The 94,182-nt window shown below is 45.3% G+C and carries 76 protein-coding genes and 7 tRNA genes; 31 read left to right on the plus strand and 52 right to left on the minus strand.

Features of this window, described 5'->3' with window-relative positions; translation table 11 throughout:
* Positions 1–151 precede the first annotated feature (151 nt).
* Positions 152–2,374 carry an Ig-like domain-containing protein gene (locus LMJ53_RS14470; RefSeq protein ID WP_229587834.1) on the minus strand — a complete coding sequence of 741 codons (2,223 nt, stop codon included), beginning with the start codon at positions 2,372–2,374 and terminating at the stop codon, positions 152–154.
* Positions 2,375–2,539: 165 nt separating this feature from the next.
* Here LMJ53_RS14470 and LMJ53_RS14475 point away from each other — a divergent pair, with 165 nt between their 5' ends.
* The gene (locus LMJ53_RS14475) at positions 2,540–3,880 is read left to right on the plus strand and encodes a dicarboxylate/amino acid:cation symporter (RefSeq protein WP_229587836.1); all 1,341 of its coding nucleotides are present in this window, start codon (positions 2,540–2,542) and stop codon (positions 3,878–3,880) included.
* Between the two features lie 47 nt (positions 3,881–3,927).
* On the opposite strand, the gene LMJ53_RS14480 is transcribed toward LMJ53_RS14475, so the two are convergent.
* The 3 genes from LMJ53_RS14480 to LMJ53_RS14490 all read right to left on the minus strand — a co-directional run bounded on the left by LMJ53_RS14480 (position 3,928) and on the right by LMJ53_RS14490 (position 8,067).
* Positions 3,928–4,596, minus strand: a complete 669-nt coding sequence (locus LMJ53_RS14480) for a thiopurine S-methyltransferase (RefSeq protein ID WP_229587837.1) — start codon at positions 4,594–4,596, stop codon at positions 3,928–3,930.
* 3 nt (positions 4,597–4,599) lie between these two features.
* Positions 4,600–5,589 carry a protease SohB gene (sohB, locus tag LMJ53_RS14485; RefSeq protein ID WP_229587839.1) on the minus strand — a complete coding sequence of 330 codons (990 nt, stop codon included), beginning with the start codon at positions 5,587–5,589 and terminating at the stop codon, positions 4,600–4,602.
* 99 nt (positions 5,590–5,688) lie between these two features.
* Positions 5,689–8,067, minus strand: coding sequence for a VolA/Pla-1 family phospholipase (locus tag LMJ53_RS14490; protein ID WP_229587841.1), 2,379 nt, complete (start codon positions 8,065–8,067; stop codon positions 5,689–5,691).
* Positions 8,068–8,301: 234 nt separating this feature from the next.
* On the opposite strand from LMJ53_RS14490, the gene LMJ53_RS14495 reads away from it, so the two are divergent.
* Positions 8,302–9,054, plus strand: coding sequence for a YciK family oxidoreductase (locus LMJ53_RS14495; RefSeq protein WP_229587843.1), 753 nt, complete (start codon positions 8,302–8,304; stop codon positions 9,052–9,054).
* 54 nt (positions 9,055–9,108) lie between these two features.
* Here LMJ53_RS14495 and LMJ53_RS14500 read toward each other — a convergent pair whose 3' ends face one another.
* Positions 9,109–9,636 carry an H-NS histone family protein gene (locus tag LMJ53_RS14500; protein ID WP_226752057.1) on the minus strand — a complete coding sequence of 176 codons (528 nt, stop codon included), beginning with the start codon at positions 9,634–9,636 and terminating at the stop codon, positions 9,109–9,111.
* 349 nt (positions 9,637–9,985) lie between these two features.
* On the opposite strand from LMJ53_RS14500, the gene can reads away from it, so the two are divergent.
* Positions 9,986–10,642: a carbonate dehydratase gene (gene can, locus LMJ53_RS14505; RefSeq protein ID WP_229587845.1), complete on the plus strand. Its 657-nt coding sequence runs from the start codon at positions 9,986–9,988 to the stop codon at positions 10,640–10,642.
* Between the two features lie 26 nt (positions 10,643–10,668).
* Here the strand turns inward: can and purU are convergent, their stop codons facing one another.
* Positions 10,669–11,502 (minus strand): formyltetrahydrofolate deformylase, encoded by an 834-nt coding sequence (purU, locus tag LMJ53_RS14510; protein WP_229587847.1) that lies wholly within the window; start codon positions 11,500–11,502, stop codon positions 10,669–10,671.
* Positions 11,503–11,673: 171 nt separating this feature from the next.
* Between purU and tsaA the strand changes: the two genes are divergently transcribed.
* From tsaA to LMJ53_RS14525, 3 genes are read left to right on the plus strand one after another with little or no spacing between them, the layout of a single operon-like run.
* A complete protein-coding gene (tsaA, locus tag LMJ53_RS14515) occupies positions 11,674–12,381 on the plus strand; it encodes a tRNA (N6-threonylcarbamoyladenosine(37)-N6)-methyltransferase TrmO (protein ID WP_226752054.1) in 708 nt (235 codons plus the stop codon).
* On the plus strand, positions 12,353–13,408 hold the full coding sequence (locus LMJ53_RS14520; protein WP_229587848.1) for a Kelch repeat-containing protein: 1,056 nt from the start codon (positions 12,353–12,355) through the stop codon (positions 13,406–13,408). The genes tsaA and LMJ53_RS14520 overlap by 29 nt, the downstream gene beginning before the upstream one ends.
* 52 nt (positions 13,409–13,460) lie before the next feature.
* Positions 13,461–15,182, plus strand: coding sequence for a proline--tRNA ligase (locus LMJ53_RS14525; protein ID WP_229587850.1), 1,722 nt, complete (start codon positions 13,461–13,463; stop codon positions 15,180–15,182).
* Between the two features lie 101 nt (positions 15,183–15,283).
* Here the strand turns inward: LMJ53_RS14525 and LMJ53_RS14530 are convergent, their stop codons facing one another.
* Positions 15,284–16,159, minus strand: a complete 876-nt coding sequence (locus LMJ53_RS14530) for an MBL fold metallo-hydrolase (RefSeq protein ID WP_229587852.1) — start codon at positions 16,157–16,159, stop codon at positions 15,284–15,286.
* A 111-nt stretch (positions 16,160–16,270) separates the two neighbouring features.
* Between LMJ53_RS14530 and LMJ53_RS14535 the strand changes: the two genes are divergently transcribed.
* The 7 genes from LMJ53_RS14535 to LMJ53_RS14565 all read left to right on the plus strand — a co-directional run bounded on the left by LMJ53_RS14535 (position 16,271) and on the right by LMJ53_RS14565 (position 22,026).
* Positions 16,271–17,020: a sulfite exporter TauE/SafE family protein gene (locus tag LMJ53_RS14535; protein ID WP_229587854.1), complete on the plus strand. Its 750-nt coding sequence runs from the start codon at positions 16,271–16,273 to the stop codon at positions 17,018–17,020.
* A 21-nt stretch (positions 17,021–17,041) separates the two neighbouring features.
* Positions 17,042–17,443: a rhodanese-like domain-containing protein gene (locus LMJ53_RS14540; RefSeq protein ID WP_229587856.1), complete on the plus strand. Its 402-nt coding sequence runs from the start codon at positions 17,042–17,044 to the stop codon at positions 17,441–17,443.
* A 9-nt stretch (positions 17,444–17,452) separates the two neighbouring features.
* Complete coding sequence (locus tag LMJ53_RS14545) at positions 17,453–17,854, plus strand: YeeE/YedE family protein (protein WP_229587857.1); 402 nt, start codon at positions 17,453–17,455, stop codon at positions 17,852–17,854.
* A 12-nt stretch (positions 17,855–17,866) separates the two neighbouring features.
* Positions 17,867–18,277 carry a DUF6691 family protein gene (locus LMJ53_RS14550; RefSeq protein ID WP_229587859.1) on the plus strand — a complete coding sequence of 137 codons (411 nt, stop codon included), beginning with the start codon at positions 17,867–17,869 and terminating at the stop codon, positions 18,275–18,277.
* Positions 18,278–18,769: 492 nt separating this feature from the next.
* A complete protein-coding gene (locus LMJ53_RS14555) occupies positions 18,770–19,978 on the plus strand; it encodes a methyl-accepting chemotaxis protein (RefSeq protein WP_229587861.1) in 1,209 nt (402 codons plus the stop codon).
* A gap of 55 nt (positions 19,979–20,033) precedes the next feature.
* Positions 20,034–21,404 carry a diguanylate cyclase domain-containing protein gene (locus tag LMJ53_RS14560; protein WP_229587863.1) on the plus strand — a complete coding sequence of 457 codons (1,371 nt, stop codon included), beginning with the start codon at positions 20,034–20,036 and terminating at the stop codon, positions 21,402–21,404.
* 250 nt (positions 21,405–21,654) lie between these two features.
* Positions 21,655–22,026: a DUF1840 family protein gene (locus LMJ53_RS14565; protein ID WP_229587865.1), complete on the plus strand. Its 372-nt coding sequence runs from the start codon at positions 21,655–21,657 to the stop codon at positions 22,024–22,026.
* Positions 22,027–22,499: 473 nt separating this feature from the next.
* On the opposite strand, the gene LMJ53_RS14570 is transcribed toward LMJ53_RS14565, so the two are convergent.
* From LMJ53_RS14570 to dnaQ, 8 genes are all read right to left on the minus strand, one after another.
* Positions 22,500–22,589 (minus strand) — tRNA-Asp (locus tag LMJ53_RS14570).
* Between the two features lie 67 nt (positions 22,590–22,656).
* Positions 22,657–22,746 (minus strand) — tRNA-Asp (locus LMJ53_RS14575).
* Positions 22,747–22,953: 207 nt separating this feature from the next.
* Positions 22,954–23,030: transfer RNA gene (locus LMJ53_RS14580), tRNA-Asp, on the minus strand.
* Between the two features lie 41 nt (positions 23,031–23,071).
* Positions 23,072–23,148, minus strand: a tRNA-Asp gene (locus LMJ53_RS14585).
* Positions 23,149–23,174: 26 nt separating this feature from the next.
* Positions 23,175–23,251: transfer RNA gene (locus LMJ53_RS14590), tRNA-Asp, on the minus strand.
* Positions 23,252–23,269: 18 nt separating this feature from the next.
* A tRNA-Asp gene (locus tag LMJ53_RS14595) sits at positions 23,270–23,346 on the minus strand.
* A gap of 105 nt (positions 23,347–23,451) precedes the next feature.
* Positions 23,452–24,870 (minus strand): TIGR03503 family protein, encoded by a 1,419-nt coding sequence (locus LMJ53_RS14600; RefSeq protein WP_229587867.1) that lies wholly within the window; start codon positions 24,868–24,870, stop codon positions 23,452–23,454.
* Entirely contained in the window at positions 24,858–25,562 is a 705-nt protein-coding gene (dnaQ, locus tag LMJ53_RS14605) for a DNA polymerase III subunit epsilon (protein WP_229587868.1), read from the minus strand. The genes LMJ53_RS14600 and dnaQ overlap by 13 nt, the downstream gene beginning before the upstream one ends.
* A 66-nt stretch (positions 25,563–25,628) precedes the next feature.
* Here dnaQ and rnhA point away from each other — a divergent pair, with 66 nt between their 5' ends.
* Positions 25,629–26,099, plus strand: a complete 471-nt coding sequence (gene rnhA / locus LMJ53_RS14610; RefSeq protein ID WP_229587870.1) for a ribonuclease HI — start codon at positions 25,629–25,631, stop codon at positions 26,097–26,099.
* Here the strand turns inward: rnhA and LMJ53_RS14615 are convergent, their stop codons facing one another.
* Positions 26,100–26,651, minus strand: a complete 552-nt coding sequence (locus LMJ53_RS14615) for a glutathione peroxidase (RefSeq protein WP_229587872.1) — start codon at positions 26,649–26,651, stop codon at positions 26,100–26,102.
* 305 nt (positions 26,652–26,956) lie between these two features.
* On the opposite strand from LMJ53_RS14615, the gene LMJ53_RS14620 reads away from it, so the two are divergent.
* Positions 26,957–29,926 (plus strand): EAL domain-containing protein, encoded by a 2,970-nt coding sequence (locus LMJ53_RS14620; protein ID WP_229587874.1) that lies wholly within the window; start codon positions 26,957–26,959, stop codon positions 29,924–29,926.
* A gap of 36 nt (positions 29,927–29,962) precedes the next feature.
* Here LMJ53_RS14620 and folE read toward each other — a convergent pair whose 3' ends face one another.
* Positions 29,963–30,604, minus strand: coding sequence for a GTP cyclohydrolase I FolE (folE, locus tag LMJ53_RS14625; RefSeq protein ID WP_229587876.1), 642 nt, complete (start codon positions 30,602–30,604; stop codon positions 29,963–29,965).
* Positions 30,605–30,751: 147 nt separating this feature from the next.
* Positions 30,752–31,105, minus strand: coding sequence for a DUF2750 domain-containing protein (locus tag LMJ53_RS14630; protein ID WP_226752038.1), 354 nt, complete (start codon positions 31,103–31,105; stop codon positions 30,752–30,754).
* 161 nt (positions 31,106–31,266) lie between these two features.
* On the opposite strand from LMJ53_RS14630, the gene ettA reads away from it, so the two are divergent.
* From ettA to LMJ53_RS14645, 3 genes are all read left to right on the plus strand, one after another.
* Positions 31,267–32,928 (plus strand): energy-dependent translational throttle protein EttA, encoded by a 1,662-nt coding sequence (gene ettA / locus LMJ53_RS14635; protein WP_226752037.1) that lies wholly within the window; start codon positions 31,267–31,269, stop codon positions 32,926–32,928.
* Between the two features lie 173 nt (positions 32,929–33,101).
* Positions 33,102–33,473 (plus strand): DUF6746 family protein, encoded by a 372-nt coding sequence (locus LMJ53_RS14640; protein WP_229587878.1) that lies wholly within the window; start codon positions 33,102–33,104, stop codon positions 33,471–33,473.
* Between the two features lie 204 nt (positions 33,474–33,677).
* Entirely contained in the window at positions 33,678–34,331 is a 654-nt protein-coding gene (locus LMJ53_RS14645; RefSeq protein ID WP_229587880.1) for an energy-coupling factor ABC transporter permease, read from the plus strand.
* Between the two features lie 109 nt (positions 34,332–34,440).
* On the opposite strand, the gene LMJ53_RS14650 is transcribed toward LMJ53_RS14645, so the two are convergent.
* Positions 34,441–35,637, minus strand: a complete 1,197-nt coding sequence (locus LMJ53_RS14650; protein ID WP_229587882.1) for an aromatic amino acid transaminase — start codon at positions 35,635–35,637, stop codon at positions 34,441–34,443.
* Positions 35,638–35,674: 37 nt separating this feature from the next.
* Complete coding sequence (locus tag LMJ53_RS14655) at positions 35,675–36,388, minus strand: GAF domain-containing protein (protein WP_229587884.1); 714 nt, start codon at positions 36,386–36,388, stop codon at positions 35,675–35,677.
* A 133-nt stretch (positions 36,389–36,521) separates the two neighbouring features.
* Between LMJ53_RS14655 and LMJ53_RS14660 the strand changes: the two genes are divergently transcribed.
* Complete coding sequence (locus tag LMJ53_RS14660) at positions 36,522–36,923, plus strand: translation initiation factor (RefSeq protein WP_229587886.1); 402 nt, start codon at positions 36,522–36,524, stop codon at positions 36,921–36,923.
* A gap of 46 nt (positions 36,924–36,969) precedes the next feature.
* Here the strand turns inward: LMJ53_RS14660 and LMJ53_RS14665 are convergent, their stop codons facing one another.
* The 4 genes from LMJ53_RS14665 to LMJ53_RS14680 form a co-directional block, all read right to left on the minus strand.
* Complete coding sequence (locus LMJ53_RS14665; RefSeq protein WP_229587888.1) at positions 36,970–38,643, minus strand: M28 family metallopeptidase; 1,674 nt, start codon at positions 38,641–38,643, stop codon at positions 36,970–36,972.
* A 63-nt stretch (positions 38,644–38,706) separates the two neighbouring features.
* Positions 38,707–40,005 (minus strand): amidohydrolase family protein, encoded by a 1,299-nt coding sequence (locus LMJ53_RS14670; protein WP_229587889.1) that lies wholly within the window; start codon positions 40,003–40,005, stop codon positions 38,707–38,709.
* Entirely contained in the window at positions 40,005–43,121 is a 3,117-nt protein-coding gene (locus tag LMJ53_RS14675) for an amidohydrolase family protein (RefSeq protein ID WP_229587891.1), read from the minus strand. The genes LMJ53_RS14670 and LMJ53_RS14675 overlap by 1 nt, the downstream gene beginning before the upstream one ends.
* Before the next feature lie 147 nt (positions 43,122–43,268).
* Complete coding sequence (locus LMJ53_RS14680) at positions 43,269–46,190, minus strand: EAL domain-containing protein (protein ID WP_229587893.1); 2,922 nt, start codon at positions 46,188–46,190, stop codon at positions 43,269–43,271.
* Positions 46,191–46,352: 162 nt separating this feature from the next.
* Between LMJ53_RS14680 and LMJ53_RS14685 the strand changes: the two genes are divergently transcribed.
* Complete coding sequence (locus LMJ53_RS14685) at positions 46,353–46,808, plus strand: c-type cytochrome (protein ID WP_229587895.1); 456 nt, start codon at positions 46,353–46,355, stop codon at positions 46,806–46,808.
* 89 nt (positions 46,809–46,897) lie between these two features.
* Here the strand turns inward: LMJ53_RS14685 and LMJ53_RS14690 are convergent, their stop codons facing one another.
* A complete protein-coding gene (locus LMJ53_RS14690) occupies positions 46,898–47,548 on the minus strand; it encodes a cytochrome b/b6 domain-containing protein (protein ID WP_229587897.1) in 651 nt (216 codons plus the stop codon).
* Positions 47,549–47,603: 55 nt separating this feature from the next.
* On the opposite strand from LMJ53_RS14690, the gene LMJ53_RS14695 reads away from it, so the two are divergent.
* Positions 47,604–49,952: a penicillin acylase family protein gene (locus LMJ53_RS14695; protein WP_229587899.1), complete on the plus strand. Its 2,349-nt coding sequence runs from the start codon at positions 47,604–47,606 to the stop codon at positions 49,950–49,952.
* Positions 49,953–50,142: 190 nt separating this feature from the next.
* Complete coding sequence (locus LMJ53_RS14700) at positions 50,143–51,294, plus strand: chorismate mutase (protein ID WP_229587901.1); 1,152 nt, start codon at positions 50,143–50,145, stop codon at positions 51,292–51,294.
* Positions 51,295–51,403: 109 nt separating this feature from the next.
* Here the strand turns inward: LMJ53_RS14700 and LMJ53_RS14705 are convergent, their stop codons facing one another.
* Together LMJ53_RS14705 and LMJ53_RS14710 are read right to left on the minus strand one after the other, a co-directional pair.
* Positions 51,404–52,810, minus strand: a complete 1,407-nt coding sequence (locus LMJ53_RS14705) for an MBL fold metallo-hydrolase RNA specificity domain-containing protein (protein WP_229587903.1) — start codon at positions 52,808–52,810, stop codon at positions 51,404–51,406.
* Positions 52,800–54,404 (minus strand): Na/Pi cotransporter family protein, encoded by a 1,605-nt coding sequence (locus LMJ53_RS14710; protein ID WP_229587905.1) that lies wholly within the window; start codon positions 54,402–54,404, stop codon positions 52,800–52,802. The genes LMJ53_RS14705 and LMJ53_RS14710 overlap by 11 nt, the downstream gene beginning before the upstream one ends.
* A 103-nt stretch (positions 54,405–54,507) precedes the next feature.
* Between LMJ53_RS14710 and LMJ53_RS14715 the strand changes: the two genes are divergently transcribed.
* A complete protein-coding gene (locus LMJ53_RS14715; RefSeq protein WP_229587907.1) occupies positions 54,508–55,398 on the plus strand; it encodes a TIGR00730 family Rossman fold protein in 891 nt (296 codons plus the stop codon).
* 48 nt (positions 55,399–55,446) lie between these two features.
* On the opposite strand, the gene tyrA is transcribed toward LMJ53_RS14715, so the two are convergent.
* The 8 genes from tyrA to ffh all read right to left on the minus strand — a co-directional run bounded on the left by tyrA (position 55,447) and on the right by ffh (position 62,097).
* Positions 55,447–56,583: a bifunctional chorismate mutase/prephenate dehydrogenase gene (tyrA, locus tag LMJ53_RS14720; RefSeq protein ID WP_229587909.1), complete on the minus strand. Its 1,137-nt coding sequence runs from the start codon at positions 56,581–56,583 to the stop codon at positions 55,447–55,449.
* 5 nt (positions 56,584–56,588) lie between these two features.
* On the minus strand, positions 56,589–57,647 hold the full coding sequence (locus LMJ53_RS14725; RefSeq protein WP_229587910.1) for a 3-deoxy-7-phosphoheptulonate synthase: 1,059 nt from the start codon (positions 57,645–57,647) through the stop codon (positions 56,589–56,591).
* Positions 57,648–57,983: 336 nt separating this feature from the next.
* Positions 57,984–58,613 (minus strand): DNA-J related domain-containing protein, encoded by a 630-nt coding sequence (locus LMJ53_RS14730; protein ID WP_229587912.1) that lies wholly within the window; start codon positions 58,611–58,613, stop codon positions 57,984–57,986.
* A 19-nt stretch (positions 58,614–58,632) separates the two neighbouring features.
* A complete protein-coding gene (gene rplS, locus LMJ53_RS14735; protein WP_226752018.1) occupies positions 58,633–58,992 on the minus strand; it encodes a 50S ribosomal protein L19 in 360 nt (119 codons plus the stop codon).
* A gap of 22 nt (positions 58,993–59,014) precedes the next feature.
* On the minus strand, positions 59,015–59,788 hold the full coding sequence (gene trmD / locus LMJ53_RS14740; RefSeq protein ID WP_229587914.1) for a tRNA (guanosine(37)-N1)-methyltransferase TrmD: 774 nt from the start codon (positions 59,786–59,788) through the stop codon (positions 59,015–59,017).
* Positions 59,788–60,315 carry a ribosome maturation factor RimM gene (gene rimM, locus LMJ53_RS14745; protein WP_229587916.1) on the minus strand — a complete coding sequence of 176 codons (528 nt, stop codon included), beginning with the start codon at positions 60,313–60,315 and terminating at the stop codon, positions 59,788–59,790. Before rimM ends, trmD begins: the two co-directional genes overlap by 1 nt.
* A 27-nt stretch (positions 60,316–60,342) precedes the next feature.
* The gene (rpsP, locus tag LMJ53_RS14750) at positions 60,343–60,594 is read right to left on the minus strand and encodes a 30S ribosomal protein S16 (protein ID WP_226752016.1); all 252 of its coding nucleotides are present in this window, start codon (positions 60,592–60,594) and stop codon (positions 60,343–60,345) included.
* A gap of 135 nt (positions 60,595–60,729) precedes the next feature.
* Positions 60,730–62,097, minus strand: a complete 1,368-nt coding sequence (ffh, locus tag LMJ53_RS14755; RefSeq protein WP_229587918.1) for a signal recognition particle protein — start codon at positions 62,095–62,097, stop codon at positions 60,730–60,732.
* Between the two features lie 157 nt (positions 62,098–62,254).
* Here ffh and LMJ53_RS14760 point away from each other — a divergent pair, with 157 nt between their 5' ends.
* Together LMJ53_RS14760 and LMJ53_RS14765 are read left to right on the plus strand one after the other, a co-directional pair.
* Entirely contained in the window at positions 62,255–63,040 is a 786-nt protein-coding gene (locus LMJ53_RS14760) for a cytochrome C assembly family protein (protein ID WP_229587920.1), read from the plus strand.
* A 43-nt stretch (positions 63,041–63,083) separates the two neighbouring features.
* A complete protein-coding gene (locus LMJ53_RS14765) occupies positions 63,084–64,343 on the plus strand; it encodes an HlyC/CorC family transporter (RefSeq protein ID WP_229587922.1) in 1,260 nt (419 codons plus the stop codon).
* Positions 64,344–64,367: 24 nt separating this feature from the next.
* On the opposite strand, the gene LMJ53_RS14770 is transcribed toward LMJ53_RS14765, so the two are convergent.
* From LMJ53_RS14770 to pssA, 3 genes are all read right to left on the minus strand, one after another.
* Positions 64,368–65,006, minus strand: coding sequence for a hypothetical protein (locus LMJ53_RS14770; RefSeq protein ID WP_267867533.1), 639 nt, complete (start codon positions 65,004–65,006; stop codon positions 64,368–64,370).
* A gap of 125 nt (positions 65,007–65,131) precedes the next feature.
* Positions 65,132–66,727, minus strand: a complete 1,596-nt coding sequence (gene gshA / locus LMJ53_RS14775; protein WP_229587926.1) for a glutamate--cysteine ligase — start codon at positions 66,725–66,727, stop codon at positions 65,132–65,134.
* Positions 66,728–66,848: 121 nt separating this feature from the next.
* Entirely contained in the window at positions 66,849–67,676 is an 828-nt protein-coding gene (gene pssA / locus LMJ53_RS14780; RefSeq protein ID WP_229587928.1) for a CDP-diacylglycerol--serine O-phosphatidyltransferase, read from the minus strand.
* Between the two features lie 52 nt (positions 67,677–67,728).
* On the opposite strand from pssA, the gene LMJ53_RS14785 reads away from it, so the two are divergent.
* Positions 67,729–68,136, plus strand: a complete 408-nt coding sequence (locus tag LMJ53_RS14785; RefSeq protein ID WP_229587929.1) for a DUF4124 domain-containing protein — start codon at positions 67,729–67,731, stop codon at positions 68,134–68,136.
* Between the two features lie 45 nt (positions 68,137–68,181).
* Here LMJ53_RS14785 and clpB read toward each other — a convergent pair whose 3' ends face one another.
* The 3 genes from clpB to rluD form a co-directional block, all read right to left on the minus strand.
* Complete coding sequence (clpB, locus tag LMJ53_RS14790) at positions 68,182–70,761, minus strand: ATP-dependent chaperone ClpB (RefSeq protein ID WP_229587931.1); 2,580 nt, start codon at positions 70,759–70,761, stop codon at positions 68,182–68,184.
* A 104-nt stretch (positions 70,762–70,865) separates the two neighbouring features.
* Positions 70,866–71,669 carry a peptidoglycan editing factor PgeF gene (gene pgeF / locus LMJ53_RS14795; protein ID WP_229587933.1) on the minus strand — a complete coding sequence of 268 codons (804 nt, stop codon included), beginning with the start codon at positions 71,667–71,669 and terminating at the stop codon, positions 70,866–70,868.
* Positions 71,650–72,624: a 23S rRNA pseudouridine(1911/1915/1917) synthase RluD gene (gene rluD / locus LMJ53_RS14800; protein WP_226752007.1), complete on the minus strand. Its 975-nt coding sequence runs from the start codon at positions 72,622–72,624 to the stop codon at positions 71,650–71,652. Before rluD ends, pgeF begins: the two co-directional genes overlap by 20 nt.
* A gap of 123 nt (positions 72,625–72,747) precedes the next feature.
* Here rluD and LMJ53_RS14805 point away from each other — a divergent pair, with 123 nt between their 5' ends.
* Complete coding sequence (locus LMJ53_RS14805) at positions 72,748–73,500, plus strand: outer membrane protein assembly factor BamD (RefSeq protein WP_229587935.1); 753 nt, start codon at positions 72,748–72,750, stop codon at positions 73,498–73,500.
* Positions 73,501–73,565: 65 nt separating this feature from the next.
* Here the strand turns inward: LMJ53_RS14805 and radA are convergent, their stop codons facing one another.
* Entirely contained in the window at positions 73,566–74,927 is a 1,362-nt protein-coding gene (gene radA, locus LMJ53_RS14810; protein WP_229587937.1) for a DNA repair protein RadA, read from the minus strand.
* Between the two features lie 115 nt (positions 74,928–75,042).
* Between radA and LMJ53_RS14815 the strand changes: the two genes are divergently transcribed.
* Positions 75,043–77,559, plus strand: coding sequence for a PilZ domain-containing protein (locus LMJ53_RS14815; RefSeq protein ID WP_229587939.1), 2,517 nt, complete (start codon positions 75,043–75,045; stop codon positions 77,557–77,559).
* Between the two features lie 3 nt (positions 77,560–77,562).
* On the opposite strand, the gene LMJ53_RS14820 is transcribed toward LMJ53_RS14815, so the two are convergent.
* Positions 77,563–78,456 carry an alpha/beta fold hydrolase gene (locus tag LMJ53_RS14820; protein ID WP_229587941.1) on the minus strand — a complete coding sequence of 298 codons (894 nt, stop codon included), beginning with the start codon at positions 78,454–78,456 and terminating at the stop codon, positions 77,563–77,565.
* Complete coding sequence (serB, locus tag LMJ53_RS14825) at positions 78,453–79,466, minus strand: phosphoserine phosphatase SerB (RefSeq protein WP_229587943.1); 1,014 nt, start codon at positions 79,464–79,466, stop codon at positions 78,453–78,455. Before serB ends, LMJ53_RS14820 begins: the two co-directional genes overlap by 4 nt.
* An 86-nt stretch (positions 79,467–79,552) precedes the next feature.
* Here serB and LMJ53_RS14830 point away from each other — a divergent pair, with 86 nt between their 5' ends.
* Entirely contained in the window at positions 79,553–80,146 is a 594-nt protein-coding gene (locus LMJ53_RS14830) for an AhpA/YtjB family protein (protein ID WP_229587945.1), read from the plus strand.
* 28 nt (positions 80,147–80,174) lie between these two features.
* On the opposite strand, the gene LMJ53_RS14835 is transcribed toward LMJ53_RS14830, so the two are convergent.
* Genes LMJ53_RS14835 through prfC form a run of 4 tightly spaced genes read right to left on the minus strand, consistent with a single transcriptional unit; the run spans position 80,175 to position 84,986 of the window.
* Positions 80,175–80,984: a TatD family hydrolase gene (locus LMJ53_RS14835; protein ID WP_229587947.1), complete on the minus strand. Its 810-nt coding sequence runs from the start codon at positions 80,982–80,984 to the stop codon at positions 80,175–80,177.
* A gap of 27 nt (positions 80,985–81,011) precedes the next feature.
* Complete coding sequence (gene pdxH, locus LMJ53_RS14840) at positions 81,012–81,647, minus strand: pyridoxamine 5'-phosphate oxidase (protein ID WP_229587949.1); 636 nt, start codon at positions 81,645–81,647, stop codon at positions 81,012–81,014.
* Between the two features lies 1 nt (position 81,648).
* Entirely contained in the window at positions 81,649–83,388 is a 1,740-nt protein-coding gene (argS, locus tag LMJ53_RS14845; RefSeq protein ID WP_229587951.1) for an arginine--tRNA ligase, read from the minus strand.
* Between the two features lie 11 nt (positions 83,389–83,399).
* A complete protein-coding gene (gene prfC, locus LMJ53_RS14850) occupies positions 83,400–84,986 on the minus strand; it encodes a peptide chain release factor 3 (RefSeq protein ID WP_226751997.1) in 1,587 nt (528 codons plus the stop codon).
* Between the two features lie 428 nt (positions 84,987–85,414).
* Here prfC and LMJ53_RS14855 point away from each other — a divergent pair, with 428 nt between their 5' ends.
* Both LMJ53_RS14855 and LMJ53_RS14860 read left to right on the plus strand, forming a co-directional pair.
* Positions 85,415–88,462: a chemotaxis protein CheB gene (locus tag LMJ53_RS14855; RefSeq protein WP_229587953.1), complete on the plus strand. Its 3,048-nt coding sequence runs from the start codon at positions 85,415–85,417 to the stop codon at positions 88,460–88,462.
* A gap of 21 nt (positions 88,463–88,483) precedes the next feature.
* Entirely contained in the window at positions 88,484–90,733 is a 2,250-nt protein-coding gene (locus LMJ53_RS14860) for an EAL domain-containing protein (RefSeq protein ID WP_229587955.1), read from the plus strand.
* A 35-nt stretch (positions 90,734–90,768) separates the two neighbouring features.
* Here LMJ53_RS14860 and rimI read toward each other — a convergent pair whose 3' ends face one another.
* The 4 genes from rimI to LMJ53_RS14880 form a co-directional block, all read right to left on the minus strand.
* Positions 90,769–91,218: a ribosomal protein S18-alanine N-acetyltransferase gene (gene rimI, locus LMJ53_RS14865; protein ID WP_229587957.1), complete on the minus strand. Its 450-nt coding sequence runs from the start codon at positions 91,216–91,218 to the stop codon at positions 90,769–90,771.
* Complete coding sequence (locus tag LMJ53_RS14870; RefSeq protein ID WP_229587958.1) at positions 91,211–91,564, minus strand: hypothetical protein; 354 nt, start codon at positions 91,562–91,564, stop codon at positions 91,211–91,213. The genes rimI and LMJ53_RS14870 overlap by 8 nt, the downstream gene beginning before the upstream one ends.
* Positions 91,565–91,573: 9 nt before the next feature.
* Positions 91,574–91,650 (minus strand) — tRNA-Trp (locus LMJ53_RS14875).
* A 136-nt stretch (positions 91,651–91,786) separates the two neighbouring features.
* Complete coding sequence (locus tag LMJ53_RS14880; RefSeq protein ID WP_229587960.1) at positions 91,787–93,808, minus strand: alpha/beta hydrolase family protein; 2,022 nt, start codon at positions 93,806–93,808, stop codon at positions 91,787–91,789.
* Positions 93,809–94,182: the final 374 nt, after the last annotated feature.

Consider the following 94,182-nt stretch of genomic DNA (forward strand, 5'->3'; position numbering starts at 1 on the left):
GCGTCCTACTTCTTACTACCTGGACGCCGAGAGCGATGTTATCCTCGCTGCCTAAAGTCGAGTAAGCAGAAATACCCTGTCCGAAAGAAAAATGCCGGCCAGCTTAACTGACCGGCATTAGCCTTCAGGCTCCTTTTTTATTTCAAACGAATTATAAAATGTCAGTACAGTTCGCGCTGCTACCTAATGGATTAGGTGGTGGCGCTGATGTCTCAGTAGTTACATCATCAGCGGCTACTGGAAGATTATATTCTCTAAAGGCAACGTTTTCAGTACCTGCGGCAAAACCTGAAACTTGCAACCTAACATCTAACCATGTGGCATAATCCTGTGGGTAACGAACATTAAACACCGCAATCCCATTCTCATCTGCAGTAACAGTTTGAGGCACAGTAGCAACATTACCAGGTGTGATTTGTTTATCATTATTGGTATCTTCAGAAACTTCTAAAATACCATCCAAGTTAACGTCTTCATTAGGACACGTTGTGCTACGTTGAGGAACCCAAACCTTGAATTCTTCGGGCGTTGATTTCACCCAAACACCTTTACCATAGGATACGGGCACAACTGCCACATTGAGCTGTTGATTAGCAACAGGATTACCCGAGCTATCAGTTACAATGACTGAAAACTCTTTAGAATACAGACTATCGCTTGGTTTAGAAATGACATTACCTGTACCGAAGCGGAAGAACAATGTTCTCTCGCCCACTGCGATATCAGTCATGCCAGAGATATCGTTAGCTTCTGATGCGTTTTTAACTAAAGAACCTTTAACTTGCAAATTCAGGCCATCTACAGCCGCACCAGTGTTTACATCAGCTGTAAATACTGTCGTTGCAACCCCTGCAGAATTAGTTACTGCACTTACGGTACTTAATTGCCCACCGGCAGAATTATCCAGAGTGAAAATGACACTGCGGTTTTTAACAGGGTTATTTTTAGCGTCTCGCAAAATTGCACGAACATTACTTTGTTCACCTGGACCAACTTGAGCAGGGAATGCTTGTAGTTCAAGCTTAGATGCTGTTACTGCAACAAACTCAATCGTTTTCTGCGTGTTCACCGTGCTGCTGCCAGAGCCTGCTTGCGCAGCAATGGTCGTTAAACCTGCATACTCAGAAGAAACATAAACATTTGCTTGGCCATTAGCATCTGTGGTTTTGGCTACCGACACATTTTTTTGAATTAGCTCAGCAGACTCTGCCGCAATCACACCACGGCTAGTGGCAAAATTAATGTTTTGAGCAGCATTAGGCAGATTATCGACCAGCCATTGCACACGCAATTCTTTGGGGCTATTTAAACTGACTTCTTCAATAACTGGCGCATTTGTCACAGTTTGAAGAAATGTAAATGAATCAGGGCTTACATTTAAGCTCACTGAGCGTTGAGCTCCCAGCGCAGTAACTAGTATGGTATCTATACCACTGTTAACCGCGGTGTAAGTTACGGTCGCTTTACCTGTTGAACCTGAGGTTACAGGATTAGTCATGCTTAAAGTGTTACCTAACGACGATGCGATGTTTACCATCACATTTTCAAGGCTATTACCTTCAGAGTCGACAATAAAAATATCGAGTTGTGCGCTATCATTCAGAACCACAGCTTGCGGTGCAGTAATATTAACTTCAGTGCCCACAACCTTAACAATCAGTTGTGAACTTTGCTGCTGTGCTCTAACAGTAACTGTGATATCACGGTTATTTTTGTTAGAAAGCGTTGTTAGTGTGGCACGCGCAATACCGTTTGCTGCGGATGAAGAGTCAACCACTTGGATTTCACCTGAATCTGTACTGAAGGTTACAGGTATACCAGAAACAACATTGTTGTTAGTGTTACGAATTAAAGCACTCAACTCTACTTTGTCCGTACTCGCTGAGCCTAATTGTAATTTATCTGCGATTAATGATACGGAACCAATCGTTTCTCCGACATTCGTATCACCATCACCCGCGGAACTAAACACAACCTCGGCACTAATATCACCAAAAGTTGCAGTTATTTTACCCGCACCAGAGAGGGTGCCAACATTAACACCGAGCGATGCAACACCATTTGCATTAGTCACCGCGCTGCCTGTGCCATTAGCAAATGTCGCTAAAGACGAGTTATCTAAAGCAAAACTGACCAATTGGCCTGATACCACGCCTGAATTAGTTGCAGTTAAAGTTGCTTCAATAATCAAAGGAGTCGCAAGGGCTAACTGATTAGCACTTTGGCCTTGGCTATTTTTTAAAGTTACGCTCAGACTGTAAACAGGAACTGCGGATGTACCGCCAGAACTGCTACCGTCTAATGTTCCACCACCGCCACAAGCTGATAGCGTGAAAATAACGAACACCGCCCATAATTGCCGGATGTTTAACATGAAACTCTCCCTAGCACTTCTTTTATAGTTTTGTTAATTTTGCATCTTAAACCATTAATTATCCAGCTGGCAGGGTTAATTTAAAAAAAATTTCTATCTCTAGTGACCAAAGCTGGCACAAACTGGTAGTCTTAGTGCTTTATTACAACAAAAAAACCACTATATATGACGTCAAATAATAAAAAACTCAGTCTTACCTTACGTATTGTGATTGGTATGGTAGCTGGCCTTGCAGTCGGTTTCTTCTTTCAATTTTTACTGGGTGGTGCCGAAGAGCGCAATTTGGCATTGCTTGGTCTGGATATTCCCTTAAAAGCTTTTTTTGTTGACGGTATTTTTCATGTTGGCGGCGAAATATTTATTGCCAGCTTAAAAATGCTGGTGGTGCCATTGGTATTTGTGTCTTTAGTTTGTGGAACCTGCTCGTTATCTGACACCTCTAAACTTGGGCGTTTAGGTGGTAAAGCCATCGGCTTATATATGATCACCACCGCTATCGCCATTAGCTTAGCGATTGGCGCAGCCTTGTTAACTGGCCCAGGTTTGGGTGTGGAAATGCAAAGCGATCAAACCTTTGATGTCAGCTCTGCCCCAACGTTAGCGCAGGTCTTTATCAATATCTTCCCAAGTAACCCAATAGAGTCAATGGCTTCAGGCAATATGCTGCAAATAATCGTTTTTGCCGTGTTATTTGGCCTAGCCGTGGCCTTGTCAGGCAAACCGGGTGAGCGGATTGCCGCACAGTTTAATGATTTTAATGAAGTGATTATGAAGCTGGTCACTTTACTCATGAACTTAGCCCCCTATGGTGTGTTTTTCCTGATGGCGAAACTTTTTACCACGCTGGGTTTAGAAACTATCGGCAGCTTAGTCAAATACTTTGGCGTAGTGCTTTTTGTATTACTGTTTCATGGGTTTGTGGTTTATGCCTTGCTGTTAAAGTCACTAACGGGTTTAAACCCGATTATCTTTTTAAAGAAAATGCGCGATGCCGCGTTATTTGGCTTTAGTACTTCAAGCAGTAATGCCACGCTGCCAGTGACCATGGAAACGGTCAATAAAAAGCTCGGTGTCAATAACAGCATCAGTTCATTCACAGTGCCACTAGGCGCTACTATCAATATGGACGGTACAGCCATTATGCAGGGTGTTGCCACTGTCTTTATCGCTCAGGTGTTTGGTGTCGATTTAAGTCTTGGCGATTTCTTGATGGTGATTTTAACGGCGACCTTGGCCTCAATCGGTACGGCTGGTGTGCCGGGGGTGGGTTTAATCATGCTGGCGATGGTATTACAACAAGTAGGCTTACCGGTTGAAGGTATCGCGTTAATTATTGGTGTGGATCGCTTACTGGATATGACGCGCACCGCAGTAAACGTGACCGGTGATGCGATGGTGTCCTGTGTTGTCGCTAAAAGCGAAGGAGAGTTTAATGCAGCTATCTATAACAATCCAAACGCCGGTGAGAAAGAAGAAACCATCGATTTCCATCATTTAAGAGATTAACGTTTAGCGCTACCCGCTGCTGCTGCGGGTAGCGTTTTGAGCCTACTTTATGCCTGAACTAAATACACTTTTTCACATAAACGTGATGTTTCAAAACGACGCCGAGCAAAGCCTTGCCCCGTAATATCCAGTTGTTCTAGCAATTGGATCTGTCGCTTTGAAAAGTGCTGCTCTATCTCAGCGCTAGTGACACTAAAAGGTGGCCCCGCTTTTTCCTCCTCGGGGTATTCTAAGCTGATCAGCAGCAACACTGCGCCCTGCTCTAACCAGTTATCTAATTTTTCAACATAACGTTGTCGCATTTCCAAAGGCAACGCAATCAATGCTGCGCGATCGTAGATAAGGTTATTGGCGTTAACGCGACTATCAGGCAGTTGAAAGAAATCACCTTGTAATAGTTGTAACGCCTCAGCTTGAAAACGAATAAAGCCCTGCTCGGCTAATGGATGTGCGGTTGTAACAGTATGCGCCAGCTGATTTTCAGCAAAAAAAGCATGACAAGCGATATCCGACAACTCAATACCCAGAACCGGCCGCAAAGCCTGACAAAATAGCAAATCAGGGCTTTTACCACACAACGGAACCAGGATTTCAGTTAGCCTAGGCTGCTCGGCCAAGATCTGCGGCAACCAACGCTGCAACTGTGGATGCGGTTGTGCTAATTGAAAGCCGAGTTTATTTTGTTGCCAACACGCCTGCCAAAATGCTGCGTCCATGTGCTACCACCAACGGCGTTGTTGCAAATTTTGCCAGATGCCACTGGCGAAGCTCGCACCACCTGCGCCCAATTTATCTGCCAAGCCTTTTTTCAATTGAAACTTCACCTGTAGTACTTTTCGCTGGGCAAACATACTACACAAGTAATCATCACTGGTTTGCAATTGATCTACCAATGCTAAAGCAAGGGCTTGATAGCCAAACCAATGCTCTCCCGTAGCCACTTTGTCGATATCCAGCACTGGCCGCTGCTGGCTAACAAAGTCTTTAAACAGCACATGGGTTTCTTCTAATTCTTGCTGAAATTTTTCACGGCCTTTTGCGGTATTTTCACCAAACAAGGTGACGGTGCGCTTGAATTCACCCGCGGTAAACTGTTCAAAATCAACATCGTTTTTCTTTAATAATTTATTGAAATTAGGTATTTGTGCAATAACACCAATAGAGCCAATAATCGCAAAAGGTGCCGCCAGTAGTTTATCGGCCACGCAGGCCATCATATAGCCACCGCTGCCGGCTACTTTATCCACGGCTATAGTGAGTGGGATCTTTTGCTGCTTGAGTCTGTCTAACTGCGAGGCGGCTAAACCATAACCATGCACCACACCACCGCCACTTTCGAGCTTTAACAACACTTCGTCTTTTGTGGTGGCTACTGCCAAAATGGCGCTGATTTCTTCGCGTAACGCATCAGTTTCTTTCGCATCCATACTGCCATTAAAATCAATGACAAAGAGTGTTGGCTGCGGTTGTTTCTTTTCTGCTGATTGGGCTTTTTGCCATTTCTTGAAGGCTTTTTTATCCATCAGTTGCTGTTGTAACAGTTGCTGATTGTGCTGATACGCTTCACTGAGATCCGTGATAGACAACTGACCTTTACGTTGACGTGTTTTCATCGCAGCGCCTGCCATAATGGCCACCACAATCGCAAACGCCACCACTAAGGTGGCAACCTTCGCCAGAAAAATGCCATATTCATACAAAAATGCCAAAGCCTGTCTCCTTACAATGAATAATAAAGGTGCATCATACCCTAAAAGCAACAGCCCGGTGCAAGTGCAACCGGGCTGTGGGTAAACGCTAAGCAAAGCTTAGTTTGCAATCACCGAAGTATCTTGAATACCAATCTGTGTACCGCGACTTAAGAAGAACGTTACAGCTTGATATTGCATTTCACCGGTAGCGGCTGCACTACTCGCTGGATTTAAAATCGAGCCATGGTCACCCGCATTAAAACGGGTAATGGCATTACCGGTTAATGCTACACCTGGCGCTTGAGCTGGTACTGAGCCTGCACTTAATAACCGTGCCAGTGGTTCTGTACCGGCTAATGCCATGCGGCCATTTGCTAACGCCGTTAATGGATTAAAGAAGCCATTCGGAACAACTTGGTCTGGCAATCTATCCGCACCATTACCCACTACTTCAATCATAAAAGTGGGTGTGCCGCTGCTGACTAAGGCTTTAGCATAGTTGTTTGGATCACCACTGTCGGTCACGGTTTGCGCAGCAAAGGCAAACTGGCTTAAGGTGGCGGTAATGCGCGCTTGCTGTGCCGTGTTGCCTGTTTGGCTTAAGCTAGCAAGATACTGATTAACCACCGGCGCCGCACAAGTCGGCCAGGTTGCTGCGGTTGCCGCAGTTGGTGCACCGCAATCAGTATTGGTTGCCACGTAAGTGACAAACTCACTGGTTAATTGACCACCCGCGCCTAGCATCACACTGGCTTTAATCAGTGGGCCAAATGACCCTGAATCTAACAGGAAGTTGGCAATACCACCACCAGGCATTGCTAATACCGAGCTTTCAACTTTAAACGCGGCATCTAGAGCTGCATTACCAGTGGTGCTATTTGCTAAAGCCACCATGCTTGCACCTGTAATGCCCCCTAACGAATGCCCTAAAAACTGTACGCGGCTTTTATCAATGGTCACACCGGTCAGGTTATTTAAAGCAAAACGCAGCGCCAGCATATCGGCAATGCTTTGACGTAAGTTATCCCGTGTCACCAACAAATTGCTCAGATTCATATAATCAGTTGCAGAGTTAGTGGAGGCATTAAACGTTAAGTTGCCGGTCTCAGTTGCTTGGGTAAAACCACGGCTGCCATGCAACGGGTGATCAATGGCAATAGTGGCAAAACCTTGCGAAGCTAAGGCTCCTGTAACAGCGAGCATATCTTCTTTTTTAGAAGTAATACCATGCTGCAAAATCACCACTGGCCAACCGGCTTCAGGCATTGGAATAACATTACCATCAGGCACGGTCATCTGCACACCAACGGTTTCATAACTGCGGATAGCAGGGATCACGTTAAACTTAGTTAAATGACGAGCACTATCCACACCCAGATCGCGTAGCGCACCTGAAGTCACCGCCTGACAAAAACCATCATTTTCAGAGACAGGCGTGGCGGGTTTCATGCTGGCCGGTAAGGCTGCAATAATAGCACCACTGTCACAACGTGCAGTCCAGCGCGTGTTTAACGGCGCGGTCATGTTTGCTTCAGAAGGCTTACCTAAAAAGTACGGCAGCGTTAAGCTACCTTGATACAAACGGGTGATAGTAAAAACTGGCTGACTAGCGAAAGCAGGGTTAAGTTGCGATACCGTCAAACCGGTGTTTTGCATAGCCAAACCCGTAGGCGCATAACCTGTTGGTGTTGGCGAGCCCATCAGTTGCTTTAAGTTAGCTAATACCGCACCCGTAGATTGCGTGGTAATGGCCGCGGAATAAATAATACTGGTTTTGGGTAAGCCTTGATCGCGCACCATCACGTTTTCAAAGCTGTTAATCACACCTTGTAAGGCACGCTGAGAATCCGTGGCCAGTGGTAAAGTGCTCAGGTCTTGTTTCACTAACTCGTAAGTGGTTGAAGGTTTTACGGCTGCACCGGTGCTGTCTTTTAAACCGTTAGTTAACGCCAAAAGGTAAGTCGTGGCAGACTCAAGCGGTTTTAATGGCACTACAGCCACACTGTTACCACTGCCGGCAGAAACAAAATCAACGCCGTATTGTAATTCAGCAACAATTTTACAGGCGGCACCACGTGGTACGGCACGACAATCGGTCTCAGGAGAAGCAGGATCGCCCATTACGGCTTTAAAAATACGTACAGAGCCAGGTGCTGCCGCCGAGTCCATATTTAACGTCACACCAGCAGGAAAGCTTAAGGCAATGGTAAACGGATTTTGCGTAGACCAACCATCTAAAGCACCCAATGCAACTTGTGGATTGGTGTAATCAGGGGTAGCACCGCTATCGAGCGTTAGCGTACCGTCAGTGGTACCTTGAAAGAGTAAATCGTTTGGTACAGAAACGTTGCCGGCTGTGGGGTCAAATATGACCCGTGCACTCGGTGTTACCGTGCCTTCAACCGCCACATCTTGTTTGATATCTTCTATTGAATCACCACAGCCAGCTAAACCTAAAGCGGTGATTACTGCAATGCTTATTGCCAATCTCTTCATTTTATCTCCCCTGTCCATCACTGGTATTTTTTATTGCAAAGCATAAGTTTGCTTCACTTATTTTGAATTAGAGTGACTGCCCTAACGAACAGCTACGACCAGTTAAAGTTAACTCAAACTTTAGCAAATCGCTAGAGCAAAAAGACAGATAACCTGAAGTTTCATTAAGAAGAGTGCAAAAGCGGGTTTTTCCAAGTATCCTGTTGCCGTTTTTTTCAGTCAGGGGCTCCGTTAATGCAAGCACCACAACACTACTCTGCGCCCGCCGGCGCACTGCTTAATAAAGTTATTTTAGTTACTGGCGCCGGTGATGGCATTGGCAAAACCGCCGCTTTAACCTATGCCCGCTTTGGGGCGACGGTTATTTTATTAGGTAAAACCACCCATAAATTAACCGCGGTATACGATGAAATTGTAAATGCGGGATATCCTGAGCCAGCCATCATCCCGTTAGATTTAAAAGGCGCGACCGCAAAAAATTATCACGACATGGCGGCTACCATTAAAGCCGAGTTCGGTAAGCTCGATGGCGTATTACACAATGCAGGAATTTTAGGCGTATTGTCGCCGTTCGAGCATATTAATTTAGCCAGCTGGCAAGACATTATGCAAGTCAATGTCACAGGCGCCATGCTGATGACACAGGCGTTAATGCCTGTTTTAAAGTTAAGTCAGCAAGCGTCTGTCGTGTTTACCTCTTCTGGCGTGGGTCGGCAAGGTCGAGCGTTTTGGGGGCCATACGCGGTATCAAAGTTTGCTACTGAAGGTTTAATGCAAATTATTGCCAGCGAGTATGAAGACACCACGGTACGCTGTAATTGTATTAACCCCGGTGCCACCCGTACCAGTATGCGCGCGCGCGCCTACCCAGGTGAAGATGCGGCAACGTTAAAAACACCAGAAGATTTGATGTGGTTGTATTTGTATTTAATGTCTGACGATAGTATTGGTATTAATGGCCAATCCTTAGATGCACAGATTAAATAAATAGACATAAAAAAACCGGCAATGCCGGTTTTTTTATGTCTTATCGTTGCCGTATTAACGTGGCTCTAATATCTCAGCACCGTTTTCAGCAGCCCAAGCATTCCACACGACCACTTTACTATTAAAGTTGGCGGTAGCTTGCTCTGTGGCTTCATCTAATAACCGTTCAATATCTTTAGCGAACTTTTTGTCGACTTTATTGACCGGCACAACTTCAATACCCCGTGCTTGTAACCCTTTTTTCATAGTATGAGTACGAAGTAATTGTAATTGGCCGTCTTCAACATAGAAATACTGGCTGGCTTTGTTTAAGGTTTTAAACTTTGGTTTAACCGGACGTTTTGATTCTTTGGCTACACTGACGCTCTCTTCTGGCATCACATCTTGTACTTGCTTATAGCCAAGCTGTTCCAACGTAAATCCTTTTTCGCGGGCAAAACGTTCAATTTCACTGATGGCGTCAATTTCAGATTGGCGTTCAACCAATACTGAATTTAATGTGTCTAGCACATCATTTAATTTAGCCAGCGTTAATTCTTTTGCGGCTTTCTTTAATTCACGCTTATCAAGCAATAACGACATTTTAATACTCCCAAGTAATATTACTGCTCTAGAATATCGAATAAATTAAAATAATTAAAGTGATTCTTGCTTATTCAATAAATTAATCCAAATTATTATTCAGCTGGCGTTAATAAAAGTCATCTTGAATAATTAAAACCAGCTAAATAATGTAATAGTAAAAAAGTTTTAACTATTAATCTTATCATTTTGTTACTTTAACGCTTAAATACCCTTTTTAATTTCCGTGACAACGCCCCTAATAGTTGGGTAGGATCACAGCTTCTCACTCGTATTGCCTGCTGGTCGGGCTTGTCAGCAGCAAAAAAATCGTTATTGTGGCGCATCACGCCTTCAGTTGGATTGTTTAATGCCAAATTTCAAAGAATTATTTATCAACAATCGACAATGGGCGGATCGGATTGAACGCGAGCAACCCGGCTTTTTTAAACAGTTATCAGAGCAACAAGCCCCTGAATACTTGTGGATTGGTTGCTCGGATAGTCGTGTGCCGGCAAATGAAATTGTCGGTTTGATGCCAGGTGAATTGTTTGTACACCGCAATGTTGCCAACTTAGTGGTGCATTCAGATATGAATTGCCTTTCTGTGTTGCAATACGCTATCGAAGTATTGAAAGTAAAACATATTTTAGTGGTGGGGCATTACGGCTGTGGCGGTGTACGGGCAGCCATGATGAAACAGCGTGTTGGCTTCGTCGATAACTGGCTGCGTAATGTTAAAGATGTTTATGCCATGCATCGTGACGAATTAGATTTAATCGAGGATGAAGACCAGCGTGTCAATCGACTGATTGAGCTTAATGTGATGGAGCAGGTGCGTAACCTGTGTCACACCACCTTTGTGCAAGAGGCATGGGAGCGCGATCAGGCTTTAACCGTGCATGGTTGGGTATATAGTTTGCGTAACGGTCGAGTGAAAGACTTACGAGTCAGTCACTCAAGTATTGATCAAATTGATGAGATCTATGCGCTCGATTTACATGACGATCCCAGTTTAGCAGACTAAACACCGTGCGGGCGCAGACATGCGCCCTATAAAATCACGGTTTTATTACCGTGTACAAACACCCTATCCTCTGTAATAAATTGTAGCGCCTCACTTAATGCCGCCTTTTCCACATCACGGCCGGCTTTTTCCATATCCAGTGCGCTGTAGCTGTGATCTACCGCGGCCACTTTTTGCTGAATAATTGGCCCTTCATCGAGCTGCTCATTAACAAAATGCGCGGTTGCTCCGATGATTTTCACCCCACGCTCAAAGGCTTGTTGATAGGGCTTAGCGCCAATAAAAGCCGGTAAAAAACTATGATGGATATTCACGATACGATTCGGATAATGCGCGACAAAATTGGGCGTTAAAATCCGCATAAACTTGGCGAGAATAAGATAGTCAGGCTGATAGGGTGTGATCAGCTGTAACAACGCGGCTTCATGCTCAGCTCGGCTTAGCCCTTGATGGCTAATAAAATGATACGGTAAATCAAAACGCTGCGCCAATGCGGCTAATTCAGGATGATTACCAACAACCGCCGCGATATTTAATGATAGTGAGCCATCATACACCTTCATCAAAATATCACCCAAACAATGCGCTTCTTTTGTGACCAACACGACAACTTTTTTCGCCTGCCGGCACAACAAACTGCGGCTACTGCCTGGCGGTAAAGCCCGATCCAAATCTTGTAATAAGGTTTGCTCGTTAAAAATGCCGTCTAATTCGGTACGCATAAAAAATTGACCGGTTACCGGATCAACAAATTCAGTATTACGAATAATATTCAGTTGGTGCTTGTAACAAATATTGGTGATCTGCGCGATCAGCCCTTTTGAATCGGGACACTCAGTTAATAAAATACGCTGTTCCATAATGACACTAATTCAATAATAAAAAGACCTACGTATTGTGACAACTTAAACGTCTAGCGTCAAAGCCATTTAGACTTCTGATAGTAAAGGGCAAGTTTACTTGTTGTTTTAACGGGGGGCTTGCATAATAGCTGATTGTTTTTCTGCTTATTAACCAAGATATTTCTGAAGATGGCTCAGTATCAATTTAATAGCATCGGCTATATTAAATCACCCTATAAACAAAAGTTTGCCATCCCAAGGCAGCCAGGTTTAATCGCAGAAGCCTGTGGCAGTATCGAATTAGAAGCTGACTATGCCGATGAAGGGATCGTGCGAGGTATTGAAGCCTTTAGTCACCTCTGGTTAGTCTTTGTTTTTCATGAAACGGCAGACAAGGGTTGGTCGCCGTTAGTCCGCCCCCCTCGGTTAGGTGGCAACACCCGAAAAGGCGTATTTGCTACACGCGCCACCTTCCGACCTAATCCAATTGGCTTATCGGTCGTAAAACTAGATGGGGTTACTCGAAAAAACGGCAAATTACAGATTTTGATCAGCGGCTTAGATTTGTTAGATGGCACGCCGATTTTGGACATTAAACCTTATTTGCCCTATTCTGATGCGCTACCTGCTGCAAATGGTGGCTTTGCCGATGCCGCACCAGAGACCATGATGACCGTATCTATGTCAGAAAATGCTGAACAATTTTGCCAGCAACAAAAACACTATCCGCATTTACGCACTTTTATTGAAAAGGTTTTAAAACAGGATCCACGGCCACCCTATAAAAAACAACGGGCTGACATTCAACATTATGGCATGACCCTATACGAATTTAATATTAAATGGACCGTCGACGGAGAACACAACCATGTTACTGAAATCATGCAGCTACCTTAGCTTATTGGCCACCAGTTTTATTTGCTTCGCCCTGCCCGAGCTGCCTGAGCCTGTCAGTAACAATGCCGTAGCAGCCACCACAGTTCGAGGTAAAACCTATCTGCTTTCTGCAAGCGGCATAGGCCCAGCAAAAACCAGCGCACAGATCCATGATAAAGTGTGGTTACATACGCTTGGCGAATATAACTGGACAACCCTATCTGTCTTACCCAATCAACAACGGCTTCAAGGCCGCATTGGGGCCAGTGCCGTGGCCTTAAACAATAATTTTTTCATTCTGGGCGGCGCTTTTGTACAAAGCGATGGTAAAACCACGACAGCAGCAGATAGCTATCGGCTCGATCCCATCACCCGTCGCTATACGCGTTTAAATGATATGCCGGTACCGGTCGATCATGCGGCCGCCGTAGCTTATCAAAATCGTTACATTTATCTCATTAGTGGTTTTAGTGAATACGGTGCCGTTAATGTGGTGCAGTTATTTGATAATTACACCCAGCGCTGGTCGCAAGCTACGCCATTTCCGGGTAAACCCGCCTTTGGTTTAGCTGCTGCTGTTGCCGCAGATCAATTGATTGTCTGTGATGGCGTAACCTTGGATTATCATCAAAGTAGCCCACAGCAACAACCGGTGGCTGAATGTTGGGCTGGAAAGCTGGGTAACAATGCCAATAGCATCGCCTGGCAAAGCATTCCACACCCCACTGGCGATGCTCGCTACCGTTTAGCCGCGGCCACCGTTAAGGTCAACGGCGAAGAAATGGCCGTGTTTATCGGCGGTAGTAATGTGCCTTATCAACTGAATGGTCGTGATTATCAAAATCTCGTTGCCAGCCCCAGTGCTGCTGTTTGGTTATATTCCCCAAAACAACAACGCTGGTTAGCCGCTGAAAATACAACGGCGATAATGGATTTAAGAGGTTTAATCGAGTTACCTGATGGTTTATACAGCCTTGGCGGCATGCTTTTAGAGCAAGAAGTCACAAATAAGCTCATTAAACATCAGATTAAACTTCTGCCCGAGTAGATCCGTTGTTAGAATGAGGGCAATTTTTTAAGTCTTTTTTACAGAGAGCCTCATGCGCACCAGTCAGTATTTATTATCTACGATGAAAGAAACGCCAGCAGATGCCGAAGTTATTAGTCACAAGTTAATGCTTCGCGCCGGTATGATCCGCCGTTTATCTTCTGGTTTATACACTTATTTACCTACTGGCGTTAGAGTGTTGCGTAAGGTAGAGCAAATTGTTCGTGAAGAAATGAACAATGCCGGTGCCATTGAAGTACTGATGCCCATGGTACAACCGGCTGAACTGTGGCAGGAATCAGGCCGCTGGGAGAAAATGGACGCCGAGTTATTGCGTTTTCAAGACCGCCATCTGCGCGATTTCGTATTAGGCCCTACACATGAAGAAGTGATTACTGATCTGGTTCGTCGCGAAATCACCAGCTATAAACAGCTGCCGCTGAGCTTATATCAAATTCAAAACAAATTCCGCGATGAGCGTCGGCCCCGTTTTGGTGTGATGCGTGCGCGTGAGTTTTTAATGAAAGATGCGTATTCATTTCATTTAAGCCAAGACTCATTACAACAAACTTACGATGCCATGTACCGCGCTTACTGCAATATCTTTAATCGTCTTGGTTTAGACTATCGGCCTGTGCTTGCCGACACCGGCGCGATTGGCGGTAGTGTCTCGCACGAGTTTCATGTGCTGGCCTCTTCCGGCGAAGATGCCATTGCCTTCTCTGATACCAGCGATTATGCCGCGAATATCGAAATGGCCGAAGCAAAAGCGCCGGCGGGTGAACGCCCAGCCGCAACGCAAAGCATGCAAGAAGTTGCCACACCAAATGTCGGCACTGTTGCTGCCGTAGCAGAGTTATTAAACATCAGCGAACAGCAAATTGCGAAAACCTTATTCGTTGTTGGCGTTGCCAAAGATGATGCACCGGCATCCCTAGTTGCATTAGTGGTTCGCGGCGATCATGAGCTGAATGAAGTTAAAGCGGAGAAATTACCACAAGTTGCCGTACCCCTGCAATTTGCTAACGAACAGCAAATTCGTCAACTGGTTAACGCAGCACCTGGCTCAGTAGGTCCTGTGGGGTTAACCATCCCGGTGATTGTGGACCGCAGCGCCGCACACCTTGCTGATTTTGTTGTGGGTGCCAATAAAGACGGCTACCATTTAACCGGCGTCAATTGGGATCGCGACATCACTGATTACCAGGTTGCCGATCTTCGCAATATCGTTGAAGGCGATCCAAGCCCTTGTGGTTTTGGTCACTTAGTGATTAAGCGTGGTATTGAAGTGGGTCATATCTTCCAATTGGGCGATAAATACTCTCAAGCGCTTAAAGCCGGTGTATTGAATGAAGAAGGTAAACACCAAATTATGACCATGGGCTGTTATGGTGTGGGTGTGTCACGCATTGTTGCCGCCGCGATTGAACAGAACCACGACGAATACGGTATTATTTGGCCTGACGCAATAGCGCCCTTCCAAGTGGCGTTGATCCCAATGAATATGCACAAGTCAGTGCGTGTAGCTGAAGCCACTGAGCTGATGTATCAACAACTTAAAGCTGCGGGTATTGACGTACTCTTTGATGATCGTAAAGAGCGCCCGGGTGTGATGTTCGCTGACATGGAACTGATTGGTGTGCCTCACAGCATCGTGATTGGCGAGCGTAACCTCGATAACCGTCAGGCCGAATACAAAAATCGCCGCACGGGTGAAAAGCAGCTGTTAGATTTAGACCAATTAGTCAGTCAATTTACGGGTTTGCTTAAATAACACCTACAACAGCAGTTTCGACTCATGGCGGGCTGCTGTTTTATTATCGCTTGGCGAGCTTAGCGCGTGAAATACCCTAGGCTCGCATCATCACGTAGTTGTTATACTTGTTTTAAAGGTATTTTAACGTAACTCACACCATTACTTTCGGCTTGAGGCAGTTGCCCAGCGCGAATATTCACCTGTACCGAAGGATAGATCAGTCGCGGTACAGCTAAGGTTTTATCGCGTGTTTCACGTTTTTGCACAAAATCTGCTTCAACGGTGTCAGCTTTCACATGGATATTTTGCTGTTTTTGTTCGGCCACCGTCGTTTTAAAACGTAATTCACGACCATTCGGTTGATAATCATGGCAAACATAAACAACCGTTTCTGCTGGCAACTGATATAAACGCTGGATAGAACGGAACAAGATATGAGCATCACCACCCGGAAAATCACAACGTGCCGTACCGCCATCAGGCATAAACAGTGAATCACCTACAAACACATTGCCAGCAATTAAATAACTGACACTGTCGTTGGTATGACCCGGTGTATTCATCACCGTCGCGGTAACCGAGCCGATGTTAAACGTTTCACCATCCGCAAATAACTTATCAAAATAATCACCCGTACCCATTAATTCTGCATCAGCGATATTAAAAACCATTTTGAACGTTTGCTGAACCTTACGGATCCCCTCACCAATCGCAATGGGTGCTGCTGTTTTTTGCTTTAGATAATGCGCGGCAGAAAGATGATCAGCATGAGCGTGGGTTTCTAAAATCCACTGTAACTGCCAGCCTTGCTCAGCTAAGTACGCTAAAATGTTATCCGCTGCCTTCGTGCTAACCTGCCCTGCAGCAGCATCGTAATCTAATACTGGATCAATCACTGCCGCTTTTGCCGTTGCTTTATCGACAACCACATAACTGCAAGTTGCGCTATCATTGTCAAAGAACATTTCAATATGCAGTTCATCCAGGTTACTCATCTTTCAGCCCTTACTTTAGTTAATGCTAAATTTTGATTGCAGCTTAACGAAAAAGCCCATAGAATGCAATTCTGTTATATACATATTCCATAAAAGAATATAGGAGTGGCGATGTTGGTATTAATGGGTGCCTTAATCATCGGGCTTAGCTTGGGGCTGTTCGGCTCAGGTGGATCGATCCTGACCGTACCGGTGTTGTTGTATTTGGTTGGCATGCCCGCCTCATTGGCCATCGCATCGTCGCTATTAATAGTAGCGCTGATCAGCTTGTTTGGTTCAATCCACAATATGTTTCGCCGTTTAATCAGTTGGCGCCATGTTTTATGGTTCGGTGTACCCGGTATGTTAGGGACTTATGGTGGCGCTTGGCTAGGCACCTTAGTGGATAGCCGCTGGCAGTTATTAGTCTTCGCGTCATTAATGGTGGTTGCGGCAATAATGATGTGGCGCAGTAAAGTCACGATCATTGATCAACCCAAAACGTTTCATCATATTAAGGTCATTGCCGATGGTTTAGTGGTTGGTGCGATCACCGGTTTTGTGGGGGTTGGAGGGGGCTTCTTAATCGTCCCCGCATTAGTATTATTGGCCGGGTTACCCCTACATATCGGCGTAGCAACCAGCTTAATGATCATTGCGTTAAAATCGTTGGTCGGTTTTGCAAAATACTACAGTGTGTTTCATGCGCAAGGCTTGGTATTTGACTGGCACGCCATCACTATCATGGTTGTGGCCGGTATTTTGGGAAGTTATGTTGGCGGTTGGCTCAATCGCAGATTACCGAAAGCGATCTTACAAAAAGGCTTTGCTGTATTCTTGGCGATCATGGCGGGTGTCGTGATTTATCAATCTGTTTTATAAACTGTTTTTGGAGGATTTATAATGAAAACAGCACAACAATTAGTGGCCGAAGCAAAAGAACGTATCAAAGAAGTCGATATTCAGCAACTGGCGGCGCAGCGAGAAAAACAGCCATCAACTCGTATTATTGATGTACGTGAGCCTGCCGAATTTGCTCAAGCACACATCAGCAGCGCCGTTAACTATCCACGCGGTGTATTAGAAATGCAATTGGCCAACCACCCCGCCGTCGCTGCGTCAGGTTGTGCCGCAGAGTTAGCCTTAGCGCAATTAGCACAAGAGCCGTTGTATTTGATTTGCCGTTCAGGTGCTCGCTCGGCTTTAGCCGCGGAATCGTTGCAGAACATGGGCTTTACTGATGTCTATTCGGTCGCGGGTGGCATGGTTGCCTGGCAAGAAGCCGGCTTACCCGTGACGCAATAAGGAGTCGTAATGGAAAATTTCACCCCGATATCTGCGCTCATTGGCGGCAGTTTAATTGGCTTTGGTGCATTGTTAATGATGACCATGTTAGGACGTATAGCGGGTATCTCTGGTATAGCCAGCCAGCTTATTTTTGAACGTGATGGTCGAGGCTGGCGGTTTGCGTTTGTGGCTGGCCTTTTAGTTGCACCACTACTGTTAAGCTTTTTTATGCAAGATCTCACCTTTACTACGCCTGACTTAAACACTAAAACCTTAATTGCCGGTTTATTGGTGGGGTTAGGCACGGGCTGGGGCAGCGGCTGTACCTCAGGTCATGGTGTTTGTGGTATCGGTAGACTATCACCGCGATCGATTAGCGCTACCTTAGTCTTTATGGCAGCAGGTGTGCTGGTTGCAAGCTTATTTTAAGCAGGAGAAAATATGAAAGCATTAGTAGCATTTTTATCCGGCTTATTGTTATCTGCGGGTATCACTATTTCAATGATGATCGATCCCGCAAAAGTACTTGGTTTTCTCAATGTACTGGATAACTGGGACCCAAGCTTAGCGTTAGTCATGGGCGCGGCTTTAGTGGTTTATTCTACTGGTTTTTACTTTAGCCAAAAAAGAGCGGCCCCTTTTTTAGAAAAGGCTTTTTATCTTCCTAAGAGCACCAAAGTAGATCGCCAATTATTGTTAGGGGCACTGATTTTCGGTGTCGGTTGGGGCCTATTAGGTTATTGCCCTGGCCCTGCTATTGCCGCTTTAACCTCAGGTAGCTCGGGTACCATCGGTTTTGTGCTCAGCATGGTGTTCGGATGGTGGCTCACTCGCAAAATTAAATTTAACTAAATCTATTTCCTCTTTAACGCTGATCTTAACCACGAGTTTTTTACGCATGGTTAAGATCTAGCGCAAAAAACCTGCAAAAAAATACTCCGCGACAAAGCATGAAAAGAGTAAACTTCCTTCTTGTTAAAAATATTTTATGCCCTAAATCATAAGCCACGCAAATGGCACAACGTTTTTACGCCGCAATGGCCTAAGCGTGTTTTTTGCTAAAGCCTTAATTCCTTAGCATGATGTTACCACTTAAGTGCTTTGCATAATTCGCACGCTATAGCATGCACAAAGGCACAGTAACGCAACGAACTGATGCTTCCGGTTATCGGGTTAGGGGTGAGAGATAAGGTCAGTGCTATGCTTAAAGATTGGCACATACCATAAACTAGGTTATTGTTTTACATTGATAACAGCGCAAACCTACCGCCTTTGCCTTTCACGTTCTGCACTGTTACACAATACCCATGCTGGGCTAAGCCAGCATCTTTACTGGAGCGGGTTATGACACTTTACCATCTGATCGAGCAGCGATTCTTTTTTACCTTAACCCGAAAGATAGTGGGTAATGTGCTGTTTATTGCCCTGTTCTTTGCGCTGGCGATGTATCTTGCTTACCCTTCCACCGGTAACAAACAACTTTGGTGGCTGTTGCTCGTTGTTGGCAGCGCCGCTTATAGTTTTACTATCTTCTATTTGTGGCATTTAATTGTTCGCCCGGTGCAGGCTTTAGTCAAAAATTTACACGACAGTAATCGCTCTGGCGCGGATCTTAGCCAACGTTTACCCGCCTTCACCTTTGATGAGTTTCGCACGTTATCGGATGAATTTAACCAATTCGTTAGCCAACTTAGCGACGTGCTTGGCAATGTGCATCAACAGGCGCGCAATACACATCAGATCAATGAGCAGGTGTCTATTGCGGTAAAAAGTACCCGCAAAAACCTACAAGAAACCGAGCAACGCAATACCTTAATTCGCCGAGAGAGTGAACAAGTTATCGACTATTTAACGAACATCGTCCAAAGCAGCGATCAAATGGGCGAAGTAACACAACTTGCGGTAAGTAAAGCTCAAGTTGCCAGCACGCAAATGCAGCAACTTAATCAACAACTGGCGGCGATTGCTCGACTGCTTGACTCTTTTGCCGCCACTATTAATGGTTTACAAAAAAACTCAGAAAATGTCCGACAGATTTTAGTTATGGTTGAAGGCTTCTCGGATCAAACCAATTTACTGGCTTTAAACGCCGCTATCGAAGCGGCGCGAGCGGGCGATGCGGGTCGTGGTTTTGCCGTTGTTGCCGACGAAGTGCGAACACTGGCAGCCAAAGTGAATGAGGCAACAAAGCAGATTTCAGGTTTTTTGAATGATATGGAGCGCTTGGTAAAAGAAACAAAAGAAGAATCCATTAGCTTAAATCAACAAGCACAAGATGCACAAAATCAGATTAATGAAACGAATCAAGAATTTGCTTTATTGCAGCAAGAATTGCTAACGGCTCAGGGTGGTATGAAAACCATCACCGGCAGCGTATCTAATCTTGAAGAAAAATATCAACAAACCCATGAGCATTTAAGTGCGATCCAGCAGATCACCAATCAAGCTTATCAACAAATGGCTTCCATTGACGATGCCGCCAAAAGCTTGTTAGAGGGTACTGCCACCACAGAGCAACAACTCGGGCGTTTTGCGCGTAAGGCCAGCTATTGAATACGCCGCTAGCTAAGATGTTTATGCCGCTGTTTAACATGATAAAGTTGCCTGTATGAAACAAGTGTTCGGCAGGGCGAATCGTCATAAAAAATCGCTATTACTTTGCGCATTAGCCGCGTTTATGGCCAGCGCGGTATTGCTAGTCGAGTATTATCACCGTAATTACGCTGAACTGATGCAAATTCATCAGCATGAACGCCTCAGTCAGCAGTTATCCTCGGTTCGTGCCAATATTGAGTCTGAATTAAATTCCAATATTTTTTTAGCCGATAGTTTAGCCACACTGATTTCGGTTAATCCGCAATCTGATAACGAACAATGGACGCGCATGGCTGAAGCCTTATATTTAAAGTCCAGTAGTCTGCGCAATATCGCTTTAGCTCCGGATAACGTGATCCGCTTTGTCTATCCCTTAACAGGTAATGAAAGTGTTCTAGGCTTTGATTACCGCCAGTCACCCGAACAACTCCACACTGTCGAATTAGCTAAGCAGCGACAAGAGGTTTTTATTGCCGGGCCACTAACATTAATTCAAGGCAGCCAGGCCATTATTGCACGGATGCCTATCTTCACCGATCCGCCGTTTAATCAGCGGTATTGGGGTACCTGTAGCGCGGTCATCGAAATAGACAAACTGTTCAAGTTAGCCGGTGTGAATGAGCTTGCTGCACAATCTCGACTGGCGATCCGAGGTAAAGATGGTTTAGGTGCTAAGGGCGAGGTGTTTTTCGGTGATGAAAGCGTGTTTGCAGAGGCTTTTAGCAGCGAAACGATCCGGTTGATCAACGGCAGCTGGTTGATAGCGATTGCCGAATTACCCGGAACATCTTACAACGGCCCTGCATTAGCGTCGTCATATATTCGTGTAATTGGGTACGGTTTTAGTTTGTTATTACTGCTGGTTTTTATAAGCTTATTTTATAGTTACCATTTAGCACGAATTAACTCGCTGCAAGATCCTTTAACCTTATTACCCAACCGGCGTTTCGCGATGAAATGGTTAGAGACGCTCATTAACTCCCGAGCTGAATTTTGTATCATTAGCTTAGACTTAGATAAATTCAAACTGATCAATGATCGCTTTGGGCATGCGGTTGGCGATCAATTTTTACAAGAAGTTGCCAGGCTACTCCAAATTAATTTACGCAGTTCTGATGTTGCTTGCCGCTTATCAGGCGATGAATTTTTAGTGATTATGCCACGCATTAGCAAGCAGCAAGATATTCAGCCTATCCTGCAAAAAATTATGACCAGCTTTGAACGCGCGACTTTTTTCGCCAATGGTCAGTCAGTTGCATTTGAGCTAAGCCTCGGCACCGCCTTTTTCCCCAGCGACGCACAGGATCTTGAGTCATTGCTTCACCAAGCCGACGTAGCCATGTATCAACAAAAAGCAAATCACAAATTGTCTCAGCACGAGTAAAGACAAACCTAGTCGCGTTGGATTGCTTAATAGCAGGCTATTGGTTCAGTACCACTCGTGCGTCACTCACGGCGGATACGTATTCGCTGATGCCAATACCCTACACAGCGTTAATTCGCTATCTATGCTTATCTGAACCATACTTAAAGGCGAGTCTAACCCTATGCGTTCCATCTTAGCGTTAATCACAATACAGTGAGCACTGGCCGATAGCACGACCACTCCACAGATTAAAATAGAGGATTTAAAGATGATTACCTTCACGACACCCAGTTGGAGTGCGCTATCTTATTTACAACAGTCCGGTGAACAGATGTTGCAAATGATGAACTGTAACACGCAAACCTATATGGCCGATTCAGCGCAGACTATTAAGAAATCTACCGGTATTATCCCTGCTGAAGACGTGGCAACGGCCATCGCGCTATTGCAACAACGTAGCCGCCTTGCTGATGAAGTCCAACAACAGCAAGATGACATGCAGCATGAATTAGCTGAATTACCTGCTGAACTACAAGAAGAACCCTTGCCAAGCGCATCAACTCGCGCCTTTCCACTGTTAGAGCTTCTCCAAGCCGCCCATAACGCGCAAGAGCCGGTTATCTGGCACCATTCTACATAACTCCACCTGCAAAACCGAACACCGCACTGTCATTGCGACAAGGCTCAATTCCAGACACAACCAAGCAGCATGATGCTGGTGACTGCTGCCTGATGATTCAAACCAGAAATTGGTGAAGTACTGATAACCCGAACACACGCCTCGCCGCCTGATGTCAAAAACCACGCAAAGTGTCCAGCCGTTTCAACTTATCGGAACAACTCGTTCAATCTTTTACAGCACAATGTTCAAACAAAGGGGCTAGCCATTGCATTGCTGATCTTTAACTTTAATAGTCAAAAGCATTTTCTTTAAAATACTTACTTTTGGCGGCGCAAAAGAAAGTATCTCGCCCACGGCGAAAACGTTAAGGGTCTTGGGGGTCTTGGTATATGACCCCGAAGCTTGCTTTTATAACAGTAACCGACTGAACTACCGCTCACTTATTTGCAGGCACAAAAAAACCAGCATTAGCTGGCTGATTTAGATAAAAATGGCGGAGCGGACGGGACTCGAACCCGCGCCCCCCGGCGTGACAGGCCGGCTAGATTTTTATAACAGTAACCGACTGAACTACCGCTAACACAAACCTACAGACACAAAAAAACCAGCAAATTGCTGGCTAATGTTTTCAGAGCTTAAACCATAAAATGGCGGAGCGGACGGGACTCGAACCCGCGACCCCCGGCGTGACGGGCCGGCTAGATTTTTATAACAGTAACCGACAGAACTACCGCTAACACAAACCTACAGACACAAAAAAACCAGCAAATTGCTGGCTAATGTTTTCAGAGCTTAAACCATAAAATGGCGGAGCGGACGGGACTCGAACCCGCGACCCCCGGCGTGACAGGCCGGCTAGATTTTATAACAGCAACCGACTGAACTACCGCTCACTTATTTGCAGGCACAAAAAAACCAGCATTAGCTGGCTGATTTAGATGAAAATGGCGGAGCGGACGGGACTCGAACCCGCGACCCCCGGCGTGACAGGCCGGTATTCTAACCGACTGAACTACCGCTCCGCACTGGAGTGAGCTTACGCTCAATGGCACACTAACTGAAATGGCGGAGCGGACGGGACTCGAACCCGCGACCCCCGGCGTGACAGGCCGGTATTCTAACCGACTGAACTACCGCTCCGGATCAGGAAGCTTTTTTGATGCTAGTGGCGGAGCGGACGGGACTCGAACCCGCGACCCCCGGCGTGACAGGCCGGTATTCTAACCGACTGAACTACCGCTCCGGAAAGCATCAAAATTGTTGGCGGAGCGGACGGGACTCGAACCCGCGACCCCCGGCGTGACAGGCCGGTATTCTAACCGACTGAACTACCGCTCCGCGCCAGCATCAAACGATTTCATTTGGGTATCGTCTGGTGCGGCGGGAATGATACGGATTACCCCAAACTCAGTCAACTTCTTTTTTGCCGCTTTTGCCTATTCCTTAGCCATCTGGCATAGAAAGATCCAATATATCTTCTCCATCTTTCTTTTTTGCTGGTTTCTTGTTCGCTGTGCTGTCCACTTTCGCCGCTGAGGCCGTCTTATTTACCTCGGCGGTAGCAGCAAGCTCGGTTTTTTTGCGCCAAAACATCAAACGGCTGAACTGCTTGCCAGATAACACAAACCAAATGGCTACTGCGCCTAACGCTAAAATAAATAAATTAATCAGGATGATCCAAAGCCAAGGTACTTCTGTGGCAACCGGCTCTGCCACCTCAACAGCGGCTTCGGTTGCGCTGTCGGAGGGCCCTAAGTCAGGCGCTTCCTGCGCCAACATGGCTACTAGAAAACGTTCTTCAGGTAAATTTAATACAAACTCTCGACCATCGCGCATTTGGCCAAAAACGGCCATATTCAAAATATAACTACCATGCCCACGGTTATCGACCTGCAGTTGCTTAGTTGCGGTAGGCTCGACTAAAGAGAATGATTGCATATCGCCATCTGGATATTGAATTTGCCCTTGGAACAGCAAAGAGTCGACGTCTACCAGCTCACTATTGGCATCCAACATAATAATATGGCTTTGCTCCGCTTTAGTTGCCATCTGTACGTTAAGCGTAATAGGCGAAGGTTCAATAATAACGGCGCTTTGTTCAACTTCGCGAGTGTACAAAGGCGTACGCACAATAAAACGCGGGATCCACTCGCCTTGGCCAAACACCAAATTTAACTCACCGGTAAAAATACCGTCGCGCGCACTGATGTCATAACCACGGCCATCATCACGAAAGTTGGCCACTTCCACCATGCCTCGGCCGAAGTTCTCGTAACTTTTATCATTGGTACTGGTAAAAACCACTTGTAACGACAAGATGTCTTTAAATTCTCGCGCATTAATCGCTTTGCCATCTTGCAGCATCCGCGCCGTTAATTTAAATGTTTCCCCCACCACCATCGGTTTAGGTAAAGGATCAACATCTAATTCCACATCGGTCAGCACCAAAATCTTACTTTCAGGTAAAACGCGTCCGACGGCCTGCCAAGGCCCTGGCATCGGCTGAGTAATTTCAATTAAATCGTAGGAAGGGCCATCAAACCAACGAATGTTGTGTTGCTTGGCCGTGTTATAAAACACCTTACTGCCATCGGGACGCACTAATACGATAGAAGCCGAACCCGGTCGGCGAAAAAATACCAAGGTGATAGATTCAATACCGTCATCGATTCGAAACCGATTATCTAACAAGGGAATTTGATTGCGCAGTGGCAAGTCTGCCAACATGCGCATTAATGGCTCGGGTGTTTGCGCTGAGGCCGACTCTGGCGTTGCAACAGGTAGCGTCGAGTCTTGTTGTGCAGCAACGGTCAGCACAAACACATTACACAGCATAAAACACAGTAGCATTAATCTCGCCATAAACAGCTGCCCCCTTTCTTTTGCACTAAATCTAAACGATTTTGATGGGCAGTTAATTCTTGGCTGCTGGCTTTAATCACTTTTAACTTACCACTGCGCTGGATAACCAAGGGCCCCTGTTGATCCTGTTGATTGTTCGCGTCTTCCGCCGCTAAGTTTAAGCTGACCTGCCCGCCGGTCATTAATAAATAAACATCAGCCAAAATTTCGGCATCTAATAAGGCGCCGTGCAAAGTACGATGGCTATTATTGATGTCATAACGGCGGCACAGTGCATCGAGGTTATTTTTTTGGCCCGGATGCAAATCTCGCGCTAATTTAAGCGTATCAACAATGCCGCAATACTCCGCCACTGGTGGGAGTTTTGGCTGCAACAGGGCAAATTCATGATCAATGAAACCGACGTCGAAAGCGGCGTTGTGAATGACTAATTCGGCCCCCTTAATGTACTCGAAAAAACCCTGTGCAATATCTCGAAACTTGGGTTCGTGTTGCAAACGTTGGTTAGTTATACCGTGCACCGCAATGGCTTCAGCTTCAATTTCCCGCTCTGGATTAATATAAACATGATAATTGTTGCCGGTAAAACGCCGATTTAGCAGCTCAACACAGCCAATTTCGATAATACGATGGCCATCTTTTGGGTTAATGCCGGTGGTTTCGGTATCTAAGATAATTTGACGTTTTAACATTGCTGCTTTCGCTGTTGCCTACTATTAGGGTAGATTATACGCCGTTTTGCTTTGAGGAAAGACTTTATGCAGAAAACTGTTACGATCTATACCGATGGATCTTGCTTGGGTAACCCTGGTCCTGGCGGCTATGGCAGTGTCTTGCTTTACAAGCAACATCGTAAGGAACTGAGTGGCGGCTTTCGGCTAACCACCAATAATCGAATGGAATTGCTCGCGGCTATTGTCAGTTTAGAATCACTGACCAGCCCCTGCCAGGTTGATTTGACCACCGACAGCCAATACGTGCGCTTGGGTATCATGCAGTGGTTAGCGGGCTGGAAACGTAATAACTGGAAAACCAGTCAAAAACAGCCGGTTAAAAATCAAGATTTATGGCAACGTTTAGATGCCGCTTGCAGCAAACATCAGATTGCTTGGCATTGGGTAAAAGGCCACAGCGGCCACCCTGAAAATGAACGCTGTGATGAGCTAGCAAGAACAGCAGCAACCGACCACGCCACCGCGATTGATAGCGCTTTTGAGCAAAGTCAGTAATTACTTTGCAGCTAGCAGTTTTTCAAGCTCAGCAATAAACTTTGGATCATCAGGGCTGGTTCGGCTACCAAAATGCACCACTTGTTGCTCGTCTTTACTGACAATATATTTATTGAAATTCCAAGACGGGCTTTCACCGGTTTTTGCAATTAAGGCTTTGAATACCGGGTTAGCGTTATCCCCGCGCACACTGCTAGTTGAAAACATTGGAAACTCAACACCGTACGTTAAATAACACACCTCAGCTGTTTTTTCTTCATCACTGTGTTCTTGCCGAAAATCATTTGATGGGAAACCTAATACCACTAAACCTTGATCTTTGTAGTTTTGGTAAAGCGTTTCTAAGGCTTCAAACTGCGGAGTAAAGCCACACTTACTGGCAGTATTCACCACAATTAATGTTTTACCCTTGAATTCATCACATAAATCGACACTTTCACGGGTTTTGAGTTGCTGCACTGAATGGCCGAGAATATTACCGCACTGTGCGGCTAAGCTCGATACCGAAAAGGTCAGTGCTAGCACGGCCGCAAGGTTAAGTGTTTTTTTCATTTTTACTTTCTCCAAGTATTTACCGCTAAGATCGATCTTAGGTAATGACTATACGCCACCAGACGAAAAGCAGTTTATTTTGTTGAACGCTAGTTTCACAGGCAGCGAGTTATTGTTAAATGCATTAATACTACAAATTAAACAAACTAACGTTGTGTGCTCATTTAAAATAATCATTCTTAACAGCACTGCAACTTATTGCTCTATTTAAGAATTTTTCTTCAAAGCTACTGTGAGCCTAATCAGTGCTATGCTAAGATTTAAAACACTATCTCTTAATTAACTTGTTAAAGGCTCCACATCGCGTGCTGTTTAATAAAGTCAGTAAGATCATCTTACTTATCACCATAATAATTACTGCCCTTAGCGGCTTTTTCAGCTTTAATTTGGTTGAGGAACTTAAAACACAGCGTTTACAGCAACAACAGTTAATACTTAAAGAGCAAGCACAAGTTTATGCCGGTAAAATTGAACGCGAATTATTGCAGGCATCGTCTCTTAGTTACGCCATTTCGGCCTGGGTAAAACAACAGCAAGGGGCCATAGACGGCTTTGAACATTTCGCTAAGTTAATCTCGTCGTATTATCCCTACATTACCCTCGTGTCACTCGCCCCAGAAGGCATTATTAAAGCCATTTATCCTGAAGATACAGGCATAAATTTACTTGATTACAATATTCTGACTAATCCAGAACAAGGCGCTGATGCACGAAAGGCCATTAACAGCACCAAGGTGCAGTTAACCGGGCCTTATGAGTTAATTCAAGGAGGTACAGGCCTAGTGGGTCGTCTGCCCATATATTTAATGGATGGCAGTCAAAGTCGTTTCTGGGGTTTTGTGAACATTACGCTGCATATAGAAAAGTTACCCAGCTTGCTTAACTTACAAGCACTACCTGAGCAAGGAATTGATTATATAATATTTTTTGAGAGTGATATCCCACAAGATAAACCTATACTGTTTGGTAGTATTACCACGCCACGAAATGATTTTGTTGCCAGCGATATATTTCCGGCTAACACTGACTGGTCTTTGCAACTTTATCCTAAAACCGATTGGCGTCAGCCTCAACTGTATTATTACCAATTGTTTCTTGCGACTTTGTTTACCATTATGCTGGGATTATTAAGTTTTTTGTTATTAAACACACTTCGCAGCAAAAGCCAACTCGCACAGCTCGTTGCGGCAAAAACCAAAGATTTAGAAACTCAACTACAACGCAACCAATCATTTATCGCTGCCAGCAATGCTGCCAGCTGGGAATATGATCATCATACTGGCTTAATGACCTACAGCGCAGAGCATTTTGCTATGCTGGGTTATCGCAACAGTATTGCCAGCGCTCAAGAAGGTACGATAGATGATCTGTGGGTTAAAGCCTTACATCCACATGATATGGCCAGTGTTACGGCCTATTTCGACGATTACATTAATAAAACAGACGATAAATTATACGAAAATCAATTTAGGATGCGCCATAAAGATGGTCATTGGGTATGGATCCTTTCGCGTGGCCGAACCATTGTCAGCTCAGAACATAAACTCACCGTCGGTATTCATTTAGATATTACCCAACGCAAAGAAAATGAGCTTAAATTGCAATTATTGGCTCGGCTTTACCAGCAAAGCTCAGAGGGCTTAATCGTCACCAATGCTGAGCAGAAGATCGTCCAAATTAACCAAGCATTCAGTCAAATCAGTGGTTTCGATGAACAGGATGTGCTGGGTAAAAAACCGAATATATTGGCTTCGGGTCGTCATGATAAAAAGTTTTACCGCGCAATGTGGCAAGAAATTGATAATACCGGTAGCTGGAAGGGCGAAATATGGAACCGACGTAAAGATGGCAGTATCTATCCGCAGTGGCTCTCAATTAGTAAAATTGATGGAATAGAACCCGGTGACTTTTACTTTGTTGGCTTATTCAGCGACATAAGCCAATATAAAGAAGACGAAGCACAAATTCGTTTTTTAGCAGAGTTTGATCCGCTAACTTCACTGCCTAACCGCGTTTTATTGCATGATCGTACCGAGCAAGCGATCCAGATCAGCGAGCAGTACCAGCAAGCACTTGCCATGCTGGTGATTGATCTTGATCGCTTCAAGCAGATCAATGATTCACTGGGGCATCAAATTGGTGACGAAGTGTTGGTGCAAATGGCTAAACGGCTAGATTCAGTATGCCGAGCAGAAGATACCCTTAGCCGCTTGAGTAGTGACGAGTTTGTGATTATCCGCAAAAACACCGGTGCCAAGGCGGCAGCAAGTTTAGCTGAGCAAATATTGCCATTATTATTAGAGCCCTGTTTAGCAGCCGGTCACGAATTAACGTTATCAGGCTCAATTGGCATCGCTATTTATCCCACCGATGGTAAAACTTTTCATGATTTATATCGTCATGCGGATATGGCGATGTATCAAGCCAAAGAATTAGGTCGTAATACGTTCTGTTTCTTCACTGCCAGTATGCAAACTTACCATTCGCGACATTTGATTTTAGAAAATGCATTACGCCATGCCATAGCTCGGGAAGAGTTAAATCTGGTTTACCAACCACAATATTGTATCGCAACGCAAAAAATCATTGGCTTTGAAGCACTACTTCGCTGGTATAACAGTGAGCTAGGTTTCGTATCTCCCGCCGAGTTTATTCCGCTAGCGGAGCGCTCTGGCATTATCGTACCGATAGGTACCTGGGTATTATCCGAGGCCTTTAGGCAATTAGCGGTGTGGCAAAGTAACGGGTATCAGGATTTCACTTTGGCCATTAACTTATCACCGATCCAATTTCGGCAACCCAATTTATTAGACTTAATCAAGCAGTTACTTAAGCAGCATAATGTTTCAGCCAGTAGTCTTGAGCTAGAAATAACCGAAAGTGCCATGATGGATGACCCAGAGCAAAGCGCTATTTTAATTAAACAGTTTAATGAGCTCGGTTTTAAAATTGCAGTCGATGATTTTGGTACGGGTTATTCATCATTAAGTTATTTAAAGCGTTTTGCCCTAACAAAACTAAAAATAGACCAATCTTTTATTCAAGATATTCTAAATGATAAAGACGATAAAGCGATTGTCAGTGCGATCATTAATATTGCTAAGAGTATGGATTTAATTACTATTGCTGAAGGGGTTGAAACAGTAGAGCAGCTGAAGTTACTAGAAAACATGCACTGTCATGAAATTCAGGGTTACTACTACAGCAAACCTTTGAGTGCTGAAAATGCCACGAGCTTTTTAGAACTGCATGGGGCTAATTGTTTAAAGCAATGAGCAATTAGCCCCGTGGTATCCCGCAACTAACGGCGGTTAGCGAGCTAAAAACTCCGCTCGGGTGCGAGCGTCATCTTTGAAAATACCGCCCAGTGCCGTAGTCTGCGTTTTAGAATTAACATCCATCACACCACGCGATTTCACGCAGTAATGTACCGCATCCATGGTCACTGCAACGTTGTCTGTTTCAAGTAAGGCTTGTAACGCCACTAAGATTTGCTGGGTTAAGCGTTCTTGCACCTGAGGACGCTGTGCAAAGAAACGCACTATGCGATTAATCTTAGATAAGCCAATGATATTATCTTTAGGGATGTAAGCCACCGTAGCGCTGCCATCGATGGTGACGAAGTGATGCTCGCAAGTACTGGTAAAGCTGATGTCTTTCACTTTGACCATCTCGTTAACTTGCATTTTGTTTTCTATCAGCGCCATCTTCGGAAAGTTTTGATAATCCAAACCACCAAAAACCTCGTCAACATACATTTTAGCAATGCGATGTGGCGTTTCTCTTAAACTGTCATCGGTGAGATCAAGCCCCAAGGTGCTGACAACCTCAGTGAGTAACTGGTTAATCTTTTCGTATTTCTCATCGCGGGACAAGCCGTTATCACGCATAGGAGTCTCAAGACCACGCGTCTCAAGTGCACTACGAACTAACATTGCTGCTTCTGATAACATAGTTTTTCCAAATACTGATTTGCAATATCTGTTATACGCACTGCAAAGAAAAGCAGTTTAGCGACCAGATCATAATATTATTATTTTACACCCTTAAACGACGAAAGCCCAGCAAAGGCTGGGCTTAGGGTGTAGCACGGTGTTTAATTACTGTACAAGCGCCAGCGCTTCTAGCAATTCACGCGGCTCTACTTCAGGACCATTGAGTGATTCATCCCAGTTAGTGCCGATTAATACGCCGTCATCGTACATCTCTTTTAACCAGCCGTCACAGAATACATCGAGTGGGATTGGCTCAGGTTTATAACTTGACCATTCTTCTGAGCAGTGCGCTTGCGCATCCGCTTTGCTTGACCAAAAGGGCATTACATCTGTTTCTTCAAATTCTACCGATTCAACCACTAATAAGTCTTCACCATCAGCGAGAGTCCAGACTACGCCATGGGTTTTAGCTTCTTCGATAAAACGTTGAAAGCTTGGATCGTGTGCAAATTCAGACATAATTAACCTACTAAAAATTCTCTAATGGTGTGTATTAAAACAGAGATCCGCCCACAAAAGCCAACATTATTCTAAAGCATCGCCATTCACTTTCCACCACTGGTGAAAATAACGTACAATTTGCTTCACTGTGACAGCCCTTAACGGACGGAAACTTAGTAATGGCACAATTTATTTATTCAATGTATCGGGTTTCGAAAGTGGTTCCCCCGAAACGCACCATCTTAAAAGACATCTCTTTATCTTTTTTCCCCGGCGCCAAGATTGGGGTACTTGGCTTAAACGGCTCGGGTAAATCGACGTTATTACGCATTATGGCCGGTATCGACAAAGAGTTTGAAGGCGAAGCACGGGCATTAACCGGCACAAAAATCGGTTACTTACCGCAAGAGCCGGTATTGGATAACAACAAAACAGTACGGCAGATTGTTGAAGAAGCCGTTAGTGATGTAAAAGAAGCCTTTACTCGGCTAGATGAAGTGTATGCCGCTTATGCCGATGAAAACGCTGATTTTGATGCCTTAGCGCGCGAGCAAGGCGAGTTAGAAGCATTAATACAAGCAAAAGATGGTCATAACTTAGATAACACGCTAGAGCGTGCGGCAGATTCATTACGCTTACCGCCTTGGGATGCCAAAATTGAACATCTGTCGGGCGGGGAGCGTCGCCGGGTGGCGATTTGCCGCTTGGTATTAGAACGCCCCGATATGCTGTTATTAGATGAACCCACTAACCACTTGGATGCTGAATCGGTGGCTTGGTTAGAACGCTTTTTACACGATTATCCTGGTACTGTGGTGGCCATTACCCACGACCGTTATTTCCTAGACAATGTAGCCGGTTGGATCTTAGAGCTAGACCGGGGTGAAGGTATTCCGTGGCAAGGGAATTACTCTAGCTGGCTAGAACAAAAAGAAGCCCGACTAGCACAAGAAGATAAAACAGAAAGTGCTCGCCAACGCTCAATTAAACAAGAATTAGAATGGGTTCGTACTAACCCGAAAGGCCGCCATGCAAAAAGTAAAGCACGGATGGCACGTTTTGAAGAATTGCAAAGCCAAGATTTTCAAAAGCGTAATGAAACTAATGAGCTGTTTATTCCACCTGGGCCACGTTTAGGCGATAAGGTACTCGAAGTGGGACACCTGCGCAAAACCTTTGGCGATCGTGTGTTAATCGATGATCTGAGCTTTAGCATTCCTAAGGGGGCGATTGTCGGTATTATCGGCCCGAATGGTGCGGGTAAATCAACACTGTTTAAAATGATCACCGGCGCAGAAAAAGCCGATAACGGCAGCATTGAACTTGGCGAAACGGTGCAAGTAGCAAGTGTTGATCAGTTCCGCGATAGCATGAACCCGAAAAACACGGTGTGGCAGGAAATCTCAAACGGCCAAGATATGCTGCAAATTGGCAATTTCCAGATCCCAAGCCGCGCTTATGTTGGCCGTTTTAACTTTAAAGGTAACGACCAGCAGAAGTTTATTGGCGAGTTATCGGGGGGTGAGCGTAACCGCGTGCATCTGGCGGCGCTATTAAAAGCCGGTGGCAATATGTTGTTACTCGATGAACCTACCAACGACTTAGATGTTGAAACACTACGTGCACTCGAGAACGCCATTTTAGATTTCCCTGGTTGTGCCATGGTGATCTCGCACGACCGCTGGTTCCTCGACCGTATTGCCACGCATATCCTCGATTATCGTGATGAAGGTAAAGTGAATTTCTTTGAAGGTAACTACTCTGATTACGAAGCCTGGTTAAAACAAACTTATGGCGCGGCAGCACTGGAGCCACATCGGATTAAATACAAGCGGATCTAACCGCTGTTAAAGGTTAATCTTATTAAAACGCCTGCCTTGTGCAGGCGTTTTTGTTGATACGTTTTAACCAGAGCAACGTATAAGAAAACGTTTTATGTTATCAGCAAAAGTGACTTGCTTTGTTGCACTGATCTGATAGCTTAATGAGAATCATTATTAACTAAGGCTTTATTATGAAAATCCTCGTTATTTCTAGCTTCATTGCATTGTGCTACTTCCCCGCAACACTCGTGCAAGCCTCAGATCGCCCTGCTCATTTCAGCGGTAAAGCGATCAGTGATGTGCAGCAAGCTAGCAAGGTGTTGTTAGAGAAAAATACCGAGTTAGCTAACTTGTTAGCCGGTGAGTTAAATCCAACCAGCGTGACGGCGATCCATCAATTAACCTACACTTTGGAAAATGCACTTGCCCTAATACCGAACGCTAATGAACAAATTAAAGCAGCATTAGAGGAAGTGCATTTAGGCTCTGAACACATGGATTATGAGCGTGTTAAGCGCAACGGAACAACTTACCTGCAACTGGCAAAATCGCTGACAGAATAAAAACGCCTGAACAATACACCGCAGTATAACAATGCTGCCTAACCCATTAATTAAAAGGCGATTGAAAAACAGCTAAGGCTTTACTCAAGCCCTTATTAAGGCTCTTAGCCGCTTAGACATGCACCTTGTTACTAACGCGAAGCTTTTTATGCTGCGCTAGATCACAGTATAATTAGCCACATCCTCAGCTTTGGGCCTATGATAATGATCATAAATTATTGGCAAATAAGTGCCTGGTGTTTGGCTATCCTTTGCATCGCACTGAGTTACCCAAAAGAGTTGTGGCCACGCTTATTACAATTACCGGGTTATCAGCATTTTGTGTTTGCCTCAGCAGTCGCCTTAACCCTACTCTGGTCTGTAAAAGCCGGCATAGTACCGGGCTTAGAGTTGTTTTTTCTAGGTATTACCACACTGGTATTGTGTCATGGCTGGCGTATCGCCATTTGGATCAGTTGTCTGCCCTTAGCTTTATTAATGCTTTTTAACAGTGTTAGCTTGGCTGAGGGTGGCGCCTTTGCATTAACTACCTTTATTCTACCTGCGTTATTTAGTTATGCGGTATTTAGCTGGTCATATCATTATCTGACTCGCCATTTATTTGTGTATATCTTTATTGCGGGCTTTTTAAATGCCGCCCTGAGCATAGTGCTAAAAATTGTACTCACCTCTGGCTGGCTGTATCTGCAGCAACAACATGACTGGCATACGATTTATCACAACTACACGCAATTGGCCCTGCTCATTTGGTTTGGCGAAGCATTACTCAATGGCATGGCCATTACGCTAATGGCAGTGTATCGGCCAGAATGGCTCAGAACTTTTTATGATAATGAATACTTATCGCCTGATCGCTGAGTGTGTGATAACTAAAGGCAAGGTTAAGGAAAGAGAAAGAGAAAAGTAGCGCACAGCGCAGCATAATAAAGGTATCCAGACTCGATGCCTGGATACCCTCTGGGCGTATTTAGCCTTTTAATACCGTTGCAACGGCTTTGGCGAAATAGTCGATATTGGCATGATTCAAACCCGAAATACTGACGCGGCTAGAACCGACCATGTAGATACTGAACTCGCTGCGTAGCCGTTCAATTTGCGCTTTGTTAATGCCTAAAAAGCTGAACATACCATGCTGACGAGCAATAAAGCTGAAATCTTGGGTAATGCCTTCAGCAGTAAACTTGTCGATGATCAGCTGGCGATAGCTATTAATACGATTCCTCATTTCTGCTAATTCGTCGTGCCACAGTGCCGTTAATTCGGCGCTATCTAAAATATGGCTAACAATAATGGCACCGTGCGTAGGTGGCATTGAGTAAATACCGCGCACGACGCTGAGTAAGTTAGCGCGGACAACGTCGGTTTCTTTGCTGTTGCTTGCAACAACACTGACAGCACCAATTCGCTCGCGATATAAACCAAAGTTTTTCGAGCAAGAGCTACACAAGATCATTTCTGGCACTTGTTCAGCTAAATAGCGCAAACCTGCGGCATCTTCATCTAAACCGGCGCCAAAACCTTGGTAAGCCATATCAACTAAAGGAGTGAAACCTCGCTCTTTCGCGATCGCGGTAAAGCGTTGCCATTGTTCGAAATTCAGATCCATACCACTGGGGTTATGACAACAGGCATGCACTAAAACAACGTCACCGGCAGGAATTTGCTCTAAATCAGCAAACATCTGCTCTACCTGCAAACCTTTGGTGTCGTAATCGTAATAAGCGTATTCTTTAACTTTTAAACCCGCAGCTTGGAATAACGAGATATGGTTTGCCCACGTTGGGGTGGTCACCCAAATCGTCGCATCCGGATTCGCTCGCTTGATAAACTCCGCCGCCACACGCAGTGCCCCTGTGCCGCCAGGTGTATGCGCCGTAACAACGCGATTTGCCAGCAACACTGTATGAGTCGCACCAAAGGCTAACTTTTCAATGTGCGTATTAAAAGACGGATCACCGGCCATACCCACATAGGTTTTGCTGTCTTCATGCTTTAAACGCAGCGCTTCGGCTTCTTTTACGCATTTTAAAACCGCGGTGTGGCCTTGCTCATCTTTATAAACACCTACGCCAAGGTCAACTTTAAGAGGGTTAGGATCTTCACGATAAGCCGCCATCAGCCCCAATATGGGGTCGACAGCGACAGGCTTTAACTGAGAAAACATATTGTTCTACCTGGTTTAAGATTATAAGGAGGCAACACTAAGCGATTGCCGGTAAACACTCGGGGATGCTCAGACACACAGCCACTAACAGGGCCAATGCCTCTGCGGTAAACACCTGCTGCTTCAAATCTTCAGCGTCGATAATGCCCACTATTTTGCCCGATTGTGCAAACAGTGGCAAACAAGCTTCGGCTTTAACTTTCGGATCGCAGGTGTAATATTCACCGCCTTGTTGCAAATAGGCCGCGACATCGTTAATCACACGGGCTTGGCCAGTTAAACCCACCGTACTGTTATTACTGATCTTGGCAAACTCAGTATTTAACGGAAACTCTGCCCGAGAGGCGGCGCCAAAGTAGCTTAATTTTACTAGCACCAACTCTTGCTTCAGATTAGCACGCGCTTGATAAATACCAAACCATGCTAAACCCGACTGCTGTTGATAAAATTCAGTTATTTTCGTTAAACGTGCTAAGGCTTGGTGATTAGCGCGGGTTTGACCACCCAAAATCGCGGTTAAATCATATGGCTCACTGTCCAGCACACCAAATAACGAACACGCCCCTCCCTCGCCTAACTCAGGTACTGAGTATTGCCATTGCACTTTGGCATTGCTGCTGTCGACAATATGTTGCTGTAACGCTTGATAATAGGCGGTAGTTTTTTCAGTAAAGGCTTGATCAAAAAAAGAAAATTGCTCTTTAAGGCCACTAAGCTGTAAATAGTGATTAATTTGGGTTGGAATACTCAATTTTTAGCCGTCCAGATTTCTAAAATCAAGGCGATATTCTACCAGATAACATTAAAAAACCAAGCGAGACACAGAAAAACTTGCGAGCAACGCTTGTGCTAAGTAAGCTACGGCCAACTTTTCAGGACATTTTATGATGAGCAAAAAAATTTCCTTAGCCGATTGGCAACAACAACTGACTGGCACTACCGCAGAGAGCACGAAACCGGCGAATCAGGCTGATTTGGTCTATTCCACGGCGACAGGCCGAATTGACGCGAGTAGCCCTGCTGTCTCGGCGGCTGAAGGCTTTGCTGATGGTGCCTTACGTATCCGTCGGGAAACGAAAGGTCGGGGCGGTAAGACGGTATTAACCATTTTAGGCTTAACCGTTAGCCCCAGTGAATTAAGCCAATTATGCACAGAATTAAAAAAGAAATGTGCTTGTGGTGGTTCGGTCAAAGACGGCATTATTGAGATACAAGGTGATAAACGCGAATTAGTCACCACCTTATTACAACAAAAAGGGTTTAAAGTGAAACAAGCCGGCGGTTAGGCCGGCTTGTTAACTCAAGCGATATTAACCACTCGGTATCGAACGATTACGGCGTATTGGGTTCAGAGTTCTCTGTACGGCCAAATACCGTTCTGAAAAAACTGTCTTTGCGCCATAATGGCCGCGTTTTGGCATTCGCTACATCCAGCGCAATATTAAAATTAATATCGGCAAATACGGCGCCAGCATCATAACGAATAGCCCCATACTCTTTGGTTAAGCTGGCAATATCATCAGAAGGGCGATGATAATGCTTGGCAAAGAAACTGGCCCACACTTTGCCACCGGAGACCTTTGGATCGGTTGAAGTAAAACCGGTCATTAAAAACACCGCAGGCACACCTTGTTGCACTAAACGATAATGATCTGAGCGCGTGAAGATAGCTTGCTCGGGCATCGGATCTTCACTTAAGGTTCTGCCCTCTTTTGCCGCGGCACGGGCAACCACATCACCTAGGGTCGAGTGATTTGCACCAAAAGCAATTAAATCGGCAAAAGAATACAGTAATACTGGCATATCTAAATTAACGTTAGCCACCATCTGCGAAATAGGCATTGGCGGTTGTTTCGCTAGATAATCTGCCCCTAATAAGCCTTTTTCTTCACCGGTAACCGCAGCAAACAAAATAGAGCGCTTTGGCGATGTCGGCAATTGCGCAAATAAACGTGCGGTCTCAAGTAAGATCGCGACACCCGCAGCGTTATCCATCGCCCCGTTATTAATTTTATCTTCGCTGCGTAAATCGTTAGAAAAACCGATATGATCAGAATGTGCCGTTAATACCACATATTCCTCTTTTAAGCGCGGATCGGAACCGGGTAAGGTTGCTAACACATTCGGGCTTGTCACCTGCTGATGAGTACTTTGGCTGCTTAAGTTAACTTCGCCTTTTAACGCAAAACCTTTGGGAACCTCATCTTTTTCTAATAAAGCAAAAATATCACTCAGGTTATAACCAGCGGCAGCGAATAACAGACTGGCCGCATCAGGATGCAAAGTTGCGCCACCTTGTAATTGAGCAAAGCCCCGACCAGGGTTACCTTCGTCATCTAACCAGCTCATGCTCGGACTATTTAAATACATGAGGCTATCGGCATAGGGCCGCGTTTTTTCTTGCTGTGGCGTATGCACCGAAATAACACCGATAGCGCCCCGCTCAACTGCAAACTCAGTTTTCATACTGCCCAGATAAGCCCGCTCTTCGCTGGGTAAAAAAGCAGGTAAGCCCGACAGCATGACCACGACTTTACCTTTAATGTCTAAATTCGCATAATCGTTTAACCCAAACACCTCAGACACTAAACCATAACCAACAAACACCATTTCGCCTTGCAACGTAACGGCTTCGGTTTGCAAATTGGGCCCGGTTGTAAATTGCTGCGGGTAATCTAAAGTCAGTTGTTGCTCGGGTAAGCTAAAACTAAGCTTGGCACTTCCCGGCACAATTTGCGCTTTGCGCATAGGGACACGCTGAAAGTAGCTGCCATCAGCCGCAGCCGGCACTAAACCTAATGCTTGAAATTGCTGAGCAATATAACGTGAGGCTAATTCATGGCCTCGACTCCCCGTGTCACGGCCTTCTAACAAATCATCCGCTAAAAACGTTAGATGGCTTTCAATCACCAAAGCGCTGGCGCGCGGGGCTTTGCTGGCTGGGGTACTGCTACAACCGGCAATAGTGATTAGCGCGGCCGAACAAAGTAAAAAAAACTTTTTCATGGACTGTCTCAATAAAAAAGTGCCAGTATTCACTGGCACTGTAGATGATGTTGTAACTAAAGCTTAGTTAGCCGCTTGATAGCGTTGCTGATAACGCTGGTGTAGCTGTTTATGTTTGTTATTCAGATCAACATTGCGACCGTCAATCCATAATTGCATGATGTTATGCCCACGATAATCAAAAATATCGCCTTCAGACACCACTAAACTCGCGCTCTTACCCACCTCAATCGAGCCTAAACGATCGGCCACACCGGCAATTTGTGCCGCATCTAAGGTTAAGGCACGTAGCGCTTGCGCAGGTTCTAAACCGTAACGCGTGACATGGCCCGCAGCAAACACCAGGTTGCGGGTATCCCAGAAACCATCCAGCGATAACGCGAAACGCACGCCGGCTTTTTGCAGCACACCTGGCACGCTAAAGGCTTGATCATAGGCTTCATCGGTACGCGTAGGTAAGCCATAAGGCGCGGTATAAATCACATCCACGTTATTCGCCGCCAGTTCATCTGCCATGCGCCAACTATCGCGCCCCCCCACAATCACTAAACGGACCTTGTATTGTTTAGCTAAGCTGATGGCTTGACGCATTTGTCTTGGATCATCGGCATGAACAAATAAGGGTAATTTACCTTCAAACAACGCTAACATGGCATGCCAGCGTGAATCACGGCCACGATTTAAGCCGGCTTGCTCAGCTAAATAATAGGCTTGTGCTTGGCTAAAGTAGCTTTGTAACTGCTCCAGTTGCTCACGTTGCCGCTCTTGCTGCTTTTCCGCACTATCGCGCACCCACCAACCGGTTTGTAAGCCCATGCGCGGCCAATTCACGTGTAAGCCCACATTGGCTTGAACTAAGGCATCTTGCCAATTCCAACCGTCTAACTGCATTAATGCTGAACGACCGGTGATTAAGCTACCATCAGGATAAATTAAGCTATGGCTAAAACCGTTGCTGCGAATAGTTGGGATCACCGCAGAATCAGCATTAAAGGCCACTTGCACTTGCAAATCCGGGTTCGTGGCTGAGGTTTCACGATCATCACGCGTGGCACGCACGGCTTCAACTTCAATTAAGCCTAATTGGTTAATCAAAGCAATAAGCCCCGGATACACATGCTTACCGGTTAAATCTTCTACTTGCGCCCCGGCAGGTGCCGTTAAGTTCGTGCCCATCGCGGCAATTTTACCATCGACCAGTAAAACATCTTGAATGGCCGGCTCGGTTACCACGGCGTGCACCGTGGCATTTTTCAATAATACTGGCACGCTTTGTTTTGGTGCAGGTACGGGGTTTACCGCTAACACGCTGCTAGTTGCCAGCGTCAGTGCTGCGGCAAGAATAGTGGTTAATTTTTTCATTAATGTTGCTCCCCATGGGCATGAGCATGACTTTCTGTGGCAGAGCCAAAACCAAAGCGTAATTTCAACCAGTCATCGTTATCTTCACAATGCCAAATCGGATCATCTTGTTTATAAGCGTTGCTACTGCCGTTACGAGCAGCGTCACCCGCGGTTAAGACCTTTTGGATCAACTGTTGCCGCTCTTGCTCAAGCTGTTGCCGCTTTGCCAAGTCTTCAGCACGGTCGAAGTAACGAGCCCCTTCAATCCACGTTTGTTGTGCCACACTGTAGACGGATAATGGATGGGCATCCCATAACACGAAATCGGCTTGTTTACCGACGGCAATTGAACCGACTTTATCGTCAATTTTTAATTGTTTTGCTGGGTTTAACGTAACCATCTTCAAGGCTTCTTGCTCATCCATATTACAATACATGGTTGATTTTGAGGCCTCTTGATTCAAACGACGCAGTAAACCAGGATCATCAGAGTTAACGCTCACTAACATACCCTGCTCATGCATCAAACAGGTGTTAGTTGGAATGGCATCCGTGACTTCCATCTTAAAGCCCCACCAGTCAGCAAAGGTCGATGCACTGGCACCATGCGCTTTCATTTCACTCGCTACCTTGTAGCCTTCTAAGATGTGGGTGTAAGTATTCACTTTGAAACCCATTTCATCAGCAACTTTCATCAACATTAAAATTTCAGAAGCCACATAAGAGTGTGTATGAATATGACGTTTACCTTCTAGAATTTCGACCAAGGTATCCATCTGATAATCACGGCGAGGAGGGGCAACACGGCCTTGCTCACGCTTAGACAGTTTATTGAACGCTTGCCAAGCCGCACGGTATTCTTTAGCCGCTTGGAATTGATCGCGAATAAAGGTTTCAACACCAATACGGGTTTGCGGGTAACGGGTATTGAACTCAGAGCCCCAGTTAGATTGCTTTACGTTTTCACCTAACGCAAATTTGATACTCGGAGGTGCATCTTTAAATTTCAGCCCTTCTGCATCTTGCCCCCAGCGTAAGCTGATAATTTGCGCACGACCACCAATCGGGTTAGCACTACCATGTAGTACCTGCACTGCGGTAACACCACCGGCTAAAGCACGATAGATGTTGATATCATCTGAGTTAATCACATCACCTAAGTGCACTTCGGCAGTATTAGCATGTGAACCCTCGTTCACCCCTTGCTCGGTGGCAATATGTGAGTGCTCGTCAATAATACCTGGCGTTAAATGTAAACCCGTGGCATCGATTACCGTATAACCGCGTGGCGTAGTCAGGTTTTGGCCAATTTTCTCAAACTTACCATTGCGCACCAGCACATCACTTTCGGTTAACACACCGTCTGCTGTTGCTGTCCACACGGTCGCATTTTTGATATGCAGGTTTTGTTGCTGCGGTAAGGCATCTAAACCAAAAGCACGATTAGGATAAGTCAGTTTCGACAACATCGCTGGCACTGCTTTAGCGGGCTTGGCATCTTTACTGCTGACTGCAACTTGCTGTTTGGCGCTGACAGCCACTTCATTACCCTGTGCATCTAACCAATAACCCTTAAGTTGTTGCTCAGACCAAACACCATTAAATTGCAGCACCGCAGCTTGTTCGGTGAGCTTTTGTAACGGCAAGCTAAATTGTAACCGCTGGTCTTGCACCATCAGGTGCGTCAGTTTTACTTTTTTATCACCCAGTGCCGCTTCACCGCTTATTTTCGGCGCCGTACCCGTTAGCGTCACGCTAAACGTTTGGTCTTGATAAGTAAGTTGATACTCACCTGCAAAAGCGGTGGGTTGCACACTGGTAAAGCGTTTTTCTTGGCCACGTAACCAGGTTGCGACAATTTCACCGTCGGTGAACAGATCGCCTCGGCTGATCACAAGATCGGCCTGATAACCGGCAGCAATTTTACCTAACCTATCGTCTAAACCCAGTAAACTGGCTGGTGTGGTGGTTAAGGCTGCGAGCGCTTGCTGTTTATCTAAGCCGTATTGAATAGCTTTGCGTAAGTTGGGTAAAAACTCGGATTTTTTAGTTAAACCATGCGTTGTGAAGGCAAAGTTTACCCCAGCTTTAGCCACTTCAGCCGGGTTAGCCGGTGCCCGCTCCCAGTGCCGTAAATCAGCAAGATTCACGTCTAAACGCTGCTCAGCCGCGCTGACCTGCGGTGCGGCGGGAAAATTCAGCGGTAGCAACACAGGTTTACCGGTCGCTTTAATTTGTGGCAAGCGGCTGTATTCATAGCCAGAGCCTAATAACAGCGCATTTTTAATATTAAATTCGCTGAGTAATTGATTGGCTCGCAGTAATGAACGATCGTCTGTGGTATCAAACAAGATGCCCTGGCTGCTTAAACTGCTAAGCGCTTCTAAAGCCGCGTTAAACTCAACCGGCTTACCCTGAACGCTTAAATTCGGGCTAGCCGTGGCCGCTTGATACCAATTAGCATCGGACAAGGTTTGACGGATCAGCGCGATAGATCCCATCAACGAAGAAGGATAGGTTTGCTGCGAGCTGCCTTTGCTAAAAGATAAAAAATGCTGAGCGTCAGCTTTTAAAATTAAATCATTTGGTAAGCCTTCACCTAAAGAGGCAACAAAAGCGGTTCCACGAAAAATACCGTCTTGGCGGGCACTTTGTACCGTCGTAAAACCGGCTTTTAATAACTCGGTCGCCGCTTTACTGTCGGGTTTAAATTGGGTTGCCCAACGTTGCTGTGCATGAATGGCGTCGTTTGCTGCATTGCCCCCCTTTCGCGCATTTTCATAAATAGGGTTACGACCACCAAAGCGCGCACGCTCAGGCTGACTGGCAGCAGGAACACCGTATTGAGTGTAAGGATCAATAAAACCGGGATATACAAAGTAACCTTGTAAATCAACGGTTTGATAACCGGCAGGGATCTTAGCGCTGGTTGAAACCGCTTCAATTTTACCATCACGAATTAAGATGGTTGCACCGGTAAGTTCTTTGCCCGGTTCGGTCAGAACAGTGGCATTGGTCAGAGCCACGAGATTCGGGGTTTTATCCCGGATCCCTAACTCTGGCGTGGTCTGAGCCGCATAGCTGGTCGCGCTAAGCAAAGCCAAGGTCAAAAGTGACAGGCGAGCTGATATCATAACGTTTTCCTGGTTTTGAGTGGATGTAAGGTATCACAGCGTTAGTTGCGGTTAGCGCAGGCTGTTTTAGTCAATAACACCTGCGTTTTAATGGTGTTAATCGAAACAACAATTACCCCGCACTGAACGACCGATTGATCCTGTACCCTATGTTTTTATTGTAAATGTCAGATGACTTAACTCTTGCTCTGCCAACGGCATACTGTAGTAATAACCCTGGACAATATAGCAAGCATTTTGCTTTAAGAAGTCTACCTGAGCTTCTGACTCGACCCCTTCAGCGACAACGCGTAATTGCATCTTTTGCGCCATCGCAATAATGGCAGAGACAATGTCCATATCGTTCCGATCTTCTGGAATATCTTTAACAAAAGAGCGGTCGATTTTCAGCTCGTCTACTGGGAATCGCTTCAAATAATTAAGCGATGAATAGCCTGTACCAAAGTCATCAATAGATAAAGAGACGCCGAGACGTTTTAACTGATTTAACTGTTTAATAGCCGCATCAGTATCGCCCATAAGCATACTTTCGGTAATTTCAAACACTAAATAGCTTGGATCGACACCGGTCCGCTGGATAATTTGTTCAATCATCGTCGGTAAACGATTGTCGTTAAATTGGCGCGCCGATAAGTTAATTGACAAACTAACGGCATAGCCACGGCTGTGTTGTCGAGCCAGAAAACGGCACGACTCTAGAATAATCCACTCACCAATTTTCACAATCAAGCCGGTACTTTCCGCCACCGGAATAAAGCGCGCCGGAGGCACTAGGGTATTGTCGGGTCGCAGCCAGCGGATCAAGGCCTCATAACCCACTACGGTGTCATCTTGAATATCAATTTTGGGTTGGTAATACATCAGGAATTGTTGCTCGCGGATCGCTTCACGTAACTGATTTTCAATCAATAAACGATCGGTCGCGGCTTCATTTAACTCGCGTGAGAAAAACCGGTAAGTATTTTTGCCACGCGCTTTTGCTTCATACATGGCCAAATCAGCATGCTTTATCAGGACTTCTTCTTCCGCACCGTCATCAGGCGCCACAGTAATACCAATAGAGGCACTAATGGCGACCGTATGCGTTCCTAATTGCACTGGCTGAGTAAAGGCTTGTTGTAAATTGCCGGCAATTTGCCCTGCATGCATTTTGTCTTTTATATCGCTTAAAATAACGGCAAATTCATCGCCGCCGAGCCTGGCGATAGTATCATCTTCACGCAAACGTGAGGTTAAACGCTTAGCCACTTCGATCAGTAATTCATCGCCAGCGTCGTGGCCTAAAGTATCATTAATTAATTTAAATTCGTCTAAGTCAAAGTACAACAAAGCAAAGGTGTAATAACCGCGTTGCGACATGGAAATGGCTTTGCGTAATTGGTTGCGGAAATAACTGCGATTGGCCAAGCCAGTGAGTGAGTCGAAGTAAGCCAATTGCTCCATTTGCTTTTGGCTGCGCTTAATAAAAGAAATGTCTTGCATCGCCGCAACATAATGAGATAACTCACCACGCTCGTCGCGGATCGGCGCTAAGGCTAAAGTGACCCAAGCTTGTTCTGTTTCGTCTGTGGCATCTTCTTGCAATAACAACACATCACCACGCCAGTGTTGCCGCTCTGCCAATGACTGCATCATATCATTGGTCAGTTTTTGCATATCTTCAGCGAACAAACTACTTAAGGGTTTTCCCAAGATACTGGCGCTTTGAACCTTTAACAACGTCGTCAAAAATGGATTTACATACTCAATATCAAGATGCTTATTGGTAATCACAATTCCTGAACTGGAAAAAGCGACCGCTTTACTGAGTTTACGCGCCAGCAATTCGGCTTGTTCTTTTTCGGCAATCCGCGTATCTAAACCAGTAACTAATTGGTTAATTTCTTCAAACATCGCGGTAAAGGCGCGGTTTAAAATACCCAGTTCATCGTGTTTGGTATCCAATTGTAAGCCAGGATGCGCCCCGCGCCCGACCCGATTTACCGCAGAGGCTAATTTTTTCAGCCGTTTTAACAGCATTTGGTTAATGAAAAAATGCAATAACAGCGTCACGGCAATCGCCACTAACAAGGTTAAAAACAGCATGCGAGGAACAAAAAAGTCTTGCTGTTGTAATAAAGTTTGTTTTTCTTGATAAAGCGCAAACTGCCAATCTAAACGATTAAAAGCACTTAGCGCCATCATAAAACGGCTATGACTCAAGGTTTGATTGGGCGTTTGCAGTAATTCACTTAATAAGGGATCGCTCACTTTAGCCCCCTGATAAGGGCTAAACATCGGCAAATTGCGCATTGAAGACGAAACGCTATCGCTGATGGCTTGCCCCATTCTATCGAGCAGCAAGGCATGGGTATTTGGCTTGTATTCAGCCGAGGCGATGCGATGCTGTGTTAATTCTGAAAGAGGCAGCGTAAAGCCCATTACGCCGAGAAACTGTTCTTGCTGATAGACCGGCAGCAACATACTCAGCATCCATTGTTGCCAAATACTGTCAAAATACACCGGGCTCCAGCGCAAACTGCGCTCAGGGTTTTGCTCTGGTGCTGCTAATTGAAATAAGGGGTTGTTCAATAAGGAAATATCGACCGAGAAATCTGCCGCCCAACCTGCTGGCGTTACCTGAACATAGTTATCTTTGGCAATAAAAAACACAGCAAAGAAATCATGTTGCAACAACGGCACAGTATCGTGCCAAACCGCAGTACTGCGCTGTAATAAACTATTTTGCACATTGACCCGGGCGTCCGGCGCAATATACAGGCCAGAAAAATCATGTTGTTGGCGACGTGAACCATCGGCTAAGGTGGTTAATAAGGCTGTATTAGAACGGGTAACTGGGCGCTCGTTTAATTGCTCACTGATCAGTTGGTGAGCTCGGCGTGCTTTGATTTCTTGTTTTTCGAGGTATTTGTCTAATTGCTGATGATAAAAATCGCTATTGCGCTGCAATAGTGCTTGTTTTTTTAACTGCACTGCCTCATCAGTTTGCTGTTGATACAGGCCATAAGTAAACATCACGGTAAGACCGGCAATCAGCATAGCCAAAAACACCAGGATTGAAAATTTCAAACCCAGTGAGTTGAATCCTTTGGCATTATTATGGGTAAGATCCTTCACGAATTTGGCTCACTGCTGTTATAGTGACCTGATAGTATCCCTGTCAGGTATGCAATAAAGACTATTTGTACTTTACCATTATTTTACGACAATCGACTAGAAGAGAGTAACAATATGAAAAAAGCCCTAATTTCTTCCCTACTTTGTTTATCTATCGCTTTACCGGTCGTCGCCGCTACGGCATTTACTGACGGTAAAGATGCGGTGTCATACCGTCAAGCTAACTTTCAGATGATCCGCCATAACATGGGCGACATCCAAGATATGATCCGCGGTAATGTGGCTTTTGACGTTGAGCGCGTGCAGCGTCGCGCTGAGGCATTAGCCTTATTATCGCAACTGCCATGGGAAACGTTTACCGTGCCTGGCACTCAAGGGGCGGGCGGTGAAGTAAAACCGGCTATTTGGGATAACTTAGCGGATGTGCAAGAGCGTGGAGAAAAACTGGCTGCAGATGCTGCCGCTTTATTAGTTGCAGCAAAGGCCGGCGAGCAAGCGGCTATTCGCAAAGCGTTTAGCGACTATGCGCGTAACTGCAAAGCTTGCCATGATAAATACAAAGCTGATTAATAAACTCAGCTTGTTCAGCTGATTATTTAAAGCCCGCTGGCACGTGGTAACCGCATGCCAGCGGGCTTTTTGCTAAACGGTAAACGTTTTCAAAGAAACAAGATCAGAATACGACCTTGCCACAGATAAAAACCGAGCAGCGCCAGTAGCACGATAACAAAAAAACGCCAAGTTGATTTCAAGTGCGGGGTGGCGTTTGCAGGTACCTCATTTTTACCATTGAACATCGACAATATGACATTGTCGTGACGCCAGCTATGCCAAACAGCAGCAAACACATGCACAAACACCGCGATTAAAATCAGATCGATTACGGTTTTATGCACATCAGAAGCCAGCGACACCCAACTTTCAGGCAAATGTGCAACTAAAGGGCCGTCACTAATATAGCTGTTATCAAAAGTGGCTAGGCCACTGAGAATTTGCAGCGTTAATAAGCCTAACAGCGTAAAAATCATATAAGAACCGGCCGGATTATGACCAAGCACCGGTTTTGGCTGGCGTAAAAAACGCCAAGCCGCACGGGGTGAATAGCTAAAATTACGAAAACGCGCGGTACTACTACCAAAAAAGCCCCAATACAGGCGCCCGATTAACAGAGCCGCTAAACTGTAAGCTAACAATTGATGCTGTGCCATCAAACCTTCGGTACCCGTATACCACAGCCCAAGCAGCAGCAACACTTGCGACCAATGAAATACCCTGACGGCGAGATCCCACACTTGCATCTTTCTTAACATTGAACTTTCCTTTTATTGTGCTAACCTTTTGATCTTATACCAGCAGGACATAAAAATGAAAATAATCAGCTGGCTGTTGTCGCTAGTCGTGGCCGTGATATTAATTGTATTGGCTGTGGCTTATTATTGGCTTAACGGCAGTTTACCCGATTATAACGGTCGCTATCTGGCCCCCATAGCACATCCGGTTAGTTTAAAGCGCGATCAACTAGGTTACTTAACCATCCACGCCACCGACCGTTCAGATACCGCTTATGCACTGGGCTTTGCGCACGCTCAAGAACGTTTCTTTCAAATGGATTTATCACGGCGCAGTGCAGCCGGTGAATTATCGGCTTTATTCGGGCAGCAAGCACTGAACACCGACATCAGCCATCGCCGCCACCTGTTTCGACAACGCGCCGAACATATCCTGACACAGCTTAAGGCGACAGATCTCGAGTTGTTAGCCGCTTACAGTCGAGGTGTTAACGATGGCTTAAACCGCTTACGCCAACCTCCTTTTGAATATCTGTTATTACAAACGACGCCCGAGCCTTGGTTAGAGCAAGATAGTCTGTTAGTCATTTACAGTATGTACCTAGATTTACAGGGTAAAATGGGGCGTGATGACTATGCGATGACCAAATTAAAAGCCGCGTTACCACAAGACTGGTATCAGTTTTTGCAACAGCATAGCCCACAGTGGCAAGCGGCCATTGATGGTAGCGAACAGCAAGCCATTGCCCTACCCAGCTCACCGTATCCCAGTGTTTTACAACAGCAATTAAGTTGCATTGAATGCACACCGGCTGACGCAGTCGATTTAGGCAGTAATAATTTTGCGGTTGCCGGCCACTTAACCGGGCATGGCGCAGCCATTTTGGCTGATGATATGCATTTATCGCTAAGGGTGCCAGGCGTCTGGTTCAAAACGCAATTAAATTGGGTTGAAGATCAGCAAGCGCAGCAAGTCACGGGTTTAAGTTTACCCGGTACACCGGCGATTGTGGTCGGTAGTAATGGCAAAATTGCATGGGGTTTTACCAATAGTACAGCCGATTGGCATGATTTAATCAGCCTAACCCTGTCTGATGATAAACAGCAGTATCTCAGCCCCAACGGCTGGCAACCTATTGAGTACATCACTGAGCGCATTACCATTCGCGACGCGCCAGCCCATTCACTATTAATCAAACAAACCGAATGGGGCCCGCTGATCCCCTTTGCGGATGGCCAACCTTATGCTCTGCGTTGGATAGCGCATGATCCGCAAGCGGTGAACCTGAACTTACGTTATTTAGAACAAGCTGAGTCTGCGGCCGAAGTGTTGCGTTTTGCTAATACTATGGGTATTCCCGCACAAAACGTGTTAGTTGCCGACCAACAAGGTCATATTGGCTGGTCTATATTTGGTCCAATGCGTCAGCGACATGTGGCAGATTGGGATACCGCTCAGGATTGGAGCAAGGGTGATAACTACTGGGGCGAGCTGTTAGAGGCGGCCGCTTATCCGCAACTACTCAACCCAACGTCAGGTCGGTTGTGGTCTGCGAATGCTCGCACCGTAGGTGGCGAGTTTTATAAGCTGTTAGGAAATGGTGGCTATGATTTAGGCGCAAGGGGTAAACAAATAGCCGATGCGTTAACTGCACTGCCCCAAGCGGATGAATTGGCGCTACATCAAATACAGCTGGATACCCAAGCGCATTTATTGCAGCCGTGGCAGGGGTTATTACTCGATACCCTAACGCCTGAACGCAGTGAGCAGTATCAATTAACCGAGTTTCGCCAGCTGATCGCGCAGTCTAGCTTAAAAGCGGATGTGAATGATGTCGGTTACACTTTGCTTCGGCAATTTCGTTTAACTACGCTAGAACTGACCTTTTCGCCCCTGTCAGCGTTATTAGAACACGTGGGCAGTCGCAGCAGTGATTTAAAATATTCAATGGAAACGCCATTTTGGTTAATGCTTGCGGCAAATCGCGCTGACACCTTACCGCCCAACTATCAAAGCTGGCAGGATTTACTGTTAAGCGCAGCCAAGCAAACCAAGCAGAATATCCAAGCACAATACGGTAGCTTAACCCAAGCCAACTGGGGCACGCGTAATACCAGTAAAATTAAACATCCTTTGTCTGGCGCCATTCCGCTGATTGGCCACTGGCTCAATATGGCCGATACGCCGCTATCGGGTGATAGTCATATGCCAAAGGTGCAACATCCGGCTTTTGGTCAATCGCAAAGAATGGTGGTTGCACCTGGTTTTGAAGAATTAGGCGTCTTAGTGATCAGCAGTGGTCAATCCGGTCACCCCCTTTCCCCTTTTTATCGTAGCGATCATCCTTATTGGCTAGCCGAAGTTGCTTTGCCCTTTTTACCTGGGCCAGAAAAATATCAACAACAGTTAATACCTAACCCTTGACTTTAGCCATCCAGACGGATTAAGGTGTGCAACATGAATATGATGATTTGCTCGCTCGGTTTTTTTAGCTTTACCCCCTAACATTGGGAGGTAGCTGAGCGTGCACGCACGTAAAGCCCAAAACCTCCCCACTCGGGAGGTTTTTTTTTGCAAGTTGACCCTTAAACATAGGTGTAGCACGAGGCCAAATATGGAATTAAATGAGATCCGCACTGCGATTAGTGAAACTGATCAGCAATTATTGAGCTTGCTGTCTAAACGTCGCAAGTTGGCACTGGCCGTGGCAGAAGCAAAGCTATCCCAAAATAAACCCATTCGCGATCAACAACGCGAGCAAGAATTATTATTGTCGCTGATTGAAAAAGGCAAATCGCTGGAACTCGATGCACACTATGTTACGCGGTTATTTCAAGTTGTCATTGAAGACTCGGTATTACAGCAACAAGCTAAAGTGCAAGGCCAATTAAACGGTGATAATTCCCCGGTAGTGAGAGTGGCGTTTTTAGGCGGGCAAGGCTCTTACAGTTACTGGGCAACCCAAAAATACTTTACCCGTCGCGCTGAGCGTATTATCGAATTAGGCTGCGATAGCTTTAATGAAATTGTCAAAGCGGTAGAAACCGGCCATGCCGACTATGCGGTATTACCGATTGAGAATACCTCGTCAGGTTCAATTAACGAAGTGTATGACATCTTACAACATACCCGTTTATCCATTGTAGGTGAACTCACGCACCCCATTGAACATTGCTTACTCGGCTTACCGGGTACCGATCTCACGAAAATCCGCCAAGTGTGTTCTCATCCGCAAGTGATTGCGCAGTGTAGTCAGTTTTTACTCGGTTTAACGAACGTGAAAATAGACTACTGTGAAAGCTCTTCCGCCGCGTTTGCCAAAGTAAAAGAGTTACAGGATCCTAGCATTATTGCTATTGGTGGCGAAGATGGCGGCAAACTCTATGGTTTAGAAGTACTAACACGCCAATTAGCCAATCAAAAAGCCAATATCAGCCGCTTTATCGTGGTCGCCCGTAAATCGGTTAATGTTGCCAAAGCCATCCCAGCAAAAACCACTTTTATTATGTATACCGGGCAGCAACCCGGTGCACTGGTAGAAGCCTTGCTAGTGTTAAAGCAGCATGGCATTAGTATGAGTAAATTAGAATCGCGCCCGATCAACGGCAACCCGTGGGAAGAAATGTTTTATGTGGATGTTTCTGCCAATCTGAACGACTACGCCATGACTCGCGCACTAGAAGAGTTAAATAACCTGACAAAATTTGTCAAAGTACTGGGTTGTTATCCAAGCGATGATATCACGCCAACACAACCTGAAAGTTAAATGATAAAACAGCCACTTGAGCGAATGCCGAGCAGTGTAGTGTGTTATTAAACAGCATTAACTGACGGGCATTTGCAACAGTGGCTGCCTCTGCTTGTCGTAAACTCCGTTAGAAATCGAAGCTATCGCCTTTCGCCGGAATTTGCGAGGCAATACCGAGCTCGGCTAACTTTTCTTGTAAAACCAATTGCGCCTCTGGCTCACCATGGATTAAGTAAAAATCGGGTTGACCCGTAATGGCTTTAGCCCATGCTAATAACTCGCTTTGCCCTGCATGTGCCGAAAAGCCGCCAATAGTATGAACATTGGCTTTCACAACGATATCTTGCCCAAACATTTTCACACGTTTTTCGCCGTCAACCAGCCGCCGACCTAAAGTACCTCGAGCTTGAAAGCCGATAAAGATAAGGTGATTGGTATTTTTCCAGAGGTTATGTTTTAAGTGGTGTACAATACGACCACCATTACACATACCGCTTCCCGCAATAATAATCGCCCCTTGGCTGATCCGATTAATCGCCATCGAATCTTCAACAGTTTCTGATAATTTCAAAATCGGCAGTAATTGTTGTAGCGTCATGCCCGGTTTGTAACCAATTTTATCTAAATCGGCTTGATCAAGGCGATGTAAGTACTCGTTATAGATCTTGGTAATGCTAATGGCCATTGGGCTGTCTAAAAACACCATACGCTGCTTTAAACGGCCTTGTTTAAAGAGCAAGGCGAGATAATACAAAATCTCTTGCGAGCGCCCTAAAGCAAAGGCGGGGATAAAGACATTACCATTTTCGTTATAGGCTTGTTCAAGTGCTGCAGCAAGCTCTTCAATGGTATCGGCTAGCGGTTGGTGATCACGATTACCATAAGTACTTTCCATTAATACGATATCAGCTTGACCAATATCCGTAGCCGGCGGTAACAGTACCGTAGCAGGGTTGCCAAGATCGCCAGAGAACACCAACTTGCGCATGGCTTGCTTTCCCTTCAACCACAGTTGCACAATGGCCGAGCCTAAAATATGCCCCGCATCAGCAAACTCCAGCTCTACGCCATCGAGCGGGAAACCGCGTTTGCTGTAGGGTAACTCCACAATCAAATCCACCACACGCTCGACATCCTTCACCGACATCACCGGGGATTGCGGCTTTTTACCCGCACGCACCGCTTTTTTATTTTGCCATTCCAAATCTTTTAAATATAAGTTAACCGAATCTTTCAGTAGCACCGGTAAAATATCAGCCGTGCCCGGTGTGCAATAAATTTTGCCATGAAACCCTTTAGAGACTAACAAGGGTAATAAACCACTGTGATCGATGTGTGCGTGAGATAACACCACCGCATCAATGTCTTTGGCATTAAAAGGAAAACGAAACTTGTGCCATTCCTTAACTTGATCATGGCCTTGTACCATGCCACATTCGAGTAATAGCTGCTGATGAGGTAACTTGATCAGATAACAGGAGCCGGTGACTTGCTGAGCAGCACCGATGAAGGTCAAACTGGCATTAACTGGCATGACTGTGTTCCTCTTGTTCTTGTTGGGATGTCGGCCCGTCTGTTGTGGTTAGTAGCGCACCTAACGAGAGCATGGCTTTGGTCAGTTGTTGATTAAAGCGGCGTAATTCCGCAATTCGTAACAGCTGATCGCCACCATTGTCGGTACTCACGCGTTCGGTCAGTACCAATAGATACAATTGTTCTTTAATTTTTTGGCGTTGTTTCATTAAATCCCGATAGCAACTGCGCACTTTGGCGGCATCTTCTGGCCAATGCGCCTGTTGTAATTGTTGCCATAACGTTTGTTCCGGCACAAACGCAGTCGCATTGCTGGTTAATTGCTTAGCAAGCTGCGGTAGCAATTGAATCGTCATTTCTAAGCGCATTTGATTTTTAATAAGTTCATTTAACGCTTTAGACTCGGCGGCGGATAATTCACTTTTACCCAATTTTAATAAATAACTGTTCAGCTCGGTTTGTAATTGCTTGATGTTATTTAAGCCCGCACTGGCTTGAGGTGTATCAGCATGCAACATCAAGGCTTGCTGACTAATCAGTTGGCCAACATGCAGTGTTTCCATAACCAAACTTTTAATCGCAACCGACGGAATACTTAAACTAGACGTATCTAACATGCGTAATTGGCCGGGGCTGTGCTGTCGAAAACGGCCATTTAAAAAAAGCACCAAGCGAGCGGTTAAAGGCCACATTAACAGAACACCCAGCACATTAAATAGCGTATGAAACAAGGCCAAGCTGATGGCGGGGTTTGGGTCGTGAAATAACGCCTGCTGCAGTTGCAAAATAAGCCATAACAAAGGGCTGATCAGCAATACCGCAACCACACCGGTTATCACATTAAAAATCACATGCAATAGCGCTAAGCGTTTAGCCTGTGCCGTGGCCGCTAAAGTTGACATGATGGCGGTTGAAGTGGTGCCAAGGTTCGCCCCAATAACAAAAGCCGCCGCTAACGATAACGGAAGAACACCTGCAGACACTGCGGTAATCACTAAGGCAATCACCGCTATAGACGCTTGCATTAACACACTTAATAACGTGCCTAATGCCACCCCTAACAATATGCCCCATAAGCCCCATTGGCTTAACGCTGAAAATTCAATATCGAGAAAAACAGCATTAAAACCTTCTTTTAAAAACCCCAGCCCTAAAAAGAAAAAACCGAAACCGACTAACGCCTCACCCACGCCTTGCTTTTTTACTGTCTTCGTAAACAGTTTAAGCATGGCGCCTAGGCCGACCAAGGGTAACGCAAACACTTCTATCTTAAATTGTAGACCAATTAGCGCCACAAACCAGCCGGTTAATGATGTCCCGACATTACTGCCGTAAATGACAAAGGCAGCATTTTGCAAAGATAAAATACCCGCATTAACAAAACCAATGGTGGTAATGGTGATGACCGTTGAGGATTGCACCGCAACCGTAGCCGCTGTGCCAAACACTAAGCCTTGCCAAGGTTTGGTGGTCCAACGCTGTAAAAACTGCATTAATGCAGGCCCGGCTGCCGTTTTTAAACCTTTACTAAGCCAGTCCATCCCTAACAGTAAGATCCCTAGCGCACCAAAGGTCACTAAAATATCTGACCACATAGCTGTCCTAATTTTTTTATTTGTTATAACACCACTTTAACCTGTTCGCGCGGTACTATGTGTACTCTTAACAGAAAATAATTTTTCCTCAGGGGTTTTCAGTATGTCGGAAAACAGTACCTTATATAAACGCCATTTTGCCAGTGCTCAAGAATCATTAGATGCGATCACGCAATTACAAGATCATAATTCCTTTAAGCTCGCCTTCGCTGACAATGGTTTTTTAATGCAAGACGAGCTGCGCCATGTTCGTCTGCAGTTAGAATATTTAAAACCACAGATGGTACTCGAGCAGCACGGCATTAATGCCACCATCGTCGTATTTGGCAGTGCCCGTTTTCTGTCACCGAGTGTTGCAGCAAGTCAACTGGCAGAGGTTGAACAACGCTATGCGGGGCAAGAACATACCGCTGACGCTGTGAGTGCACTGCAGCAAGCGCAACGCGATGTGAGGAACAGTCAGTACTATGCAGCCTCGCAAGCATTTGCTCGCATCGTCACCACACACAATGGCAAGCATCCCGCAGCAGGCTTAATGATTATCAGCGGCGGCGGCCCAGGTGTGATGGAAGCCGCCAATCGTGGGGCGATGGATGCCAATGGTAAAAGCATTGGTTTAAATATTGTTTTACCCAAAGAGCAACATCCAAACCCCTATATCACGCCTGAACTGTGTTTCCAGTTTCACTATTTTGCCATCCGCAAAATGCACTTTTTACAGCGGGCGCAGGCGTTAGTGGCCTTTCCGGGGGGCTTTGGCACTTTAGATGAGTTGTTTGAAACCCTAACACTGATTCAAACTCGTAAAGCCAAACGCGTACCGGTCATTTTATACGATAAAGTGTTTTGGCAGCGTTTAATCAATTTTGACATGCTGGCAGAAGAAGGCTTAATTAGCCCAGAAGATCTCGAGTTAATACAATTTGTAGATACACCTGAGCAGGCGTGGGAAATTATCTATCATTTTTATGGTCTGGCTAACACAGAAACATAAACCCAGCGCTAACTCGCTGGGTTCATTGGCAATTTACTGCTGTTACCTTTAGCTGCGACCATCCGCGGCTTTTTGTAACAGCTGTTTGCTCTCGTGCAAAAACTGCCCTGCTAAATCACCAAAAAACTGTTGCCCTTTAGCAAATTCGGCCATCAAACCGGCTTTATCATTGGCTTGCAACAAGGCTAATAACTGACCAAAACGCTGCTGATAGCGTGATAATAGGCTGGCAACATCACTAGATGACAGCATAATATCGGCATATAACTCGGCATTTTGTGCAAACAAACGGCCAATCATTGCCAACTCTAACCGATAAATGGGTGAGCTCATGGCCAGCAGCTGCTGCAAATCCGCTTTTTCTTCGGCTAAATGTACGCCATAAACCAAAGATGAGAAGTGACGCATCGCTTGGATCAGTTGCATAGCACTGTCATGCGCAGTGGCCTGTTCCTCGGCGAGTTCTGCACCCCAAACCGTTAATTGTTGCAGTAACCATTGATATTGCTGTTCAGCACGGCCGTGACAGACCACCACCACTTGCTTCACTAAATTCGTAATATCCGGGCCGAACATCGGATGTAAACCCACGACAGGCCCGGCATGCTGCGTCAACATCGCTTGCAAGGGCTTGTCTTTGATACTGGTTAAGTCTGCTAGCACACAATCGCTTGGCAAAGCCGGTAACTTTGCAATCAACTGCTCCGTTAAGGTGATGGGCACCGCCATTAACACCAAGGCTGCATCAGCACATAAGCTGGCGGCTTCTGGCCAATCCTGTTGCTCTAACACCACCACTTGATAGCCAGAACGCGCAAATAAACTGACAAAACGCGCACCGAGCGCCCCAGCACCACCGACCACCACCACCTTACCACCGCCCTGGCGACAACAAACAAAGCTGATGTCTTGTGTGGCATAAGATTCGCGCATGATGCGCCGCAGCACATCTTCAACCAGCTCGGGCGAGACCTGCTCGGCAATAGCTTGCTCGCGACGCGCCGTTAACAGTTCATGCTCGCGCTCAGGTACGTATACCGGTAAGGCGTAATGCTGCTTCACCTGCCCGACCTGCGCAGTCACTTTGGCGCGTGCCGCTAATAGCCTGACTAGTTCAGCATCAATAGTATCGATTTGCTCGCGCAACGGTTGCAGTGCTTGTTGTGCATGATTAACGGCCGTCATCTGATCTACGCCACCGCTTGCAACGGCAACATTTGCTGATGCAAACTTGCTAACAAGGTTTCGGTTGTCGCCCAATCAATACAGGCATCGGTGACTGACACACCGTAATGCTCGGCTTTACCGGCGATCAGATCTTGCCGCCCTGCTGATAAATGACTTTCTAACATCAAACCAATAATGGCATCATTGCCGGCTAAACGCTGCGCGACGACATCAGCGGCCACGAGCGGTTGTCGATTATGGTCTTTGTGCGAATTGCCATGACTGCAGTCGACCACAATACCGCGTGGTAATTTTAATTTATCAATTTTTTGTAAGACATCTTGAATGCTGGCTGCATCGTAATTTGGCGCACTGCCACCCCGTAAAATGATATGCCCATCCGGATTACCGGCGGTTTGCACCAAGCTCACTTCACCTTTTTGGTTAATACCAAAGAATGTGTGGCCGCTAGCGGCAGATTGCAGCGCATTGAGCGCTACATTTAAACTGCCATCGGTACCATTTTTAAAACCCACAGGCATCGACAAACCACTGGCCATTTCACGGTGCGTTTGCGATTCCACGGTGCGGGCCCCAATCGCCGCCCAGCTAATTAAATCAGACATATATTGTGGGCTGATCGGATCGAGCGCTTCGGTTGCAACCGGCAATTCTAAATCGGCCATTTTTAGTAGCAATTCACGGCCCCAAGTTAAACCGGTTTCTAAGTCAAAGGAGTCATCAAGATGCGGATCGTTGATAAAGCCTTTCCAGCCCACTGTGGTACGTGGTTTTTCAAAGTACACGCGCATCACAATATATAAACTATCTTGGTAAGCTAGCTGCAGTGCTTTAAGTTTATGTGCATATTCCATCGCGGCAACGGGATCATGGATAGAACATGGCCCGGTCACCACCAGTAAACGTTTATCATGGCCATGAATAATGTTAGCAATATCATTGCGTGCTTTCGCAATAAAATCTAAACCTTGAGCTGATAGTGGCAACACTTTCTTTAACACAGCAGGTGAGATCAGGGGTTTCTGGGCGACGATACGCAAATCATCAACAATCATACTCATTTAATGGTGCTCCTGTAGCGGTATGAGTCACGGGCGGTGATTTAGCATAGATAATAATATCGTTGCCCGCTGACCTAAAATTGAGTGTAAATATTAATTTACACATCGTATTTTTTAAATTACATATTTCGCAGTTTACGGATAGACGGCTACAGCGTCAAGCCTACAAACCAATAAAATTGCCACTTACACTGAAATGCAACATAAAAATATGACGTAAACTTTTTAATACAAAGCAATAAATCGCAGCATAAAATCAGGCTGTAGCATAGCAACACTGCAGCAAGCCAGCACTTGCCGAGGTGTTGCAACCCCTTTTAAAAGAGCGATTTAGCGTTAGAAGCGGGTCAGCAGCTTTTTATAAGCAAGAGTAATGCGGACGAAGGCTTGTTGATCACCACCGCGATCGGGATGATGTTTTAAGGATTGTTTGCGAAAGGCTTTTTTTAATTCTACTTGAGAGCAAGGCCATTGTAGGGCTAATAAACGCAAGGCTTCATCATCGGACAGTTTTACGTCTGGTGGGCTAAGATAACGCTGTTGATAAAACTGCCAAAACTGATTTAGGCGCTCCGTCAGCCCCATGGGCGTCATCCGCCAATAATTTTGCCACTCGGCATAATAGGCCGCTTTCGTGTCAGGCGTTGCCGGCAGGGCGTTTTGCCATGGCAGAATTTTAATCCGCGCTAAACCAATTTCAATATGTGCTGTTTCATTGGCAGCCCAACGCGCGGCGATACGATAAAGTAAATGGTATAACACAAAATGCACTTGAAATAACGCAAGTTGGCTATCGGCAACTTGGCTAAAAGATTTAAGCTTGAGCAGACTCAAGAGTTGTTGCTCGGTAATGTCACCATAACGACGAGACAACAGGGTTTCCAGTTCTTGTTCTAACTGTTGTAGGGCTTGCTGACTAATCGGCGGTTGCGCAGTGTGGGTAATAGACATAAAAAAGGCCGGCATAATGCCGGCCTCAAATTGCTTAGTTAAGCTTTTCGCGGATACGCGCTGATTTACCTGAACGATCGCGTAAGTAGTAAAGCTTAGCACGGCGAACTGCACCACGACGTTTCACGGTGATGCTATCGATCATTGGGCTGTGCGTTTGGAAAACACGCTCAACACCTTCGCCGTTAGAAATTTTACGGACGGTGAAGGCTGAATGCAGACCACGGTTACGCTTGGCGATAACTACGCCTTCGTAAGCCTGCAGACGGCTTTTGTCGCCTTCTTTAACTTTAACTTGAACCACTACAGTGTCACCTGGAGCGAATGCTGGAACGTCTTGTTTCAACTGTTCCTGTTCAAGTTGTTTGATGATGTTTTGGCTAATTTTGCTCATAACAATCTCACTTTACCTGGAATTAACTATCTTGTAGCTGCAACGCCTGGTGTTCCTGTTGGAATTCAGCCAGTAACTTGCGTTGCTCCTTAGTCAGAGCCAGGGAATTTAACATATCCGGCCGTCTTAACCAGGTTCTACCAAGAGCCTGCTTTAGACGCCAGCGTCTAATTTCATTGTGGTGTCCGCTCAGTAAAACTGCCGGCACCTGTTTGTCTGCTAACACCTCAGGGCGCGTATAATGAGGACAATCTAACAGACCAGTTGCAAACGAATCCTGCTCTGCCGATAAATCATGCCCTAGTACACCAGGTACTAAACGCGATACGGCGTCAATTAACACCATCGCAGGCAACTCGCCCCCACTTAATACGTAATCTCCAATTGACCATTCAGTATCAATTTCGGTTTCTATTACGCGCTCGTCAATTCCTTCGTAGCGGCCCGCTACTAATAGTAACTTCGAGTGTTTTGCTAATTCAGCCACACCTTGTTGGTCTAACTTGCGACCTTGCGGTGACAAATAAACCGTGTGTACCTCACCACCTGCAGCCAGTTTAGCGGCGCGAATAGCTTCGGTTAAAGGCTGAACCATCATTAGCATACCTGGGCCACCGCCATAAGGCCGGTCATCCACTGTTCGATGCTTGTCCGTAGTAAAATCCCGCGGATTCCAGCAATCTAAAGTGATTAACCCTTGCTTTACCGCACGGCCGGTTACCCCATATTGCGTAATTGCCTGAAACATTTCTGGAAAAAGTGAGACAACGCCCACCCATCTTTGTTGTTCCAGCATTAAAACGCGGGGTCCCAGTCTACTAACATTTGCTTTGCAGTTAAGTCCACATGCTTCACAACGGTGTTGCTCAGATAAGGAATTAACCGTTCACTCTTGCCAAATGCATCGGTCCGATTGGCTTTCACCACTAACACATCGTTAGATCCGGTTTCCATTAAGTCAGTCACTTCGCCCAAGTTATAGCCTTGCACGTTCATTACGGTCAGCCCCATAAGGTCTTTCCAGTAATAATCGCCGTCTGCCAGTGCCGGTAAGGCATTAACAGGAACCGCGATATCGGCATTAACGTATAACTGCGCTTGATCTCGATCATTAACATCAGTCAGTTTGGTAATTAAACCGTTACTGTGCCGTTTCCAGCTACTGATCTGCACAGGCTGCCAGCTACCCTGAAATTTAACTTGCCAGGGTGTGTAATCAAAAATCCCTTCCGGGATATCCGTGTAAGAGTTAATTTTCAGCCAGCCATTGATACCGTAAACGGCACCAAACTTGCCAAGCACAACAAAATCTTTTTCACTCAACAGTGACAACTCCACACGCTTTACTAATTAAGCTACTGCTTTCTTAGCTGTTTTTACCAGATTGGTTACGCGATCACTTAATGAAGCACCTTGTGCTACCCAGTGGTCAACGCGATCCAGGTCCAGACGCAGTTTCTCTTCAGTACCGCTTGCGATTGGGTTAAAGAAACCCACGCGTTCAATAAAGCGGCCATCACGAGCAAAACGGCTGTCCGCTACCACAACTTGGTAAAATGGACGCTTTTTCGCGCCACCACGTTGTAAACGAATAGTTACCATACCGTCCTCTAATTTTAATCGTTCAGGTTTTAAAAAATAACAAAACCCCCAGACAGGCTGGAGGGCTGCTGCATTGTACGGATTTCTGGCTTGAATGCAAGGCATTTCATGGCCAAGCGCTCCGTAACGCCAGAGTTAGCGTGGCGGTAACATACCCGGAGGTAATTTGCCCCCCATACCACGCATCATCTTCATTAAACCGCCTTTACCCGACATTTGCTTCATCATCTTCTGCATTTGGGTAAATTGTTTCAGTAGCTTATTAATGTCTTGTACTTCAGTGCCCGAGCCGGCGGCAATGCGCTTTTTACGCGAGCCTTTTAGTAAATCCGGAAACTCGCGCTCTTTTGGCGTCATGGAATTAATAATGGCTTCCATCCGCACAAATTGTTTTTCATCTAACTGCCCTGCGGCACCCGCCGGTAAGTTTTTCATACCTGGGAGTTTATCCATTAACGACATCATGCCGCCCATGCTGCGCATTTGGACTAACTGTTCACGGAAATCTTCTAATGAAAAGCCTTTGCCTTTCATCATTTTTTGCGCCATTTTGGCCGATTTTTCTTTATCGACTTTTTGCTCTAGCTCTTCGATGAGGCCGAGCATATCGCCCATACCCAAAATGCGCGAGGCGATACGATCAGGATGGAAAGGCTCTAAGGCATCGGTTTTTTCACCCATACCGATAAACTTAATGGGCTTACCGGTAATATGACGGATCGATAAAGCCGCACCACCGCGCGCATCACCATCCGCTTTGGTTAGGATCACACCGGTGAGTGGCAAAGCTTCGTTAAAGGCTTTTGCAGTGTTTGCGGCATCTTGGCCGGTCATCGCATCTACCACAAACAAGGTTTCGATCGGTTTGACCGCAGCGTGTAACGCTTTGATCTCATCCATCATCTCGCTATCAACGTGCAAACGACCGGCGGTATCCACTAACAACACATCGAACATGCGCGTTTTTGCATGGGTGATGGCCGCATTAACAATGCTGACCGGTGCTTGTGAAATATCGCTGGGGAAGAACTCAACGTTAATCTCTTTTGCCAGTGTTTCTAACTGTTTAATTGCCGCAGGACGATACACGTCAGCCGACACCACCAGTACTTTTTTCTTTTTACGCTCGGTTAAAAACTTGGCTAATTTGGCGACGGAGGTGGTTTTACCGGCACCTTGTAAGCCTGCCATTAAAATTACCGCTGGCGGTTGGGTATTTAAGGCTAACTCTTGGTTCGCCTCACCCATCGCTTCTTCGAGCGCCTTGCGCACAATTTTCAGGAACTCTTGACCCGGTGTCAGGCTTTTACTGACTTCTAAACCAACTGAACGCTCTTTAATTTGATTAATAAAATCGCGCACTACTGGCAAAGCCACATCGGCTTCTAACAATGCCATCCGCACTTCGCGCAAGGTTTCTTTAATATTGTCTTCAGTAAGACGGCCGCGGCCACTGATATTTTTAAGTGTGCGACTTAAACGATCTGACAGGTTTTCGAACATAACAGTTACCCGTATTCATGAATTGGGCCGATTATAGCGCACAGCAACGGCTACGTCAGCATTGAGATCTTTTGTTCGCATAGCAAAGGGAGATGCTGGGCATTCGCAAAAACTTCCCATACAATAGCCAATATAATGCTTTAAAGGAGTTAATTGAATGGCCATGATGTTACCTGGACTGGCGCTGCTGGCATATCTAATTGCTACCGTTGCAATACTGGCGCGTTTGTTCCACCCAACAGGCCCGAACTTTAAGCTCGTGTTTAGCACTGCAACACTGGCCATCGTGCTGCATATGCTCACTCTAGCCGGTGCAATTTTTACTGGCGCGGGGCAAAACTTCAGTTTGCAAAATGTGAGTTCGTTAATGTGCTGGTTGATCTCGCTGTCCGTTACGCTGACCTCACTTCGCACACCCGCCATTTTACTGTTGCCCTTAGTTTATGGCTTAACGGCCGTTACGCTGCTCGTCACCATGCTGTTACCGGCCAGCGTACAGTTACAGCATTATGAGTTAAACCCCGGCTTAATTAGTCATATCGCACTGGCGTTTATCGCTTATGTCACTTTATTGATGGCTTCGCTGTACTCTATTCAGGTGTCTTATATTAGCCATAAGTTAAAACACAAAGATTTTTCCGGTGTAACACGCTACCTTCCACCTCTAATGCAAGCAGAAAAATTACAATTTCGACTGCTCGCTGCCGGTACAGTATTATTGGCTGCGGCATTAATAAGCGGAATTCCGTTTACAACACATTGGCTTGAACACAAAACTCTGTTAAGTTCTCTAGCCTTGGGTGTTTTTGTGGTATTGTGCTGGGGTCACGCACGCTTAGGCTGGCGCGGCAAAACAGCGATATCGCTGACACTAACAGGCATTATTTTACTGACGTTGGCTTACTTTGGCAGCCGATTCGTAAAAGAGGTTTTGTTAGGTTAATTGTTAAACCCTGATTATGTTTGGCAACAAAGGTAACTGATTCTTGGACGCTATCTCGACTAGCACACTCTTTATTATATTGGGTGTATTGCTTGTTCTCTCTGCTTTCTTCTCTGGTTCTGAAACCGGAATGATGTCAGTAAACCCCTATCGCCTTAAACACCTCGAAAATGAAAATAACAGTGGCGCCAAACGCGTCAGCAAACTGCTAAAACGCCCTGATCGGTTAATCGGCTTGATCCTGATTGGCAATAACCTGGTCAACATTGCCGCAGCCACCGTTACCACACTCATAGGTCAACGACTCTATGGTGATCTGGGTTTAGCCATTGCTCCTGTCGCATTAACGTTAGTGGTGTTGATTTTTGCTGAGGTTACTCCCAAAACGCTGGCGGCCTTATATCCTGAGCGAGTAGCCTTTCCTGCCTCGATTATTTTAAACGTACTGTTGAAGATTTTTTATCCGTTTGTTTTCTTGCTGAATAAAGTCACCAACGGTTTATTAAGCTTAATGGGCGTTAGCCCAGAGAAACATCGTGGTAACAGCTTAAGTGCTGAAGAGCTGCGTACCGTGGTGCATGAAGCTGGAGCGTTAATTCCCGAGCAGCACCAAAGTATGTTAGTGGGTGTGTTAGATCTGGAAAATGTCACCGTTGAAGACATTATGGTGCCGCGTAATGAGATCCTGGGTATCGACTTTAATGACGATTGGAAAGACATTATGCGTCAGCTTGCCAATGCACAGCACAGCCGTTTGTTACTGTACCGTGACAGCATAGATGATGCGCTGGGTTTTATTCACCCACGCGATTTGGTGCGCTTACTACTCAAAGAACAATTTAACAAAGCGTCCTTATTGCGCTCGGTACATGAAATTTATTACATCCCAGAAGGTACAGCGCTCAATACGCAGCTATTGAAATTCCAAAGTACCAAAGAGCGCGTTGGTTTAGTCGTTGATGAGTACGGTGATATCCAAGGGCTAGTGACACTTGAAGATATTCTAGAAGAAGTTGTCGGTGAATTTACCACAGACGTGGTGGAAGATAGCCACGAAGAAATAGTAAAACAACCCGACGGCTCTTATTTAATTGACGGCACCATCAACTTGCGCGATCTGAATAGACAAATGCAATTGGAGTTTCCTACTGACGGCCCGAAAACCTTAAACGGCTTATTACTAGAGTACCTGGAAGAAATTCCTCAAGGCAGTTTAAGTGTAAAATTGGCCGGCTATCCGATAGAGATTATTGATGTGCAAGATAATATGATTAAAACGGTCAGATTGTTGTTGCAGCGTTAAACCTAGCCATTTTGTCATAATGGCTTAACCGAATAGCCAACGGCTAAGCCAGCCTCGCTTCAAATCCTTTTCACAGCCTTGAAGCTGCAAATGATAGATATTAGCTCGCTGCTCGACTTGGCGGGCTGTATTTTGTAACCAGGCTTTGCTGCGATAGGTACCACGCCGATACCCACCCCAACCTTCATGGTAATTTAAATACAAGGCATAGGCGTCATGCTTCGGTACTTTATTAACCTGGTGCGTTTTATCAACATACCAACCAATAAAATCTACAGCGTCATCAAAATCACTACGACTGGCAAAATACCGGCCGGTGTCTTTTAAATAGTCGTCCCAGGTATCGCTTTTGGCTTGTGAGTAACCATAAGCTGAACTGCCTCGTCCATAAAGGATAAAGCCAAGGAAATAACGCATTGGCGGCTTGGCATTGTGTTTAAAGCGGCTTTCTTGGTACATAAAACTGATGGGCACTGCGATAGGCATGCCCCACTTATCGCTGGCTTTGGCGGTTGCCTGATACCAGGCACGATGTTCGCCGAAGATTTCACAGATATTAGATTGATCGCGCGGTGGCGGCGTAGCGCACCCCGAAATGACCATCGCTAAACTCAGCAATATCAGCAGCTTATTTTTTTTTGAATATATTTGAACTATCGGCATCGGTTTGATTCTAACAGTATGAATGGATTCAACCAAGTTTTTGTTTTCCCTGGATTCTCCTTCACGGCTACTTTTGGTAGCCGTTTTTTTTGCCCGCAATTAAACTCAGCGTGACAACGAGACTGTTAATGGTCTTGCTCACAAGCCGGTACTTCTGCAAAGTATTGCTGAATATACTCAGCAAAACTGATGTCATCTGCGGCTTCAATATCAGCTTGTCGTTGCAATGAATCACTGCTAGCGGCGGTAAACTGCGCCTCACTGTATTGTTGATATGGCTCGCTGATAAGTTGCTGGCGATATTGCTCGGCTAATTCCAACATATAGCGGCCATTATCTTTGCGCTGACTAATTAAATGATTCAGCACTTTGCCAGAGAAAGTTTGTGCGGGATCCAATAACGACAAGTAATAATGACGCAAAGCCCCCTGATAACGCTCGGTTTGATAGGCTTCATCTAACCAGGCGGCAATCGGCATCATATCTGCAAAAAGCTGCTCGGCCCAATCTTGCATTAAGCGAGGTTGACCCTCTTGCAATAATTCTAAGTTGATGCGACGACCGTCCGTGACCACTTTTTTCAAGTTTTGCTCTGTAACCGTTTGCTCTGCTGCCGATAGCGTGGGGCTATCTTCTAACAAGCAATACACCAAGAACACATCGAGAAAATGCATTTGCTCAGCTGAAATACCCACCGGACTGAAGGGGTTAACATCTAACGCACGCACTTCAATATATTCAACACCGCGTTTAGCGAGTGCACAGGTAGGTCTCTCACCCGACTCCGTGGTGCGTTTTGGCCGGATTGTCGAGTAAAACTCGTTTTCGATTTGCAGCACATTGGCATTTAATTGCTGATATTCGCCCGCCACTTTAACACCAATATTTTGATATTCCGCTGAAGGTTGGCTTACCGCGGCATGCAAACCGCTAATGTATTCAGGCAAATTGTTATATGTAATATTTAAGCTCGATTGTGCACTATTGGTATACCCCAGATCGCTCATGCGCAACGAAGTAGCATAAGGTAAGTACAAACTGCCTTTACCTAAGGGCTGAAAGGCATAACGCGATTGCCGATCTTCTAAAAACGATTTGCACAGTGCCGGTGACGCGCCAAATAAATACACAATTAGCCAAGCATAGCGCTTATAGTTGCGTATTAACGCGAGATATTGCTCAGAGATAAAATCCTGACTAGCCGTGTTATCCCCTTCTAAGGCTTGATACGCTTGCCAAAAACTCTGTGGTAAAGAAAAATTGAAATGCACACCGCTGATCGCTTGCATCATGCTGCCATAGCGATTTTTTAAACCTTGTCGATACAAGGTTTTCATGCGGCCGACATTAGATTCGCCATAATAGGCCAAAGGGATTTGATCTTGTTCAGCGATATAGCAAGGCATACTGGCTGGCCAAATCCGCTCAGAGCCTAATTGGCGCATGGTAAAACGATGAATATCCGCTAATTGTTGCAAGGTAACATCGATATCAGCTTGTGCTGGGGTAATAAACTCCAGCAACGACTCAGAGAAGTCGGTGGTGATCCAAGGATGCGTTAAGGCTGAACCTAAGGCTGCAGGATGCGGGCTTTGTGATAGAGAGCCATCTTCATTAACACGTAAACACTCACGTTCAATACCACGCTTGATACCGACAATTGAGGCCAACTGGCCGTTTTCTTTAAGTGCGTTTAAGCGTTGTGTAATACTAGAAGCCAAAGTAAATCCTTAATAAACTAAATATCCCCCAGATTTTGGGGGATATGGATTAAAACTCAACCATGCCTTGCTAAATAAAGGGCAACAACACTTATCATTGCCCCATAATGTCTCGACATACTTATTCTGGCTTTTTCTGCTCAGTGCTGGTTGGTTCGCTGTTGGTTTTTTGCTCATCTAAAAAGTCAGCATCATCAGAGTCACCTACTACGTGCTCTAACTTTAATTTGCGCACACTTCTAAAAGTGGTAATAGGGCCTGAACAGGCATAGACCAAGAAAATCAAAAACAGCATTTGTGCTGGTTTAGCCGCAATCACCACAAAGATGACAACCACTAACAATATGGTTAAAAACGAAACGCGATCACGCCAATTTAGGTTTTTAAACGAATTAAAGCGGAAATTACTGACCATTAAGAAACCGCAGGCTATGGTAATAAGGCCGACAACATAGCCAAATTTATCACCATCAATTTCATAGGTTGCACCATTCCATACCATGCCTGCGACTAACGCAGCAGCGGCGGGGCTGGCTAAACCTTGGAAGAAACGACCATCGGTCACGCCTAAGTTGGCATTAAAACGTGCTAAACGTAATGCGGCACAAGCCACGTAAATAAAGGCCGCCAGCCAACCAAACTTACCTAAATCGGCTAACGCCCAGTTGTAGGCGACTAAAGCCGGAGCTACACCAAACGCCAGTAAATCGGACATACTATCGTACTGCGCACCGAACTCACTTTGGGTATTGGTTAGGCGTGCAACTCGTCCATCTAAGCCATCAAAAACCATAGCGATGAAAATAGCGACAGCTGCCGCTTCAAATCTGCCATTCATTGATGATACGATGGCAAAGAAACCAGAGAACAATCCTGCAGTTGTAAGCAGGTTGGGTAATAAATAGATCCCTTTGCGCGGGCCATGTTCATTGTTTTTTAGATCTGTCATAGGGCAACTTCTGAAAAAGAGAATATACTGATTATAAGGGACATAACATAACATGGATAGAACCATGGCAAAAGCGAGTCTTATTTTTATGTTTCTGGTCAGTTTGACCAGTAGCACAGCAATGGCACAAACGGTTTATAGCTGGCAAGACGCTCGAGGTGTGACGCATTTTGGTCAGCAACCGCCGCGTGAAGGCAATTATCAGTTAGTCACCGTTCGTACTAATGCTGCATCACGATCATCGGTGCGAGACTCACGGGGTAATCCAGTGAGTTCTGAACTCGATCCGATGCTTTGTCAAAAGGCACAAGAACAATTATTGTTATTGCGCAGTGGCCAAGAACTGTTTACCCAAGACGCAAACAAAAACGAACTTCGCTTATTAACAGAAGTGGAGCGCGAGCAACAAACAATGCTCGTCAATTTTGAAATAAAAAGGCGTTGTGCCCCAACGCCTTAATCGTGTTAAACCCTGTTCGATATGTAACAGGGTTTATGCTGCATTTTAGCGATGGCTTTGCATGGTGAAGGTTTCCCCGTCATGGTCAATGACCACTGTGCAACCCGGTAAGAAATCACCTTGCAATAATGCTTGAGCTAAACGATTCTCCAAATGTTGCTGAATAGCACGTTTCAATGGGCGCGCACCAAACAAAGGATCAAAACCCACTTCAGCCAATTTTTGTAACGCAGCTTCGCTAACCTCAAGCTGATAGTCGCGTTGTTGTAAACGTTCAGCCAAACGATCCAACTGAATTTTAGCAATTTGCTGAATTTGTTTACTATCCAGAGGGTGAAACACCACGGCTTCATCCAGTCGATTTAAAAACTCTGGCCGGAATTGTTTTGCCAACACGCCCATCAACATTTCTTTCATTTGTTCATAACTGTACTCTTTATGGTGTTCTTGAATAAGATCAGAGCCCAAGTTTGAAGTCATGATAATGACCGTATTTTTAAAGTCGACAGTGCGGCCCTGTCCATCGGTTAAACGGCCGTCATCTAACACCTGCAATAGAATATTAAACACATCGGGATGGGCTTTCTCGACTTCATCGAGCAAGATAACCGAATAAGGTTTACGCCTTACCGCCTCGGTTAAATAGCCGCCTTCTTCATAACCGACATAGCCTGGCGGTGCGCCCACTAAACGTGATACCGCATGTTTTTCCATAAATTCAGACATGTCGATACGTACCATCGCATCGGGACTGTCAAATAAGAAACGCGCTAGTGATTTTGTTAATTCCGTTTTACCCACCCCTGTCGGGCCTAAGAATAAGAAAGAGCCAATCGGTTTATTCGGATCCGACAAACCGGCTCGAGAACGGCGAATGGCATTGGCGACAGCCGCTATCGCTTCATGCTGCCCCACCACACTTTGGTGCAAGGCGCTTTCCATTTGCAGCAGTTTATCGCGCTCGCCTTCGAGCATTTTACTTACCGGGATCCCCGTCGCTTTTGATAATACATCGGCAATTTCATGCTCGGTTACCCGATTACGCAACAAGGTCATTTCTTGCATTTCGGCTTGCGATGCGAGATCCAGTTTTTTCTCAAGCTCAGGGATGCGACCATATTGCAGCTCTGACATCCGCTGCAAATCACTGGCACGACGTGCAACTTCTAAGTCTAAGCGCGCCTGCTCCAACTCTGATTTGATATGCTGTGTACCTTGCAAGGCAGCTTTTTCAGACACCCAGATCTCATCCAGCTCGTTGTAGCTGATGTCTAATTCTCGAATTTGCTCTTGAATGGAATCCCGACGTTTTTTACTGGCCTCATCGGTTTCTTTGGCTAAGGCATTATCTTCGAGTTTTAATTGAATAATACGCCGCTCTAACCGATCTAACTCTTCTGGCTTTGAGTCCATCTGCATACGGATGCTTGAGGCAGCCTCATCGATCAGGTCGATGGCTTTATCGGGAAGTTGCCGATCACTCACATAACGATGTGATAAAGTCGCCGCGGCGACAATCGCTGGATCGGTAATCTCTACCGCATGGTGCAATTCATAACGCTCTTTTAAACCACGTAAAATAGCGATGGTATCTTCCTCTGACGGCTCATCCACCAAAACCTTTTGAAAACGACGCTCTAAAGCGGCATCTTTCTCAATATATTTACGGTATTCATCTAAGGTGGTTGCGCCAAGACAATGTAATTCACCACGCGCTAACGCCGGCTTTAACATATTACCCGCATCCATTGCACCATCCGCTTTACCGGCGCCGACCATAGTATGAATTTCATCAATAAATAATATGATCTGGCCTTCTTCTTTCGACACGTCAGTCAATACGGCTTTTAAACGCTCTTCAAATTCGCCGCGGTATTTCGCGCCCGCCAATAAAGAGCCCATATCCAAAGACAATACGCGCTTATCTTTAAGCCCTTCCGGTACTTCTTTATTGATAATACGCTGCGCCAGCCCTTCAACAATGGCGGTTTTACCCACACCCGGCTCACCAATTAACACAGGGTTATTCTTGGTGCGACGCTGTAATACTTGAATACACCGACGGATTTCTTCATCACGGCCAATTACCGGATCTAATTTGCCGGCTTCGGCTCGCGCTGTTAAATCTACCGTATATTTAGTTAACGCTTGGCGAGTATCTTCAGCGTTAGCATCTTCAACTTTTTGGCCGCCGCGGATTTGTTCAATAGCCGATACCACGTTGTCTTTGGTGACACCGAGTAATTTTAAAATACGCCCCAACTCAGACTTATCTTCGGTAGCGGCTAACACAAATAACTCACTGGAAATAAACTGATCTTTGCGTTGCTGCGCCAATTTATCGCATTGTTGTAATAACTGCGCGGTGGTACTGGCCAACTGCAAATTACTGGCATCACCTTCCACGCGAGGTAATCGCTCAATACTTTGGCTTACTTTTGAGCGGAGTTCATTAAAGTTAATCGCCAGTTTATTCAACAACTCTCGCACCGTGCCGCCTTCTTGGTTGAGAAGAGCAAACATAATGTGCACGGGTTCAATAAATTGTTGATCGCGCCCGACCGCTAACGATTGGGCATCAGCGATAGCTTCTTGGAATTTACTGGTAAATTTATCTAAGCGCATGGTCTAGCTCCTGCAGGCATAAGTATGGGTTGCTGCATATTAAGATTGGGCTAGATTGTGGAATTTTCAAGCAATAAACGTCAAAAAATTGACTTCGATCAGTTTTATGATGAATGACTGAGCCAAATGGCACTGGCCATCCGACCCGTTTGGCCATCACGACGGTATGAATAGAACTGCGCAGTGTCGTGATAAGTGCAATAGTCGCCACCAAAAATAGCAGAGACACCATAAGCCTGCAGCCGCAGTCGTGCCAGCTGATATAAGTCAGCCAGATATTTATCTTTGCTTAAGGGTTTAAAAGCGCTGGCGGCCAGCTCATTTTGCTGTACAAAGGCTTGGCGCACCTCAGCCCCCACTTCAAAGTGCTTGGGGCCAATGGCAGGGCCTAACCACACCAGTAGCTCACTTGGCTTTGCCTGAAACTGTTGTAAGGTATGCTCAATCACGCCCGACGCTAAACCGCGCCAGCCCGCATGAATGGCGGCTACCTCAGAGCCTGCGCTATTGCACACTAATAACGGCAAGCAATCTGCCGTCATGACGACACAAACTTGCCCAGCTTGCTGGCTAAACGCAGCATCGGCTTGAGGCAATGCCGCGTTTAGCTCCGTAGTGCTCTTGGTTAAATGCCACACTTTATTGCTATGAACTTGGTCAAGCCAACAAGGCTCTGCGGGCATAGCCGCTTGCTGTTGAAACAACGAGCGGTTTCGAGCAACCGTAGCCGCATCGTCCCCAACATGTAAGCCTAAATTTAACCCTTGAAACACGCCCTGCGAATAACCGCCGAGGCGAGTTGAGCTTACCGCCTGCACATTAGAAGGTGCAGGCCATGTTGGTTTGAGTAACAAAGGCGTCATTGGCATTTCAGGCTTACATTGTGCATTACACAAAATCCAAGCCATGCTGAGCGGTATCAGCACGTAAAGCGGCATTCAGCTGCACCATGTCATCCGGTAAAGGCGCATGCCATTCCAAAATTTGGCCGGTGATGGGATGTGCCAGTTTAAGCATGATCGCATGTAACGCCTGGCGGCGGAAATTACGCATAAACACCAATAAGCTTTCCGCTGCTTGACGCGGAGGGCGTGGCCGCCCCCCATACACTGGATCGCCCACTAAAGGATGACTGATAAACGTCATATGCACACGAATTTGATGCGTTCTACCGGTTTCTAAGCGCAGACGTAACCTTGTATGAGCACGATACTTTTCCATTACCCGGTAATGCGTGACCGCAGGCTTACCGCTTTCAAGCACCGCCATTAGAGTTCTTTTGGTTGGATGCCGGCCAATAGGGCGATTGACCGAGCCACCTCCGGTCATGGCACCGTAGCAAACCGCTTCATATTCTCGGGTAATTTCACGTGCTTGCATGGCTTCAACTAAATGCGTTTGTGCCGGAATGGTCTTGGCAACCACCATTAAACCGGTGGTGTCTTTATCAAGGCGATGCACAATACCAGCGCGCGGCACTTCACCAATACCCGGGCAATGATGCAATAAAGCGTTTAATAAGGTGCCATCCGCATTACCGGCACCTGGGTGAACCACTAAACCTGCAGGCTTATTGATCACTAAAATATGTTCATCTTCAAAAACCACATCTAAAGCAATGGGCTCGGCCAAAAAGCGTTCGTCTTCAGGCAAATCGGCTGTAATATCAATCTGCTCACCTCCAAACATCTTCTGTCTTGGCGTATTGCAAAGTTGCTGTTCAACTTGCACAGCATCAGCCAAAATCCACTCTTTTATACGTGAACGTGAATAATCAGGGAACATTTCGGCTAAAACCTGATCTAAGCGTTTACCAAAAAGATGGTCAGGAACGATTTGTGAAAGTTTTATCTGTTTTGTCATGACGGAAGCAGTTATCCTGTGTGCAACCCCTCGATATCTGGGGTAGAATCGCATTAGCGCCTATTTTAACGATTTTACGCTGGACTAGACAGCCATTTAGCTTAAGTAGTAACGGATTTTTACATGAAATTGAAATTTATACTGATAGTTTTGATGTCAATCGCCCTAACGGCCTGTGCTGGCAAACCCAAACCACAGCAAATGACTGCCACACAAACGGCTCAAGGCATGTATCAACAAGCCAAAGAAGTCTTGGATGCGGGCCTCTATAACCGAGCCATTGAATTACTCAAAGGGGTAGAAAGTCGCTATCCGTTTGGCCCCTTAGCTAAACAGGTACAACTCGACCTAATTTATGCCTATCATCAAGCCGGCGATATTCCACAAGCGTTAGCCAGCATTGACCGCTTTATTCGGTTAAACCCCAACCAGCCTGATTTAGATTATGTCTATTACATGCGGGGCCTGACCAACTTAAAAGCTGATGAAAATGCGTTTCAAGAGTTTTTTGATATAGAGCGCGCTGATCGTGATTTAAGCAGCACCCGTCAAGCGTTTGATGATTTTAAAATTTTATTAAATAGCTTTCCAAACAGCAAATACGCCGATGAAGCGCGTAACCGCATGTTGGTGATTAAAAACAAATTGGCCCAGCATGAATTAATCGTTGCCGATTACTATATGCGCCGTGGTGCTTACCTCGCTGCAGCGAATCGGGGTAAATATGTGCTGGAGTTTTACCGTGATGTACCACAAGTAGAACAAGCTCTTGAAATCATGGTGGAAAGCTATGGCCGCTTGGGTTTAGATAAGTTAAAGCAAGATGCGGAACAAGTATTACGCCTTAACTTCCCGCAAAATAGCAGCATCAAATAACCGATATCTCATCACACTCACACCTCCGCTACGACGGAGGTGTTTTTTATGACCCTACCGACTTTCTAAATTGCTTCTAACGCTTCTGCTAATTTACTCACACCGATGACCTGCATACCCTCAATTGCCTCTTTGGGCGCATTCGCCATCGGCACGATAGCGCGCCGAAAACCATGTTTTGCCGCTTCACGTAAACGTTCTTGCCCACTCGGTACCGGCCTAATTTCACCCGCCAAGCCGACTTCACCGAATACGACCAAATCATTGGGCAAGGGTTTATCACGAAAACTCGATACCAAGGCCAGCAAGGTCGCTAGATCAGCACTCGTTTCATTGACCTTAACGCCGCCGACGACATTGACAAACACATCTTGATCGGCCATTTGCAAACCACCGTGGCGATGCATAACGGCCAATAACATAGAAATACGGTTTTGCTCCATACCCAAAGTCACGCGTCTTGGATTATTCAGCGGTGAATAATCAACTAACCCTTGGATCTCGACTAATAATGGCCGCGTTCCTTCCCAAAGCACCATCACAATACTGCCTGATTGATCTTCTTTGCCACGCGTTAAAAAAATAGCCGAAGGATTTTTCACTTCTTTCATACCCTGACCCGTCATGGCAAAGACGCCTAGCTCATTTACCGGGCCAAAGCGATTTTTATGGCCACGCATGGTGCGATAGCGGCTATCGGTATCGCCATCGAGCATTACCGAGCAGTCAATACAATGCTCAAGTACCTTAGGGCCGGCCAGCGAGCCATCTTTTGTGACATGGCCCACCATAATAATGGCGATATGATACTGCTTGGCAAAGCGTGTTAAAAAGGCCGCACTTTCTCTAACCTGCGACACACTCCCTGGGGCCGATTGCACATCAGCTAAATGCATCACTTGGATGGAGTCGATAACCATAATGCGGGGCTTTTCTTGCTGCGCTAATTGGCAAATCGTTTCGACATTGGTCTCTGCCAGCATTTTTAACGCGCCCATTGGTAAACCTAAGCGCTGAGCACGCATCGCCACTTGCTGTAAAGACTCTTCCCCCGTGACGTACAAGGCACCACCCTGTTCAGCTAAGCCACACATCATTTGTAGTAATAAGGTACTTTTACCGGCACCAGGATGCCCACCGATTAAAATAGCAGAGCCCGGCACAATACCGCCGCCTAACACGCGGTCAAACTCAACAAAGCCGGTACTAAATCGGGGTACTTCTTGCAGATCGACTTCATCCAAGCGCATCACTTTAGCGACGGTGGTACCGGCATAACCATCCAGCCGGGTATTTTTCGTTTTGACTGCACCAAGTCTCACTTCAGTAATACAGTTCCAAGCCGAGCATTCAGAGCACTGACCTTGCCAGCGCATAAAATCGGCACCACACTCATTACATACGTAGGCGGTTTTTGTTTTTGCCATGATCTTTCCTAATTTGAATAAAAGGCACAGATATTGCTTTTCGAAATAGAACAACGTAGCTTAATCTCATTATAACCCTAAGCTGCCAAAATTTTGGCAACTGAATCAGCTGACTATGACTGCAACCGACTTTAAAGAGCAATCTGGCATTATTGAAAGGATGAAAGGACTGATCAACTCACCTGAGTTTGAGCAGACCTTTGCTAGCCTGTCTGCCAGCCTGCCTAAGTCAAAACAGTTCTTATTAAAAATGGAACTGAAGCGTCTTGCTCAGCCTTGCAACTATTACATTGATTTACGCGGCCATGTTGATGGTGATGTTAAACCTTTTGTCTATTTAGGCAAAACCCATCACCTAGATGATACCGCACGGCAGATCTTTGAAAACGGCGTTAACGATTACGGCCAGTACACCATTGGCGTTTACGAAGAAGTCATGAACGCCGACAATAACTTTCGGGTTCGTCATCGCAAAGAAACCGAAGAGCGCATTCGAAATGCGTTAGCACAACGCCGTAATGGTTTGCAGCTGCCCGACCCCGCGAACACGCAAGAAAATACCGAGCCAGCAGAAGAAACCAGTAACCCGAATAAATTGGTGCAGTTTGGCTATTACATCAGCCGCTGTGAAGAGCGCATGAATTATGGCATTGAAGTAGAAGTCCGCCATGCGGATCAGCGTTTTAGTGCCATGACCACGGATCTGTCTGTTGGTGGTTGTAAATTAAAAATACCGGCGGGGCGGCAAATTGTTGTGGGCGACACCCTCAATTTGGCTTTGCGTGGCTTAGAAAAAGAATTCACCTTGAATTTGCCTAAGGGCTTAAATTATCAAGTCTTAGAAGTTGATGAGCAGGATAAATACAACTATCTGCGGTTAAAGCGCTTGGATCCAGAACAAGAAGGCTCGTTTAATCAATTTTTACAGAGTTTTATTCATGGTAATAAACGCCGCTACAAGGTGAATTTAGATAACACCACCGACGCCGTCATTACCAAAGGCTATGAACAATACTATTTGCCGCGAATTAATACTTTACCGGTTTATTTATCGGTTGTTGATGGCCAAGTCAGTAGCCGTTTTTGCCTCACCAGTGATTACAACAAAAGTGTTTGGCATTATTTTTTGGATGAACAGCAACTCTCAGTATTAAGCCATGTACTTTCTGCCAAGCGGCTAAAACTGCTGTTGAGCCAGACCTCGACCGAACGCTCCAGTATCTTGTATTGCTTTACCCACGCAGCAAAAGGCAAATTGTATTTTTATGCTGCGACGGATCTTGAACTTGCCGAATCAAGCGCTTTACGTGAGATGTTTTTTGGGTTTGGCGCCGGCAAGCCCAGTTGGCGGGTATTCCATCTTAATTTATTAAAAACTAACGTAAGCCAAAGCATTAATGAATTTGCCATACCCGGCGCGGTCAACACACAAAAACCGTCCCCCTTAATCGCGGGCATGCTCAAAGACATGCATTATATTGCCGCACTAACTGAAATCAGTTCGGCTGAACATCGACGTTATTACTCGGGCTACACTTACCAAACTGATAAATTAGCGGCCTTAAATAAATTTGGATTAAGTAAAGCCCTTCAAGCCAAACCCTGCGAAGCGGTGGCTATTCATTATATTAACTTACGTGCCGAGTCGCGTTATTTGTATAAAACCACCGTGTTAGTTCGAAGCAAACCAGAGCAAGCCCCTATCAGCAGTTTTAGCCGAGACTTCTCTACTGGCGGTCTACAAATTGAATTTAGCCAACCTGTCGATTTTCAAAAAGGCGATATACTGCTCTTTGAATTACCTGATCTTCAAAAAATCACCAACAAACATCAATTATCGGGCTTACCTTACGAAGTGATGGCGGTGAGTAAAAGCCGCACCATTATGAATTTGAAAATTGCCAAAACCGATTCTCATATTGGTAAGGTGTTTTTTCAGCAGTTAATCCAAAGTAACCGCAGCAAATTAACCGTGGCCGAAGAAACACCAAAGTACCCTGGCTTATCGGATGCGCTGCGCAATATGTATGTTAAAACGCTGAATAACTTTGCGGTTTTTATTCATCGCAAAGGCCTACGCCATGACGTGAATGTGTTAGGCCGCGGCGCCCAGCCCAATGCGATCCATAAGTTGCTGCAACTGTCGCAACAGAGCAGCAAAAGCTTAGATTTTAGTTTATTGACGAAAGAGCACGTGCTAACGCAAGAAGTTGCTAATTTTTTAAAGCAAATGAAGCGACATGATCCGTCTAAACAATTTGAGTTATATATTCGGGTTACCCCGTTAGACAATGGTCAACTGGAGTTTAGTAGCCATTATGATTTTGAGTTTAAGCAAGCGGAAGATCTGCAAATCTTTATTTTAGATGCCATTGAACATCATGTGCTGTTTAGCTTTAAACTCTATGTTTCTCGCACCGGTAAGCTCGACTCAGAATATATTGCCAAGGAAATTGGCTATATCAGTGTTTATGCTATGCACAAAGCCAAAACGTTAGAGGAAGAGTTGTGGCATGTCGAAGGGGTGGCTGATGGCGTAGAAACCTCTGCAGAGATGGTCATTCGCTATAATGCGGCGGCGGCGGCGGCTCAACAGCAAGCGCGCTTGGCTATCTTAGCGCGCGCTAAATAGCCGTTATAAGTTTTTTAGCCACTGCGCGAGTTCTTCAAAATGATCTGTTGCTGCAGCGGGATGCGTTAACATCGAAATATGATCATAGTTTTGCGAATAACCCTGCGTTTTACCCAATAAACTGAACTTCGCCTCACGCTGAGCGCATTCTACGATAAAAGCTTGTACATCCTTAGGGTGACCTAGCACGCGATCATGCTCGGCGGCAAAATGCCAAATGGCCGGCCAAGCGGCTTGCTGACAAGCTTGCTGATAATCAAAACCATCTGTGCAATCTTTAAACGGTGCACCTTTGATCCAACGAATGGTATCCAACAAAAATTGTCTGGGCTCATCATCCGCCCCTAAACGCCAGCGTTTGGCAGGTAAATAACCGGGCTGCCGACTTAACCAAGGGGCCAGATTATTCCAGACCATATCGATTTTCAGCCATTTTGCTAATGATCGCACACTGATCACGCGTTTTGTGCCAAAACAAACCTTGGCTTTAACTTTCTGCAGTAAATGCGGATGACGGGCTAAACTCGCCGCCGCTAACACGCCGCCCCACGAATGACACATTAAGATTAAGGGCTGTTGATGTAAGTCGTAAAAATGCTCGATTAAGCGCGGAATATCATGGCAAATTAATTGTTGCTGATTTTGCTGCAAGCCAGCAGCCAGCGAGGGTTGTGATAAACCACGACCAGCAAAATCGACGGCATAACCAATAAACCCCTGATCGGCTAAGAAGCTGGCAAGGCCTTTACCTGAATGGCTGTAAAAAATGCGCCCATTCTCAATTGCACCGTGCAAATACAACACCGGCGCAAGTGAACCGTGCAGCGGTGTTAATTGCCTAACATGCAGATGATAGTCTTTTAAATCAACAAACAACGAATGTTGTTGATGCTTCACGCGGGTTCAACCAAATACAATAGCTGCAATAAGCTGCCGGAGGTGATCGCCGCTTTGGCCGCCGCCTGCACCTTGGGTTTAGCATGAAAGGCTACACCTAAGCCGGCTTGTTGCAACATTAATAAGTCATTAGCGCCATCTCCTATGGCGATGGTTTGAGCCAGTGGAATGTGATACTGCGCAGCTAACTCGGCAACAACAGCCGCTTTACGCTCTGCATCAACAATGGGTCCTAACACCTTACCCGTTAACTTACCCTCAACAATGTCTAATTGATTAGCAAAGGTTGCCGTTAAGCCCAGTTGCTGCTTTAGGGCATCAGTAAAATAGGTAAAACCGCCGGAGGCGATAGCGACCTGCCAATGATGACGCTGCAAGGTTGCCACCAACTCGGTTAACCCCGGCATTAACGGTAACTTATCTAATACTTGCTGCAGCACTGATTCAGGCGCACCGGCTAAAGCCGCCACCCGCTGTTGCAAGCTTTGTGCAAAATCCAGCTCACCGTTCATCGCTCTGGCAGTAACGGCGGCCACCTGTTCACCCACACCGGCTAACTTAGCAATCTCGTCGATACATTCAATTTCAATGGCCGTCGAGTCCATATCCATCAGTAATAAACCGGGCTGCGTTAACGCGGGACGCGTTGCTAAAAATACCAGCTGGCAATCTAGCGCTGTCGCGATCTGGTTTAATCGCGCTTGCTCAGGTTGCATCAGTGCGGGGCTTTGCAACAACAGGCCGGCCGGTAAGCTAGCAAGCGGTTGATTGACACTGACGGTTAATAACATGGCAGGTAATGCCAGCGCAGCTAAAATCTGCTCAAGTTGGCTCAAACTCTGCTCGCCACCAAAGTAAATTAATACTGGGCCACTGGCAGCGCTATCAGCTGTTGCCACGCTCTGAATTTGCCCAGCTCGCCATTCTAAACACAACGGCTGCTGCGCTTCAGTTAACATCGACTCAAGCTCACGATTAAACGGAGCTAATACTTTAGAAAAATTCGACACGCTCTGCCCTATACTTAACTGAATGACCATGGCATGCTACAACACTTTAGGCAGCGACCTGCCGACGTCATTTAGCGGTTAAAAATATGCAGCACCATAGCCTATCAGGTCATCGATATTCAAGCTTTATTACCTTATTACAACTGGCATTAGCCGTATTAGGTATCTGGTTTATTTTGCATAGCTGGGGCGCAGCACGCACTGAAGGCCAGCAACTGTTGATGCAACAAAATAAACTGCTGATGCGTGAAACCTTAATTGCCATGTCTTACACCGCCGGTTATTTATTAGAAAATGACGAATTGGAAGGCTTGTCGCAATTAACTCAGCATATTGCCGAAAATCCGTTCTTACATGATGTCGTGGTTTATGATGCGAATGGCGTCAGGATCAGTTGGTCAGAAGCGAATTCTGCCGCACGCTTACTGTATCGCCCCGACCAGCCTTTAGCATTAATCCCGATGGTAGAAGAAATTCGAGTGAACAACGAATTGCTTGGCTATATCAAATTAAGTTTATTGCAGGATGAAAAGTTGTTTCCGGGCTATCATTCTTGGCAGCAATTAATGCAACAAATCTTAGGTCTGCTGCTACTTACTGGTGCGGTGGGCATGTTACTAAAACGCAATGTTAGCCTGTTAAGTCAGCGCTATCGCAAACCACCTACTCCCCAAGCCTAGTACTCTTTCCCTTAACGCTTTTCGCCGGTTAGCTCAGTCGCAAGATCTGACGACTATTTTGCCACAACGCCGCAGCGAGCTGCGGTGGGGATTCATCTCTTAATTGACATAAAGCGTCAAACACCTGCGCTAACTGCGCTGGCGTATTAACCTGCCCTTGAAAACCGCATAGCGGCATAGCGGGTGCATCGGTCTCTAACACTAAAGCCGACAGCGGTAATTTACTGACCGCATTCCGTGTTTTTTCCGCTCGGCTATAGGTAATAGTGCCACCGATACCTAATTTGAACCCCGCATCGATAAAAGCATGCGCTTGTTGCTGACTTCCTGAAAACGCATGCAAAATGCCGCCTTCACTAAACTGCTGACGTTTAATTTCCGCTAATAACGCTGGCTGACTTTTACGATGGTGCAAGATCACCGGTAATTTATGCCGTTTGGCTAACGCTAATTGTGCTGCAAACAATTGCTGCTGTATGACAAAACTGTCTGCATCTAACGCGAAATCAAGGCCAATTTCACCAATGGCCTGCACCGATACCTCTGGCTGTTGCAACTGCAACGCCAGCAAATCAATATCCGCTAAGTGGTGTTTAATGGCCCACCAAGGATGAATACCCAAAGCAACATAAAATTGCGGGTTGGTTTGACACAGCTTCAGCAAACGCGGCCAATTTTCTTTGGCCACTGCTGGAATTAACAAGGCTTGCACCCCAGCTTGCTGTGCTAGGCACCAATGCGCTGGCCACGTAGGCCAGAGCTCGGGTAAGTCAAGATGACAATGGGTGTCGAATAGCGGGTAAGACATCGAGCGAGCTGTTATTTGGGGGTTATTCACTCGCGCGTTTCCTTCTTTACTGCAGCGTTAAGGGCACAGCCGCTCAATTTGCCAGCCAAGATCCGTTTGCCGATACATAAAGCGGTCATGTAAGCGATGCTCACCGCCTTGCCAAAATTCAATTTGATAAGGCCGTACTAAAAAGCCGCCCCAAAAATCGGGTAACGACACATCACCATGCGAAAATTTTTCTTTGATTTCCGCAAATTTCTGCATCAGTGCCAAGCGCGTTGACACCGGCCGACTTTGCTCCGATGCCCAAGCTGCCAACTGGCTTTCTTTGGGTCGTGATAAGAAATACTTCATTACCTGACTGGTAGGCACGCGTTCTGCCGTCCCATAAACGATAACTTGGCGCTCGAGAGGATGCCACGGAAAGTGTAAGCAAACTTTCGGATTAGCCGCTAACTCGGTAGCCTTACGGCTGCCAAGATTAGTGTAAAAGGTAAAGCCGCTCGGGCTCAGATCTTTTAACAATACCAGCCGCTGTGACGGCTGACCCTCAGCGTCGACGCTCGCTACACACATGGCGGTCGGATCGGGCAACTCTGCCGCCACCGCATCTTTTAACCAGTGTTCAAATTGCACAATGGGATCGGCATCGAGCTTGTCGAGATCCAATTTATCTTTGGTGTAGCTGCGGCGAATCGCGTCGATTTTCATGTTACATCCGTTCCATTACTTCAATACCCAGAAGGTCCAAGCCTTTGTGTAATAACTTGGCGCTAAAAATACTCAGCATTAAACGGCTGTCACGCGTTGCTGGTTCAACACCTTCTTTTAGAATAGGACAGGCTTCATAGAACGTCATGTATAAACTGGCCAGTTCATACAAGTAATTACACAGTAAATTCGGCTGAGCTTCCTTCATCACTTGTTGCAAGGTTTCTTCAAAACGCAACAATTTAACGGCTAACAATTTTTCCTGCTCGGCGCCAATCACGATTTCAGCATGAAAATCAGCCGCAACCTCGGCTTTGCGTAAAATACTGCGTACCCGAGTATAGGCATATTGTAAGTAAGGTGCGGTAGCGCCTTCAAAGCTGAGCATCGCATCCCAGCTAAAAATATAGTCACTGGTACGGTTTTTCGATAAATCCGCATATTTTACCGCCCCAATGCCAACCTTACGGGCGATCTCAGCCATCTCAGCTGCTGATAAATCGGTCACTTTATCTTGTAATACCGCATTGGCGCGAACTACCGCTTCTTCCAGGAGTTCAGCCAGCTTTACTGTGCCGCCAGTTCGCGTTTTAAAGGGTTTACCATCTTCACCCATCATGGTGCCGAACGGGCAGTGATCATAGGCTGTGCGCTCGGCTAAATAACCGGCCTTGCGCGCCACTAATTCGACTTGTTTAAAGTGCAGGGCTTGCCGTGCATCCGTGAAGATAATAATGCGATCGGCGGCTAACTCGTGGCTGCGATACTGACACGCGGCTAAATCGGTAGTCGAATATAAGAAACCCCCACCGGTTTTTTGAATGATAAAAGGTGAAGGGGTACCCTCTTTATCGGCTAATTCTTGCAAAAACACCACTAAAGCACCTTGGCTTTCAACCGCGATATCTTTTGCGACTAACTCAGCAACAATCGGTTGTAACATAGCGTTATAGGCGCTTTCAGGTTTGATATCAGCATTCGTCAGGGTGACATTCAGTTTCTGATAAACGTCGTTGCTGTGCTTAATCGAGGTATCAATAAACATCTGCCACAATTTTTGGCAATGCGCATCACCGCTTTGTAGTTTCACCACGTAATCACGTGATTTATCCGCAAAACCGCTTTCATCATCAAAACGCTTTTTCGCTTCCCGATAGAAATCTTCAAGATCGGCTAAGGCGACCGTTTCTAAATCGACACCGGCGGCGATTTTGTCTTCTAAATGCGCAATCAGCATACCAAATTGCGTGCCCCAATCGCCCATATGGTTCTGTCGGATCACGGTGTCCCCCCAGAACTCAAGGGTTCGTACAACCGCATCACCAATAATGGTTGAACGTAAATGGCCAACGTGCATTTCTTTGGCTAAGTTAGGCGCAGAATAATCCACCACCACCGTTTGCGGTGTAGGATTCACCGCAACGCCCAAACGGCTGTCGGTTGCTGCCGTCGTTAATTGCGATGCGAGCCAGTTTTTATCTAACTTCACATTGATAAAACCAGGCCCCGCTATTTCAACGTTTTCGGCCATGTCGGCAAGATCGAGCAGCTCTAGTAACTGTTGCGCCAGCTGCCGCGGATTAGTTTTTAATAACTTGGCTGCCGCCATAGCGCCATTGATCTGATAATCACCAAATTCTGGCCGCGTGCTTTGCGTCACAGCCGCATTAACGTTATCGGTTAAGCCAAGCTGTTGAAAGGCGGCAAGGGTTTTCTCAGTTAAAAGGTGTTTAATATTCATACGGCAACCTGTTAATGCTCGCGGGTTTTAAGGAATTTAATTTTCGGATAACGTTCAATAGCGAGGTTTAAGTTAACCATCGTGGGTGCGATATAAGTCAGGTTATCGCCGCCATCTAAGGCCAAGTTATTACTGGCTTTATTCTGGAACTCTTGCAGTGTTTTAGCATCATCACAGTAAACCCAGCGCGCGGTGCTCACATTCACACTCTCGTATAGAGCGTCAACGTTGTACTCTGATTTTAAGCGATGCACGACCACATCAAACTGCAGCACCCCGACAGCACCCACAATCAAGTCATTATTATCCAGCGGACGGAACACTTGCACAGCGCCCTCTTCCGCTAACTGAACTAAGCCTTTTAACAACTGCTTTTGTTTCAATGGATCACGTAAGCGAATACGGCGAAATAACTCCGGTGCAAAATTCGGGATACCGCTAAATTGCATATTTTCACCGGTGGTGAAGGTGTCACCAATTTTGATGGTGCCATGGTTATGCAAACCGATAATATCGCCTGGGTAAGCTTCTTCTAAATGCTCGCGATCACCGGCTAAAAAGGTTAACGCTTGCGGGATCAAAACGTCTTTACCAATACGTACATGACGCACTTTCATGCCTTTCTCATACTTACCTGACACGATACGCATAAACGCGACACGGTCTCGATGCTTCGGATCCATGTTAGCTTGAATTTTAAAAACGAAGCCGCTAAAGCCGGTTTCCGTAGCTTGTACTGTGCGCGTGTCTGTCGCTCGGGGTTGCGGCGTAGGCGCCCACTCGGTCAAGCCATCCAGCATATGATCCACACCGAAGTTACCCAGAGCCGTACCAAAGAACACCGGCGTCAGTTCGCCTTTTAAAAACAAGTCTTGATCAAACTCGTTACTCGCGCCTTGCACCAACTCCATTTCATCGCGCAGTTGCTGTGCATAATAGCCAAGCCGTTTATCCAGTTCAGGATTGTTGAGGCCTTTGATCACGTCAACATCTTGAATAGTGTGCCCAAGGCCCGACTTATAAAAAATGACCTCGTCGCGTAAAATGTGATACACGCCTTTAAATTCTTTACCTGAGGCAATCGGCCAGGTGATTGGTGCACAAGCAATCTTTAAAACGCTTTCAACTTCATCCAATAAATCAATTGGATCGCGAATATCTCGATCCATTTTGTTCATAAAAGTGACGATCGGCGTATCACGCAGGCGTGTGACTTCCATCAGTTTGATGGTGCGATCTTCAACCCCTTTAGCACCATCAATGACCATTAAACAGGAATCGACGGCGGTTAAGGTACGATAGGTATCTTCGGAGAAATCTTCGTGACCCGGCGTGTCTAGCAGGTTGACCAAACAATCATGATAAGGAAACTGCATGACGGAAGTTGTCACGGAAATACCGCGCTCTTTTTCCATCTCCATCCAGTCTGAAGTAGCAAACTGGCCCGATTTTTTACCTTTAACAGTACCGGCTTTTTGGATCAAGTGTCCGAACAACAACACTTTTTCAGTGATCGTCGTTTTACCGGCATCGGGGTGAGATATGATTGCAAAAGTTCTTCTAGAATTGATTTCGTTAAGAAAGTTTTGGTCTGCCATTAATAAAGTCTTTTCATTTCTGCATGGATTTCGACAAATAATTGCAGAGCCCGCAGTAGAGCCCTTCGTTTGCTAGATCCATTATGTTTAACATCATTGGTGGCTATTTTCGCTGATCCTGACGCTTTAAACAATCAATGCTTTTCATCAAGGGGTCAGGTAAGGCTAAACAGGCGCTGCAACCTGCAAAAAAAACGAAAACATTTCAAATTGAAACAAAGTAAGGGTATGGCAGGAAATTTGACTAAAAAACTGAAGCGGTCAAGTGCGATTGTACTGCGGGTTAAATCTGCAATTTCAATCAAACCGCCCACGTAAACAGCAGGAATGGAATAAAACACGGTTATCTAATATTTATCTACTATACTTTAAAATGAAGCTTTCCTTAATTTACCTCTTGCTACACTTTGACAGGATATGTCGTCTTAATGCCAAAAAATATTATAACTAACCAACAAGAACCTACTGATAACATCATATTAGAGACGCATGAAAAATCGCCTCAAGATACCACAGTGTTAACTGTCGTCGGTATTGGTGCTAGCGCTGGCGGTTTAGAAGCTTTGCAGCAGCTTGTTTCACACCTGCCAAAAACCAGCGGTATGAGTTTTGTTTTAGCTCAGCATTTATCGCCGTCATATCGCAGCATGATGGTCGAGCTACTAGAGAAAACCTCAACCATCCCCATTAAAGAGCCGAAAAATAACGAACATATTCGTCCGAATACACTCTATATCTGCCCTCCTAACTACAACATCGAAATTAGTACCAACGACACCATTATTTTGTCAGCCACCAGCGTTATTCGACACTTACCGCGTCCTTCGGTGGATATGCTGTTTGAATCGATCGCCTTTGTAAAAGGTGAAATGGCCATCGGAATTATTTTATCAGGCACCGGCTCTGACGGCTCGCGGGGCATTGGTATTATTAAAGGAGAAGGCGGTTTCAGTATTGTACAAGATCCCAATACCGCCAAGTTTGATGGGATGCCTAAATCAGCGATCAATTCTGGGAACGTTGATATTATTTTAGCGCCAAAAGACATTGCCATTGAGCTGAGTAATATCGTTAAGTTTCCTCGCATCAAATCTTCCGACATGGAAAAAAACATTCCTAAAGAGCTGTATCACAGCATTTTGAAGAAGATCAGACGCCAGCACAAAGTGGATTTTAGCCTATACAAAGAGAAAACGATTATGCGCCGCATAGAGCGTCGTATGACAGCCTTAAAAATCACTAACTTTCAAAAATATCTCGAGCATTTAGACGAAGACCAAACCGAAATTAAAGTACTGTTCAAAGATATGTTAATTGGCGTAACCTCATTCTTTCGTGATCCACGCGCATTCAATCAACTGAGTGATGAGCTAAAAACCTATATTAAGCATAAAGACAATAAAATTATCCGCATTTGGGTGACCGCTTGCTCCACCGGTGAAGAAGCGTACACCCTAGCCATTATTTTAAATGAGATCCTAGGCACAAATGCCGAACGATTCAAAATTCAAATCTTTGCTACCGACATTGATGAAACCGCCATTGATTTTGCTCGTAATGGTGTTTATCCAGAAAGCGCCTTACGCAATATGCCAAAACAGCTTAGGCAAAAATACTTCACGGTAAACGGTGAGAACTTAGAAATTATAAAACCGATTAAATCTTTTTTGATTTTTTCTGTACACGATATTACCCAAGACCCGCCCTTTTTAAGATTAGATCTGATTTCATGCCGCAATCTATTAATTTATTTTAATATCGAATTACAACGCGCCATTATTCCGGTTTTCCATTATGCCCTAAACCCAAGAGGCTTATTATTTTTAGGCCAATCTGAGTCTATTGGCGTCTTTCAAGAAAAATTTTGCACCCTGTCACAATCTGGCAAGGTTTATGAAGCGGTATTCATGGATAAAAAAGTACCGCTGGCACGCAAAGCGCTGAAAAACATTCATAATGAAACGCATGCAGAGTCAACGCCTACTGCCCCAGAAATTCACAGTGAACTGTTGCAGGGAGATTTATTAGCCGCGTTAATTACCTCGCAATTAAAACAGATCGCCTTACCTAACGCTGTTTTAATAAATGAAAATATGGACATTATTTACAGTAGCGGCGTTAACCCATTATTAATTAGGCCCGAAGGCCCAACGAGTAATAATATCTATAAAAATCTTCACCCTGCGCTAACCATCGATTTGCGTTCAGCACTTTATCAATTGCAAAAAAGCTCATCGACTATCTTTAGTGCATTTCAACGCATTACTTTACAAGACGCGGTCCAGTGGGTCCGTTTTATTGTAATTGACATACCACAGCAGCCAAATATCGGTAAATTAATCTTAATTTTCTTTCAAGTAGAAGACCCACTCAATTTACCTATTGCCACATTAGAAAACACAGCAAACTTAGACTCTTTAGCTAAAGAGCAAGAACGTCAACTGCTCAAAGCCAAAGAGCAACTACAAACCGTGATTGAGGAGCTAGAAACCTCTAACGAAGAAATGCAGTCGATGAATGAAGAGTTGCAAAGTGCCAATGAAGAGCTACAAAGCGCTAACGAGGAACTAGAAACCACGAATGAAGAGTTACAATCAACTAATGAAGAACTGCAAAGCGCCTATGCCGAATTACGTATGGCTTATGACGACAAAGCTACGCAAGAACAGCATCTCACCAAATTATCTGAGCAACTAGAACAAGCCAATCAAATTCTGGAAGATGCAGAACGTGTTGGCCGAACCGGTTCTTGGTCATGGGAGGTTGCGAGAAACGAATTGACTTGGAGTAAAGGCGCTTTTAGCTTATTTGGGTTAACTACAGACAGTTTTACCCCGTCGTACGATGCTTTTATTAACCTCGCACATCGCGATGATCGCCTGAAGCTAGAGAACTACCTCAGCTCGGTTATGTCGGGTAAAAATGGAAAACCGTTTATTTATCGTGCTTTTACTAAAACCCGTAAAGCCATTTGGCTGTCACTTGAAACCAATGTTTCTTTTACTCATTTGAAGCAGGCCGAGAAAGTTATCGGTTCATTAACAGATATCACGGAGCGGGTAAAAATAGCCGCAAAACTAGAGGTGCATAAAAAAGAAACTGAATTATTACTCAATACCACGTTAAACGGGGTTTATATCTACAATTTCAAAAAGAATATGCATACTTATGTTAATCCGGCTTACAGCAAAATATTAGGTTACACATACGATGAAATGCTCGAGATGAAAGCAGCAGATTTCCAAACCTTGATCCACCCTGATGACATAACAAAATATAAATTGCACCTTGAGCAACTCAAAAAAGGCCGGATTGGCTCGCCTATTTCGATCCAATACAGAATAAAACCAAAAGAAACATCAGATTATATCCAAGTTAATTCAAATGATATGTTATATGAAAATGACTTACTAAACGGCAATCCAACGTCAATGATTGGTTCTTTTTTTAAAAATTCAGAGCAACATGTCGAGTAAGTACTGGGTAGTGGTAAAAATATGAAACGCACGTTAGAAGAATTAAAAACGTCAAACCAAGCGTTGCAGCAAGAAGTCGACACTTTACAGCACGCTATGCAGCAAGACTCGGCTGCCCACATCAGCCCAAGTACTTATCAAGCCGCCCTGCAATTACTTGAAAAGGTCATTAACGAGCTTACTGCTCAAACCGACTTATTTAGCCTGTTAGAGCAAAAGACCAATCAAACTATGGCGTCTCAAAAACAGTTTAATGCCATTTTTGAACATGCGCCGGTTGGTTTTGTCATTTTAAGCACCGACTTTCAGATTGTAAACGCCAACCAGTTAGCACGTAATCTGCTCTATCTACCCCATTACACTCATATTAAAGACGACGAACCCATCAAAGTGCATGCTTACTTAGCCAAAGGCGTGGCTCGTTTTATTGATTGGTTAAGAGCGGCCTCAACCGACAGTATTTCGGTTGAACTGCATCACCCTAAACGCCAGGGCCAAGTACAAATTTATCAAGCCAACTTTGAGCTTGACGGGCAATACTACCATTTATTATCTATGGTCTCAGTAGCGAAAGAGCATCAGTTAACCCAATCATTAAGCTTATTCAAAATGGTGGTCGAGAATCTACAAGAAGCCATTATGATAACGGATGAACATCATCATATTATTCACGTTAATCCCGCGTTTACTGCCATCACTGGCTACTCGCTAGACGATGTGTTTATGAAAAACCCTAATATTCTGTCATCAGGTAAACAGAGTTTGCAGTTTTATCAGGATATGTATGCGGAATTAAAAGAAAAGGGACAATGGCAAGGTGTATTGTATAACCGAACTAAAGCAGGTGTAGAATTTCCTGAAGAGTTGCATATTACCTCCGTTTACTCAGACAAAGCCCAAGATAAAACGATTAAATACTACATCGCCATCTTTGAAAATATTTCTGAGCAACTGGCCAAAGAAAAACACATGCAAACACTCGCTGAAACCGATGTGTTAACAGGGCTTTTAAATCGACAAGGCTTTAATCAGGTTTATCATAAAACCTTTGCAGCGGCGCAGCGTGATGGTGAAAACCTTGCGGTGTTATATATCGATTTAGACAAGTTCAAGTATGTTAATGACCAATACGGCCATGATTATGGGGATGAGTTACTAAAATCGATAGCAAAACGCTTACAGCATAATATAAAGGCAAAAGATGTTGCAGCACGAATTGGTGGCGACGAATTTGTGGTTTTAATTCAAGGTGATAACTTAGGTAAATTACTTAAGCATTTTGGTGCTAAATTACTTAAACTCTTATCCGCTCCCTACCGTTTATTTGAAATCACCTATACTTGTACCGCCAGTATCGGTATTGCTATCTATCCTGATGACGGCATTACCGAATCAGAACTGCTTAAAGCCGCTGATGCGGCTATGTATCAAGCGAAAACCTCAGGTAGAAACAAGTACGCTTTTTTAAATAAAAAATTGTTACAACAACAAGCCTCGGTAAGTGCTTACCTAGAGGCTATTCTAGAAGGGATCCACAAAGACCAATTTCAACTCTACTATCAAGCACAACATGACATGCGCACCGGCGCGATCACCGGTTTCGAGTCACTGGTGCGTTGGCAATTTGCCCCTAATGATATTCGTACGCCAGCCACTTTTTTACCACAAATAGAAAATGAAATATTAATGCTAATCATGGGGAAGAAACTATTAAATCAGGTATTTAGCCAAGTTAACACTTGGCAGAACTCCGGTTTTAATTGGCCTGTATCGATCAACCTATCGGCTAATCAGCTTAAAGATGATGACACCTATCAACAAATTGCCATGCTATGCCAACAATTTCCGAATACCGTGCCATTAATACACCTTGAAGTCACCGAAACCACAATTTTTGAAAAAGATGAAATGATATTTGAGAATTTAGAAAGATGTAAACGTCTGGGTTTGAAATTAGTTTTAGATGATTTTGGTACAGGCTACTCATCAATCTATAGCCTGAAGAAGTTTCAATTTGAAGTGATTAAAATAGATAAAAGCTTTATTGACGATATACTTCATCAAGATGCCGCCAATCTTGTTATCTTAAATGGCATTATTAGCCTGATCCAAGCACTTAACTTAGCGGTAATTTGTGAGGGCGTTGAAAACGAAATACAGGTGAGTTATTTATTGAACAAACAATGTACTGTAGCTCAAGGTTTTTTTTACAATAAGCCAATGCACCGTAATAAAGTATTCAGTTACATCCTGCCCTTTTTAGCAAAATAGCAGCAATAACCTCTGCTAAAAAGCAGCCGTGGCAATTAACTAAACGCTAAGGGTAAGCACATCAGCAATGCATCTTCGCGGCCCTGTGCGCTAACGTAGTAATTATTGCGGCGGCCTGTTTCGATAAAACCGGCTTGCTGATAAAGATGCAATGCCTGTTGGTTAGTTGCCCGAACCTCTAACCAGGCATCTAAAGCATTACGTTCGGTACTCTGTGCTACAAAGTGTGCAAGTAATAATTTACCGAAACCCTGACCTTGCGCCTGCGGCGCAACGGCAATATTAAATAATTGGCTTTCTACCCCCAGAAATTGGCCAATATAAAACCCTTGCAACTGTCCATGTTGAAACACACCATAATTAAAATATTGCTGATTAAAACAAGAACGAAATACCCCTTCAGTCCAAGGGTATAAATTAGCTGCCAACTCGATGTTCATTAAGGTAGGCAAATCTTCAAGGCTTAGTAGCCGGATCTCAGGCATCGACATACTCAGATAACAGTAACCATAGCTGACGCTTTAACATGGGTTGTTTAAGTGCCACGAGTGATGGGGTAATTAATTGCGGCACTTGCAATTGAAAGTCTACAGCGTTGGGGTTTATTTGCCAGTCTGTGATGCCAAGCGATGCCAACAGACACTCAATATCTGCCGCCAGCACATCCAGCTTGCTCGCCTCAACATTGGTTATAGATTCACTCTGGCGCGCATCAGTATCTTCAGCTGAGCACGGTTGCGAACAATCTGGATAAAACTCAGATTTAGGTTGCAACGGCACCACAGCAAGCTGCTTTAATAAAGTGAGATGTGTTTGAGAATACATTGTCATAAGAAGAAGTGGCAGGGGCAGAGGGATTCGAACCCCCAACCATCGGTTTTGGAGACCGCTGTTCTACCAATTGGAACTATGCCCCTAGCGTTGGAGTCGCTATTATACAAAGAACCGACTAAAGGTAAAGTAAAAAACATGATGCTCCCACCTGAATGAATAGAAAACATACACTTTTTAGTAAATAAAATAAAGCCCAGAATAAACTGGGCTTTATACGCACTATTTAGCGGTTTTTTGTCGATGTTTTTCAAACCAGTAAATAATGTAGGCGGGTTTCGCCATCATGTTACTTGGCCGTGTATGTATGGCATGCGATGCCCCAGGGATCCGCACCATCGCCGTTTCTACACCACGTAACTGTAATGCCTGATAATATTGCTCAGTTTCAGAAATAGGGGTTCGGAAATCAGATTCACCGGTTAATAGCATGGTGGGTGTTTCGACTTTACCAACATGCTGAATAGGAGAATATTTTAGATAATGCTCAGGATCTTCCCAAGGTAAAGCAGGAAACCAATACTGGCTAAAATAACTGTACATATCGGCATTTAACACAAAAGAATACCAGTTAATCACCGGGTTAACCGCAACCGCGGCGGCAAAGCGCTTGGTATGAGCAATACTCCATGTCGTCAGCACACCACCACCGCTACCGCCAGTAACGAACAACTCGCTCTCATCAATAAAACCTCGAGCAAGGACTTGATCAATACCATCCATCAGATCATTAAAATCATGGCTTGGATAATTATGATGTATCAAGTTAGCGAAGTCTTCACCGTAGCTCGTACTGCCTCGTGGGTTGGTATACAGCACCACATAACCCTGCGATGCCAGTAATTGCAACTCCATCGTAAAGTAAGGGCCATAAGCAGTATGGGGGCCACCATGGATCTCAAGGATCAAAGGATATTTTTTACTGGCATCAAAAGCCGGCGGATAAATTATCCAACCTTGCAGCTTACGTTTATCAACAGATGATTCGTACCAGAACTCTTCAACCTTCCCTATTTCACGTTTAAATAGTAAATCACGATTAAAGGAGGTTAGCTGCTGTTTTTTATTGCGCTGTAATGTCGCCAACTCAGCAGGATGGGCGGTACTGGCTTGCGTATAAGCTACTAAACCATTGTTGGCAACCGCGAATTGACCTCCTGAATAAGGCCGACTATAAGAAGATCCACCTAAATCATCAGCCAATACTTTTACTCGGCCATTCCCAGACAACTCAGCTAATAAACCTTTGCCTTCACTATCGTAAGTAATATAAAAATCTTTACTATTCGCTTGCCACTGAAAGCTTTCAATACCGCGATCCAAGTCTTCAGTTAAATTCTTACTATTGCTGCCATCAATATCCATAACATATAAGCGCATGGCCTGATGAGCTAATTTACGATCATCGTAACCTAAATAAGCAATCTTCTTGCCATCAGGAGAAACTTGCGGTTGTGTATCTGGACCAAAACGATCCGTTAAAGCCGTTAATTGTTTCGTCTTAATATCTAAACGAAATAACTCAGAATTTGACACCGCTGTTTGCCAATTTGCATGACGATTAGCAGATAAATATAACGCAGACCCATCAGGATGCCAACTTAAACTGCTGCCATGATTAAACTCATCTTCTGTCAACTGAATAGCACTGCCACCGTCAGCGGCAATTAAATACACCTGCGTAAAGCCCGCGGGTAAATAACCGGCACCATCAGCACGATATTGCTTATTATCAATATAAATAGGCGCTTTAGCCCACTCGGCATTAGCTGGCTTACCAGGTAAGGTTATTGGAGGCGCTTTAGTCACGGGGGTGAACATGGTAAAGGCTAACCATTGTCCATCTGGTGACCAACTTAGATTAGCAGGCGAATGATTAACATGGCTTAGCTGCACATTGCGGCCGCTATCTAACCAATACAAATGGATTTGCTGATCAGCTAAATAGGCAAGCTTACTATTATCAGGCGACCAACGTGGAGAAGAAGCACTCTGAGCAGAATGGGTCAGCGCTTGTAATTGCCCCTTTGCATCCGCTAACCACAACACAGAACGCCGACGGTCTGTTTGACGATCCATCCAATTGCGCACAAAAACAATTTTTTCGCCTTTACTATCGGGTTGAGGATCAGACACAAATTCAATTTCAAATACATCATCGTACTCAAGTGGAGTGGTAGCTTGTACCCCCCAACTTACTGAGCAAACAAGTAAAAAACTACAGAACGGTTTAACAAAACGCATAAGCGATTCTCATATTTAAGGAAGTACACTACCCATACTAGAACTCCCTGACCTTGCTGTATTAGCTTTTGCGGTTAATCAACATGGAATAACGACAGAACAAAGCCAAAACAATCTCATTACATTATCAGGAAATTTATCGGCAAAAATAATCAAAATTCACTGCTTGAAAGCGTTTTGTCAGTGATACTGCACGCGTAATTAGAGTGAACTTAGAGACTGAACAGACTTTAAGATGGAATGGTATTATACCATCTTGTTTTCTGCTCTAATTGTACTCACCAAATCATCACACTCTGAGTCTTATGAATCATACTGCTGAAGACATCCTTAAGCTTTCTCGCGCCGAGAAAAATGGGCGTAAGCGCATGCGT

Origin of the sequence: Rheinheimera sp. UJ51 (assembly GCF_020819615.1) — a bacterium.
Taxonomy (GTDB): domain Bacteria; phylum Pseudomonadota; class Gammaproteobacteria; order Enterobacterales; family Alteromonadaceae; genus Alishewanella; species Alishewanella maricola.

Coding starts and splice junctions, on each gene's coding strand:
- LMJ53_RS14470 (WP_229587834.1), bottom strand. CDS start 2,374: ATGTTAAACATCCGGCAATTATGGGCGGTGTTCGTTATTTTCACGCTA.
- LMJ53_RS14475 (WP_229587836.1), top strand. CDS start 2,540: ATGACGTCAAATAATAAAAAACTCAGTCTTACCTTACGTATTGTGATT.
- LMJ53_RS14480 (WP_229587837.1), bottom strand. CDS start 4,596: ATGGACGCAGCATTTTGGCAGGCGTGTTGGCAACAAAATAAACTCGGC.
- LMJ53_RS14490 (WP_229587841.1), bottom strand. CDS start 8,067: ATGAAGAGATTGGCAATAAGCATTGCAGTAATCACCGCTTTAGGTTTA.
- LMJ53_RS14495 (WP_229587843.1), top strand. CDS start 8,302: ATGCAAGCACCACAACACTACTCTGCGCCCGCCGGCGCACTGCTTAAT.
- LMJ53_RS14500 (WP_226752057.1), bottom strand. CDS start 9,636: ATGTCGTTATTGCTTGATAAGCGTGAATTAAAGAAAGCCGCAAAAGAA.
- can (WP_229587845.1), top strand. CDS start 9,986: ATGCCAAATTTCAAAGAATTATTTATCAACAATCGACAATGGGCGGAT.
- purU (WP_229587847.1), bottom strand. CDS start 11,502: ATGGAACAGCGTATTTTATTAACTGAGTGTCCCGATTCAAAAGGGCTG.
- tsaA (WP_226752054.1), top strand. CDS start 11,674: ATGGCTCAGTATCAATTTAATAGCATCGGCTATATTAAATCACCCTAT.
- LMJ53_RS14520 (WP_229587848.1), top strand. CDS start 12,353: ATGTTACTGAAATCATGCAGCTACCTTAGCTTATTGGCCACCAGTTTT.
- LMJ53_RS14525 (WP_229587850.1), top strand. CDS start 13,461: ATGCGCACCAGTCAGTATTTATTATCTACGATGAAAGAAACGCCAGCA.
- LMJ53_RS14530 (WP_229587852.1), bottom strand. CDS start 16,159: ATGAGTAACCTGGATGAACTGCATATTGAAATGTTCTTTGACAATGAT.
- LMJ53_RS14535 (WP_229587854.1), top strand. CDS start 16,271: ATGTTGGTATTAATGGGTGCCTTAATCATCGGGCTTAGCTTGGGGCTG.
- LMJ53_RS14540 (WP_229587856.1), top strand. CDS start 17,042: ATGAAAACAGCACAACAATTAGTGGCCGAAGCAAAAGAACGTATCAAA.
- LMJ53_RS14545 (WP_229587857.1), top strand. CDS start 17,453: ATGGAAAATTTCACCCCGATATCTGCGCTCATTGGCGGCAGTTTAATT.
- LMJ53_RS14550 (WP_229587859.1), top strand. CDS start 17,867: ATGAAAGCATTAGTAGCATTTTTATCCGGCTTATTGTTATCTGCGGGT.
- LMJ53_RS14555 (WP_229587861.1), top strand. CDS start 18,770: ATGACACTTTACCATCTGATCGAGCAGCGATTCTTTTTTACCTTAACC.
- LMJ53_RS14560 (WP_229587863.1), top strand. CDS start 20,034: ATGAAACAAGTGTTCGGCAGGGCGAATCGTCATAAAAAATCGCTATTA.
- LMJ53_RS14565 (WP_229587865.1), top strand. CDS start 21,655: ATGATTACCTTCACGACACCCAGTTGGAGTGCGCTATCTTATTTACAA.
- LMJ53_RS14600 (WP_229587867.1), bottom strand. CDS start 24,870: ATGGCGAGATTAATGCTACTGTGTTTTATGCTGTGTAATGTGTTTGTG.
- dnaQ (WP_229587868.1), bottom strand. CDS start 25,562: ATGTTAAAACGTCAAATTATCTTAGATACCGAAACCACCGGCATTAAC.
- rnhA (WP_229587870.1), top strand. CDS start 25,629: ATGCAGAAAACTGTTACGATCTATACCGATGGATCTTGCTTGGGTAAC.
- LMJ53_RS14615 (WP_229587872.1), bottom strand. CDS start 26,651: ATGAAAAAAACACTTAACCTTGCGGCCGTGCTAGCACTGACCTTTTCG.
- folE (WP_229587876.1), bottom strand. CDS start 30,604: ATGTTATCAGAAGCAGCAATGTTAGTTCGTAGTGCACTTGAGACGCGT.
- LMJ53_RS14630 (WP_226752038.1), bottom strand. CDS start 31,105: ATGTCTGAATTTGCACACGATCCAAGCTTTCAACGTTTTATCGAAGAA.
- ettA (WP_226752037.1), top strand. CDS start 31,267: ATGGCACAATTTATTTATTCAATGTATCGGGTTTCGAAAGTGGTTCCC.
- LMJ53_RS14640 (WP_229587878.1), top strand. CDS start 33,102: ATGAAAATCCTCGTTATTTCTAGCTTCATTGCATTGTGCTACTTCCCC.
- LMJ53_RS14645 (WP_229587880.1), top strand. CDS start 33,678: ATGATCATAAATTATTGGCAAATAAGTGCCTGGTGTTTGGCTATCCTT.
- LMJ53_RS14650 (WP_229587882.1), bottom strand. CDS start 35,637: ATGTTTTCTCAGTTAAAGCCTGTCGCTGTCGACCCCATATTGGGGCTG.
- LMJ53_RS14660 (WP_229587886.1), top strand. CDS start 36,522: ATGATGAGCAAAAAAATTTCCTTAGCCGATTGGCAACAACAACTGACT.
- LMJ53_RS14665 (WP_229587888.1), bottom strand. CDS start 38,643: ATGAAAAAGTTTTTTTTACTTTGTTCGGCCGCGCTAATCACTATTGCC.
- LMJ53_RS14670 (WP_229587889.1), bottom strand. CDS start 40,005: ATGAAAAAATTAACCACTATTCTTGCCGCAGCACTGACGCTGGCAACT.
- LMJ53_RS14675 (WP_229587891.1), bottom strand. CDS start 43,121: ATGATATCAGCTCGCCTGTCACTTTTGACCTTGGCTTTGCTTAGCGCG.
- LMJ53_RS14685 (WP_229587895.1), top strand. CDS start 46,353: ATGAAAAAAGCCCTAATTTCTTCCCTACTTTGTTTATCTATCGCTTTA.
- LMJ53_RS14690 (WP_229587897.1), bottom strand. CDS start 47,548: ATGTTAAGAAAGATGCAAGTGTGGGATCTCGCCGTCAGGGTATTTCAT.
- LMJ53_RS14695 (WP_229587899.1), top strand. CDS start 47,604: ATGAAAATAATCAGCTGGCTGTTGTCGCTAGTCGTGGCCGTGATATTA.
- LMJ53_RS14700 (WP_229587901.1), top strand. CDS start 50,143: ATGGAATTAAATGAGATCCGCACTGCGATTAGTGAAACTGATCAGCAA.
- LMJ53_RS14705 (WP_229587903.1), bottom strand. CDS start 52,810: ATGCCAGTTAATGCCAGTTTGACCTTCATCGGTGCTGCTCAGCAAGTC.
- LMJ53_RS14710 (WP_229587905.1), bottom strand. CDS start 54,404: ATGTGGTCAGATATTTTAGTGACCTTTGGTGCGCTAGGGATCTTACTG.
- LMJ53_RS14715 (WP_229587907.1), top strand. CDS start 54,508: ATGTCGGAAAACAGTACCTTATATAAACGCCATTTTGCCAGTGCTCAA.
- tyrA (WP_229587909.1), bottom strand. CDS start 56,583: ATGACGGCCGTTAATCATGCACAACAAGCACTGCAACCGTTGCGCGAG.
- LMJ53_RS14725 (WP_229587910.1), bottom strand. CDS start 57,647: ATGAGTATGATTGTTGATGATTTGCGTATCGTCGCCCAGAAACCCCTG.
- LMJ53_RS14730 (WP_229587912.1), bottom strand. CDS start 58,613: ATGCCGGCCTTTTTTATGTCTATTACCCACACTGCGCAACCGCCGATT.
- rplS (WP_226752018.1), bottom strand. CDS start 58,992: ATGAGCAAAATTAGCCAAAACATCATCAAACAACTTGAACAGGAACAG.
- trmD (WP_229587914.1), bottom strand. CDS start 59,788: ATGCTGGAACAACAAAGATGGGTGGGCGTTGTCTCACTTTTTCCAGAA.
- rpsP (WP_226752016.1), bottom strand. CDS start 60,594: ATGGTAACTATTCGTTTACAACGTGGTGGCGCGAAAAAGCGTCCATTT.
- ffh (WP_229587918.1), bottom strand. CDS start 62,097: ATGTTCGAAAACCTGTCAGATCGTTTAAGTCGCACACTTAAAAATATC.
- LMJ53_RS14760 (WP_229587920.1), top strand. CDS start 62,255: ATGGCCATGATGTTACCTGGACTGGCGCTGCTGGCATATCTAATTGCT.
- LMJ53_RS14770 (WP_267867533.1), bottom strand. CDS start 65,006: ATGCCGATAGTTCAAATATATTCAAAAAAAAATAAGCTGCTGATATTG.
- pssA (WP_229587928.1), bottom strand. CDS start 67,676: ATGACAGATCTAAAAAACAATGAACATGGCCCGCGCAAAGGGATCTAT.
- LMJ53_RS14785 (WP_229587929.1), top strand. CDS start 67,729: ATGGATAGAACCATGGCAAAAGCGAGTCTTATTTTTATGTTTCTGGTC.
- clpB (WP_229587931.1), bottom strand. CDS start 70,761: ATGCGCTTAGATAAATTTACCAGTAAATTCCAAGAAGCTATCGCTGAT.
- pgeF (WP_229587933.1), bottom strand. CDS start 71,669: ATGGCTTGGATTTTGTGTAATGCACAATGTAAGCCTGAAATGCCAATG.
- rluD (WP_226752007.1), bottom strand. CDS start 72,624: ATGACAAAACAGATAAAACTTTCACAAATCGTTCCTGACCATCTTTTT.
- LMJ53_RS14805 (WP_229587935.1), top strand. CDS start 72,748: ATGAAATTGAAATTTATACTGATAGTTTTGATGTCAATCGCCCTAACG.
- radA (WP_229587937.1), bottom strand. CDS start 74,927: ATGGCAAAAACAAAAACCGCCTACGTATGTAATGAGTGTGGTGCCGAT.
- LMJ53_RS14815 (WP_229587939.1), top strand. CDS start 75,043: ATGACTGCAACCGACTTTAAAGAGCAATCTGGCATTATTGAAAGGATG.
- LMJ53_RS14830 (WP_229587945.1), top strand. CDS start 79,553: ATGCAGCACCATAGCCTATCAGGTCATCGATATTCAAGCTTTATTACC.
- pdxH (WP_229587949.1), bottom strand. CDS start 81,647: ATGAAAATCGACGCGATTCGCCGCAGCTACACCAAAGATAAATTGGAT.
- argS (WP_229587951.1), bottom strand. CDS start 83,388: ATGAATATTAAACACCTTTTAACTGAGAAAACCCTTGCCGCCTTTCAA.
- prfC (WP_226751997.1), bottom strand. CDS start 84,986: ATGGCAGACCAAAACTTTCTTAACGAAATCAATTCTAGAAGAACTTTT.
- LMJ53_RS14855 (WP_229587953.1), top strand. CDS start 85,415: ATGCCAAAAAATATTATAACTAACCAACAAGAACCTACTGATAACATC.
- LMJ53_RS14860 (WP_229587955.1), top strand. CDS start 88,484: ATGAAACGCACGTTAGAAGAATTAAAAACGTCAAACCAAGCGTTGCAG.
- rimI (WP_229587957.1), bottom strand. CDS start 91,218: ATGCCTGAGATCCGGCTACTAAGCCTTGAAGATTTGCCTACCTTAATG.
- LMJ53_RS14870 (WP_229587958.1), bottom strand. CDS start 91,564: ATGACAATGTATTCTCAAACACATCTCACTTTATTAAAGCAGCTTGCT.
- LMJ53_RS14880 (WP_229587960.1), bottom strand. CDS start 93,808: ATGCGTTTTGTTAAACCGTTCTGTAGTTTTTTACTTGTTTGCTCAGTA.